The organism is Mesorhizobium sp. WSM4830 (genome assembly GCF_055811495.1).
The window spans coordinates 331,887-445,957 of the sequence record NZ_JBVVQI010000001.1; the positions used below are offsets into that span (position 1 = coordinate 331,887).

Sequence of the window (114,071 nt, forward strand, 5' to 3'; positions counted from 1 at the left end):
CGGTCCAACGGAACGGAACTGAGCAGAAACCAATCGAATGTGTCAAAACTAAATCCGCGGGATCACAGTTTGACCACTGTGGAAAACGCCAATAGAAGGCAGGCGACAGCGCCGCGCGTCCTCCTGGACGCGCAAAGGACGCTGTAGCACTTTTGATTTTGTGCATGATCCTTTCCGAAAATCGCTCCGATTCTCGGGGTCATGCGCTAGGCCGGCTCCGACGCCGGCAGGGCTGGTTCCATGTCGCACAACACGTTCGGCCATCTTTTCCGCGTCACCACCTGGGGCGAAAGCCATGGGCCGGCGCTGGGCTGCGTCGTCGACGGCTGTCCGCCCGGCATCCGCTTCACTCGCGACGAGATCCAGGCCGAACTCGACAAGCGCCGCCCCGGCCAGTCGCGTTTTGTGACGCAGCGTCGCGAACCGGATGAGGTCAAGGTCCTGTCCGGCTTCATCCTCGATGAGGACGGTGAGACGATGATCACCACCGGCACTCCGGTGTCGATGCTGATCGAGAATGTCGACCAGCGCTCCAAGGACTATGGCGACATCGCCCGCCAGTTCCGGCCGGGCCATGCCGACTACACTTACGAGGTCAAATACGGCCTGCGTGATTACCGCGGCGGCGGCCGCTCCTCGGCGCGTGAGACGGCGGCGCGGGTGGCGGCCGGGGCGCTTGCCCGCAAGGTCGTGCCAGGCATGGTGGTGCGCGGCGCGCTGGTGTCGATGGGCGATAAATCGATCGATCGCGCCAATTGGAACTGGAATTTCGTCGGCGACGCCGAAAACCCGTTCTTCACGCCCGATCCGGCGTCCGTCGCCGTCTTCACCAAATATCTGGACGGCATCCGCAAGGCCGGCTCCTCGGTCGGTGCGGTCATCGAGATCGTCGCCGACGGCGTGCCGGCGGGGCTTGGCGCGCCGATCTATGCCAAGCTCGACCAGGACATCGCGGCCGGCCTGATGTCGATCAACGCCGTAAAGGGTGTCGAGATCGGCAACGGTTTCGAGGCCGCCCGTATCACCGGCGAGGAGAATGCCGACGAGATGCGCATGGGCAATGACGGCAAGCCGGTCTTCCTGTCCAACAATGCCGGCGGCATCCTCGGCGGCATCTCGACCGGCCAGGCGATCGTCGCGCGTTTCGCCGTGAAGCCGACCTCGTCGATCCTGACGCCGCGAAAGTCGATCGACAAGGACGGTAACGACGTCGAGATCATGACCAAGGGCCGGCACGATCCATGCGTCGGCATCCGCGCCGTGCCGATCGGCGAGGCGATGGTTGCCTGCGCCATTGCCGATCATTATCTGCGTCATAGGGGACAGACAGGGAAGGCAGTAGGGCAGTAGGGCAGTAGGGCAGTAAGGCAGTAAGGCAGTAAGGCAGTAAGGCAGTAAGGCACGCAGCTCCGGCGACAGCAATTTTTTCCTTTTCCCTACTCCCATACTGCCCTACTCCCTTACTCCCCTATTCCCTGCGAGTGAAACGAGCGTCCATGCCTTACGACCAGAAGAAGATCGTTGAAGCCCTGCGCGCCTTCGAGCGCGGCGAGATTGTCGTCGTCATGGACGATGACGGGCGCGAGAACGAGGGCGACCTGATCGTCGCCGCCGTCCATTGCACGCCGGAAAAGATGGCGTTCATCGTCCGCAATACGTCAGGCATCGTCTGCACCCCGATGCCGCGCGAGGAAGCCAAGCGGCTCAACCTGTCGCCGATGGTGGCGGACAATGATTCTGCCCACACCACCGCGTTTACCGTCAGCGTCGACTTCAAGCACGGCACCACGACCGGCATTTCGGCGGACGATCGCACGCTGACAGTGCGCAATCTCGCCAATGGCAATGTCGGCGCGTCCGATTTCGTGCGCCCCGGCCACATCTTTCCGCTGATCGCGCGCGAAGGCGGCGTGCTCATGCGTTCGGGCCATACCGAAGCCGCGGTCGATCTCTGCAAACTCGCCGGCCTGCCGCCGGTCGGCGTCATTTCCGAGCTGGTCAATGATGACGGCACCGTCAAGCGGGGGCCGCAGGTGCAGGCCTTCGCCGAAAACCACGGGTTGAAGCAGATCTCGGTTGCCGACCTCATCGCCTACCGGCAACGCAAGGAAACGCTGGTCGAACGCGTCGCCTGTTCCGACATCGAGACGCCCGGCGGCAAGGCGCAGGTCTTCACCTATACGCTGCCCTGGGATTCCATGCATCACGTGGCGGTCGTCTTCGGCGACATCCGTGACGGCATCGAGGTGCCGGTGCGCCTTCATTCCGAAGACGTGGTCAGCGACGTCTTCGGGACCAGCCACAGGCTGGACGCCATCATGAAGGCGATGGGCGAGCGCAAGCGCGGCGTCATCGTCTATCTGCGCGAAGGCTCGGTCGGCGTCGCCCATCAGGAACGCAAGCGGCCGGCTGCCGGTGACCGAGAGGATCATGAAGAGGCGCGCCGGCGCGAGAACGAATGGCGTGAGATCGGCCTCGGCGCGCAAATCCTCAAGGATCTCGGCATTTCCTCGATCAATCTGATCGCCTCGCGCGAGCGCCATTATGTCGGCCTCGAAGGTTTTGGTATCCACATCGCCAAGACCGAGATTCTTTAGGCCATTCTCACGCTGCTGGTATGCGTCCGGCCCCGCCTCGGGACCGGACGCACCGGAAACTATTCCGCAGCGACCGCGGCTGCGTCGCATGCAGCCATGTCGCAGTCCGGCGCGGCAAGGCTGCGCTGGCCGGCGAGCACGATGACCAGCGCGATTGTGCCTGATGCCACCGATACCCAGAACCCGTTCTGCGCGCCGAAAGCGTCCACCACCCAGCCGGCGGCGAACGAGCCGAGCGCCATGCCGATGCCGATGCCGGTCATCACCCAGGTCACGCCCTCGGTCAGCACCGCCTCGGGCACGCGCCGCTCGATCAGGCCGAATGCCGTGATGAAGGTCGGCGAGATCGCCACGCCGCTGACGAAGACGGCCAGTGCCAGCAGCGGCACGGTGTCGGCTACGAGCAGCGGCAGCGTGGTAAGCGCAATGATGGCGATTGCGATGGCAAGCTGAATTTGCAGCGGCACTTTCAGGTTCAGGGCGCCGATGATGATGCCGACGACGAACGATCCGAGCGCGTAGACGCCAATGACGAAGCTGGCGGCCCCCGGCTGGCCAAGCTCCTTGGTGATCGCCACCGTGCTCACCTCCGTGGTGGCGAAGGTCGCGCCTATGAAGATCAGGGCCAAGGTGATGACCTGGACCGGCCGCAGGCGGATTGCCGAGCCGCCTGAACCATGTTCCACCGGTCGGGCTCGCGGTTCGGTCGAGCGCTGCAGGATGAAGGCCGTCGAACCGAAGGCGAGGAACAATGTGCTCGCGAGCACTCCCGCCTCGGGGAAAAGCGCGACGCTCAGCCCTACCGACAGCGATGCGCCGGCGATGTAGACCAGTTCGTCCGCCGCCGACTCGAAGGCGAACGCCGTGTTCAGTTCGGGGCGGTTGCGAAAAATCTCGGTCCAGCGTGCGCGCACCATTGCCGGGATACTGGGCATGATGGCGGCGAGCAGCGCCGAGACGAATAGCGTCCATATCGGCCAATGCTGATTGGCCGCCGCAATCAGGATCGCGAAAGCGAGCGTGGAAATCACGGTGGTCGGCACCACGATCCGCGTCTGGCCGAGGCGGTCCACCAGTCGCGATACCTGCGGGGCGACGAAAGCGTTGGCCAGCGCATATGTCGCGGAGACGGCGCCGGCCAGCCAGTATTCGCCATCGGTCTGCGACAGCATCGCGACGATCCCGATCGGAGCCATGGCGATCGGCAGCCGGGCAACGAAGCCGGCGGCGGCAAAGCCCTTGGCGCCGGACGCGCGAAAGATCTGCGAATAGGGATTTTGCATGGTCTGGCTCCTCGACAACGGCCGGTTCGGCGATTACATACGTAGCGTATGAGTTTAAATAGATCATACGCTGCGTATGTCAATTGGCATACGAAGCGTATGTTAATAGGGCCAGAGCATGCACAGACCGCGCAAGGAAATGATTGCCGAGACCCGCGCCAAACTGATTGCCGCGGCGCGCCAGGCCTTCGGCACGCTCGGCTATGCCGAAGCCTCGATGGATGACTTCACGGCATCGGCCGGGCTGACGCGCGGTGCGCTCTATCACCATTTCGGCGACAAGAAGGGCCTTCTCCAGGCGGTCATCGCCGAGATCGACGCCGAAATGTCGGCCCGGCTGAAGGTCGTTTCGGCCAAGCCGGACGATCTCTGGCAGGGCTTTGTCGACGAATGCACCGCCTATATCGAGATGGCGCTGGAGCCCGAGATCCAGCGTATCGTGCTTCGTGACGGGCCGGCGGTGCTCGGCGATCCATCGCAATGGCCAAGCCAGAGCACATGCATCCGTTCGATGACAGAGAGCCTGCAAAGACTGAGCGACAAGGGGACAATTCTCGCCGTCGATCCCGAAGCCGCGGCAAGGCTGGTCAGCGGCGCCTCGTTGCATGCGGCGCAGTGGATCGCGAATTCGAACGATCCCGAAGCGACATCGAAGAAGGCAGTGAAGGCGTTCAAGGTTCTTCTGGAAGGGCTGCTCAATCGCACCGGCAGGCTGCATCAACCTGATCGCCTGTCGGCGATTCAGCCCGAGGTTGACCGATCACCGGCCTGAGGTCATCTTTTCGCCAATGTCAGACGGCTCGATCCAGCCGAGGCCAGCCGCGTAAACCCTGTTGAACATCGCACCAGCGACACGCGAAAACATGGCCAAAGCGGTAAGGCGCGCCTATATCGGGGGCATGGTCACGAGACTTTACACCCATCCGATTTTCCTCGAGCACATAACACCGCCCGGTCATCCGGAGCGGCCGGACCGTCTGCGCGCCATAGAGCGTGTGCTTGACGACGAGGCCTTCGCGGCGCTCGATCGCGTCCAGGCGCCTGAAGGCGACGAGGCAACCATCCTCTACGCGCATCCGCCCGAATTCGTCGAACGTGTCCGCGCAGCGATACCGGACACCGGCATCGCCCGTATCGACGCCGACACCACCGCCAGCCCGAAGAGCTGGCAGGCGGCCGTGACCGCGATCGGGGCTGCCAACGCCGCGGTCGACGACGTCTTCACCGGCCGTGCCGACAACGTCTTCGTCGCCGCGCGGCCGCCCGGCCATCACGCCGAAAAGACCACCTCGATGGGTTTTTGCCTGTTCAACACCGCGGCGATCGCGGCGCGCTACGCGCAGAAGAACCATGGCGCCGACCGCGTCGCCGTCGTCGACTGGGATGTGCATCACGGCAACGGCACGCAGGACATCTTCTGGGACGATCCGTCGGTGCTCTATTGCTCGACACACCAGATGCCGCTTTACCCGGGAACCGGGGCCGTGAGCGAAACCGGCGCCGGCAACATCGTCAACGCGCCGCTGGCGCCGCAGAGCGGCAGCGATGTTTTCCGCGACGCCTTTCTGTCACGCGTCCTGCCGGCGCTCGACAATTTTGCGCCCGACCTCATCATCATCTCCGCCGGTTTCGACGCCCACCACCGCGATCCGCTGGCCGAGATCAACCTGACCGAGGATGATTTCGACTGGGCGACTGGCCAGTTGCTCGAACGCGCCGGACGCCATAGCGGCAACCGGCTCGTCAGCCTGCTCGAGGGCGGCTACGATCTGCAGGGATTGGCATTTTCAGTAGCCGCGCATGTCGGGCGGCTGATGAAGGGATAGACGATGGCTGGTGAGACCAACGAGGACGTCAAGGCGATGAGCTTCGAGCAGGCGCTCGAGGCGCTGGAGAGGATCGTCGACGATCTGGAGCGCGGCGACGTGCCGCTCGACCAGTCGATCCGCATTTATGAGCGCGGCGAGGCGCTGAAGGCGCATTGCGATCGGCTGCTGAAAGCGGCCGAGGACAAGGTCGAGAAAATCAGGCTGTCGCGCGACGGCAAGCCGGTGGGGACAGAGCCGCTGGATGCGGATTGAGGCGCGGCCTCGAACGACGATTGTGCTTACCGGCTTTGGACATCATGATTGAGGATAAAACTCATCCCGTTTGAAACGGCTCCAGGACGAGAGGAGATTGCGAACGATGTGCAGAAACATCAAAACCCTGTTCAATTTCGATCCGCCGGCAACCAATGACGAGGTCCGCGATGCCGCACTTCAGTTTGTCCGCAAGCTGAGCGGAACGACGCGGCCGTCGAAACAGAACCAGCATGCGTTCGACCATGCCGTCGAGGCCATTGCCGCCTCGGCGCGCGAATTGCTCGACAGCCTCGAGACAACGCAGCATCCGCGCAATCGCGAAGAGGTGGCGGCCAAGGCGAAGGCCAAATCTGCACTTCGCTTCGCCTGAGGGGACCGCGTGAGCTTCTTTCCCGGAAACGATCCGCAGATGGGCGATGCCTTCGCCAGCGATCAGATCGAACTGATGGTCATTCCGAACGCCAAGGACATCGGCGGATTCCAGGTTCGCCGCGCCTTGCCGACGGCCAGGCGCCGGCTGGTCGGACCCTTCATCTTCTTCGACCGCATGGGTCCAGCCGTTCTGCGGGCCGGCCAGGCGCTCGACGTGCGCCCGCATCCACATATCGGCCTGTCGACGGTGACTTACCTGTTCGACGGCAAGATCAGGCACCGCGATTCGCTCGGCACCGAGATGGTGATCCAGCCCGGCGATGTGAATTTGATGACCGCCGGCCGTGGCATCGTCCATTCGGAGCGCACACTGGAAGAACTGCGCGGCGCGCCGATGTCGGTTTCCGGCCTGCAGACATGGCTGGCGCTGCCGGATGGCAAGGAGGAGGTCGCGCCGGTCTTCGAAAACACCGCGGCTCTGCGCCTGCCCGAAATCGATGCCGAGGGGGTCAGCGGCCGTATCGTCATCGGTGCGTTTTCCGGACTGCGCTCCCCGGTCGCCACCGCTTCGGACACGCTTTATGCCGATCTCAGGCTGGCGCCGGGTGCCAGCGTGAAAATCCCGGCAGATGCCGAGGAGCGCGCCATCTATACGCTGGAAGGCGAGGTTTCGATATCCGGGGACCGCTCCCCGGCCGAGCGGCTGCTGGTTTTCCGGCCCGGCGATGAGATCGTTGTTTCATCGGAGGGCGGCGCCCATTTCATGCTGTTTGGCGGCGCTTCGCTCGGTTCGAAACGTTATATCTGGTGGAATTTCGTATCGTCCTCAAAGGAACGCATCGAACAGGCGAAAGAAGAATGGAAGACGGGCCGCTTCGATATCGTTCCTGGAGACGAGCAAGAGTTCATCCCGCTGCCCGAAAGCTGATGCGCGTTACCGCCACATTTACATTCGCCGGCCAGCGGCATATTTCACGATGAACAGAAAATCTGACCAGGCTCGCAAACAGTGAACGCAAAGCCCGATACGCCGCTTCTCGACAAGGTCCGCGTCCCAGCCGATTTGCGCACGCTTGCCGAAGGCGACCTGCCGCAGCTGGCGTCAGAGCTTCGCGCCGAACTGATCGACGTCGTTTCCCACACCGGCGGGCATCTCGGCGCCGGCCTTGGCGTCGTTGAACTGACCGTCGCGCTGCACTACGTCTTCAACACGCCGGACGACCGGCTGATCTGGGACGTCGGCCACCAGGCCTATCCGCACAAGATCCTGACCGGCCGCCGCGACCGCATCCGCACGCTGCGGCAGGAGGGCGGCCTGTCCGGCTTCACCCGTCGCGTCGAGAGCGAATACGATCCGTTCGGCGCAGCCCACTCCTCAACCTCGATTTCAGCCGGCCTCGGCATGGCGATGGCGCGCGATCTGTCCGATGGCCGCAACAATGTCATTGCCGTCATCGGCGACGGCGCCATGTCAGCCGGCATGGCCTATGAGGCGATGAACAATGCCGGCGCACTGGATGCCCGGCTGATCGTCATCTTGAACGACAATGACATGTCGATCGCTCCGCCGACCGGCGCGATGAGCGCCTATCTGGCGCGGCTCGCCTCCGGCAAGACCTATCTGGGGTTGCGCGATTTCGGCAAGAAGCTGACGTCCTATCTCGGCGAGCGCGCCGATCGCGCCATCAAGCGCGCGGTCGAGCACGCGCGCGGCTACGTCACCGGCGGCACGCTGTTCGAGGAGATGGGTTTCTACCACATCGGTCCGATCGACGGTCACAACCTCGAGCACCTGATCCCGGTGCTGAAGAATGTCCGCGACAATGCCGACGGCCCGGTGCTGATCCATGTCGTGACCCAGAAGGGCAAGGGCTACGCCCCGGCCGAGGCGGCCCCCGACAAATATCACGGCGTCAACAAATTCGACGTCATCACCGGCGCCCAGGCCAAGGCGCCCGCCAATGCGCCGAGCTACACCAAGGTGTTTGCCGAAAGCCTGATCCAGGAGGCCCGAGAGGACGACCGCATCGTCGCCATCACCGCCGCCATGCCGACCGGCACCGGGCTTGACCTCTTCGGCGAAGCGTTTCCGGCGAGGACCTTCGATGTAGGCATTGCCGAACAGCATGCGGTGACCTTCGCCGCCGGCCTTGCCACGGAAGGCTTCAAGCCTTTCGCGGCGATCTACTCGACCTTCCTGCAGCGCGCCTACGACCAGGTCGTCCACGACGTGGCGATCCAGAAATTGCCGGTGCGCTTTCCGATCGATCGCGCCGGCTTCGTCGGCGCCGATGGTGCCACCCATTGCGGCGCCTTCGACACGACCTTCCTGGCGACGCTGCCCGGCTTCGTCGTCATGGCCGCGGCCGATGAGGCCGAACTGCGCCACATGGTACGCACCGCTGCAAGCTACGATGACGGCCCGATCGCCTTCCGCTACCCGCGAGGTAACGGCGTTGGTGTCGAGATGCCGCAACGCGGCTCGGTATTGGAGATCGGCAAGGGCCGGATCGTCAGGGAAGGCGCCAAGGTTGCGCTGCTTTCCTTCGGCACCAGGCTGCAGGATTGCCTGGCCGCGGCCGAGGAGCTCGGCGCGGCCGGCCTTTCGACCACGGTGGCCGATGCCCGTTTTGCCAAGCCGCTCGACGAGGACCTGATCCGGCGGCTGGCCCGTTCGCACGAGATACTGGTGACGGTGGAAGAGGGCGCGGTCGGCGGCTTCGCCAGCCATGTGCTGCAGTTCCTGGCCCATGAAGGGCTGCTGGAGAGCGGCCTGAAGGTGCGCCCGCTGGTGCTGCCCGATGCTTTCGTCGACCATGCCAAGCCGGAAAAGATGTATGCCGACGCCGGGCTGGACAGCGCCGGCATCGTGCGCACCGTGTTCGTGGCGCTGGGGCATACAGCGCAGGCCCAGCGCGCCTAACTTGGACGCATTCCAGCGACGCCGAAGCGATCGACTTTGCTGCAAGATGCTAGTCTGAATCAAAATCTCAACTGCTTGAATCAAATCGCCGGCGAACTGCCGTAAGATGCTGATTACGCAGCCGTTTGGCGATTTGCTTACCGTGTTCTTTGGCCGTTCTTCAACGCTGCCCTGCTAGAAAGCGACCGGCAGGGGAAAGAAGACCAATGAGATCGCTTTTGGGCGGCATCGCGCTAACGGCCACCTTCGCCGCGTCGGCCGCGGCCGAAACGCGCTACGACCGCAAACTCGAAGAGGCGGTGATGGGGATCGTCGCCGGCAAGATCGGCGAAATCCGTGGCGGCTTCTCCTACAAGCAGGCGCCGCAATTGGTCGTCGTGCCCGATACCTTGCCGAAGGCGTCCAGTTCCATTGACCGGCCGCGCACACAGGTGTCCGGCGACAGCGGCGACGGTCTGACGCCGGCCGTCGAACGGCGGGTTTCGCGGACCATATTCTAAAGCATGATCCCGAAGAGACTCTAGAAACTAGAACCACATATCCCGCACACAGCGACCATCTCTCGGCAAATCCTCGAATGTATCGAGACCATCGAAATGGTCGATCGGGAGATCGGCGACAGCCTCGGGCGGCGCAAGCCTCACATTGACGGCGATGCGGTAGCGCCCAGCCGCATCGGGATGCACACCGCGCCATGCCAGGACGCAAGCGCACGTTGGACAGAAGAGAATCTCAAGCGAAGGATGAGCCTTTCCGACGCGCCGATAGGCGCTTACGGGCCCGGCAAGGCGGATTCGTTCGTCGACATAGTCGTAAGCCCAGAGCGTGCCGTAACGACGGCAAAGTGTGCAATTGCAGGCAGTGATCGAACCGGGGTCGCCCTCCAGGGTCCAGTGGGCTGCGCCGCAGTGGCAGGTTCCCGTCAGCATGTTCCTCCTCCACGTTTCGACGGCTAAACGGCATCTCTTTCTTAGCATTGCGTCGGGTCTCGTGCGAGATTTGACAAACAGCACAGCGGCTGATGAGTTCACTCGCTTTTCCAACTATGCCTTCTCTCATCGCCAATATCCTTGCCATCATCGTTGGCTTTCGCCATGAAGGCCGATGACTTCCCTTCCGCCAGCCAGCATACGCCAGCGGCTCGACGAATTGCTCGTCCAGCGCGGCCTGTTTGCCAGCCGCTCGCGTGCCCGCGACGCGGTCGAGCGCGGCACCGTGACGGTCGACGGCATCGTCGCCATCAAGCCGGGCCAGGCCGTTCTGCCTGAGTGCAACATCGTCGTTGACGATCCGGCGCAAGGTTACGTGTCGCGCGCCGCGCTGAAGCTGAAGGCTGGTCTCGACCATTTCGCGCTCGACCCAACTGGCTGCGAAGCGCTCGATGTCGGCGCCTCGACCGGCGGCTTCACGCAGGTGCTGCTCGAACGCGGCGCGGCGCATGTCATGGCGATCGATGTCGGGCACGGCCAGATGCACTCCGACATTGCCGGCGATCCGCGCGTGACGGTAATTGAAGGCCTGAATGCGCGCGAACTGACTACCGCCGATCTCGGCGGCCGTGTGCCGGATTTCATCGTCTCGGATGTCAGCTTCATCTCGCTGAAACTGGCGCTGCCGCCGGCGCTTGCCTTGGCCAGGAACGGCGCAAAAGCCGTGTTTCTGGTCAAGCCGCAATTCGAGGCCGGCCGCGAGGCGATCAGCAAGGGCGGCCTGCTGAAGGACCCCTATGATGCGGCGCGCATTGCCGGCCTGATGCAGGACTGGCTCGACACCATTCCCGGCTGGCGCTCACTGGGGCTGCATCTGTCGCCGATAGAGGGCGGCGACGGCAACCGCGAGTTCCTGCTCGGCGGCATCAAGGACGTCGAGACCCAGAAGCGATGAGCACCCGTTTCACGATCGCAAAATTGGGCTCGCAGGGCGACGGCATCGCCGAGACGGAAACCGGCGAGGTTTTCATTCCGTTTGCGCTGCCGGGAGAGGTGGTCACCGCCGCGCGGGAGAAAGATCGCGCTACCTTGATGTCGGTGCTTGAGGCTTCGCCGCTGCGGGTCGATCCGCCGTGCCGGCACTTCGGCGCGTGCGGCGGCTGCGCCGTCCAGCATCTCGAGACTGAAGCCTATAACCGGTGGAAGCGCGAAAAGGTCGTACACGCACTGAAGAGCAAGGGCATCGCTTGCGATGTCGGCGCGCTGGTGCCGTGCGCGCCGCACACGCGCCGCCGCGTCGTCTTCACCGCCCGGCGGAGCGAGGCGGGAATGCAGTTCGGCTTCGTTCGCGCGCTGTCATCCGAGATCATCTCGATCGAGGAATGCCCGATCTCGCTGCCGCAGATCGTCGCTGCGCTCCATCGCTTGAAAGCCCTTGCCGGACTGATCTGCACCACGACCAAATCGTTCCACATGGCGGTGACGGTGACCGGTTCCGGCCTCGATGTCGCGGTTCACGATTCCGGCAAGCTCGGCGAGAACCAGCGCCGCGTCGCGTCCAACTTCGTCATCGCCGAGGGGCTAGCCAGGCTGTCGGTCGACGGCGAGATCATTATCGAACCAAAGAAACCGGTCGTCCTGTTTGGTGGCGTCGCCGTCGCAGTGCCTCCGGGCGCTTTCCTGCAAGCGACCGAGGCTGCCGAACAAGCGATGGCCAACATTGTCGGCCAGCATCTCGCGCGTGCCAAAAAGGTTGCCGATCTCTTCGCCGGCTGCGGCAGCTTCGCGCTGCGCCTGGCCGCAAGATCGGAGGTTCATGCGGTGGAAGGCGATGCGGCAGCACTCGCGGCGCTCGACCGGGCATTCCGTTTCGGCAGCGGCCTGAAGCGGGTGACCGGCGAACGTCGCGACCTGTTCCGGAGGCCGCTCACATTCAAGGAGTTGAATGCCTTTGACGGCCTAGTTTTCGACCCGCCTCGCGCCGGCGCCGAGGACCTGTCGAAGCAGATCGCGCGCTCCGACGTGCCGCTCGTCGCCGCGGTGTCCTGCAATCCGGTAACGCTGGCGCGGGATCTTCGCATCCTCCTCGATGGCGGCTACGCCTTGAAGAGCGTGACGCCGATCGACCAGTTTCTGTGGTCGCCGCATGTCGAGGCCGTGGCGCTGTTGGAGAAGCCGAGGCGAAGGCGCTAGCAGCATTTATGGGGGCGTCAAAATGCGCACCAACAACGCGCATTTGAACGTGCGTTGTTCAAAATGTGCTAGGAAATTGTAATGAGCACCAAAGCCTTTGAGATTTCGGCATCGCGCTTCGGCGAGGAGCGGACGCCGTTTCTCTCGCCGAAGCGGGTCGCTGAACTGCTCGGGATCACTATGACCGAACTGGCGGGCCTGACCGGCATCGCCCGCAACACGCTTGCCGCCAAGTCCGGTGCGCGCAAGGTCGACACCGCGTTGAGTCCCATTGTCCGTATCCTGGCGATGGCCGGCGAGATGGCCGGTGATGAACAACGTGCGGCGATCTGGTTCAAGCATCAGCCGATCCCCGGTTGGGCCGGAAAGACCGCCTACGATCTGGTTCGCGAAGGCAAGACGGACAAGGTGCTTGCCTATCTGGAGGGAGTCCGCTCCGGCATCTATGCCTGAAGCCACCCTGTGGCGCGCTTTTGTGCCGCGCTGGGCATGCGTGACATCGTGGATAGAGGCTTTGTGCCCGAGACGCACGCGCTGTGGCGCTGGAACGAAAACGACGCTCCGGGTCTCGAAATCACCGATCCCGACCATCGCCTGCCGAAAACACCGGCTTCATGGCTTTAGCGCAGTTCGAGCTGCGGCGAGCACACCCGCCTCCATTTCTTCCAACGTCTTCGGCCTGCTTCTGTGGGGCAGGGATCCAAACACGTCCTCTGGCCGCGTCTCGGCAAAGACCCGCGCCGGCTTCAGCAGCACGCCCTCCGGAGTATCTTCGACCAGCAGGCATGTGCCGGCGGCCCATTGCCTCTGCTCTCGGATCGCGCTGGGCAGTAGGACGCTTCCGTCGGCCGAGACTGTGGTCGTGAGTCCTTTCGTAGTAGGCATCGCCGCGCATCCTTTTAGCGAACGCAAGACATAAACCAGCCGCCAGCCGCGATCAAACCCTGGTGCCGCCGACCGTCATCTGGTTCATCCTGAGATGCGGCTGGCCGACGCCGACCGGCACACCCTGTCCGGCCTTGCCGCACATGCCGATGCCGGTGTCGAGCTTCATGTCGTTGCCGATCATCGTAACCCGATGCATGGCATCCGGCCCATTGCCGATCAGCATGGCGCCCTTGATCGGTTGCGTCACCTTGCCGTTCTCAATCATGTAGGCCTCGGTGCAGCCGAACACGAACTTGCCTGAAGTGATGTCGACCTGGCCGCCGCCGAACGACACGGCATAGATGCCGTTCTTGACCGAGGCGATGATTTCCTCCGGCTCCATGCCGCCTGCTGTCATGTAGGTGTTGGTCATGCGTGGCATCGGCTCGTGCGCGTATCCTTGGCGCCGCCCGTTGCCGGTGGCTTTCATGCCCATCAGCCGGGCATTCTGGCGGTCCTGCATGTAGCCGACCAGCTTGCCATCGTCGATCAGCACGTTATGGGCCGAAGGCGTGCCTTCGTCGTCGACGGTCAGCGAACCTCGCCGCTCGGGCATGGTGCCGTCATCAACGACGGTGACGCCTTTCGCCGCCACCTGCTGGCCAAGCAGGCCGGCGAAGGCCGACGTCTTCTTGCGGTTGAAATCGCCTTCCAGCCCGTGGCCGACGGCTTCGTGCAACATGACGCCCGGCCAGCCGCTCGACAGCACGATGTCGAAAGTGCCGGCAGGTGCTGGAACCGCTTCGAGATTGACGAGCGCTTGCCGCAATGCCTCCTTGGCAGCGTGCCGCCAGCTGTCCTCGACCAGGAATTCGCCAAAATCCTTGCGGCCTCCCATGCCGTAGGAGCCGCTCTCCTGGCGGTCGCCGTCGCCGACCACCACCGACACGTTGATCCTGACCAGCGGACGGATGTCGCGCACCATCTGGCCGTCGGCGCGCACGATCTCGACATGCTGCCACGAGGCGGCGAGCGACGCCGTCACCTGCCTGACGCGCGGATCCTCGGACCGCAGCCACGCGTCGATTTCCTGAAGCAGCTTGGCCTTGGCCTCGAAGGAAGGCGAGGGGATAGGGTTTACGTCGCCGTAGAGATGGCGGTTGGTGCGGGCGGGCGCTGCGGCAAGCGTGCCGGAATAGCCGCTCTTCACCGTCGAAACGGCATCGGCGGCGCGCAGCAGCGAGGCTTCGGAGAGATCGCTGGAATGGGCGTAGCCGCTGGCTTCGCCGGCGACGGCGCGCAGGCCGAAACCCTGGTCGGTGTTGAAATTCGCTGTCTTCAGCTTGCCATTGTCGAACATCAGCGCTTCGCTTTCGCTGTATTCGAGAAACAGTTCGCCGTCATCGGCGCCGTTGATAGTCTCGGCGACGATCTGCTTGATGCGATCGTCGGAAATGTCGAATTGTCCGATCAGGCTGTTCATGGCGTATCCGTTCGCAGGAGGATTGTTTCCCACGATGTAGGCGCGAAGGCCCGCGCAGACAATCTGAAATGAGGCTTGCCGTGACCGCGGCCGGTCAACATCACTGGATCGTGCTACAGCACCGCGTTCAGGGCAGGGCGGCGAAGCCGTCGGCGAAACCCTTGAGGTCGACGGGAATGCCGATGCCCTCTTCCGGTGTCTGGAAGACGATGAAGGTCGCGGACGTACCGGTCTTCAGCGTGTCGAGCAGCGGCTTTTCGAGGATGACCTCGGCATAACAGCCGTCCTGGAAACAGCGCACGAAGTAGGCGCGGCCGATATCCTTGCCGTCGACATTGAGGCCGAGGCCGTTGGGCAACAGCACACCGAGCGGCGCCAGCACACGCAGGATTTCGGCCTTGTTGTCGGCTGTGCGCAGCACGACGACGGAAAGCCCCATTTCCGGGCGGTCCTCGGCGACGACGTTCTGCATCATCACGCATTGTTCGGATGTAGCACCGGCCGGCGTATCGCAGATGATCGACCACGCTCCATGCGTCGACTTCACCGTGCCGCTTGGCTGCGCGGCATTGGCCAGGCCGGCGCCGGGCAAGGCTATTGCGGCGGCAACAAGGATGACCTTCGCCAAGGTTCTCGAAAGCCAAGGGTTCATGACGGCTCCATTGCGAATCACGGCACTTTAAGCCGCACTAAACCCAAGTAAAGGACGAGACCCCGGCGATCTGCCCCGACACAGGCGACAATGCGCTTTTCTGTGCCAATTTCGCCCTAATTGCGACGGTTCCGCGCGCCGCGCGGCTCATTCTACCCGGATGCCGCTCTGGTGATTCGCGGCGAGCTGTCACCGCACGAAGCCAGCGCCGCGCTTGCGCGCAAAAATGCCGCACGGGTTCCGGCGCTCCCTTCTTGCGGAGGCAAATAGAGTATGGTTTGAACCAGCCTTGAATTGTCCGGGATTCCCGTCCCGGCATTGTTCGACATTCTTGCGGTTCGATCGCGAGGAACTGGGAGATGACGAGGGCGATGAGAAAATTCCTGGCAACCGCCAAAATCGTAGCTAGTGCCGCTGCCACGTTGTTTGCCGCTGCATCCGCTCATGCAGCCCAGCCCCAACCTTGGGAAACCAGTTTTCAGCCTCCGGCAACCGACATCATGCGGCAGATCGAATGGTTCGGGAACTACTCGTTCGCGTTCATTATTGTGATCACCGCCTTGGTGCTTTTTCTGATCGCCTACTGCATTTTGCGGTTCCGGGCGAGCGTCAACCCGACCCCGTCGCGCACCAGCCACAACACGCTGATCGAGGTCATCTGGACTGTCGGTCCCGTCGTCATCCTGCTCTGTCTCGCCATTCCCTCGTTCCAGCTGCTGACCGCGCAGTACACGCCGCCGGAAGAAGCCAAGCTGACCGTCAAGGCGACCGGCAATCAGTGGAACTGGGACTACGAATACCAGGTCGACAACACGCTTTCCTTCAATTCCGCGATCCTTCAGGATGCCGACAGGGCTGCTGCCGGCAAGGAAGATCGCGCCGCGTATCCGCGCCTGCTCGCCGTCGACAATGAGATGGTGGTGCCGGTCAACACCATGACCCGCGTGCTGGTGACGGCGACCGATGTCATTCACGCCTTTGCCATGCCGTCCTTCGGCATCAAGACCGATGCGGTGCCGGGTCGCATCAACGAGGTGTGGTTCAAGGCCGACAAGGAAGGCCTCTATTACGGCCAGTGCTCGGAACTCTGCGGCAAGGACCACGCCTTCATGCCGATCGCCATTCGCGTCGTCTCCGATGCGCAATACAAGACCTGGCTGGCGGCAGCCAAGACCGACCTTCCCGGCGCCAACAAGGCGCTGATGGCCGAGGTCGATGGCACGAACAAGGTAGCGGCCGCCGGCAACTGATGCCGCGACCAGAAAAGATTCAGGGAACGGAGCCGACCATGGCAGACGCTGCAGCTCACGACGACCACGACCACAAGCCATATCATGGCTGGGTCCGGTGGGTGTATTCGACCAACCACAAGGACATCGGTACGCTTTATCTGATCTTCGCAATCATGGCGGGCTGCATCGGTGGCGCCTTGTCGGTCGTCATGCGCATGGAATTGCAGGAGCCGGGCATCCAGATATTCACTGGCCTGGCGCAGATGGTCTACGGCATGAACGGCGACGCCGCCATCGACGGCGGCAAGAGTATGTACAATGCTTTCACCACCGCGCATGCGCTGATCATGATCTTCTTCATGGTGATGCCGGCGCTGATCGGCGGCTTTGCCAACTGGATGGTACCGATCATGATCGGCGCGCCGGATATGGCCTTCCCGCGCATGAATAACGTGTCGTTCTGGCTGCTGCCGCCGGCTTTCATCCTGCTGATTTTCTCGGCCTTCGTCCCGAGTGCGCCCGGCGCCTATGGCGTCGGCGGCGGCTGGACGCTTTATCCGCCGCTGTCGACATCGGGCCAGCCTGGGCCGGCCATGGATCTGGCGATTCTTTCAATCCACATCGCCGGCGCCTCCTCGATTCTTGGTGCCATCAACTTCATCACCACCATCTTCAACATGCGCGCGCCCGGCATGACCATGCACAAGATGCCGCTGTTCGCCTGGTCGGTGCTGATCACGGCCTTCCTGCTGCTGCTGTCGTTGCCGGTGCTGGCCGGCGGCATCACCATGCTTTTGACCGACCGCAATTTCGGCACCACCTTCTTCGCCCCGGACGGCGGCGGCGATCCGATCCTGTTCCAGCACCTGTTCTGGTTCTTCGGCCATCCGGAGGTCTACATTCTGATCCTGCCGGGTTTCGGCATCATCAGCCACATCATCTCGACCTTTTCGAGGAAGCCGGTGTTCGGCTATCTCGGCATGGCCTATGCGATGGTTGCCATCGGCGCGGTGGGCTTCATCGTCTGGGCCCACCACATGTACACGACGGGCCTGTCGCTCGACACCCAGCGCTATTTCGTCTTTGCCACCATGGTCATCGCGGTGCCGACGGGTGTGAAGATCTTCTCGTGGATCGCCACTATGTGGGGCGGGTCGATTTCGCTCAAGACCCCGATGCTGTGGGCGATCGGCTTCATCTTCCTGTTCACCGTTGGCGGCGTCACCGGCGTGCAGCTGGCCAATGCCGGCCTCGACCGCCCGCTGCACGACACCTATTTCGTGGTCGCGCACTTCCACTACGTGCTGTCGCTGGGCGCGGTCTTCGCCATCTTCGCAGGCTGGTACTACTGGTTCCCGAAGATGACCGGCTACATGTATTCGCCGGTGATCGCGAACACCCACTTCTGGGTCACTTTCGTCGGCGTCAACCTGGTCTTTTTCCCGCAGCACTTCCTCGGCCTTTCGGGTATGCCGCGCCGTTATATCGACTATCCCGATGCCTTCGCCGGCTGGAATATGGTGTCGTCCTACGGCTCGTACATCTCGGCTGTCGGCGTCGTCATCTTCCTGTTCGGCGTCTTCGAGGCGTTCCAGAAGAAGCGCGTCGCCGGCGCCAATCCTTGGGGCGAGGGTGCGACCACGCTGGAATGGCAGCTGCCTTCGCCGCCGCCGTTCCACCAGTGGGAACAGTTGCCGAAGATCAAGTAGGCGGTTGCCTCCTTTAATACGGAACCGCCGGCCGGCCGGCGGTTTTGGCCAACGGAATGATGGACTTTAAGTACGCATGGCCCTTGCCGAAGACAGACTGATTGACGAGCCGGGCTTCCGCATGTCGGAAGCGACGGCGGGCGATTTCTTCGCCCTGCTGAAGCCGCGCGTCATGTCGCTGGTGGTGTTCACCGCGTTTGTCGGCATGGTCGCCGCCCCGGTGACCATCAATCCGCTGCTGGCGGTGATCGCGATCCTGGCTATTGCCATTGGTGCTGGCGCATCCGGTGCGCTCAACATGTGGTACGACGCAGACATCGATGCGGTGATGACGCGCACCGCCGGCCGTCCCGTGCCGGCCGGCCGCATCCGGCCAGGCGAGGCGTTGAGCTTCGGATTGGTGCTGTCGGTTCTGTCGGTGATGACGCTCGGCGTGCTGGTCAACTGGTTGGCAGCGTCGCTTCTGGCCTTCACCATCTTTTTCTATGCCGTCATCTATACGATGTGGCTGAAGCGCTGGACGCCGCAGAACATTGTCATTGGCGGGGCCGCCGGTGCCATTCCGCCGGTCATCGGCTGGGCGGCGGTAACCGGATCGGTCAGCCTCGAAAGCTTGGTGCTGTTCCTGATCATCTTCCTGTGGACGCCACCGCATTTCTGGGCGCTCGCGCTGTTCAAGTCGGAGGACTACGCCAAGGCAGGTATTCCGATGATGCCGAATGTCGCCGGCCATCCCGCGACCAGACGCCAGATCTTTGCCTATGCGCTGGTCCTCGCGCCGGTTGGCGTGCTGCCATGGGTTCTCGGCTTCACCACGCCGGCCTATGGCATCGTTGCATTGCTGCTCGGCGCCGGCTTCGTCTGGTATGCGTGGAAGGTGCTGCAAATGGCCGATGACGACAGGGCGATGAAGCCGGCCAAGGCCTTGTTCGGCTATTCGCTGCTTTATCTCTTCGCCATCTTCGCCACCTACCTTGGCGATTGCGTCGTCGCGCGCGCGCTGACCATCGGTGGAGCATGAGCATGGCCGAAAAGAAGCTTGAACTGGTCACGCTGACCGAACGTCAGCAGAAGGCCCGCCGCAATCGCTCGGCCGCAATCGGTTTCGCGCTGGCGGCGCTGGTCGTCATATTCTACGTCGCGACCATCGTGAAATTTGGTCACAGTTTCCCCGGCTCGATGTGAGCTGACGATGACCAGGCAAACAGTCACCGATCCTACGAAGAAAAATACGAACCGCGTCGTCGCTGGCGTCTGCATCGCGTTCTTCGGCGGCATGATCGGCATGGCCTACGCCGCGGTGCCGCTCTATGCGATGTTCTGCCAGGCGACAGGCTACGGCGGCACCGTCAAACGGGCGACCCAGCAATATGCCGATCGGGTGCTCGACCGCGACATCACCATCCGCTTCGATGCCAACACCGTCGGCGTTCCCTGGCAATTCCAGCCGGTCGCCCGCTCGATCACCATCAAGATCGGCGAGACCGCCGAGGCGCATTTCAGCGCGACCAACAAATTCAGCCGGCCCATCACCGGACGCGCCACCTTCAACGTGCAGCCTGAACTGGCCGGACCTTACTTCAACAAGGTCGAGTGTTTCTGCTTCACCGACACGACGCTGAAGCCCGGCGAGACACTGGACATGCCGGTCGTGTTCTATGTCGATCCCGACATCGTCAACGCGCCGGAACTGAAGGATTTGAAGACGATTACCCTGTCCTACACGATGTTCCCGGTCGACAAGACCAAGCCGGTCGCATCGGTGCCGGCCGACGGCCGCCGCAACAAGATTTCAGATACCGAAGCAAGCCTCGGGGGTTGATATGGCAGACGCACACGCAAAACCACAACATGACTACCACCTCGTCGACCCGAGCCCGTGGCCTTTCCTGGGCTCCGTCGGGGCGCTGGTGACCGCGTTCGGCGGCGTCTGTTACATGCAATACCTCAAGGGCGGCGATTTCCCGATCTTCGGTTTCAATGTCGCCAATCCATGGCTGTTCTTCATCGGCCTGTTGATCGTCATCTACACGATGTTCGCGTGGTGGTCGGATACGATCAAGGAAGCGCATGAGGGACACCACACCCGTGTCGTGTCGCTGCACCTGCGCTACGGCATGATCATGTTCATCGCCTCCGAGGTGATGTTCTTCGTCGCCTGGTTCTGGGCCTTCTTCGACGCCAGCCTGTTTCCGGGCGAGGTCCATCAATACGCCCGTACCGCCTTCACCGGCGGCGTTTGGCCACCCAAGGGCCTCGAAGTTCTCGACCCCTTCCATCTGCCGCTCTACAACACCGTCATCCTGCTTCTGTCGGGTACCACGGTGACCTGGGCGCACCACTCGCTCATCCACGGCGACCGCAAAGGCCTGATCAATGGCTTGGTGCTGACCGTCGGCCTCGGCATGCTGTTCACCATGGTGCAGGCCTACGAGTACATGCACGCGCCGTTCGGCTTCAGGGATTCAATCTACGGCGCCACCTTCTTCATGGCGACCGGCTTCCATGGTTTCCACGTCATCATCGGAACGATCTTCCTGCTGGTCTGCCTGATCCGCGCCATGAAGGGCGACTTCACGCCCAAGCAGCATTTCGGCTTCGAGGCCGCCGCCTGGTACTGGCACTTCGTCGACGTGGTGTGGCTGTTCCTGTTTGCCTCGATCTACGTCTGGGCATCGAACGGCGCGATGATCGAACCGCACTGAGATCGAGCTGAGGAAATCGACAAGGCGGCTGCGGCGACGTGGCCGCCTTATCTTTTGCGGCAAATGCTCCTAGGATGACCTCATGAGCGACGACAAGGCGATCTGGCCACCAATCGATGCGATCTCGGCCGGCCTGCATGGCCGCTGCCCCCGCTGTGGCGAGGGCAAGCTGTTCTCCGGGTTCCTCACGGTCGGCAATCGCTGCACCAATTGCGGCCTCGATTATTCCTTCGCCGATGCCGGCGACGGGCCGGCGGTGTTCGTTATCCTGATCATCGGCTTCATCGTCGTCGGCCTGGCGCTGTGGATGGAGGTGACGCTCAATCCGCCGCTCTGGCTGCATCTGCTGCTGTGGATTCCGCTGACGCTGGTGCTCTGCCTGGCAGCGCTCAGGCTGATCAAGGGCGTGCTGCTGACGCTGCAATACCGCCACAAGGCGGCCGAGGGCCGGCTGGACCGCGGCGAATGAGCGAGGCATCAGGTTCGGTGGCCGGCCGGTCGCGGCCGAAGCGCGCATTGGCGCTCGGCCTGGGTATCGTCGTGTTTTTGATCCTGCTGGCGCTCGGCACTTGGCAGGTTCAGCGCCTGCACTGGAAAGAGGGCCTTCTCCAGACGATAGACCAGCGCACGCATTCGGCGCCTGTGCCATTGGCCGAGGTCGAAAAGCGGTTTGCTGCCACCGGCGACGTCGACTACACGCCGGTAACGCTGACCGGCACTTTCCTGCATCAAGGCGAGCGGCATTTTCTCGCCACCTGGGAAGGCCAGTCCGGCTTCGATGTCTTCACGCCGCTGCAGCTCGACGATGGCCGTTTCGTACTGATCAACCGCGGCTTCGTGCCTTACGATTTCAAGGACCCAGCCAAGCGGCCGCAGGGGCAGGTGACGGGCAAAGTGACGGTGATGGGGCTCGCCCGCAACCCGCTGTCGGCCAAGCCCTCGATGATGCTTCCCAACAATGATCCGCAGAAGAACATCTTCTACTGGAAAGATCGTGACGCGATGGCCTCGAGCGCCGGCCTGCCGGCAGGTGCGGCGCTGGTGCCGATCTTCATCGATGCGAACGCCGCGGCCAACCCCGGCGGGCTGCCGGTTGGCGGTGTCACCGTCATCGACCTGCCGAACAGCCATCTGCAATATGCGATAACCTGGTACGGCCTTGCCGCCGCCCTTGCCGGTGTCCTTATCTCCTGGCTCCGCCGCCCGGCGAAAGACCAATGATCGCCGCCACAACCCTTGACAGGGCAGGGCCGCACACCTCATTTCGCGCCTTGAGCTCAGAAGTCATAGCCGGATCAACCGGCCTACAATCAGCGTAAGATGCAATCATGCTTCACACAAAGCCACCGCTGACCATCCGGCTCTGCCAGCCGCGCGGTTTCTGTGCGGGCGTCGATCGTGCCATCCAGATCGTCGTGCTAGCGCTGAAGAAATACGGCGCGCCGGTCTATGTCCGCCACGAGATCGTGCACAACCGCTACGTCGTCGAAGGGCTGCAAAGCCTCGGCGCAGTGTTCATCGAGGAGCTCTCCGAGATCCCGCCCGAGCATCGCCAGAGCCCGGTCGTCTTTTCGGCGCATGGCGTGCCGAAATCGGTGCCGGCAGACGCCCAGTCCCGCAACCTGTTCTATCTCGACGCGACTTGCCCGCTGGTCTCGAAAGTCCACAAGCAGGCAATGCGCCATCAGCGGCTTGGCCGCCACGTGCTCTTGATCGGCCATGCCGGGCACCCGGAGGTGATCGGCACAATGGGCCAGTTGCCGGACGGCGCGGTCACCCTGATCGAGACCGAAGCCGACGCCGCAAGCTTCGTGCCTGCAGACCCGCAAGCGCTCGGCTTCGTCACCCAGACGACGCTGTCGGTCGAGGACACCGCCGGTATCATTCGCGCCCTGCAGCAGCGTTTTCCCGAGCTGCATGCGCCGGCGGCGGAATCGATCTGCTATGCCACCACCAATCGCCAGGAAGCGGTCAAGGAAACAGCGGCCGGCGCCGATCTCTTCCTGGTTGTCGGCGCACCTAACTCCTCCAACTCGCGACGCCTGGTCGAAGTGGCCGAGCGCGCCGGCGCTTCGATGTCGCTTCTCGTGCAGCGCGCCTCCGAAATTCCGTGGGATGACATTGCCGGCATTTCGACGCTCGGCCTGTCGGCGGGCGCCTCGGCGCCAGAGATCATCGTCGACGAGATCGTCGATGCTTTCAGACAGCGCTTCGACGTGACCATCGAGCTGGCCGTGACGGCGACGGAGACGGAGGACTTTCCGGTGATGCGGGTGTTGCGCGATGTCGAACTGACGGCAGCCGACATGGCCTTCGTCAACGGGGCTGCGTAGCAACGATGGCGGTCTACACCGACGTCAATGAGGGCGAACTCGGCGCGTTCCTCAGCAACTATCCGGTCGGCGATCTCTTGTCCTACAAGGGCATCGCCGAAGGCACCGAAAACTCGAATTTTCTACTGCACACCAGCAGCGGATCCTACATCCTGACGCTTTACGAGAAGCGCGTCGACAAGGCTGACCTGCCGTTCTTTCTCGGCCTCATGGCCCACCTGGCCAGAAAGGGCATTTCGTGCCCGCTCCCGGTCACCGCACATGATGGCGGTGTGATCGGAACACTTGCCGGCCGGCCGGCGGTCGTCATCACCTTTCTCGAAGGCCTGTCGCTGCGGCGGCCGACGGCTGCGCATTGCGGCGAGGTCGGCAAGGCACTGGCGGCACTGCATCTCGCCGGCGCGGATTTTCCGATGACCCGCCCCAACGCCCTTGCCATCGATGGCTGGCGCAAGCTGTGGAATGCCGCCCGCGCCCGCGCCGATGAGGTCGAGCCTGGACTGGCGGCCGAGGTCGATGCCGACTTCGCTGATTTCGAGCGGAACTGGCCGAACGGTCTGCCGCAAGGCATCATCCATGCTGATCTTTTCCCGGACAATGTGTTCTTCCTCGGCGAGAAACTGTCCGGGCTGATCGACTTCTATTTCGCCTGCAACGACCTCTACGCCTATGACGTTGCCACGTGCCTCAACGCCTGGTGCTTCGAGAAGGATTTTTCCTTCAATCTGACCAAGGGCACGGCGCTGCTTGCCGGCTACCAGAGCGTGCGGCCGTTGAGCAGTGACGAGAAAGCCGCGCTGCCGATGCTGGCGCGCGGCTCGGCGCTGCGCTTCATGCTGACCCGGCTCTACGATTGGCTGACGGTCCCGGACGGCGGGCTGGTGATGAAACGCGACCCGACCGAGTATATCCGCCGGATGCGCTTCCACCGGGCGATCAACTCTCCTTCCGAATATGGACTGACATGACCAAGCGCGTCGAAATCTTCACCGATGGTGCCTGTTCGGGCAATCCCGGGCCTGGCGGCTGGGGCGCAATCCTGCGCTTCAACGGCGCCATCAAGGAGCTCCATGGTGGCGAGGCTCTGACCACCAACAACCGCATGGAGTTGTTGGCTGCCATCTCGGCGCTCAATGCGCTCAAGGAGCCTTGCGTCGTCGACCTCTATACCGACAGCAACTATGTCAAGGACGGCATTTTCGGCTGGATCGATGGCTGGAAGCGCAACGGCTGGAAGACCGCCGCCCGGCAGCCGGTGAAGAATGCCGAGCTGTGGCAGCAGCTCGACGCGGCGCGCAACCGCCACCAGGTCACCTGGCATTGGGTCAAGGGCCATGCCGGCCATCCCGAGAACGAGCGCGCCGATGAATTGGCCCGGCTCGGCATGGCGCCATTCAAGACGAAGTCGGCGAAACCCGTGCTCGCCTCCGTGCCGCCGAAGCAAGGCACCCAGTCCAAGCAATCGGCGGCCAAGAAGGTTCGGCGCTCGACCCAGAGTTATTGATCCGGTTGAGCTGGCGTGTCAGCGGATCAGAAGGGCGGTGCCGAACAGTCCGATTGCAAACACCATATGCGACACGAGATTGAGGGCGCGGACCTGCATCGGATTGGGGCGCTTCGAAGCAGCCCAGCCCGCACCCATGCCGGGCGCCAGCAAAAACCACCCGGCGCCGACGGTGACGATGCCGAGGATAAAGGCTGGCAGAAAGGTCGGCGCGGTGAGCCAGGCCGTTCCGGCCAGCACGACCAGTATGATGCCGTAGACGATGCCGACAGCATAATGAAAGGCCCAGCCAAGTACTGATTCATGCGCGTAGGGCGAGGCCTCGCCAATGTCGTCATGGAAGACCTTGCCTTCCCTGAGATGCCAGACCCAGCGGCCGACCAGCCCCCAGTTCGGCCGCGGTTGAGCAAACGCCTTGTTCAGGAAAATCGCCCAGACATCCATAAGCGCGGTTGCGCCGATACCGATCGCGACGCTGCGCCAGACGATGTCAGTCATAATCGAGGTCCCCAAAAGCAAGCAGTTCCGAAGCGCCGACGCATGGCCCCGAAAACCGGGTCGGCTTTCGGAAGGATCATGCGCGGATGCAAAAGTCAGCGTCCTTTGGACGCTGAGCGCTCGAAGGCGCCCTTTGCCGTCCCTGGCCTAGGCTGTCGCCAAGACGGAAAGCTGTCCGAGAATGTGAGCCGCACCGGATTCGTCGACGCCGGGCTTTGTCTCGACATTGAGCGCGGTGACCTTGCCGTCGTCGACGATCATCGAAAAACGCTTCGAGCGCAGCCCCATGCCGCCGCTGGAGAGGTCGGCGTCGAGGCCGACCGATTTGGCGAAATCGCCATTGCCATCGGCAAGATAAAGGATTTTGCCTTCACCGCCGCTGAAGCGGGCCCAAGCCCCCATGACGTGAACATCGTTGACCGAGACAACGGCGATAGTGTCGACGCCGCGCGCCAGGATGGCGTCGTAATTATCCAGGTAGCCGGGCAGATGATTGTTGCTGCAGGTCGGCGTGAAAGCGCCTGGAACGCCAAACAGCACGACCGTCTTTCCCGAGAATATCTCGCCCGTCGTGATCGGCTTTGCACCGTCGGCGGTCATTGTCTTGAAGGTCGCATCGGGCAGTTTGTCGCCAACGGAGATCGTCATGATGGTCCTCGCTTGAGAATGGAAAGGGAGTGTCCTTGCGATAGCGAACTAAGGCGCGCCCGGCAACCGTCCAGACGCTGGCATCACGGAAAAGGCAGCAGGCCTTCGACCGCGCCAGCGGCACTTATCAGTGTGTAGTGCAGGCCGCCATCGGTTGGCGTCGTCGACGGCCTGTCGAGGATCGGCACTGTGAAGATCAGCTTGCCATCCTTTTCACTGCGCGCGGGGGCACCGAACATGTAGTCGCGTTCGCCGGCAACGAAGAAGTCGGCGGCCTCGGGACTGCCCGGAAAGCTCGCCTCGACAATCAGCGTCTCGTGGTCCCCTGGCAGTACGTTTATGCCGAAACCAGGAGTCGCGGCAGCGGGCAGGGTTGCAAGGCCTGCCTTGACCAGCGCCGCATCCTCGGCGTTGTCCGGATCGGCGCCGGGATCGACGGTCAGTCTTGCCTGCACCGGGATGCAGATGGTTTCGCAGATGCCGAGGAAAATGTCCGCATCGATGACGGCCGGCTGGCCGGGCGCGGCAAGCGTGAACGTCACCGGCAACGAAACCGGGTGGTCGTAGCCGGCCCATTTGCCATAGCCGTCGTCATGGCGCTGCGGCGGCGGAAACGAAAGCGTCGCGTCGGCAATGTTGGTGCTGGCCGAGACGTCGATCTGTGGCGGCACGCCCGCATCGCCCGGGTCACGCCAATAGGTTTTCCAGCCGGGCTTCAGCGCAATGTCAAGGACGCCCTGGAGACGTCCGGCCTCGTCGGCTTTGCCGCTCGTTACCAGCCGCACCCTGCCGCCTTCGCTGTTGTACCAAGCCGACGAGGAGGCTGAGGCGGGGAAGCCGGTCGCCGATCCAATGGCCACACCAAGCAGCAGGGTTTTCAAGCTTTGCATGACGGTGATTTGATCGTCCGTTGATGGCCGCACAATGATTTCATGACGCGGCCGGCATCATATTTGCGTGACCGTCGATTTACGAGCCTGATCAAATCGGGCGCCGCCCATCTTTTCGACGCCCCGGAAACGCGTTACGCTGTGGCCATGGATTTGTTGCGCCATAAAAGGACGGCCGCAGGACCTGGCTTTCTCGACGACCAGTTCCTGATCGCCATGCCCGGCATGAAGGACGACCGCTTCACGCGCTCTGTCATCTACATCTGCGCGCACAGCGACGAAGGCGCGATGGGGCTGATCATCAACCAGACCCAGCAGATGCTGTTTCCGGACCTGCTCGTGCAGCTAGGCATCATGAATGAGATGGAGGCGATTCGACTGCCGCCGCCAGCGCGCGACTTCGTCGTGCGCAATGGCGGACCGGTGGATCGCAGCCGCGGCTTCGTCCTGCATTCGGGCGACTACCGGGTGGAATCCTCGCTCGCCGTGTCCGACGACGTCTGCCTGACCGCGACCGTCGACATATTGCGCGCCATCTCCTCCGGCCGCGGACCCCGGCGGGCGCTGATGGCGCTCGGTTATGCCGGCTGGGGTGCGGGCCAGCTTGAAAACGAGATCGCCGAGAATGGCTGGCTGACTTGCCCGGCAAGTGCCGAGCTTCTGTTCGACGCCGACATCGACCGCAAATACGACCGGATCCTTGCCTCGATCGGCATCGATCTCGCGCATCTCAGCCTGGCTGCCGGTCACGCCTGAGCCTCATCACGCCCGAAATTTGTCACGCCCGAAATTTGTTACGCTTGAGTGAGCGGATACTGTTCCTTCAGCGTCTTCAGCACCTGGTCGCCGGGCATCGGCGCGCCGAACATAAAGCTTTGCACGTATTCGCAGCCCATCTGCCGCAGCTCCAGCGCATCGCTTTCGTCCGAAATACCTTCGGCAACGACCGACAGGCCGAGCTCATGCGCCATGTTGACCATGGATTTGAGCAGCACCGCGCGTTTCGGCGTCGCGTCGTCGACGAAGCTCTTGTCGATCTTGATGGTGTCGAACGGAAAGCGCGTCAGATAGGCCAGCGATGAATAGCCGGTGCCGAAATCGTCCAGCGACAGGCCGATGCCAAGTTGTTTTAGCTTGGTCAGCACATGAGCGGTCTGCTCGGGATTGTCCATCACCAGCGATTCGGTGAGTTCGAGCCGGAAGCAGCGCGGTTTCAGATTGGCCCGCGCGATCACCGAGCGGACGTCGCTGACCAGGTCGCGGCGGATGAGCTGGCGGCTGGACAGATTGACCGAGACCGACAGCGGTGCATCGCCGATCTGCTTTTGCCATCCCGCCAGGTCTTCGGCAGCCTGTTGCATGGCAAACAGCCCAAGCTGCACGATCAGGCCGCAGTTTTCGGCAACCGGAATGAAATCCGCCGGCGGGATCATGCCGCGCCGGGGATGGTCCCAGCGCAGCAACGCTTCGAAGCCGGCAACGCTGCCGTCCTCCAGCCGCACGATCGGCTGATAGGCAAGCGTGAATTCGCGTCGCTCGATGGCGCGGCGCAGGTCGGACTCGAACTGCAGCCGGTCGGTGCCGACCGTGCGGAAGGCGGGCCGGAACGGCTCGATCCTGTCGCCGCCGAAGCGCTTGGCCTGATGCATGGCAAGCTCGGCATCCTTGACCATGTCCTCGGCCGAGGTCTGCGTGGAGGTCCAGGTGATCAGCCCGATCGAGGCGGTCAGCACGATCTCGCGCTTGGCGAAGGTGATCGGGTTGTTGATGGCGTGCTTGATGGCATCGGCAATGGCCGCGATGCGAGCCGGATCCTGCTCCGACAAAAGCATCAGCGCGAACTGGTCGCCGGCAAAGCGCGACAGCGAATCCTTCGGCTTGAGCAGCCGGTGCAGCCGCCGCGCGATGGTCAAAAGGATGGTGTCGCCGGCCGAGATGCCGAGCCCGTCATTGACCTGCTTGAAGCGGTCGATGTCGATGACGAAGACGGTCGGGCGCACCTTCTCTTCGGTGCGGGCGATCGAAATGATCGCCTCCAGCCGGTTCATGAACAGCTCGCGGTTAGGCAGGCCGGTCAGATTGTCATGTACGGCGTCATGCAGCAGCCGTTCCTCGGACTTCTTCTGCTCCGTCACATCGACCATGGTGCCGACGCAGCGGATGACCTCGCCGTCCGAGCCGATCACCGGCCGGGCGCGCAGCGCAAACCAGTGATAGTGTCCGTCGGCGCCGCGCAGGCGGAAGTTTTGCGACACCCGGCCGCGCCGGTGCTCGAGCACCACGTCGAGCGTCGTGCGAAACGTGTCGCGGTCGTCGGCATGCAGCACCGGCAGCCAGTTGCGGGCGGGACCGCCGAGGCTGTTGGGCGCAAGACCGAGCTGGATGCTGACGTCGGGACGAGTGACGACGCGGTCGCGCAGCACGTCCCAGTCCCACACAGTATCGCCCGATCCGGCAACCGCCAGCGCCTGCCGCTCAAGATCGGAGAACAGGCCCTGATGCAGGGCGCCGCCGGCAAAAGCGTGCTGCATCACGGTGAAGCCGATCAGCAGGATGATGAGGATCAGCCCGCCGCCAAGCGCCGGCTGGGCGATATCGTTGTCCAGCATGCCGGTGATCGCCATCCACGATCCGCATAGCCACAGCAGAACCATCACCCAACTGGGCACCAGCATGATGGCGCGGTCGTAACCGCGGATACCGAGGAAGATGATCAGGCCGAGCCCGGTCAGCGCGGTGGCGGCGAAGGACAGCCTGGCAATGCCGGCGGCAACCGCCGGATCGATGATGGCGACGCCGGCGATCAGCACCAGCCCGAGAATCCAGACCAGTGCGCCGTAGCTGAAATGACCGTGCCACCGGTTGAGGTTGAGATAGGCAAACAGGAACACCACGAAGGTCGCCGCGAGCGCCACCTCCGTTCCGGCGCGCCACATCTGCTCATTGCCCGGTGAGATCTCTATGATCTTGTTGAGAAAGCCGAAATCGACGCAGATATAGGCAAGCACCGCCCAGGCCAGGGCCGCCGTTGCCGGGAACATCGAGGTCCCCTTGACGACGAAAAGAATGGTCAGGAACAGCGCCAGCAGGCCGGCGATGCCGATGACGATGCCACGAAACAGCGTGTAGGAATTGACCGAGTCCTTGTAGGATTCAGGGTCCCACAGATAGACCTGCGGCAGCTTGGGCGAGGCGAGCTCGGCGATGAAGGTGATCACCGTTCCGGGGTTCAGCGTGACCCGGAACACGTCGGCGTCGGGGCTGGTCTGGCGGTCGAGCGCAAAGCCTTCGCTGGGCGTGATCGCGGCGATACGGGTCGAGCCGAGATCCGGCCAGAACAGGCCGGAATTCACCAGCCGGAAATGCGGTGCGACAATCAGCCTGTCGAGTTGCTGGTCGGTGGTATTAGCGAGCGCGAACACCGCCCAGTCGCCGGTCGAGCGAGCGTCATTGGCCTCGACCTCGATGCGCCGCACGATCCCGTCCGGGCCGGGTGCCGTCGAGACCTGGAAATTCTCGCCCTGGTTGCGGTAGATTTCGACGGCGCCCGAAAGGTCGAGCGCCACGTCGTCGCGGGCGATCTTGATCGGTTCGACGGCAAACGCCGAGGATGCCGCGCAGAGCGTGACGATTGCCGCCAGCATAAAGGCAAGCAGCGACCCGTTGCGCAGAAAATTCGTCAAAATCAGCCCTTTGTTCCAACGCCCGGCGGATCGTCCGCGATTCGGGCGTATAGGTAATGGTCCTGCCAGATGCCGTTGATCCTGAGATAGGATCGTAGCAGTCCTTCGCGCCGGAATCCGGCTTTTTCAAGCACGCGGATCGACCGGGCGTTATCGGGGATACAGGCAGCTTCGATCCGGTGCAATCGCAGCGTTTCGAAGGCGAAACGCGTCACCACCTTGACGGCATCGGTCATCAGGCCGCGTCCGCTGAAGCGCTCACCGATCCAGTAGCCGATATGGCCGCTTTGGGCGACCCCGTGGCGGATATTGCCGAGGGTGATACCGCCGGCCAGCTTGCCGCTGCTTTTCTCGAAGATGAAGAAGGCGATTGCCGTCCCCTGCGCGTAATCCTCGCGGTAGCGGCCGATACGATGCCGCCACGCCGGGCGGTCGAGTTCGTCAGGGGTCCATCGCGGCTCCCACGGCTCAAGAAAAGCGCGGCTTTCGCTGCGCAGCACCGACCACTCGCGATAGTCGTTGGTCAGCGGTACGCGCAGCGTGACAAGCTCGCCCTTCAGTGCCGGCAGGTCGCGGCGAAAGAAAGGGAGCGCGAACACGACGCTCGAATAGGCTTAGACGGCAAGCTTACGGGCAGTGGTCTGCGTGCCCGAAAGCGAATCGAGGATCGCCTCATAGGGCGCGAGCGTACCCACCGGCCCGACGGCTGTAAGCGTCGGCTTGGTCGAAAAAAGCCGGGACGACAGATCCGTCAGCCGCTCGACAGTCAACGCCGCCAGCCGCTCCATCAGCTCTTCCTTGGCGATCGGCCTGCCGAACAGAAGCAACTGCCTGGCGATCTGCGAGGCGCGGCTGGCCGGGCTCTCGGCCGACATGATCAGCCCGGCGCGGTATTGGGCACGCGCCCGGTCGAGCTCCTCCTGCAGGATGTTTTCACCGGCCTTTTGCAGCTCGTCGATGATCACAGGCACCAGCTCGGCAATATCGCTTTGTCCGGTCGCCGCATGGACCCCGAAGACGCCGGTGTCGGAAAAACCCCAATGGAAGGCATAGACCGAATAGCACAGGCCGCGTTTTTCACGGACTTCCTGGAAAAGCCGCGACGACATGCCGCCACCCAGGATCATCGACAGGACCTGAGAGGCATAGAAATCGCGGACGTGATAGGCGCGGCCCTCGAAACCCAGCACGATCTGCGCGTCCATCAGGTCGCGGTCCTCGCGAAAATCGCCGCCGACATACTGCGCGTATTGCGGGATGGTGCCGTCGGCCTTGCCGCGGAAGCTGCCGAGACGCTTTTCGACCTCGCGCACGAAATCGTCGTGCTTGATGTCGCCGGCCGCCACCATCACCATGTTCTCGGCGCCGTACTGTCGTTCGATGAAGTCGTGCAGCTGCTTCGAAGTGAAGGATTTGACGGTTTCCGGCGTGCCAAGAATCGAGCGGCCGATAGTCTGGTGGCGGAAGGCGGTCTCGGTAAAGTGATCGAAAACGACATCGTCGGGCGTATCGTGCGCGGCGCCGATCTCCTGCAGAATCACATGCTGCTCTCGCTCCAGCTCCTGCGGATCGAATTCGGATTCCTGCAGGATGTCGGAAAGGATATCGACCGCCAGCGGCACGTCGTCGCTCAGAACCCTTGCATAATAGGAGGTCGTCTCGACGCTGGTGGCGGCATTGATCTCGCCGCCGACGTCCTCGATCTCCGAGGCGATCTCGAAGGCGCTTCGCCGCCTGGTGCCCTTGAAAGCCATGTGCTCGAGCAAGTGCGCCATTCCGTGCTCTTCGTCACGCTCGTTGCGTGCGCCCGACTTGACCCAGGCGCCAAGGGCAACAGATTCGAGGCTTGGAAGGGTTTCGGTGGCGACTGTCAGGCCGTTCGACAGACGGCTTACCTCAACACCCATATGGCAATTACTCCCTAACGCGCCGCCCGCGTGTGGCGGCCGAGATAATCTTCCACCATTTTCAGGTCGGATGGAAGTACCGTGTATTTTTCCTCGGCGCTCATCAACCCGCCTAGCCATGCAGGCAGGGCAGGCGACACGCCACTGGCGGCTTCGACGGCGGCGGGAAACTTTGCCGGGTGCGCAGTGCCCAGCACCACCATCGGCACCTCACCCGCAGCCTTGCCGGCGGCCACATGCACGGCTGCGGCCGTATGCGGGTCGAGCAGATAGCCGCTCGCCGCAAGTGTTGTACGGATGGTGGCGGCAACCTCGTCCAGGGTGGCGCGGCCGGCGTCGAATTCGGAGCGGATCTTGGCGATTTCGCCGGCCTCGATGGTGAAGGCGCCGGACTGCTTGAGCCCGTCCATGTAGCGCCGCACGGTCGAGGCATCGCGGCCGGCTGCCTCGAACAGCAAGCGTTCGAAGTTCGAAGACACCTGGATGTCCATCGAGGGCGACGTGGTCGAAAAGACCCCCTTCATGCGGTATTCGCCGGTCGCCAGCGTGCGCGCCAGGATATCGTTGTCGTTGGTTGCGATAATCAGCCGTTCGATCGGCAGCCCCATCTTCTTGGCGGCATAGCCGGCGAAGATGTCGCCGAAATTGCCGGTCGGCACGGTGAAGGAAACTGGCCTGTCGGGCGCGCCGAGCGACAGCGAAGAGGAGAAATAATAGACGATCTGGGCCATGATGCGGGCCCAGTTGATCGAGTTGACGCCGGACAGCGATACCCGGTCGCGAAAACCGTGGTCGTTGAACATGTCCTTCACCAGGCCCTGGCAGTCGTCGAAATTGCCTTCGATCGCCAATGCGTGGACGTTTGCCGCGGTCGAGGTCGTCATCTGCCGCTGCTGTACCGGCGAGACGCGGCCGTGCGGGAAAAGCACGAAGATGTCGGTGCGGTTGCGTCCGGCAAAGGCGTCGATGGCCGCCCCTCCGGTGTCGCCGGAGGTGGCGCCGACAATGGTGGCGCGCTGGTCGCGCTCGGCCAGCACATGGTCCATCAGCCGCGCAAGAAGCTGCATCGCCACATCCTTGAACGCGAGCGTTGGGCCGTGGAAGAGCTCGAGCACGAAGCTGTTCGGCCCAGTCTGCACCAGCGGGCAGACGGCCTCATGGCGGAACGTCGCATAGGCTTCGCGTACCAGCCGTTCGAATACCGGCGCCGCGATCTCGCCGCCGAGGAAAGGCGACAGCACACGGATGGCAAGATCGGGATAGGCAAGGCCGCGCATGGCGCGGATCTCGGCTGCGGAAAAATGCGGCCAAGCGCTCGGCAGGTAGAGCCCTCCGTCGCGCGCCAGTCCGGCCAGCACCGCGTCGGAAAATCCAAGCGCGGGCGCTTCCCCGCGGGTACTCACATATTGCATCGTCAGGTTTCCATTGCCGCCGGGAATTTTCGCCCGCTGCGAGGTGGTGGATTTCTGCGCAGGCTCAGTCGCATTTTTGCCGCGCGGTTGATATACGTCACCGGCTTTGCGAGAGGGAAGTGCAGTTCATGGCGTTTCATTCATTCAACGGTCGTTTTGTCGCGGGTCTGGCGCTCGCCGGCTTTATGCTTGCCGCCGCAGGCTGCCAATCGAGCGACAATGGCATACTCGGCTTCGGCAAGAAGGATACGACGCCGCCACCGCCACCCGATCCCAAGGTGCTTTCCAGCCAGCTGCAGGCCTATTGCCCGAAAGTGACGTTGCGTGACGGCACCGCCTTCTTCAATACCTACGCTAAGAGCGGTCCGAAGCCGAAGAAAAAAACCGATGTTGCCGCCGAGGAAGCCGCCCAGCCGGCAGCGGACGCGGCAGGCGTCAATCAGCCGGACGATTCCGCCAAGATCATCTATCAGGCTTCGATCACCGATGTGACCCGCGACTGCAGCCGCGCCAACGGCTCGTTGTCGATGAAGATAGCCGTCGCCGGCAAGGTCGTGCCTGGCCCGATGTTCACGCCCGGCACCATCACCATGCCGATCCGCATCGCGGTGATGCACGGCACCGAAGTTCTCTATTCGCAACTTCACTCCTATCAGGTCCAGGTTACCGATCCTTCGAGTGCCACGCAGTTCGTCTTCACCGATTCCAACGTCGTCGTTCCGGAGCCGACGGCGAAGGACTACCAGGCATATGCCGGGTATGACGAGGGCGCTCCGAAAGTAGCGACAGACAAGCCGAAGAAGAAGAAAGCCGCCGCGACCAACTGAGCCGCTGCATTCGCGCCACGGCGGTTGGAGGCGGCCGCTCAGGCGTCCGCCGACCATTCCGACAGCGCGGCGATCACGCTTTTCAGTTCCGCCCAGCGGCGGATGACTGTTTCCGCGCCGGCCTCGGTCAGTGCATCGGCGTGGCCGGGATAGCTGTGCGCCGCGCCGGTGAAGCCGATTACGCGCATTCCCGCCGTCTTGGCGCCGGTGACGCCATGCACGGAATCTTCGATGACAAAGGTGTTCGCAGGGTTCGCCTTGAGCTTTTCCGCGGCGAACCGAAACACGTCCGGCGCCGGCTTGGTCTTCCCGGTCGGGGTTTCCAGCGAGGAAAAGATACGGCCGGCGAAGAACGGCAAAAGCTGCACCTTCTCCAGCATGAATTCGATCCGCTCCGAACGCGAATTCGAACAGACGCAGCGCGGCACTGCTACCGCGGCGACAGCCTCGTGCGCCCCGTCGATGGCACGCACGTCGCTGCGCAGCCGGCGATCGACCAGCTGTTCCTCCTTGTCGATCAGCGAGGCCTGGAACGGGATCCGGGACTTTTCCTCGACCCGCATCATGATGTCCTTGAAAGTCAACCCGGCATAGATCTCGGAAATCTCCTCGGCCGATATCTCGTAGCCGGCCGAGGTCAACAGCTCGGCATCGATCCGCGCGGCGATGATTTCGGAATCGACGAGCACGCCGTCGCAATCGAAGATGACAAGATCTGGCTGGGGCATGGTGATCCGGAAAGCGGGATGAAGGGAATGCCGAGGGCCCGTTGGTCCAAACGGCTCAGGCGGCGCGGCATACACCAACAGACCGGGCTTCGCAAATTCAGCAGCCTGCTTCATTGAATATTTACGCTGATCGGTAACCATAACGGACAGTAAACAGTAACGCGTGCCTTGGGTGTCACAATGTCTGCCGTGCGTCTTCTCGACGAGCTTTCCGATGCTCCCCAGCAATCCGAGTGGCTGGATACGATCCTGAAGGGCGACTGTGTCGCCGCGCTCGAACGGCTGCCGGAAAAGTCGATCGACGTGATCTTCGCCGATCCGCCCTACAATCTGCAGCTCGATGGCGATCTGCACCGGCCCGACCAATCCAAGGTCGATGCCGTCGACGACCATTGGGACCGGTTCGACAGTTTTGAGGCCTACGACGCCTTCACCCGCGCCTGGCTGCTGGCGGCGCGCCGTGTGTTGAAGCCCAATGGCACGATTTGGGTTATCGGCTCCTACCACAATATTTTCAGGGTCGGCGCCAAGATGCAGGACCTGGGCTTCTGGATCCTCAACGACGTCGTCTGGCGCAAGACCAATCCAATGCCGAATTTCCGTGGCCGCCGTTTCCAGAATGCCCACGAGACGATGATCTGGGCCTCTCGCGACCAGAAGGGCAAGGGCTACACTTTCAACTACGAGGCGCTGAAGGCATCGAATGACGACATTCAGATGCGCTCCGACTGGCTGTTTCCGATCTGCACCGGCGGCGAGCGCCTGAAGAACGACAATGGTGACAAATTGCATCCGACCCAGAAGCCGGAAGCGTTGCTTGCCCGCGTCATGACGGCATCGACCAGGCCGGGCGACATCGTGCTCGACCCGTTCTTCGGTTCAGGCACCACCGGGGCTGTGGCCAAGCGGCTTGGCCGCCACTTCGTCGGCATCGAGCGCGAACAAACCTATATCGATGCCGCCATGGAACGTATCGATGCGGTCCGGCCGCTGGAAGGCGCCAATTTGACGGTACTGACTGGCAAGCGCGCCGAGCCGCGCGTCGCATTCGTCACCCTTCTCGACAATGGCCTGGTGGCGCCGGGCGCCACGCTCTACGATGCCAAGAAGCGCTGGGCGGCAAAAGTGCGCGCCGACGGCACGCTGGCCATCGGCGACAGTGCCGGGTCGATCCACAAGGTTGGCGCCGAGGTGCAGGGGCTTGACGCCTGCAACGGCTGGACCTTCTGGCATTATGAGCGCAGCGGCGGCCTGACCCCGATCGACGAGCTTCGCCGCATTGTTCGCCTGGGCATGGATCGGGCAGGGGCCTGAAGCTCCTGAAGTTTCAGCAAATCGCGTTAAAGCGACGCCTCAATCAGTCTTCCGAAGTGATTCAAATCACATCTTGATCCCAAGCCGCTCAAGATCTGCCCTAAGCGTCTGGGCGTCGGTGAACAGCACCGATTGCCAGCCGGCCGCCTTGGCGCCGTCGACGTTCTTCTGGCTGTCGTCGATGAACAGCGTGGCTGACGGTTCGAGGCCGAACGCGGCAACGTGGTGATCATAGATGGCGCGGTCCGGCTTGATCTGGCGGATGTCGCCGGAAACGGTGACGCCGCGCGGCCGATTGAGGAAATCGAAGCGCTCGCGAGCCTCGGCGAGCGTATCCGCAGCGAAATTGGTGAGCATCGTCACGTCATGGCCGCTGTCGATCAGGCCGATCATGATGGCGACGCTGTCCTCATAGGCGTGAGGCACCATCTCGTGCCAGTGCCGGCGGAAATTGCGGATGTTTTCGGCGTGCTCGGGATATTGCGCGATCGCCAGCGCTTCGGCCTCTTCCCAACTGCGGCCGCGGTCCTGCTCGATGTTCCAATCATGCGTGCAGACATTGTCGAAGAACCATTTCCGTTCGTCGGGATCGGGGATCAAGCGGCTGAAGGGCAGGTTCGGATCATAGTGGATCAGTACTTTGCCGATGTCGAAAACGATGTGGCGGATTTCAGTCATTCTTCTCTCTTTCAACGCGGGCGCTGCTTTTTCGTCGCGCCCGGTATCGCCGCTTCGATTACCTTTTTCATGACGCTCGGCAGCGCTTCCCCGGAAATTTCATGGGCCAGCGACCAGAAATGCCCGGCCGGGGCGGCACTGTCGGTGTCCGCCTTGAACACGTCGAGTTCAAGCGCAAAATGGGTGAAGACATGGCCGATGCGTCCGGCCTGCCGCCAGTTGCCGGGGAAGGGGGCTGCCGCTTCCGTGGTGGCGCCGTCGATGCGCGACGTCCAGCCGGTCGTCGGCACCTCGGTCATGCCGCCGAGGAGGCCCTTTTCGACGCGCTTGCGCAAAAGCACGGCGCCGTCGCCCCTGACGGCAACGAAGGCGGCACCGCGGCGTAAGGGCCTTTCGGCCTTGGGCAGGCGGACCGGAAAGCGTTCGGGATCGCCCGAGATTGTGGCGCTGCAGTCCTCGCGAACGGGGCAGAGCATGCAGCGGGGCCGGCGCGGCGTGCAGATCGTCGCGCCCAGGTCCATCATCGCCTGCGCGAAGTCGCCGGGCCTTGTCGGGGGAACCATGCCTTCGACCTGGCCGCGTATCTCGCCCTTGGCTTCGCCCAGCGGCGTGGCGATCGAAAACAGCCGTGAGACGACCCGTTCGACATTGCCGTCGACGACCGCGGCTGGTCGGTCGAAGGCGATCGCCGCGATCGCCGCCGCCGTATACGCGCCGATGCCGGGCAGTTCCTTCAAGCCGGACTCGCTGTTCGGGAAGCGGCCGCCTTGCCGCGCGACGAGATCGGCACAGGCTTTGAGGTTACGGGCGCGGGAATAATAGCCGAGCCCGGCCCAGGCCTTCATGACGTCTTCGGTCGGTGCCGCCGCCAGCGCCTGGACGGTTGGCCATTTCTCTACGAACGCCCGAAAATAGGATTTTACCGCCTCAACCGTGGTTTGCTGCAGCATCACCTCGGAAAGCCAGACCAGATAGGGATCGGGCCGCGCCCCGCCCGCCAGCGCGTGCGGCGAAACGCGCCAGGGCAGGTCGCGGTGATGCGCGTCGTACCAGCCAAGCAGCCGGGATGCGATCTCGCCATTGTCTCCGGATACGGCCTTGCGGGTCTGGTCGTGCAGTGCCATTGATCGAGGGTCGGCCCTAATCCATTGGTGCTGAAGCTGGAGAACGCACATGGCAGGGAAAAGGCCCTTCGGCAATCCCGTTCCGGTGAGCGATCTCGCAACCGAGATCCTCGACCCTGTGCTGCGCAAGCGGGCCGGCATGTCGATCGGGTTGGTCCAGTCATGGGAAGAAATAGCCGGGCCGCGGCTTGCCGGCCGCTCGCGCCCCGAAAAAATCCAGTGGCCGCGCCGCATGCACGAGGACGATCCGTTCGAGCCGGCGGTGCTGGTGATTGCCTGCGAGGGTGTAGCGGCACTGCACCTGCAGCACGAGACCGGCGAGATCATCAACCGGGTCAATGCCTTCCTCGGTTTCAATGCGATCGGCCGGATCAGGATCGTGCAGAAGCCGGTAATGGCGGGCAAGGAAAAGCCGAAACCCAGCTTGCGGCCATTGACCGCGGCCGAGAAAGCGAAGCTGTCGGGCACCGTCGGTTTGATCGAGGACGGCGGGCTGCGCGCCTCGCTGGAGCGGCTTGGCGCCACCATTCTCGGGCAAAAGAAGCCGTGATCTCGCGCTATCGTGATGGTATGCCCGGAATTGGCGATTGGAATAGGGGCGGTAATGCCTTAATTCCCGCCAACTCTCGCTTTTTGTAGCCTTTGCATTGCAAAATCCAACTATTGCCAGGTGATTCGTATGATCCGTTCCTTGTCCCGCAGACACCTTTTGACTTCGCTGGCCGCAATACCAGCGGCGGCGCTGCTTGCCGCCTGCAGTGACTCGGGCGAGAAAGCCGAGGCGCAGGATGTGAAGCCTGCGGCTCCCGCGGATCCTGCGAAGCCGGCCGCTCCGGCCGCCGCCACAGCGCCTGAAGCTCAGGGCACGGTGGATATGGCAGCCTTGTTGAAGCCCGGTGCGCTGCCCGACATGCAGCTCGGCAAGGACGATGCAAAGGTCACCATCGTCGAATATGCATCGATGACCTGCCCGCATTGCGCGCATTTCGCCGAGACCACTTTTCCGGAGCTGAAGACGAAATATATCGACACCGGCAAGGCCCGTTACATACTGCGCGAGTTTCCGTTCGATCCCAGCGCCGAGGCCGGTTTCATGCTGGCGCGCTGCTCCAAGGACAACTATTTCCCGATGGTCGACGTACTGTTCAGGCAGCAGGCGAACTGGGTTGGTGTGAACAATACCAAGGACGCACTGCTGCAAATCGCCAAGCTTGCCGGTTTTACACAGGAGTCCTTCGAGGCCTGCTTGACGGACCAGAAACTTCTGGACGATGTGAGATCCGTCCAGAAGCGCGGCGCCGACGAATTCAAGGTCGATTCCACACCGACCTTTTTCATCAACGGAAAGACCTACAAAGGGGCGATGTCGATTGCGGAAATGTCGGCCATCATCGACCCTCTGCTCTGACGTTTCGGCAGCGCCGAAGCGGCGTAGCTTCGGCGTGCGCACTTCTTTGTGTTGCCGCGGGTTCTCGTTGCAAAATCGCGGCACAGTTTTGCGAAACTTGGCTATGGGCCGGCGCGAATGAAGTTCTCGCGCCTTCGCCTGCTCGGCTTCAAATCCTTCGTCGAACCCGGCGAGTTCGTCATCGAACGCGGCCTGACCGGCATCGTCGGGCCGAACGGCTGCGGCAAGTCGAACCTGGTCGAGGCGCTGCGCTGGGTCATGGGCGAAAGCTCCTACAAGAACATGCGCGCGTCCGGCATGGACGACGTCATCTTTTCCGGCTCGGGAACGCGTCCGGCCCGCAACACCGCCGAAGTCACGCTCTTCCTTGACAATAGCGACCGCACTGCGCCGTCCGCCTTCAACGACGCCGATGAGTTGCAGGTCTCGCGCCGCATCGAGCGTGAGGCGGGCTCGCTCTACCGCATCAACGGCAAGGAGGCTCGCGCCAAGGACGTTCAGCTGCTGTTCGCCGACCAGTCGACCGGCGCCCGCTCGCCCTCGATGGTCGGCCAGGGCCGCATCGGCGAGCTGATCCAGGCAAAGCCGCAGGCGCGCCGCGCACTGCTGGAAGAGGCGGCCGGCATTTCCGGCCTGCATACGCGCCGCCACGAAGCCGAGCTGCGGCTGAAGGCGGCGGAACAGAACCTCGAAAGGCTGGACGACGTCGTCGGCGAGCTGGAAAGCCAGATCGAAAGCCTGAAACGCCAGGCCCGCCAGGCCTCGCGCTTCAAGAACCTGTCGGCCGACATCCGCAAGGCCGAAGCGACGCTGCTGCATCTGCGCTGGACGCTGGCCAAGACGCAGGAAGGCGAAGCGCGTTCGGCGCTGGCGATTGCCACCGCGCTGGTCGGCGACCGCGCCGCCGCCCAGATGGCTGCCGCCAGGGAACAAGGCATCAACGCCCACCGGCTGCCGGACCTGCGCGATGCGGAAGCCGCTGCCGCTGCCGCCTTCCAGCGTCTGTCGATCGCCAAGGCGCAGATCGAGGAAGAGGCAGGCCGCATCCGCGCCCGCCAGGCTGAGCTCGACCGCCGACTGCAACAGCTCGATGGCGACCTTGCCCGCGAGGAGCGCATGGTCCGCGACAATGCGGATATCCTCGAACGCCTCGCCGCCGAAGAAGCCGCGCTCAACGCCGAAAACGCCGGCGCCGCCGAGCGCGAGGCCAGCACCCGCGCGGCTTTCGAGCAGGCGGCATCGACCCTTGCCTCGAGCGAGGCCAGGCTCGCCGCGTTGACCGCCGAACGGGCGGAGGCCGCCGCCTCGCGCAACCAGATCGAACGGACGCTGCGCGACACCGCTGAGCGCCGCGACCGCTTTGCCCGCCAGCTTGCCGATGTCGACCGCGAACTGTCGGAGATTGTCTCCAGGGTCGCCGGCCTGCCCGATCCCGCCGAGAAGCGGCTGCTGGTCGATCAGGCGCTGGCGCTGCTCGAAGAGGCCGAGGCAGCCGCCATTGCCGCTGAACAGACGGTTGCCGAGGCGCGTGCAGGCGAAGGTGCTGCCCGCCCACCGGTTCAGGACGCAAAGGCCGAGCTGGCGCGGATCGAAACCGAGGCCCGCACGCTGGCCAAGATACTCAACGCCGCCAGCGGCGATCTATTTCCCTCGGTGCTGGAGCAGATCAGCGTCGAGCGCGGCTATGAGACGGCGCTGGGTGCCGCGCTTGGCGAAGATCTCGACGTGCCGCTCGACCGCAGTGCGCCGGTGCATTGGGGCCAGAGCGAAATCCAGTCCGCCGACGCCGCATTGCCCGAAGGCATAAGGAGCCTCGCCAGCGTTGTGCGCGCGCCGGCACAGCTGGCCCGCAGGCTGGCCCAGATCGGCATTGTCGAAGCCGCCGACGGAAGACGGCTGCAGACGCTGCTTGCTCCCGGTCAACGATTGGTCACCCGCGAAGGCGCGCTGTGGCGTTGGGACGGCTTCACCGCCAGCGCCGATGCCCCGACCGCCGCCGCACAGCGGCTGGCGCAGAAAAACCGGCTGGCCGAGCTCGATGCCGAAGCAGTCCATGCCACGCGCATCCTGCGCGAAGCTGAACAAGCCCTTGCCCAGGCCGAACAGGCGCTTGCCCAGGCGAGCGAGGCTGAACGCAACACCCGGCAGGCCGGGCGCGACGCCCAGCACGGGCTGGACGCTGCCCGCAATACGCTGGCCGAGGCCGAAAAAGCCGGCGGCGAGCTGTCGAGCCGGCGTGCCGCCCTTGACGAGGCGCGCGCACGCATAGTCGACAGCCATGAGGAGACGGCGGCGGCATTCGTCGAGGCCGAAATGCTGCTGCAAGACGCGCCCGATCTCGGCGATCTGCAACTGCAGCTCGAGCAGTCGGCGGCCAACGTCGCCGGCGACCGCGCCGCCCTTGCCGATGCGCGTGCCGTTCACGAGGGCCTGAGGCGGGAAGCCGAGGCACGTGCGCGCCGGCTCGATGCCATCGGCTCTGAACGGCGCAACTGGGTGGAGCGCGCCGAAAATGCCTCGACGCAGATCGCGGCGCTCGGCGAACGCAAGGCCGAGGCCGAGGCCGAGCGCGAGCAACTGGCCGACGCCCCCGACGAGATCGACGCCAAGCGGCGCGCCTTGCTGTCGCAGCTCGCCGAGGCCGAAAGCCTGCGCAAGGCAGCAGGCGACCGCTTGCAGGAAGCGGAGAACCGGCAGTCCGAGCTGGACAAGGCTGCGACTGCTGCCATCCAGTCGCTGGCCGAGGCGCGCGAATCCCGCGTTCGCGCCGAAGAGCGGCTGACCGCCGCCGACGAGCGTCGGCTGGAAGTCGAGGCGCGCATCCAGGAAACGCTGAACACGCCGCCGCATCTGGTGATCCGCCACACCGGCCTCGAACCCGACAGCCCGATGCCCGAAATGGCCGAGATCGAGCGTCAGCTCGACCGGCTGAAGGTCGAACGCGAACGGCTGGGCGCCGTCAATCTGCGCGCCGAGGAAGAGCAGAAGGAACTGTCGGACCGGCTGGAGGCCATCGTCTCCGAGCGCGACGACATTATCGAGGCGATCCGCAAGCTGCGGCAGGCGATCCACAGCCTGAACCGTGAAGGCCGCGAGCGGCTGCTCGCTGCCTTCGAGGTGGTCAACGGCCATTTTCAACGGCTGTTTTCGCACCTGTTCGGCGGCGGCGCCGCCGAGCTGCAACTGATCGAGTCCGACGATCCGCTCGAAGCGGGGCTCGAGATCCTGGCGCGACCGCCCGGCAAGAAGCCGCAGACGATGACGCTGCTGTCCGGCGGCGAGCAGGCATTGACGGCGATGTCACTGATCTTCGCCGTGTTCCTGACCAACCCGGCACCGATCTGCGTGCTCGACGAAGTCGACGCGCCGCTCGACGACCACAATGTCGAGCGTTTCTGCAATCTGATGGACGAAATGGCCGCAACCACCGAGACACGCTTCGTCATCATCACACACAACCCGATCACCATGGCGCGCATGGACCGGCTGTTCGGGGTGACCATGGCCGAGCAAGGCGTCAGCCAGCTGGTGTCGGTCGACCTGCAGGCGGCCGAAGCCATGCGCGAGGCAAGCTGACGCATCAGCTTAATGGTGGTCTCCACCTCGACTTTCGACTATAGCACGACGAAATGGCCCGGATCTGCCGCTCCAGATACCGGCCCGGCTATGTGCGTGGAGAAGCTTGTTGCCTATACTTGTCACCGGAGCCGCGGGCTTCATTGGCAGTCACGTTTGCCACCATCTCCTCGACCGGGGAGAAGCGGTTGTCGGTGTCGACAACATGAACGACTATTACGACCTGGCGCTCAAAAAGGGGCGGCTTGCCCGCCTTCTGCCCCATAAGGATTTTTCGTTCCACCAGATCGATATTGCCGAACAGGGCGCGCTTGCGGCCGCTTTGGCCGGGCAAGGCATCGTCAGGATCGTCCATCTCGCCGCGCAGGCGGGCGTGCGCCACTCACTCGACAATCCGCGGCTCTATATCCGCTCCAATGTCATGGGCCACCTCGAAGTGCTCGAATTCTGTCGCGCCGAACCGGCATTCGAGCATCTGGTCTATGCCTCGTCGAGCTCGGTGTATGGCGGCAACCGCAGCGTGCCGTTCAGCGAAGCCGATCAGGTCGACAAGCCCGTTTCGCTTTACGCTGCCACCAAGAAAACCGATGAGTTGATGAGCCACACCTACGCCCATCTGTTTGGTATACCGCAGACCGGCCTGCGGTTTTTCACGGTCTACGGTCCCTGGGGCCGTCCCGACATGGCCTATTGGATGTTCACCCAGGCGATGCTCGAGGGCAAGCCGATCCGGGTCTTCAACAATGGCGAAATGTGGCGCGATTTCACCTACATAGACGATGTTGTGAAGGCGGTTGTCGCCGTGCTCGACAAGCCGCCGTCGGCTGACGTTCCGCCGAACAGGCTCTACAATGTCGGCAACAACCGGCCGGTGCGGCTGGGCGACTTCATCGACATTCTGGAAAGGCTGCTCGAGGTCAAGGCAATCCGCCACAACGAGCCGATGCAGGCGAGCGACGTCGAGAAGACTTACGCCGACATGACCGCGCTGGAGCGGGATTTCGGCTTCAGGCCTAGCGTTTCGATAGAGGACGGGCTGAAGAAGTTTGTCGACTGGTACCGGCCGTACTCGAAGCAGTGATTTGCACCGCTCGCCGTGACGCCTTCATGCGTGACACCTGGAGTGGCGCGCAAGTCGGTCCGCAAAAGCATCATTTTATCCTAACATCCTGTTAACCACATGCTTGCTGAAACATATCCGATTAACCTTTGAGGCGCTTATGACCGCTATGTTTCGTGGCTTGCTGTTCAGTATGAGCTGTGTGGATGTGCGGATTCGGGGGCTATTTCGGTTCAGTCCGGGATGCGGAAGCTTTGCTTGCGCGCATGACGTCTGCGATCGCCCATCGCGGGCCGGATGAACAAGGGAAATTCGTAGCGCCCGAGGCTGGACTTGGGCATGCGCGGCTGTCGGTGATTGGAATTGGTGATGGCCAGCAGCCGATGTCCGACGAAACCGGCAATTTGACGATTGCGTTCAACGGCGAGATCTTCAACTACGTGGAATTGCGGGAAGGGCTGCTGGCCAAAGGCCGACGCTTCCGCACGTCGAGCGATACAGAAGTTCTCCTGCAGCTGTATGACGAGATGGGCGAAGACTGCCTGTCGCTCCTGAACGGCGATTTCGCCTTCGCGATTTGGGATAACCGGCGGCGGCGGATGGTGCTTGCAAGAGACCGCATGGGTGTTAGGCCGCTGTTCTACACCAGCAAGGACGGGGTGCTCTACTTTGCGTCGGAGATAAAAGCCCTGCTGAAGGTACCCGGCATCTCGGCTGAAATCGATCCGATTGCACTCGACCAGATCTTTACCCTGTGGGCGCCGATAGCTCCACGCACGGCTTTCCGCAACATCCACGAGCTGGAGCCGGCAAGCGTGATGATCGCGACACAGGGGCAAGTGACGGTCAAACCATATTGGCACCTGGACTACCCGTATCCGGATACGCCATCGAAGATCACCAATGAGGACGACGCGGCCGAGGAACTGCAGGCCCTTTTGACCGACGCGGTGAGGCTTCGCATGCGCGCCGACGTGCCGGTCGGTTCTTACCTTTCGGGCGGGCTCGATTCATCCCTCGTTTCGGCACTCGCGGCCGGCATGACTCCTCTTAAGCTGCAGACATTTTCCGTGACGTTCGACAGCGCCGAGCATGACGAAAGCGCCTTCCAGACCGAAATGGCGTCAGCACTTGGCACGCGTCATCGAACCATAGCCTGCCGTGCCGGCGATATCGCCGGTGTGTTTCCCGAAGTCATTCGCTTTACCGAGCGGCCGATCATCCGCACCGCCCCGGCGCCCCTCTATCAACTGTCCGGCCTCGTTCGCCAGGCCGGTTTGAAAGTAGTGCTGACAGGTGAAGGCGCCGACGAGGTCTTTGCCGGCTATGATGTCTTCAAGGAAGCGCGGGTTCGCCGTTTCTGCGCACGACAGCCGGCATCGCGCATAAGGCCACAACTGTTCCGCAAGCTTTATCCCTATCTGCCGGGCCTGCAACAGCAGTCCGTGGAGTACCTGGCTGCGTTCTTCGGCACCGGCAGCGCTGCCCTGGACGATCCGCTGTTCTCGCATCGGCCGCGCTTCAAGACCACATCAGCGGCCAAGATGTTCTTCTCCGGTGACCTGCGCGCGACATTGAAGGGCTATGACGCAGCCGAGGAATTGGCCAGCCGGTTGCCTGAGGCGTTTTCCCGGTGGCATCCGCTGCACCAGGCGCAATATCTCGAAACCCGCTTTCTCCTGCCGGGCTACATCCTCTCCAGCCAGGGCGATCGCATGGCCATGGCGCACGGTATCGAGGGGCGGTTCCCCTTCCTTGACCATCGCATGGTAGAGTTTGCGGCAAGACTTCCGCCGGAGATGAAGCTGAAGGGACTGGTGGAAAAACATATATTGCGCAAAGCTGCCAACCACCTGCTTCCGACGGCCATCCGCGAGCGCACCAAACAGCCTTACCGGGCGCCGGAAGCCCGCTCCTTCGTTGGAGCGGGAGAACTGGACTACGTACGCGACTCGCTGAGCGAAGCGAGTATCGCCGCCGGAGGACTATTCAACGCCAAGGCGGTGGCGAACCTGCACGAGAAATGCCGCTTGCAGCCAGCGTCCGGATTCCGCGACAATGCGGCTTTCGTCGGCATTTTGTCGACGCAACTGTGGCAGAAGATTTTCACCGGCGAAAAGGTCGGTGCAGCACGAGCGGCCTGAGAAATCGAGGGAATGAAGAAATCATGGTAGCAATCAAGGACAAGGTCAAAACCTTTATCGTCGACAACTTCCTGTTCGGGGACACGTCCTACGAGCTTGCAGACTCCGCATCACTGATCGAGAACGGCATCATCGACTCGACGGCCGTGTTGGAGCTAGTGGCATTCATAGAGGATGATTTCGGCATAGCGATGGTCGATGCCGACATCGTACCGGCCAATCTGGATTCGATTGACCGCATCTCAGCCTTCATCAAGGCAAAAGCAGAAGCGCTGGCAGCTTAGGCGCCATCGGCGAGGAGCGTCCGTGCGGATCGAACATTTTCTGACGGCGAAGGCCGCTGCCCATCCAGCCAAAACGGCATTGATCACCGAGCACAAAAGGCTGTGCTACGAAGAGCTGGACGATCTCTCGAGCCGCCTGGCCGCCGCCCTTTTCATGAATGGCATCAGGCGCGACGACCGGGTGCTGATCTTCATGGACAATTGCTGGGAGGCTGCGGTTTCGATTTTCGCAGTTCTTAAAGCAGGCGCGACTTTCAGTCCGATCAACGCATCCACCAAGGCCGAAAAGCTGGCCTACATCATCGCCGATTGCGATGCCGCTGCGATCCTCACGCAAGCAAAACTGATGCCCGTGGTCGCCGAGGCGTCCGGATCCTCCGGCAAGACGTCCTCCGGCAAGACCGGCATCTTCGTGGCTTCCACCGTTGCCGCCGATAACCAATGCCCGGCAGGAGCCACATCGCTGGCGGATTGCTTGACGTTCCAAGCCAGGGAGATCGACCATCGCGGCGTTGACGTCGATCTTGCGATGTTGATCTACACCTCCGGCTCGACCGGCCGCCCCAAGGGCGTGATGATGACGCACCGCAATTGCGACGCGGCGGCCGACTCCATCACCACCTACCTGCGCAACTCGCCCGACGACATCATCTTGAATGTTCTGCCCCTCGCTTTCGACTACGGCCTTTACCAATTGCTGATGGCAGTCAGGCTCGGCGCCACGCTCGTGCTCGAGAAGTCCTTCGCTTTTCCCCAGGCGGTCTTTGAGCGCATCCGCCAGGAAGGCGTCACCGGGCTTCCGCTCGTGCCCACGATGGCAGCGATGATCCTGCAGATGAGGGATCTGGCACCGGGCTTCCTGCCCAGCCTTCGCTATATTTCCAACACGGCGGCTGCCTTGCCGCCGCCTCACATAGAACGCCTTCGGTTCCTTTTCCCTGGTGTCAGGCTCTATTCGATGTATGGCCTGACAGAATGCAAGCGCTGCACCTATCTGCCGCCCGAGGAACTCGACCGCCGGCCGGGCTCGGTCGGAATAGCCATTCCGAACACCGAAGCCTTTGTCGTCGACGACGAGGGGCAACGGGTGCCGCCGGGCGTAGCAGGTGAGCTGGTTATTCGCGGGCCGCACGTCATGCAGGGTTATTGGCGAAACGAAGCTGCGACGGCACGAGCCCTGCGCCCGGGTCCGAACCCTTGGGAGAAGGTTCTCTACACCGGCGATCTGTTCAGGGCCGATGAGGAAGGCTTTCTCTATTTCGTCGGCCGCAAGGACGACATCATAAAGTCGCGGGGAGAGAAGGTGGCGCCCAAGGAAGTGGAAGCCGTGCTTCACGCTCATCCGGGCATCGCGGAAGCGGTGGTTGTCGGTGTGCCGGATCCCGTGCTCGGGCATGCGATCGGCGCAGTTATCGTACGGTCCGACCCGGCGCTTAGCGAAAAGGATATCATACGCCACTGTGCACGCCACCTTGAGGACTTCATGGTCCCCAAGGTCATCGAGTTCCGCAGCGAGCTGCCGAAGACCGATACCGGCAAGGTCAGCCGTCGGCTTGCGGCAGAAACCATGGAGGCCGCGCAATGAATGTTCGCCCGACCGAGGATGCGCGGACCTTTCTGGCGCAGGCTCTGGCGATCGACCTGGCCACCGAAACGGACCGTATCGTAACGGCCTTACGCCAGCAGTTGCGCGGGCTTCGCAAGCGGGGCCTTGTGCTCGGTCTTTCGGGAGGGATCGATTCGAGCGTGTCGGTCGCGTTGGCGGCACGAGCCGTCGGCCCCAAGAATGTGCTTTGCCTGTTCATGCCGGAAAGCGATTCCGATCCTGAAAGTCTGCGGCTCGGCCGCCTCGTCGCCGAAACTTTCGGTGTCGAGGCTGTGACGGAGGATATCGCGCCGATCCTGCGCGCAATGGGCTGCTACAAGCGTCGCGATGCCTTCATCCGCGAATTGGTCCCGGAATACGGCGAAGGCTGGGCCTCGAAGATCGTGATCGCGAACGCGCTCCAGGGCGGGGGTTACAACATCTCATCCCTGGTGGTGCAGGATCCGGAAGGCAGGCAGACGAAACTGAGAATGCCGCTGCCTGTCTATCTCGGCGTCGTCGCCGCTACCAATATGAAGCAGCGCACCCGCAAGCAGATTGAATACTATCATGCGGATCGCTTGAACTTCGCCGTTCTTGGTACGCCGAACCGGCTGGAGTACGATCAGGGTTTCTTCGTGAAGAACGGTGACGGCGCCGCGGACGTCAAGCCGATCGCCCACCTCTACAAAACGCAGGTCTATGCGCTTGCGGCCCATCTCGGTGTTCCGGAGGAAATCCTGAACCGGCCTCCGACAACCGATACCTACTCGCTGGCTCAGACCCAGGAGGAGTTCTACTTCTCGCTTCCTTATGACCGTATGGATCTTTGCCTTTACGGTCTCAACAACGGCGTGGCGGCTGAGGTGGTGGGGCAGGCGGCGGGGTTGGCCGCCACACAAGTGGAACGTGTCTGGGCCGATATCATCGCCAAACGCAAGGCGACGCGTTATCTGCACCAGCGTCCGCAACTCGTTGATGACGTAGAGGAAATCGGTACCTGATAAACAGGTAAAGCGGTGTGCACGGTTCGATTTGAATGCGTCCGGCTTTAACTGAAACGGCTGCCGATCAACCGGCTCCACTGCTCGCCCGCAAGCCCGTTCAGGAAGACTTGCGAGTTCTTCATGGCGTCCAAAAGCTCTGGATCACGTGAATGTACCACCGTTGAGGCAACGGTCAGGAAAGCGATGCGTCGTCCAAGCATCGCCTCCAGAAGTGCAGGTTGAATGCGTCCGCGCAGGCCGCTGACGCTGCGCGCGGCGGCGTGATCGATCAGGCAGTCAATCACCGGGGCCGCCTGGCCGGGGAGGGCGAAGATCTGCAGCACGCGACCAATTTCATACTTCCGCGCGTAATAGGCGAAAGCGCCGACATTGGTGCCGACTGGCGACGTCACACAAACGTAGACAAGCTCGCCCAGATCCGGCTTTTGTGCCGCATCGGTCAGGATGTGGTCGAGTTGGCCTTTCGTCCAATCCGGCCGCAGGGCGAATTGAGCGGTAAACGGTTCGATGAGCCTGGCAAATGTGTGGCTGTCGATTTCGGATGTACGAAATGCTCCGTGGCCTGCCCCGTCCACCGCCACACCCGACCAACGTCGTTCGCTGGACGTCATCCTCCTGCAATAAAATCGGTCGACTGTACGCGCCAACGGATTGAGCATTCGCGCAAGCGCCAAGCGATTGGCGGAAAGGCTAAGCATGAAGGCCGCGGGGCGCATCACGCGGACCCAGTCAAGGCTGTATTGCGGCAGGACCACACCGCGCAGCCGGGTCCACAATTTCACGGAAATATCGTTGGCCGTCTCGCTGAAGGAGATGTCCTGCGGACCATCCAGGTAAGCTTTCAGCAAGCGGGCGCCGGCCAGCGGGTCATGCTCATGGTCCTCGACCATGAGCGAGCTACAGATTGCCGCGCGTAGTCGTCGGCCGTTGAACGTCATCGGCAGGACGTGGACGCCGACAAATCCGGAGACGCGACCGGCGTCGTTGACATGGACAAGCGACCGGAGGTTGTCTCCGCAACCGGGCGCATCCAGATAAAACCGTTTCATGTATTCCACGAGAGAGGCCGGCGCTTCGGTCCTCTCCTTCAACAGCACGCGCTGAAACATGTTCGCAACTGCCGGGAGGTCGGCGCCTTGCAAGGCGCGAATGACGCTCAAACCCGGCTCCCGCCACCAAAGTCCCGTCCACCGAGCTTCCGGGCCAAGGCGACACGAGGCACGAGAACATCGGACGCGAGTTCCAACTCGACGCCCATGAAGCCGTGCAACCTCGGCCAGTTGCGATCGCCCCGGTGACCGAACGGATTGCTGAATTGCTGCGGCAAGGTGGAACCCTTTGCTTGACCGACGAAAAACCGGCGTCATTGCTGCTAGCAGATTCAGGTAAACCGATATTAAAGTCGTTCCTTTGAATGGTAGCGAACCGGGTTTGTCCGGCCCCATACCTGGACATCAGCAATTTCGTTCCTGGCGGAATTTATACAACCCGCGGGCATGAGTTGCGTGCTCCACGTCGAACTGTTTTCGGCTAGCCAAAGTTTCGCGCGGCGGCTCTTGACTGGGAGCGCGGGCGTAATACGGTGAGGACAAATACCGGCTCTGACCGCCGGGCGGCAAGAATGCCTCGTATGCCTCGCCTTGCGGCGGTGGCTGCGGGGCATTGTCATTTTGAGGCTTTGCTTGAAACGGCATATCGAGATCGGCATTCTCTATTCGCGGTCCGGCAACTACCGACTGGTGTCCGAATCCTGCCGTGCGGGTGCGATGAACGCCATTGCCGACCTCAATGCCGATCCCGCTATCCCGTTCGAATTCGTCCCGGTCGAGCGCGACCCGCAGGGTAACATCGATCGGTATGCAAGCGGCTGCGCGGACATTCTCGCCAACAGCGGCGCGCGTCACATCATTGGCTGCGTCACCTCGTGGAGCCGCAAGGAGGTCATCCCAATCCTGGAAAGGGCAGGCGGCACGCTCTGGTACGCCTGCCCGTACGAGGGCTTCGAAGCCAACGAGCATGTCGTCTACACGCACGCCTGCCCCAATCAGCATCTCGTACCGCTGCTTGCCTATGTCGTGCCTCGTTTCGGCGCCGACGGCTTCCTGCTCGGCTCCAACTACATCTGGGGTTGGGAGACTAACCGCGTGGCGCGCGACCTGATTGCGGACGCCGGCGGCAAGGTGCTGGGCGAACGCTATCTGCCGCTCGGCGAGGTCGATGTTGCGCGGCTGATCGCGGAGATACAGGCGACGAGACCTGATTTCATTCTGAACAATCTCATCGGCCCTTCTTCTTATGTCTTCATCGCTGCCTATGCCGAGCTTGGCCGGCGCGACCCGCATTTCAGGCCGGAGCGTTGCCCGATCCTGTCCTGCAATCTCACGGAATGCGAATTGCCGGCGCTCAACGGGGCAGGCGATGGCCATCTTTCCGTTGGGCCCTATTTTCATGACATCTCGGGGGCGGATCGCGGAGCGGCTTCAGTGTCTTCCGTCATGCCTGCCTCATCCTTCGAGGCGGCGGCTCATGCCTCGGTGCGCACCCTCGCCGAGATCCTCACCCGCAGCCCCGATGCACAATGGATGGATCTTCCCAAGGTCTTTGCCGAAACATCATTTCGAACGCCGCTGGGCGACATCGCCATCGACCCGCAAACCCAGCACACTACCTTGCCGGTGCAGATCGGACGTATCGATGGAACATCGTTCAAAACGGTCACGCTGACGAAGGGCGTGGCACCCGATCCCTACCTTTCCCGCTATGACCGGACGGAGACGTTCGGGCGGCCACGCCTGCGGGTGGTGTCGTGAGCAAGATGGCGCGTATCCCGAACCTTGGAGGCGCCAGGGCTTTTGTCCTGCATCGTCCACATCCGATCGTGCAGGCGATCACAAGGCAATTGTCGGCCATCGGCCTTGAGGCGATTGGCTTCTGGCCGGAACTGCCGGCCGAAGCCTTGGCGGCGGACTTCGTTTTCTTCGACGTCGACCTCGGCTTTGACGAGCAATTTCCATGGAAGCCGGGCGAGGCACCAATGCCGCTGATAGCACTGATCGGCTCCGAGGCGCCGGGGCGTGTCGAATGGGCACTGTCGCACAAGGCCGATGCCCAATTGCTGAAACCGGTCGGCAATGCCGGCGTCTATAGCGCGCTTTTGATCGCAAGGCAGAGTTTCGAGGCGCGCAAGCTTCTGGCCAGCGAGATTGCCTCGCTTCGTCAGCGGGTCGCGGAGCGCCAGACCATCGTACGCGCCGTGGAGGTCTTGTCGAAGGGCGCCGAGGACGGCCGTGCCTATGCGCAGCTCCGCTCGCTGGCGATGAGCTGGCAAATCAGCGTCGAGGACGCCGCGCGCAGGATCGTGGCGATGACACAGGAAGAAGGCGACGATGACCAATCCGATCGCGCCTGAGCTTTCAGCCGCCGGGCGTATGCCAGCCAAGCCTCGCGCCGGCGTCTGGCGACGTCTGCTAAAACGGCCTCTCGCTTTGCTCGGCCTCGGGATTGTTGCCGTTGTCTTGACCGGCGCCATTCTTGCACCGTGGCTGACAGGCTACGATCCGAATGAGCAGATGTTCGACGGGCTCACGCTTGAAGGCGCGCCACTGCCGCCGGGAGCCCAGTTCTGGCTGGGCACCGACCTGCTTGGCCGCGATCTGCTGACCCGTCTCCTCTTCGGCGCGCGCACGTCGCTGATCATCGGCATCGTCGCCAATGGCGTGGCGCTTCTGATCGGCACGCTGGTCGGCATCACCGCCGGCTATTTCCGCGGCCGGATCGGCAGCGCGCTTATGCGCTTCACCGATCTGATGATGGCTTTCCCGGCGCTGCTGCTCGCCATCTGCCTGGCGGCGGTGCTCCAGCCGAGCCTGTGGATCGTCGCCATGGTGATCGCACTGGTGAACTGGGTGCAGACCGCCCGCGTCATCTATACCGAGACAAGTTCGCTCTCCGAGCGCGAGTTCATCGATGCCGAGCGCACCATCGGCGCAAGCGCTCCACGCATCCTGTTTCGTCATATCCTGCCGCACCTTTTGCCGACGATCATCGTCTGGGGCACGCTCGGCATCTCGACAACGGTGCTTCTGGAAGCGACGCTCAGCTATCTCGGCATCGGCGTGCAACCGCCGACCGCGTCCTGGGGCAACATCATCTTCGAAAACCAAACCTATTTCCAGGCAGCGCCCTGGCTGGTTTTCTTTCCGGGTGCGGCGATCCTGGCGCTGGCACTAGCCTTTAACCTGGTCGGCGATGCGTTGCGCGACGTCCTCGATCCGACGCAAAGGGGGCGGGCATGATCGCCTATCTCGGCCGCCGCGTTGTCCAGTCCGTGCTCATCTTGCTCGGCGTCTCTCTGATCACCTTTGCGCTGCTCTATCTGCTGCCCGCCGATCCCGTCCGCCAGATCGCCGGCCGCAGTGCCACGCCCGAGACGGTCGAGAACATCCGCCGGCAGCTCGGCCTCGACCAGCCCTTTGTCGTCCAGTACTGGCACTACCTGACCAGCCTCCTCAGCGGCGATCTGGGGCGCTCCTACATTCAGCGCTCGGAGGTCACGGAGCTTATCGTCTCGCGGCTGCCGGCAAGCCTGCTGCTGATGGTCGGCGCCATTGCCTGCGAAGTCGTGATCGGGCTGACGATGGGCCTCATCGCCGCCGTCAAGCGTGGCACCGCAACCGACCAGTCGCTGATGGTCGCCTCCTTCGTCGGCGTCTCGGCGCCGCAATTCGTTGTTGGCCTGCTGCTGCTCTATGTGTTCGCGGTCCGGCTCGGCTGGTTCCCGATCGGCGGTTACGGCACCTGGCGTCATCTGGTGCTGCCATCGCTGACCATGGGAATTCTCGGTGCCGGCTGGTACGCCCGCATGATGCGCTCGTCAATGATCGACGTGCTGCGCCAGGATTACGTGCGTACCGCGCGTGCCAAGGGTCTTGCACGCAGCGCCATTATCTTCCGCCACGCGCTGCCCAACGCCATCCTGCCGGTCATCGCCATGATCGGCATCGACATCGGCATCTTCATGGGCGGCATCGTGGTTGTCGAAAGCGTGTTCGGCTGGCCAGGCATCGGCCAGCTGGCCTGGCAGGCCATTCAGCGCATCGATATTCCGATCATCATGGGGGTCACCCTGGTTTCGGCTTTTGCCATCGTGCTTGGTAATCTCCTGGCCGACACCGTCGCACCGTTCATCGATCCACGCATCAAGCTCAGATGAAAACCAAGAAAAACCAAAGAAGGGAACATGACATGAGAAAATATCTGATATCGACCGTGGCGGCATCGGCGCTTGCGCTGGTGCTTGGCATGACAAGCGTACGCGCCGAAGACGCCGTCGATCCGAACGCCAAGCAGGGCGGCGCGATTATCATCACCTACAAGGACGACGTCGCCACGCTCGATCCAGCCATCGGCTATGACTGGCAGAACTGGTCGATGATCAAGAGCCTGTTCGACGGGCTGATGGACTACGAGCCGGGCACCACCAACCTGCGGCCCGACCTTGCCGAGAGCTACGAGATTGCGCCCGACGGCAAGACCTTCACCTTCAAACTGCGCCAGGGAGTGAAGTTCCACAATGGCCGCGAGATGACCGCCGACGACGTGAAATATTCGCTCGACCGGGTCACCAATCCAAAGACACAGAGCCCGGGTGCCGGCTTCTTCGGCTCGATCAAAGGCTATGACGACGTCGCTGCCGGCAAGGCGGAAAGCCTGGCCGGCATAACCGTCGTCGATCCCTACACGATCAAGTTCGAGCTGACGCGGCCCGACGCCACCTTCCTGCATGTCATGGCCATCAACTTCTCGCATGTCGTGCCGAAGGAAGAGGTCGAAAAATACGGCGCGGACTTCGGAAAGCATCCGGTCGGCACCGGCGCCTTCAAGCTCGCCGAATGGACACTCGGCCAGCGCGTGGTCTTCGAGCGCAACCCGGATTACTGGCACAAGGGTCTGCCGCATCTCGACAAGATCACCTTTGAGATCGGCCAGGAGCCGATCGTGGCGCTGCTGCGGCTCCAGAAAGGCGAGATCGACGTTCCCGGCGACGGCATTCCGCCGGCGAAATTCCAGGAGGTCATGGCCGATCCCGAGCAGAAGGCCCGTGTCGTCGAGGGCGGCCAGTTGCACACCGGCTATGTCACCATGAATACCACCATGGCGCCCTTCGACAATGTGAAGGTGCGGCAGGCGGTCAACATGGCGATCAATAAGGACCGCGTCGTCCAGCTGATCAACAACCGTGCGGTGCCGGCCAATCAGCCGTTGCCGCCGTCGATGCCTGGCTACGACAAGGAATTCAAGGGCTATCCCTATGACGTGGCCAAGGCCAAGGCCTTGCTTGCCGAGGCCGGGCATCCCGACGGATTTGACACGCAGCTGTTTGCCATGAACACCGATCCCAACCCGCGCATCGCGCAGGCCATTCAGCAGGATCTGGCGGCGGTCGGCATCAAGGCCAGCATCCAGTCGCTCGCGCAGGCCAACGTCATCGCCGCCGGCGGCGACAAGGCCGGTGCGCCGATGATCTGGTCCGGTGGCATGGCCTGGATCGCCGACTTCCCCGATCCGTCGAACTTCTACGGCCCGATCCTCGGCTGTGCTGGTGCCGTCCCGGGCGGCTGGAACTGGTCGTGGTATTGCAACAAGGAGCTCGACGCCAAGGCAGCAGAAGCCGACTCCATCGTCGACCCGGCCAAGGCTGGCGAACGAGCCAAGATGTGGAGCGAGATCTACCGCAAGATTATGGAAGACGCGCCCTGGGCACCGGTCTTCAACGAGCAGCGTTTCACCATGAAATCAACCCGCATGGGTGGCGCCGACAACCTCTATGTCGACCCGGTCCACATCCCGATCAACTACGACAATGTGTATGTGACCGATGTGCAATAACTGCGACTACACCATCCATGGGCGCCACCATCATTTCGGCTGGGACAATTCCTTTGTCCCGGCCGAACGAGTGGCGCCAGGGTCGACGATCGAGTTCCAGTGCCTGGACTCGTCCGGCGGGCAGCTGACGATGGAGAGCACCATCGACGACGTTGCTTTGCTCGACTTTGCCAAGGTGAACCCGGTCACTGGGCCAATCTATGTCGACGGGGCAGAACCGGGCGATGCCCTGAAAATCACCATCGAGGCGTTCAAGCCGTCGGGCTTCGGCTGGACGGCGAATATCCCGGGATTCGGTCTGCTGGCGGATGACTTCACTCAACCGGCACTGAATATCTGGAAGTACGATGCCGCGTCGCTCGAACCGGCGCTGTTCGGCAAGAGCGGCCGGGTGCCGCTCAAGCCCTTCGCCGGCACCATCGGCAATGCCCCGGCTGAGCCGGGTCTGCATTCGGTGATCCCGCCGCGGCGCGTGGGCGGCAATCTGGACATCCGCGATCTTGCCGCCGGCGCGGTGCTCTACCTGCCCATAGAGGTCGCGGGAGCGTTGTTCTCGGTCGGCGACACGCACGCCGCGCAAGGCGACGGCGAGGTCTGCGGCACGGCGATCGAGAGCCCGATGAACGCCGTGCTGACGCTCGATCTGGTCAAGGATGCCCGGCTGCGGACGCCGCGTTTCACGACGCCCGGTCCGGTGTCGCGACATCTCGACGCCAAGGGCTATGAGGTGACAACCGGTATCGGGCCGGATCTGATGAACGGCGCCAGGAGCGCCGTCTCGCAGATGATCGACCTGCTCTCTGGCCGCTACGGTATGGATCCGATAGACGCCTACATGCTCGTGTCGGTTTGCGGTGACCTGCGCATCAGCGAGATCGTCGACATGCCCAACTGGGTGGTTTCTTTCTACTTCCCCCGCTGCGTCTTTGAATGAAGGTGGAGGACATCAAACGATCCGGGCAGGCCGCCGCGGAGAGTGGCTCCATCAGGCCGGTACTCAGCGTCTCAGGTCTGAGCGTCACCGTGCGTGGTGAGGAGGGCGAGCGCGACGTCGTTTCCGACCTCACATTCGACCTGATGCGCGGCGAAACGCTTTGCATTGCCGGCGAGTCCGGTTCCGGCAAGTCGATGACGGCGCTGGCCATCATGGGCTTGCTGCCGCAGCCGGCGGCACGCATCGGATCAGGCTTCATCCGGCTCGGCGATCAGGATCTCGCGGCTCTCAGCGAGAGCGGCATGCGCCGCATCCGCGGCGACCGTATTGCCATGATCTTCCAGGAACCGATGACATCGCTCAATCCGGTTCTGTCCGTCGGCCGTCAGCTCACGGAGGCGATCGAGGCACACACCTCGCTGTCGCGCTCCGAGTCTCGGCTGAGGGCGCTAGAGGCGCTGAAGGCAGTCCGAATTCCGGATGCCGAACGGCGGCTCGAGCACTATCCGCACGAACTCTCAGGCGGCATGCGCCAGCGCGTGATGATTGCCATGGCTCTGGCCCTGAACCCGGATGTGCTGATCGCCGATGAACCGACGACTGCTCTCGACGTCACGGTTCAGGGCGAGGTGCTGGAGTTGCTGCGTGACCTGCAGCGCGAGCACGGCACTAGCGTTATCCTGATCACGCACGACATGGGCGTCGTCGCCGAGATGGCGGACCGCGTCATCATCATGCGCGATGGCCGGATGGTCGAGCAGGGCAGGGCGGCCGACATCTTTAATCGCCCGCAGGCCGACTATACGCGCGAGCTTCTGGCCGCCGTGCCGCGCATCGGCGGAGGACGGACCGCCGAAGACCGACAAGACGCCGCCAACATGCCGGCCGAGCTTGTATCTGTCAGCGATCTTCACGTCCGCTTCGACCTGCACGGCGGCTTCTTCGGCCGCGTCGACCGCAGGGTGCACGCGGTCGAAGGCGTCAGTTTCTCGATCGCGCCGCACGAAACCCTGTCGCTGGTCGGCGAATCGGGCTGCGGCAAGTCGACGACGGCCAAGGCGATCGCCGGGCTGGTGCCCTACACTGGCAGCATTTCAATCGGCGGCCACGACTTGTCTGCGCTCAGCCGCAAGGAGCGCAAGGCTGTACGCCGCAATGTGCAGATGATCTTTCAGGATCCCTTCGCGTCCCTCGACCCGCGCATGCGAGTAGGCGATCTCGTCGCCGAGCCTCTGCTGATCCACGGCCTCGGCGACAGAGAGCAACGGCATGCCCAGATCGCCACCCTGTTCGAACGCGTCGGCCTCTCCGCTGACCAGATGGAGCGCTACCCCCACGAATTCTCCGGCGGGCAGCGCCAGCGAATCTGCATTGCACGAGCGCTGGCGCTGCGACCGAAGCTGATCATTGCCGACGAAAGTGTTTCTGCCCTCGACGTATCGGTGCAGGCGCGCGTGCTAAGATTGCTGAAGGAGCTGCAGCGCGAATTCGGCGTCGCATATCTCTTCATCTCGCACGATATGGCAGTGGTGGAGAACATCTCTGATCGCGTGGCGGTAATGTATCTGGGGCAGATCGTCGAGATGGGCACCCGCGACCAGATATTCTCCAACCCGCGCCATCCTTACACAAAGCGGCTGATCGAAGCCGTTCCGGTTCCCGATCCGGGCCGGCGCCGCGCCCGGTTCGCCCGTTTGGACAGCGAAATTCCAAGCGCTGTGCGGCGCATCGGTGACGAGCCCCGGAAACTCAAGCTCGAAGATGTTGGCGACGGCCACCTCGTCGCCACTTGATCGAGCTTAGGCTGCCTCGTCCAGCCAATCCCGCAGAGGCTCGGGGACAGCTGCATATGTGATGTTCGAGCGTCGGAAAACGATCGGCGATGGCGCTGCCGCGGCAGCGCCGTTCGGCGATGCCGAGTTGGCAGTTTACATCTGACATGTTAGCATGCTATCGCTACGTGCACATTGATTTCAACGGAGATCGCATTGGCTTCCCGCTTTGGTCTTTCGGTTGCCCTGACCACACCCTTCGACCCGTCGGGGAAGATAGCGCTCGCGCCGATGATCGCCCACGCCCGAGCCTGCCTTGGCGCCGGTTGCAGCAGCGCGACGCTGTTCGGCACCACTGGCGAAGGGGCCTCGGTCGGCACCGACGAGCGGCGGATCGTCACCGAGGCCATGCTGGCGGCCGGTATTCCGGCACATCAGCTCGTCGCCGGAGTGCTGGTCGATGCAGCCGAAGATGCCGCCGATCAGGCCCGGCACGCTTTGCAGCGCGGCGTTCGCAACATTCTGCTCGCCCCGCCGAGCTACTTCAAGAATGTCGGCGAGGACGGGCTGTTCGGATGGTTTTCCGCCGTCTTCGCCGCACTCGGTCCGCTGGCGCGCGACGTGCTGCTCTATAACATTCCCTCAGTCACCATGGTGCCGCTCCCGCTTGGGCTGATCGGCCGGCTGCGCACCGCTTTTCCCGCTGTGGTGGCCGGGGTGAAGGATTCCGGCGGGGACTGGAGCTACAGTGAGGCGCTGCTTGAAGCGCACAGCGATCTGGTGATCCTCATCGGCGACGAACGGCATCTGGCGAGAAGCGTGCGCCACGGCGGACAGGGCGCGATTTCCGGCATGGCTAATTTTGTTACCGCCGAAATCCGCGCAATGGTCGAAGACGGCCGCGACGACCCACGCGTCGAGGACTTCGTGCTCGAATTGCTCAAATACCCGGTCACGCCGGCGGTGAAGGTCATGGTTGCGCGCAAGACCGGCGACGAGCGCTGGCTGGCGGTCCGCCCGCCCCTGGAGGCGATCGATCCGCAAGGACAGCGGCAGCTTGCCGCGGCTTACGACAGGCTGTTTGCGACAGAGGCGGCCTGACCGACAAGGCCGGGCTGACCGATAAGGAAGCGAGCTGAAGTGGAAGACGGCAGCGAACCGATCACTCTCCGGGAGAAGGCCTATGCCAGCTTCACGCGGCATTTGCTGGCCCGCGATCTGCGGCCGGGGCAGTTCGTGTCACAGCGCGAATTGGTCGCTTTCACCGGACTGCCGCTGGGTGCTATTCGCGAGATCGTCCCGCGTCTCGAGGCTGAGGGACTGCTGACCACCATCCCGCAGCGCGGCATGCAGATCGCGCATATCGACATCAATTTGATCCGCGAGGCGTTTCAGTTTCGGTTGTTCATGGAACGCGAGGCAGTGGCGTTATTCACGACCAGCGCTTCTGACGCCGAACTTGCCCGCATGCGGCGCGAACATGAGGAGATGCTGGCTCAAGCTCTGGGACAGGCGCCGACGCCGGAAATGGAAGCCAAGGCCCAGAACATCGACTGGGCCATGCACGACACCTTCATCAATGCGCTCGGCAACGAGATTATCGCCAAGGCCTATCTGGTCAACTCGGTGAAAATCCGGCTGATCCACCAGGAGCGTTTCCGCATCGATGGACGTGTGGTGCCGGTGATGCGCGAACATTTGGCCGTCATCGAAGCCATGGAGAGCCGCAATTCGCAAAAGGCGGTTGAAGCGATCAGTCTGCATATCGACAATGCGCGCCGGCTGGCGCTCCAGATCTGAGGAAATATAGCCGCGCCGCAGTTCGCGGCGCATCCACAACGACAGCAACCGGGAGGAAGAAATGTCGTCCAATCTGTTCAACCCAACCAGGAGGCAACTCCTTGCCGGAACCGCAGCGCTCACCGCCGCCGGCCTTGTGGGGCTTCGCCCCGGCTTTGCCGCAGGCGTTGACTGGAAACGCTTTGCCGGGACGACGCTTGACGTCAATCTGGTGAAAAGCCCGCGCAGCGACACCATCCTGAAATATCTCGCCGAGTTCGAGGAACTGACCGGCATCAAGGTCAATGCCGAGGCGACGCCCGAGCAGCAGCAGCGCCAGAAGACGGTGATCGAGTTGAGCTCGGGCAAGCCGAGCTTCGACGTCGTGCATCTGAGCTACCACGTGCAGAAGCGCCAGTTCGAGAAGGGTGGCTGGCTGGCCGACATCGCCGGCTATCTCGCCGATCCGTCGCTCACCGACCCGGCGCTTGTCGAAAGCGACTTCGCCGAAGCCGGCATGCTGTTTGCCAAGGACGGCCAGGGCGTGCTGCGCTCGCTACCGTTCTCGGTGGACTACTGGATCCTCTATTGGAACAAGGAGCTGTTCGAGGCCAAGGGCCTCAAATACCCCGAGACCTTCGAGCAACTGGTGGCCGCCGCCGAAGCGCTGACCGACCCCTCGACCAATACATACGGGTTCGTCGCGCGCGGGCTCAAGAACGCAAACACGCCGGTGTGGACGTCGCTGATGCTCGGCTACGACATGACGCCGCTCGACGACAAGGGCAAGCTGCGCACCGAGGCCCCCGAGGCGATCGAGGCTGCCGCGCTCTATCAAAGATTGATGACCAAGTCCGCCCCTCCGGGCGTCACAGGGTTCAATTGGGCCGAAGCACAATCTGCCTTCCTGCAAGGCAAGATCGGCATGTGGCTCGACGGCGTGGGCTTTGCCCCGCCGATGGAAAATCCGGAAAAATCGAGGGTGGTCGGCAAGGTCGGTTACGGCGTGATGCCCAAGGGTCCCAAGGCGCATGCCTCGGGCACCTTCGGCGACGGGATTGGCGTTACCGCCGCCAGCGAGAAGAAGGAGGCCGCCTATCTGTTCTGCCAGTGGGCGGTATCGCCAACCATGGGCGCGCGGCTGTTGCAGGCCGGCGCCGGTGTTCCGTTCCGCAAATCCGTGCTGGAGGATCCCAAGGTGCGCGAAGGCGTCACCATGCCGGCAAGCTGGCTCGATGCCGTGGTCGGCTCGGGCAATATCAGCCGGCTGGCGCTGCCGGTCATTATCCCCGTCACCGAATTCCGCGACATCTATGGCGTGGCGCTGACCAACATGATTGCCGGCGCCGATCCCGCCGCGGAGCTGAAGAAGGCCACCGAGCAGTTCCAGCCGGTTCTCGACAGGAGCGAGCAGGGCTGATGTCGGCCACCACCCCAGAACAGACCGGGGTGACGATGCCGGTTATCGACGGGAGCCAGACGATCCGGCTGGCTCCCAACTACTGGCCTTTCGTTGTCCCCGCACTCGTCGTCGTCGGCGCAGTCATCGTCTTCCCCTGGGCTTTCACCCTGTGGATGAGCGTCAATCGCTGGACGCTCGGCCAGTCGCGGAGCTTTGCCGGGATGGAAAACTATCTCCGCCTGGCCAGCGACCCACGGTTCTGGGAATCCCTTGTTCATACATTGACCTACACCTTCCTCTCGGTTGCAGCGCCGATGCTGCTGGGCACACTGGCCGCCCTGATCTTCGACGCCAGGTTTCCGCTGCGCGGCCTGCTGCGTGGCGTCTTCGTCATGCCGATGATGGCGACACCCGTTGCCGTGGCACTGGTCTGGACAATGATGTTCCATCCTCAGCTTGGCGTGCTCAACTACCTGCTGTCGCTGGTCGGCATCCCGGCTCAGGAATGGATATTCAACGCCAACACGGTCATCCCGTCGCTGGTTGCGGTCGAGACCTGGCAGTGGACGCCGCTGGTCATGCTGATCGTGCTTGGCGGGCTGGCCTCGGTGCCGCGCGAGCCCTTCGAAAGCGCCGAGATCGACGGCGCGAATGCCTGGCAGCAATTCCGCTATCTCACTCTGCCGATGATCGCGCCGTTCCTGATGATCGCGGTCATCATCCGCACCATCGATGCCTTGAAGAGCTTCGACATCATCTATGCGATGACCCAGGGCGGGCCGGGAACGGCGTCGGAGACCATCAACATCTATCTCTACAACACCGCCTTCTCCTACTACGATATCGGCTACGGCTCGGCCATGGCCGTGGTGTTCTTCATTGTCATCGTGGCCCTGTCGTTTGTCCTGCTGATGCTGCGCCAACGCTCGCAGTGGATCGATACGGAGGGCAAATAGATGAGTTCACGGCTGCTCAACCAGATCGGTCTGTTTTTCGCTGCCCTGGTTTTCGTCTCGCCGGCGATCCTGTTCTTCCTCTGGATGATCTCGCTGTCGCTGAAATTCGAGATCGATAACGGTGCCTATCCGCCGATCCTGGTCCCCGAACGCTTCGCCTGGTCGAACTATGTAAAGGTGTTCGAGGAGAACAATTTCCTGCTCTATCTCTGGAACTCGGTTCTGGTGACCGGCACGGCGACCTTGCTGGCGCTGTTGATCGGCGTACCGGCCGGCTATGGCATCGCACGGCTAAAGGCTGAACGGTCGGCGGTCGTCATCATGATCGCCCGCATGACGCCTGGGCTATCCTATCTCATCCCGCTGTTTCTGCTGTTCCAATGGATCGGGATCCTCGGCACGCTATGGCCGCAGATCATCATCCACCTGGTTGTGACGGTGCCTATCGTGGTCTGGGTGATGATCGGCTATTTCGAGACCACGCCGATGGAACTGGAGGAGGCGGCCAACATCGACGGCGCCAGCTCCTGGCAGGTTTTCCGGCTGGTCGCCCTGCCCATCGCTAAGCCGGGCATCGTGGTGGCCTTCATCCTGTCCGTGATCTTCTCGTGGAACAATTTCGTCTTCGGCGTGGTGCTCGCCAGCCGTGAGACGCGCACCCTGCCGGTCGCCGTCTACAACATGCTGTCCTACGAACAGGTCAGCTGGGGGCCGCTCGCCGCGGCGGCGCTGGTGGTGACGTTGCCGGTGCTGATCCTGACCATGTTCGCGCAAAGGCAGATCGTCGCGGGGCTGACCGCCGGCGCCGTCAAGGGCGGCTGAGGGCGGATCCGGACATCACTCTTTTCTGGGAAAGATCCAATGGCATCGGTAACGATCAACAACGTGCAGAAGGCCTTTGGGGCCACCAAGATCATTCACGACGTCAGCGTCGATATCGCCGACGGCGAATTCGTCATCCTGGTCGGCCCGTCGGGATGCGGAAAATCGACGCTGCTGCGTATGATTGCGGGGCTTGAAACGATCTCAGGCGGGAAGATCGCCATCGGCGAGCGTATGGTCAACAACCTGCGTGCACGGGACCGGAACATCGCCATGGTGTTCCAGAATTATGCGCTCTATCCGCATATGACTGTTGCCGACAATATGGGCTTTGCCCTCAAGATCAAGAAAGCCGACCCGACCGATACCGCTGGCCGGGTCAGGAAGGCAGCCGGCATCCTCGGCCTGGAAAAGCTGCTTGACCGTTATCCGCGCCAGCTTTCGGGCGGCCAGCGCCAGCGCGTCGCCATGGGCCGCGCGATCGTACGCGACCCACAGGTCTTCCTGTTCGACGAGCCGCTCTCCAACCTCGATGCCAAATTGCGCGTCCAGATGCGCGGCGAGATCAAGGCCCTGCACCAGCGGCTGGGTACCACGACGATCTATGTCACGCACGACCAGATCGAGGCCATGACTATGGCCGATAAGATCGTCGTGCTGCATGACGGCCTGGTCGAGCAGATCGGCGCGCCGCTGGACCTCTACGACCGTCCGGCCAACCTCTTCGTTGCCGGTTTCATCGGCTCGCCCGCCATGAACTTCATTGCCGGCCGCATCGAGGAGGGCGTGTTCCGCAGCGCCGGCGGGTTGATCCTGCCGTTGCCGGAAGGCGCCCAGCCGGCGGATGCCGCAGGACGCGAACTCGTCTACGGCATTCGCCCGGAACATATCCGGGCGACGGGGCAAGGTATGCCGGGCACGGTCACGCTTCTCGAGGCGACCGGCTCGGAAATCTTCGCCAGGGTCGACTGCTCCGGTGAAGAAATCTCCTGCCTCTTCCGAGAAAGGCTTGCGCTCAAGCAAGGCGAAGGGATGCGGATCGAGATCGACCGCGCATGTGCGCATCTGTTCGACGCCGAAACTGGTCGGCGCATCTGACTCGGTGGTCCGATTAATGCGTGGTCGGCCTAGGTAGGCAACGCGAATTCACCGGCGAGTTCGATGGCGCGGCCTTCGCGGGCCGATCTCTGGGCGGCGAGACCCATGACGACGGCCCACCAGCCGTCTTGCAAGGTCACTTCCACTTTGCCTTGTCCGCACACCGCAGCGGTGAAGCGGGCGTGCTCGAAATAGGTCGAACCGTTATGGTCGCCTGCCTCGAGCAGCCGGGGGTCGACGGGAATCTCCAGCAGTCGTGGTCCAGGCGGATTGCGCGGACTGACGATCAACTGGGGCACTGGCGCAGGGCCAAGGTGGGTCGGCCAGAAACGGCCTGGTCCGGGCACCAGACATTCGATCTTTCCGTCGCCGCCGACAGCGCAGAGTTCCTCCTGGTAGCGGCTGCCCTCGGCAAACATGCACAGTTCCAGCATGGCGCGCGTGCCGCTCGCGAAATCAACCAGCACATAGCCATGGTCAAGGATATCCGGCCTCTCACCGCCATAGCGTTCGTCGAGATGGTTTACGGCTTGTCCAGCGCTCGCCATCACGCGGACGGGATCCGATTCAAGGATCAGCCGCATCAGGTCGAAGAAGTGGCAGCACTTCTCGACGAACGTGCCGCCGGTGTTGCGGTTGAAGCGGTTCCAGTCGCCGACCTTGGCCAGAAACGGGAAGCGGTGCTCGCGGACCGTCAGCATGCGGATGCCGCCGGTGGCGTGGCGCGCCTGCTCGACGAATGCGGCGACGGGCGGCATATAGCGGTATTCCATGGCCACCCAGACGAGCGGAAGCCGCGCTTTCAACACCGCGATCCGCCCCTCGTCGGCGGTCTCGGTGAAAAGCGGTTTTTCCACCAGCACAGGCAGCGGTCGAAGTGCGGCGATCTGCTCCATCTGACTGAGGTGATGGTGGTTGGGGCTGGCGATCAAGACGCAGTCCACCTCGTCCATCGCCAGCAGCTCGGCGATCGATGCCGCCGATCGCGCGCCCGACGCCGTCGCCAGCGCCGCCGCCAACATGCCGGGGTCCGGCTCGAAGATCGCGGCCACATGCGCGTCGGGCAACAGAGCGATGTTGCGGATATGCTCGCGGCCCATCATGCCGCAGCCGATGATGCCGTAGCCGATTGATGATCTGGTCACGCTGCGTCTTCCTCCGGCCTATCTGAAACGCGTGACATACCGCGCCGCGCCCGGATCGAACCAGCTGCGGGAATATTCCGCGCTGGCGCCGTCGCCAGCCCAGGCGATACGTTCTATGAACCCCACGACCGTCCCCGGCGGTGGCCTGAACTCGAGCGGGGCCCAGTCCGGCGCAGGCGCGACGGCGACACGGTCTTCGGCGCGAACGATCGAAAAGCCGAGCGCAAGCCGGTAATGGAGATAGAGGGATTCCGACAAATCCTCGCGCTTGAGCCGCTCGGCGCGGCTGACGTCGAGCCAGATCTCCTCGACTGCGGCCGGCTCGCCGTCGAGCCGTCGCAGCCGGCGTATGCGGTGGGCTTCGCCGGCGCTGCCGAATTGCGGCAGGTCGGCGGGCTTGGGCAGCCGCTCGACGGACAGCACGTCGGCACTCGGCAGGCCGCCACCGCCGATGCGCTCCAGGCGAAAGAAGGCATAGATCCCAAGCAAGTCGCCGCGCGCCCGCACATAGTTACCCGAGCCCTGGATGCGGTCGAGAAGGCCCTTTTCGGTCAAATCTGCCAGCGCCCGCCTGAGCGTGCCGACGGCAATCCCGAGGCTCGCGGCCATCTCGCGCTCGGGCGGCAGCCGCGCCCCGTCGGCCAGCCGTCCAGCCGCGATTTCGCGGATCAGCATTTCGCTCGTCTGCAAGTGCACAGGCAAGGGGCCACGCATCTGGCTGGATCGGTGGCCGGGGTCAGCCCTTGTCAAATGCATCCGGTGTTCCAATCGCATCCCGGTTTCGGGTTTGGCTCCAAATTGATACAGTATTGATCTACATCAAAACGAATGCTACGCAAGCCCTATTCGCAGCTCCGGACGTCATTGAAGAGTGGCCCGGACGTCTTTTCTGAAGAGTGGAAATGAGCACCGTCCCAATCACCTCGCCGGATCTCGATGCTGCCGAAGTCTCGTGGTTCGCCGCACTCTGCTCGGACGACTACCAGTATCTCGGCGTGCCGGACGGCGCGCTGCGCTCGAGCTGGGCGCATTGCTCCGAGATCGTGAAGACGTCCGAGGAACTCGGTTTCCGCAACATCCTGTGTCCGTCGTCCTATCAGGTCGGCCAGGACACGCTGAGCTTCGTTGCCGGCTGTGCGCCGATCACGTCGAAGATCAATCTGCTTGCCGCTGTGCGCTGCGGCGAGATGCAGCCAATCATGCTGGCGCGCACGATTGCGACGCTGGACCACATGCTGGAAGGCCGGCTGACGGTGAACATCATTTCATCGGACTTTCCGGGCGAGACAGCCGACAGCGCCTACCGCTATCGCCGTTCCCGCGAGGTGGTGCAGATCCTGCGCCAGGCCTGGACCAGGGACAGCATCGATTTCGAGGGCGAGGTCTATCGCTATAACGGGCTCTCGACGGCACCGGCGAAGCCCTATCAGCAGAATGGCGGTCCGCTGCTCTATTTCGGCGGTTATTCGCCCGACGCGCTCGAGCTTTGCGCCGAACAGTGCGACGTCTACCTGATGTGGCCGGAAACCAGGGAGGAGCTTGCCGGCCGCATGAGAGCCGTCCACCAACGCGCCGAGCGTCATGGGCGGACGCTCGACTATGGCCTGCGCGTCCACATGATCGTGCGCGATACCGAGGCCGAGGCAAAGGAATATGCCCGGGAGCTGGTTTCGAGGTTGGACGACGAGCAGGGCAGGGCGATCCGCGAGCGCGCGCTCGACGCCCGATCGCTCGGCGTATCGCACCAGGCCAGGAACCGCCAGATCGCCGACGCCGAAGGCTATGTCGAGCCGCATCTGTGGACGGGCGTCGGGCGGGCGCGCTCTGGTTGCGGCGCGGCGCTGGTGGGCTCGACCGATCAGGTTCTGTCGGAAATCGAAGCGTATATGAAGATGGGGATCCGCGCTTTCATCTTTTCCGGCTACCCGCATCTCGACGAGGCGCGTCATTTCGGCACCAAGGTGTTGCCCCAGCTCAAGACATGCTCGCTCCCGCACGCCTATGGCCGGGTGCCGGAACGGATCCCGGCGACACCACTGGGAACGGGAGAGCGCCGCTGATGGAGCATGTCGTGTGTGATCCCCGCCTTTTGCGCAACGCCTTCGGACGTTTCGCCACCGGCGTCACGGTCGTCACCACCGGCACGGCCGGCGGCCCGGTCGCGATCACTGCCAACAGCTTCTCATCCGTGTCGCTCGATCCGCCGCTGGTGCTCTGGTCAATCGGCCGCCACTCGCGCCGGTTCGAAGCCTTCGCCAATTCCGCGCACTACGCCATTCACGTGTTGGCGGAAGATCAAATCGATCTGTGCTGGCGCTTTTCGAAGTCGGGGACGGACTTTGCCGATCTTGACCTGTCGTGGAGCGAGCACGGCGTGCCATTGCTGCCGCGCGCACTGGCGCGGTTCGAATGCAGCGTCGTCGACCGCTTCCCGGCTGGCGACCATATGATCCTGCTTGGACGTGTCCTTGAACTGGAGACGCAAGAGGGTTTGCCGCTGCTCTTTGCTGGCGGCAAGTCGCGCGCTCAAAAGGCCAGCTGATGACCGCCGCTTCGGGCTGGTGCCGTCGACTGGCGCACCACGAGATTGCAGGCAAGTTCGACGCGACGCGGCGGCGACCCCGAATGGGCCATATCGTCGAGCAGCAGGCTAAGCGCCGCCGATCCGATCTCGCGCATAGGAATGTGCATCGCCGTCAGCGGCGGATTGCAGAAGGCAGCGAGCGGCAAGTCGTCCATACCGACCACGGACACGTCGCCAGGCACCGAGTATCCGGCCTCCTGGACGCCGGCGATGGCACCAAACGCCAAGCTGTCGCCAGCCGTCAGCACGGCGGTGAAATCGAGGCCGCGGGCCGCGATGCGCTCGCTGACGGCCCTGCTCGCAAGTTCCGGCAGCCAGTCCTGCACCTCGACCACGAAGTCGTCGAAGCCGGCAATGCCGGCCGTGATCAGCGCGTCGCGCCAACCTTCGTAGCGCCGCTCGATCGTGCGCCGGCCACGCCGCATCAGGAACAGGATGCGGCGGTGGCCGAGGCCGATCAGATGCTGCGCCGCAAGCATGGCGGCAGAGCGATTGCAGGGCGTCACGCTCGAATGGCGCATCGAGGGATCGTCGCCGTTGACGAGCACGATCGGCTTAGCGAAGCCGGCTGTCAGCGTCAGCACATCGTCATCGTCCAGCGTCAGAAACAGGCAGCCGGCGACGCTGTCGTCGCGCTCGGATTCACGCAGCAGCGCGATTTCGTCCTCGGGCGCCGAAACCGGCCGGGTCACCAGTTCGACGCCCAGCAACCGGGCGCGCTCGCTGAGCCCGTCAAGGACGTGGTAGGTGAACTGATTGCGGGCACTGTCCACCATTGCCACGCTGCTTGCGGCCAGAATGACCTTGCGGCCGGCAACCGAAGCGGGAACGGCATAGTTCATCGACTTCGCCGTTTCGATGATCTTGGCACGAAGCTCATCCCTCACGCCACCGACGCCGCTCAGCGCACGAGAGGCGGTGCTGACCGACACGCCGCAACGCGCCGCGATCTCTTCAAGTCGAATGCGGCGGCTGGGGCGGCCGCGCTTGCACTGGATATTCATCCGCTCCGTCACCTCCGGCAAAGTCATCCGATTAATGCAAAAAATTTTCAGATTGCGCAAGAAAAATGGCTGTGAAACAGTTCCGATGAAGCGGGAGAAACGGGAGGAGTGATGCCGCTATCGGCCGAACGCCTGAATTCCGCGCTTGCCAGCCTCGTGGCCGGCATGACCGGCTTGCGTCATGACGGGCGGTTCCATGAGCCGAATCTCGACGGCACGCCGGGCGACTATGTTAGCTTCGACAGCTGGGAATGGCCGCAAGGCGTCGGGCTCTACGGGCTGGTTCGGCTGTGGGCGCAGACCGGCGACGATCGGCTGCTGCAGACGATCGAGGCCTGGTATGACCGACGCATCGCTGCCGGTCTGCCTGCGATGAACGTCAACACCACCGCGCCCCTTTTGGCGCTAAGCGAATTGTGGCGGCGCCGGCGCCAGCCGCGCTTCGAGCCGGTGCTGCGCGAATGGGCCGAGCGGGTCGCCACCGCCTTGCCGCGGACGCCCGAAGGCGGTTTCCAGCATGATGTTTCGGACCGGGTCAACGACGACGAATTGTGGGACGACACGCTGTTCATGGTGGCGCTGTTCCTCGCATCGTATGGCCAGGCTGCCGGCCAACGTCGCTTCGTCGAAGAAGCAGAAAGGCAATTCCTGGTCCACGCCCGTTATCTCGCCGACCCGGCATCAGGGCTGTGGTTTCACGGCTGGACGTTCGCGGGACGGCACAATTTCGCCCGTGCGCGTTGGGCGAGAGGCAATGCCTGGATTACTGTCGGTATCCTCGAACTGGTGGAGTTCGCCGAAATTGCGCCTTCGGTCCGGGCCTATCTGCTCGGCGTGCTGGAGACGCAGATCAACGCCCTGCTCGAGGTGCAGGCAGGTTCGGGAGCATGGCACACTCTGCTCGACGACCCGACGTCTTACGAGGAGATTTCCGCCACGGCCGGCTTCGGCTACGGGTTGATGAAGGCCGCGCGGCTCGGCATCGGCTCGACAGAGTGCCGTGCCGCCGGCCTCCGCGCCTTGGAAGCCGTGGTGGCCAACATCGATGACAAAGGTGTGGTGGCGAACGTGTCCTATGGCACACGCATGGGCGCCGACCTGCAGTTCTATCGCGATATACCCATCCATCCGACGGGCTACGGGCAGGCGCTGGCCATTCTGTGCCTGACCGAAGGGGCGCGGCATCTGCAGTCGAAGGTGGAGGCGGCATGATGCGGACGCTCTATGGCGCGTCGCCGGCCGATATTGCCGGCATGGACACGGACCGGTTGAGGGCAGAGTTCCTGGTCGACGGCTTGTTCCGGCCTGGCGCGATCGAATTCGTCTACACCCATGTCGACCGCATGATCGTCGGTGGCGCGGTGCCGCTGGCCAACCCGCTGGCATTCGGCAACGGGGCCGAAGTCGGCACCCCGCTCTTCTTTGACGCGCGCGAGATGGGCATCGCCAATCTCGGCGGCAATGGTGCGGTCGCGGTGGACGGCCGGCGCTTTCCCGCGGCTAACCGCGACATCGTCTATGTCGGACGCGGAGCGCGTGAGGTGACGCTGGCGAGCGACGATCCGGAGAGGCCGGCACGCTTCTACATGAACTCGGTGCCGGCCGGCGCCGATATTGCGCACCGTCTCGTCGTCAGCAGCGAAGCCAAGCCGCTTGTGCTCGGCGAGGAGGCTCGTGCGAACAGGCGCACGCTGCGCATGTACATCCATCCCGAAGTGGCCCCGTCCTGCCTCTTGCTGATGGGGATCACCGACCTCGCGCCGGGCAGCGTGTGGAACACGATGCCGCCGCATCTGCATGAGCGGCGCATGGAAGCTTATTGCTACTTCGACCTCGCCGAAGCCGACCGTGTAATCCATCTGATGGGCCGGCCAGACAAGACGCGCCACCTGATGGCCGCTGACGGTGACGTTGTCCTGTCGCCCGCCTGGTCTATCCATATGGGCGCCGGCACCGGCCCCTATGCTTTCGTCTGGGGCATGACCGGCGAGAACCAGGCCTACACCGATGTCGATCCAGTTGCCGTGAAGGATTTGCGATGAGCGAGGCCGCGCAAAGCGTTCGGACGGATTTTACGCTGCGCCGGCCGCTCATGGCGGGGCAGCCAATCGTCTATTGGCGGCTCGGGTCTATCGCCGAGCAACGCTACGACGTGGCCGACCAGCCCATGCAAGGCGAGATGGATCCCTTCTTCTTCCTGACCAAGCACAAGAATTTCATTCCGCATGAATATCCGTGCCGCACGCGGTTCGCGGCGGAACGACGCGGCAAGCGACCACAGGTCAGCGCCGAATTCGGCGCCGAGCGCCTCTGGCTGCCCTTCGCCTCGCCGCGCATCGACCTATCGGGCTTCTGGTTTCGGCCGACGGTGCTTGGAACCTGGGTCGAGACCACCATCGAGGTGGCCTCGAGTGGCGAGGTGATGGTGCGGCTGCGCACATGCGGCGGCGCCATACTCTTTGCCAATGGTGAGGAAGCCGGCTGGATGGCGCCCTACGGCCGCAATCTGGAAAGTGCCGAGCACTTCAAGATCGCGCTGAGGGCCGGCCGCAACGACATTCGCATATGGTTCGACGATCTCGCCGAGCGCGATGCCCGCTACTATTTTCAGCTCGACTATCTATCCGGTCCGGCTGCTTCGGTGGCACTGCCGATCGAAGTCGAGAGCGGCGTTGCCGATGCGATGGAAGCAGCCCTCGACGACATGCATTTCGAGCGTCCCGCCTATGACGGCGGCGAGGTGGCGCTCGTCACCGGCGTGGCCCTGCCGCGCGACGCGCAAGTCGAGGTCGAGATCGAGGGCGATTTCATGTCGATCGAGACGCCGGTGCGCTTCGCCTTCGATCTGCCGGCGGGCCAGACGCGGCTGCCGATCGCCGATGCCGAGCAGCTGCCGGCCGACTTTCGCCATTTCAAGGTGACGCTTACGGTCGCAGACCATGCCGTATCGCGTGTCTTCGGCGTCGAGATATGCCACGCGCGCCGTCAGGGCGAGGCGCCGGAAACGCTTACTGCGCGTATCGATGAGGCCTTGCGCGAGGTCGCCGGTCACGCCGAGGCCGACACCGTGCGCGCGCTGGCGCGCCTGGCGATCGGACAGCAGGGCTCCGAGACCGACGCCATGATCTCCGGCACGCTGCCGGCGATCGAGGATTGTCACGATTGCGCCGACTTCATCCTGGTGCCGCTGTTGTGGTGCCGCAAGGCCTATGGCGATCGGCTGGAAGCGAGCCTGCGCGCGCGCGTCGACAACGCCATCCTCGGCTATCGCTACTGGATGGACGAGCCCGGCAATGATGTGCAGTGGTACTTCTCCGAGAACCACGCGCTGCTCTTCCACACCGCCGCCTATATTGCGGGAGTGCTGTTGCCCGATTCACGGTTCGTGCGGTCGGGCCGCCTTGGCCGCGAACAGTCCGCGGTTGGAGCCGCGCGGGTACGCGCCTGGCTCGACCATTTCGAGGCATGGGAGATGGCCGAGTTCAACTCGGCGCCCTATTTCCCGATCGACCTCAAGGGCCTGTGTGCGCTCTACGCGCTGGCCCCGGACTGGGACATCGCCGAACGTGCTGGCAAGGCAATCACACGCCTGCTTGAAATCGTCGCCCGCTCGGCGCATCGCGGCATCCTCACCGGGGCGCAGGGCCGCTCCTATGAGCACACGCTGCGCGCGGCGCGTTCCCTGGAATTATCCGGCATCTGCCGCATGCTATGGGGCAAGGGCAATTACGGCATGCGCTTTCACGCGCTGCCGCAGCTGGCACTCTGCCTGCGGGATCACGATTTGAGCGTTCCGGAGGGGTTGGCAGCAATTGCTTCCCTTACCGGCGATGCGGCGTGGGAATGGACTTTTGCGCAGGGACAAGACCGCTTCGCGCGGCTCTACCACTATAAGACGCGCGACCATGCGATGGGCAGCGCCGCTGGTTACCGCTGGAATCAATGGGGTTATCAGGAGACCGTCATTCACGCCCGGCTCGGCAAGAATCCGGATGCGCAGATCTGGATCAACCACCCCGGCGAAGTGCTGCAGTCGGGATATGGCAGACCATCATATTGGGGTGGCTCAGGCACTTTGCCCCGGCTCCACCAATACCGAGACCTCGCCGTCGTCAGCTTCTCTTGCTCGGATGAACAGCCCGACTTCACGCATGCCTGGTTCCCCGCACGTGCCTTTGATGCCGTGCAAGTGGGTGGCGATCGGGCGTTCGCGCAATCGGGCGAAGCCTTCGTCATGCTGAAGACGGATGTTCCGCTCACGCAGGTCGTGGCCGGCCCGACGGCCGGCAACGAGTTGCGGGCGGCGGGACGCAGGACGACATGGATCGTCCGCCTCGGTGACCGGAATGCCAATCTGCCGGTCCTCGACGCCTGGGCGGGCGCCTTTGCCGGCCTGTCGGTGCGGTCGGGTCCCGACGGCGAGTTGATCGTTGAGGATCCTGAGTACGGCACGGTGCATTTCCTCGCCGACGCAAGGATCGTGGCTGAGGGACGTATACTCGATCCGGCCAACTGGACCGTGCGCGGCGAGGCGATGCGCATGAAGCAAAGAGAGTAGGGAGGAAATCGGCTGCGACGCTCAAGAGGAGAGGGCGTGGCCGCTTGAACCATCGGGGCGCCGCCCCGGCAAAGGAGGAGACGAAGCATGAATAAGACCCGCACTTTGGTGGCCGCGCTATCGGTCAGTCTGCTCGCATCGACCAGCGCGTTTGCCGGCGACGTGCGCATCATGTGGTATTCGGACGGTGTCGAAGGCGATGTCATCCAGGACATCCTGAACCGCTTCATGAAGGACAATCCCGACATCCACGTCACGCTCGACAACGTCGCCTACAAGGTGATCCAGGAGCAGTTGCCCATCCAGCTCGAGGCCGGCCAGGGCCCGGACATCGCCCGCGTCACCAACATCAAGGAGCTTGCCCAGCACTGGCTCGATCTCAGGCCACTGCTGGCCGATCCGAAATATTGGGAGGACAATTTCGCCGACACGCTGGACTGGATGCGCCCCGACGGCTCCAACGCCATCCCGGGTTTCATGACCCAGCTCACGCTCACCGGCGGTTTCGCCAACAAGACGCTGTTCGAACAGGCCGGCGTGCCGCTGCCCGGCGACAAGGCGACCTGGGACGACTGGATCAACGCCGCCGCCGAGGTGGCGAAGAGCCAGCAGCTTCCGGCTGCCTTCGCCATCGACCGTTCCGGTCACCGCATTTCGGGTCCGAATGTCTCCTTTGGAGCGAACTATATCGGCCCCGATGACATGCCGGCGAAAGTGGACGACGGCACCAAGGCTTTCGTCGGCAAGCTCGTCGACTGGACCGCCAAGGGCCTGATGCTGAAGGATACGTGGGTGTCGGCGGCAGGCTCGACCTACCGCGCGGCCGCCGATGACTTCATCAACGCCCAGATCCCGTTCTACTATTCTGGCAGCTGGCAGGTCGCCAATCTGTCGACCAAGATCGGCGACAGTTTCGACTGGGTGGCAACCGGCTCGCCCTGCGGTACCGCAGGCTGTTCGGGCGTGAAGGGCGGCGCGGCGCTGGTCGCCATCAAATACACGAAGAATCCCAAGGACGTCGCCAAGGTCATGGATTATCTGGCCCGTGAAGACGTGGTGAAAGAATTCAGCGAGCGCACGCTGTTTCTGCCCGCGCACAAGGGCGTCGTAGACAAGGGCGGGCTGAAATGGGTCTCTGCCGACAAGAACGTCGGTCCGGCGCTCGACAAGTTCGTCAAGGCGGCGGGTGAAACCCTGCCGGCGGCCGATGCACTGCCGCCGTGGAAGTGGGCCAACGCTTACTTCGCCGCGCTGGTGACGCGCGTCAGCCAGGTGATGGCCGGCGAGCTCAGCCTCGACGATGCCTGGGGCAGGATCGACCAGGATATCGCCGACAAGGTTGCCGAGGCGAAGTGACCGCCGCCGCGACACTGAAGGCATGGATTGGCGCCGCCCTCGCGGGGCCGGTCGTGTGGCTGGCGTCGATCATCAACGTGCCGCTGAAGTTCTGGCAGCGCGCGACGGGCACCGGCGGCATGGCCGCGTTCTTCCTCGCCCCAAACATGGCGATCTTCGGCATTTTCGTCCTGGTGCCGATGATCATCAACTTTTTCTATTCGGCCACGTCAGGAACGGCCTACTTCCTGCAGGACCGAACCTATGTGGGGCTCGAGCAATACCAGCGCCTGCTCGATTGCGGCAACTACCTGGACACTGCGACTTGCCACGAGGATCTCTTCTGGAAGGCCGTGCACAATACCGGCCTGTTCGTCGTCGTGCAGGTGGCGCTGATGACGGTCGTGTCGATGGCGACGGCGTTGATCCTCAACCGCGAGATCGTCGGGCGTAGCTTCTGGCGCGCGGTGTTCTTCTTCCCGGTGCTGTTGTCGCCCGTCGTCACCGGCCTGATCTGGCGTTGGATCCTGCAGCGCCAGGGCCTGCTCAACCTGATCGTCCATGATATGGGCGGCGAGCCGCACAATTGGCTGACGGACCGTTTCTGGGCTTTCACCGCCGCGGTCAGCGTTTCGGTCTGGGCCCATATGGGCTTCTATACGCTGATCCTGCTTGCCGGATTGCAGGCGATCCCGCGCGACCTTTACGAAGCGGCCGAGATGGACGGCACCAAGCCGGCGCGGGTGTTCTGGCGCATCACGCTGCCGCTGCTGATGCCGAATCTGCTTGTCGTCATCGTACTGACGCTGATCCGCGCTGTGCAGATCTTTGACGAAGTCTATGTGCTGACGGGTGGAGGGCCGGGAACCTCGACCCTCTATATCACGCAGTACATCTATGAGATCGGCTTCGCCTCCCTGCTGCGCAATCCGGGGCTGGCTTCGGCGGCTTCGATCCTGATGGGGTTGGTGCTGGTCGTGCTCACCTTGGTTCAACTGCAGGTCGGACGCCGGGGTGAGCGGAAAGGAGCCCGCGAATGAGCCGGGTCGTGACATTCCTGACCCGCAGGCGCGGCGGTCGCGGCTGGCACTGGACGGATATCGTGAGCTGGCTGTGGCTGCTCGGCGGCGTTGTCATCATGTTCGGTCCGGCCGTCTGGCTGGTGGGTTCGTCATTCAAGACGCCCGCACAGCTCGCCGAGTTCCCGCCGACCATAATGCCTTATGTCAGCCAACAGGCGAGGGTTGAAGGCTACGAAAAGCCGCTGGCCCTCTACAGGGTCAAGCTGCCGGATGGTTCGACCAAGGTGCTGGCCGAGGTGCGGCGCATCGGCATCATGGCGCAGATGGTGGACCCGCAGGCGCCGAACGATGTGGTCAAGGTCAACATCGCCGACCGGCAGCCGGTACGCGAAATCGGCTTCGCGACGGAGAACTACACCGAGCCCTTCGTCCATTTCGACTTCCTGCGCTATCTGCGCAATTCGGTATTTGTGACGGCAATGGCGACGCTGATCACGCTGCTCACCAATTCGATGGCCGCCTTCGCCTTGTCGAAATATAAGTTCCGCGGCCGCGATCTGACGATGCTTGTGATCGTCGGTACGCTGATGGTGCCGCTGTCGGTCATCCTGGTGCCGCTCTATTCGGTGGTGGGCGCCGTCGGGCTGCTCGATTCGCTGTGGGGCGTGATCTTGCCGACCGTGGCGACGCCGACCGGCGTCTTTCTGCTGCGCCAATATATGCTGACCATTCCCGACGAGTTGCTCGATGCGGCGCGCATGGACAACGCTTCCGAATGGCAGATCTACTGGCGGATCGTATTGCCGCTTGCAGCACCGGCGCTCGCCGTGCTGGCGATCTTCTCGGTCGTCTGGCGGTGGAACGACTTTCTGTGGCCGCTGGTGGTGCTGTCGCGCAAGGAACTCTACACACTCCAGGTCGGCCTCAACACCTATGCCGGCCAGCTAAACGTGCAGTGGCACTACATCCTGGCGATGACAGTCGTGACGATGATCCCCGTCGTCCTCGTCTTCGTCTTCCTGCAGCGTTACATCACTTCCGGCATTGCCGGCACCGGGCTGAAGTGAGGATGTCATGGGACGGATAACGCTGACCAACATCGATCGCGCTTACGGCAAGATGAAGATCTTGCACGGCATCAACCTCGACGTCGGTGACGGCGAGATGCTGGTCCTCGTCGGCCCGTCGGGTTGCGGCAAGTCCACGCTGCTGCGGCTGATTGCCGGGCTCGATCGGCCGACCGACGGCAAGATCGAGATCGACGGGGTCGACGTCACCAACGTTTCGGCCGCGCAGCGCGGCCTGGCGATGGTGTTCCAGTCCTACGCGCTCTACCCGCACATGAGCGTGCGCCAGAACCTCGCCTTCGGGCTCGAAAACATCCGTATGCCGAAAGCCGAGATCGACGCGCGGATCACGGAAGCGACGCGCATGCTGGAAATTGCTCCCTATCTGGACCGCCGGCCCGGTCAATTGTCGGGCGGCCAGAAGCAGCGCGTCGCGATCGGCCGTGCGGTGGTGCGCAATCCGACCGCCTTTCTGCTCGATGAACCGCTGTCCAACCTCGATGCCGAACTGCGCATCACCATGCGCGCTGAACTGGCGGGCCTGCACCGGCGGCTGGCAACCACGATGGTCTACGTCACCCATGACCAGATCGAGGCGATGACCCTGGCGGACCGCATCGTGGTCATGCGCTCGGGGCGGATCGAACAGGTCGGCCGGCCGCTCGATCTCTACAACGCGCCGGCCAACCTGTTCGTCGCCGGCTTCATCGGCGCGCCGCGGATGAACCTGCTGCCGGTAAAGGTGCGTTCGGCAAGCGCCGCCGAGGTGCGTGTCGAAGGTCCAGGCGGGCTGTCGGCCTCGGTCGCGGCCGACGGAGTCGCGCTGAAACCGGGGGACGACGCGACGCTTGGCATCCGGCCACACGACATCCAACTTTCGAATGGCAGCAAGGGATCGGTGGAAGCGCGGGTAACGCTGGCCGAGGCGTTGGGACCGGAAACCGTTGTCCACGCCACCATTGCCGGCGACAGCAAACTTATCGCCGTTCTCAAGCAGCAGGGGGTTGAATCGCAAGGGCCGCCGATCAACCTCGCTCTGCCGTCGGAGCGTATGCATCTCTTCGATGCCGCCGGGCTGCGTGTCGCACCGCGTTAGCCGGAGGCAAGATAGCGGGTTGCTTTCATGAACCGTCGTGACTGCCGCACAGCGAACGCGTGTTGCGCGCATGTCAAAATAGGTGAACGTTAAGACAACCGAACTCTTCAAGAGGGCGCTCTCTGCGATCATTGCTGCCACGGTCTTCGGCGATACGGAGCTCGGCGCCGGCACGTTCGCGCGCCTGAGGAATCCGGCTGACTGATAATACGACCTGTGCTGAGGTTCAGTACGAACCACCGATCAGGGCAGATGGGATGTTCGTCCGCGTGATAGCGGCGAGGCCGTGAAATCCGCGATCGTTCTGCAGTTCTGCTTTGTTGCAGAACCGCAGCTCGACGGAGACGTTCTCGTGAAACTGTACTGCGCACCATGGGCTTCCAGCCTTGGCGAACATCTCGCTCTTCGGGAGGCGGATACCTCCTTCGATAGCGAGCGCATCGACCGGGTGTCGAGGCAATCATGAGCCGAGCCCGCAAGATCGCAATCGTCATCGTTGCCCTTATGGTGATTCCAATGGCAGCTATATGGAGCTGGCAATGGTTCACGCGGGGCCGGTTCGAGGAAACGACCGATAACGCCTATCTCCGCGGAGACATTACCAGCATCGCTCCGAAGCTTGCCGGTTACGTCGTCGAAGTCGACATAGACGACAATGCCAGTGTGTCTAAGGGTGCTGTCCTGTTTCGCATCGACGACAGCGACTACAAGGCCAAGGCGGAGCAGGCGAAAGCCAACGTCGCCGCTCGGCAGGCGGAAATCGCCAACATCAAGGCGACCCGTGAACTGCAGGACGCATTGATCGCGCAGGCTGAGGCGCAGAAGCAATCTGCCGCAGCCGACCTGCAATTCGCCCGCGCCAACCTGAACCGCTACGTCACGCTGCAGAAGAACGGGACCGCAAGCGATCAGAAGCTGCAGGATGCGCAGGCCGGCCATGACAAGGCAAAGGCATCGCTGGACGGCACAGAGGCCAATCTGCTGGCTCAAAAGTTGAAGCTCGGTGTTCTGGATGCACAATTGTCCGGTGCGCAGGCAGCCCTGTCGCAGGCACAGGCAGCGCTCGACCTGGCAATGCTCGACCTGGCCAACACCGTCGTGCGGGCCCCGGTCGACGGCATCGTCGGCAATCGCCAGATCCGTGTCGGCCGCTATGTCAACCCAGGGACAGCAGCCCTGGACATCGTTCCGGTTAACGATGTCTGGATCGTCGCCAATTTCAAGGAAACACAGCTGAAGCAGGTTGAGATCGGCCAACGCGTCCGCGTCATGGTTGACGAATATCCAGATCTGCAAATCGACGGCTTTGTCGACAGCTTCGCTCCCGGCAGTGGCGCGGCATTCAGCCTGCTGCCGCCGGACAATGCCACCGGAAACTTCATCCGCGTCGTCCAACGCGTGCCGGTCAAGATCAGGATGACGCGCAATCCGTTGCCCGGCCGCCTGGTTCCGGGACTCTCGGCTCGTGTTGCCATCACCGTCGGCACCAGGGATGCTCCGGCAGTAGCGCAGGAAATGCAGACAGGCGGGACCGCGGACGGGCGCTCAGCACAATGATGCACCTCGCCGAAACGGCGGCTGTGCAGCGCCATCCCGGCACCCTGCGCGCTTGCTTGATAGCAACCGGCGTCGTGCTTGCCGCCTTCATGGACGCGGTCGCATCCACCGCACTGTCCATCGGCCGGATCGACATGCTCGGCGACACCTACGCAACGTTGGACGAACTGGCGATGATCGACGTTGTTTTCATCGCGGCCAAGCTGACGGCGTTCCTTGTCGCTCCGCTTCTTGTGACAGCAGCCAGGCCGACCGCCTGCCTGCGCGCGGGGGTTGTCGCCCTTCTGCTGGCATCCGCGACCTTGACGTTGTCGGTGGACCTCACCTGGATTTGCATCTGCCGCATTGTCCAAGGACTGGCCGGCGGCACAGTTCTCGTCGCCGGCCAGACACTACTGTTCTTTCGCTTCCCGCACCGGCATCAGCCCGTCGTTCAGGCGGTTTTTGCCGTAGGCGCCGTCATGGCTCCGACGACCGTCACGCCGGCCCTGCAGGGCTGGCTTGTCGATCATCTGACCTGGGAGTGGATATTCCTGAGCATCAGTCCGCTCGGCATCGTCTCCCTTCTCCTTCTGGCGGCGGACGGCGATCAGACCTTTTGGCGGAAAACCAGGTTTCCTGCCGTCGGGATATTGTTGCTCGGCATCAGCGCCGCGCTTTTGACCTACGTCCTGCTGCAAGGCAGCAGGTTCAACTGGTTCGACGACACCGACATCACCTTCCTTGCCGCAACCGGTGTGACGGCCGCCGGCCTTCTGGCCGTCTGGGAGACCCGCTTTCGTTCAGAAGGCTCACTGCTGGCCATCTCGCCCCTTGGCAATCCGGACTTTCGCTTCGGCCTGCTCGTCAGCTTCGTCGCCGGCTCTGCTCTTTCAAGCAGCGCCTATCTCATTCCGGCTTTTGCCCTCAACGTGCTCGATTTTACCGCCACGGGCGCAGGAGTGCTTCTGCTGCCCAGCGGAGCCATGCTCGCGCTTGGACTTCTGTTGTCCGGCTTCGTCATCCAAAGGACCGGGATGCGCCCGATCACGCTTGCGCCATTTGGCATTCTGCTCTTCGCAGGCGCCATGTGGATGCTGTCCGCTTCGACGAGCGGTAGCGGATCACCGGACCTGACCCTTGCTCTGCTGCTGCGAGGATTCGGCCTCGGCCTTCTGTTCGTGGCACTGACGCTGGTTACACTGCAGGGCCTTGCCGCCAATGCGCTGCCGTTCGGCATCGGGCTGTTCAACTTCGGCAAGCAGGTGGGCGGTCTGACCGGCACAGCCCTCTTGCAAACGTATGTTGATCACCAGAATGCCCACAATCGGACGATACTGGCGTCCCACCTCGTCAATGGCGATCCAGCCGTAGACCAGCGCTTGAGAGCCACTGCGAACGCTCTGGCGAACAGTGTCGACGGCACTGCGGCGACCAAGGCCGCCCTGCCGCTGCTGCAGCGCGCGCTTGAGAAGCAGGTCGCCACGATCTCGTTCGACGAAGCTTTCTTCGCGCTCGTCCTGCTGTTCGCGGTCGCTGCTCCCTGTCTCATTGTCGCCAAACAATTGCTCGGCCGCCAAGCCGCTCCGCAGAACTAAACCGCGTACAGGTTCTATACTTTGGAACAGATGTATTGGACGGGAGAGGTTTCCAGATTACCCCAAGAGCCGTGTTAACCGGACGAGACAGGGATGACGAATGCAGAGGTTTTTCCGGTTTCACTCTGCAGCCGACGAAGAGGCAGCCGAGCGTCTTACCTGTCCGGCTCGTATTCCCAGTGGTAGGTCTTGATGCATCGATCCGCGTCGCTCCTCGCGCGAGGCGATCGTTAGGGCCCCTGTAGCAGCGATATCTGCGCGCAATGCATGGATTTCCATGAGATGCAGCCGAGGCATGGCGGGCCTAGATTTAGGCGGTGAGTTCGCCTGTCCAGATATTGAAAACAAGTGCTATATCAGGCGCTGACCGTCCCCAGGCTTTTTTGTCCGACAGGAGAAGCCAATGACAGCAGCGTCCAACTCACTTGGCGAAATCGACCCCGAAGCAACGCTCGCGCTGCAAATCATCGAGAGCATGCCCGGCCATGCGTGGGCAGCCGATGCCGCCGGAAGGTTCACCTATGTCAGCCCAAACACCCTGGCGTTCCTCGGCAACACGCATGAGGATCTCAACACTTCCGAAGACGACGATGAGTTCGGCTGGCGTCGAGCCGTCCATCCCGACGATTATGATCCTGTAGCCGCCAGATGGCGGCATTGCCTCGAAACCGGCGATCCCTATGATACCGAGCATCGTCTACGGCGCGCCGATGGCGTCTATCGCTGGTTTCGAAGCTCAGGACGACCATTTCGCGATAGCCAGGGGCGCATCGTTCAATGGTACGGCACGACAATAGACATTGAGGACCAGAAGCGGGCCGAGTCAGCATTGCGTGACCGCGAGCGGGAACTCTCGCAACTGGTGGACATGGTCCCGAGTCACATCTGGCGGCTCGATCCCGACGGCGAGCCGATCTTCTTCAATGGGCGCATGGTTGACTTTGTCGGCCTCGACGTAGCGGATCTGGACCGACCGGGCATAAGCCGGCTGGCGGCGATGATACAGGCCGCCGTTCATCCGGACGACGCGGCAGCGTTCGGCGATGCACTCCATGGTTGCTTCGCTACCGGTGCGAGCTTCGCCATGCGCTATCGCCTGCGCCGTGCCGATGGCGTCTATCGCTGGATGTCGAGCCGGGCGGAGCCGATGCGCGATGACGCCGGCCGCATCGTCCAGTGGTACGGCCTCTGTCACGACATAGACGATCAGATGCACGCCGAAGCGGCGTTGCGGCAGAGCGAGCAGCAACTTCAGCACATGATCGACGCCGTGCCGGTCCGCATCTGGAGCGTGATGCCGACCGGCGGGCCGGTCTACTTCAACAAGCGATACCAGGACCATTTCCGCTCCGTTATCGCGAACTTTGATGCGCTCGGCGAGCCGGGCATCGAAACGTTGCTGCACAAGGTGATTCATCCCGAAGATGCACCCGAGGTGCAGCGCACGTTGCTGAGGTGTTTCGAAACTGGCGGCGGCTCCGCGATGCGGTTTCGCTGGCGCGAAAAAGACGGCACCTATCGCTGGGCTGAGTGCAGGGTCGAGCCGCGGCGCGATGACGACGGAACGGTCGTGCAGTGGTACGGGGTTTCTCTCGACATCGACGATGAGGTGCGCGCGCAAGCGGCGTTGCGCAAAAGCGAGCGGCGCCTTCAGCAGCTTATCGACACCGTGCCCGCTTTGATCTGGAGTACGACACGGGAAGGGACGCCTTCCTACGTCAACAAGCGGTTCACCGATGTAACCGGGGCCACGCTCCATGACATCACCGCCCCGGACGGATCGCCGTCGCTGAGCGTGATCCATCCAGACGATATCGACACCGCACGGCAGGCGATCCGCCATTCATTCGCAACGGGCGTACCTTACGTTCAGAGATATCACCAGAGGCGGGCCGACGGCGGCTATCGCTGGACCGAGACTCGCGCCGAGCCGCTGCGCGACGAAGATGGCAGCATTCTCCAATGGTACGGCGTGAGCGTCGACATCCATGACCTGGTGACCACGCAAGCCGCGTTGCACGACCGGGAACGAGAGCTCTCGCAACTCGTCAACATGGTTCCGAGCTACCTCTGGCGGCTGTCTCCCAACGGTGAGCCGACCTTCTTCAACAAGCGCCTGATAGATTTTCTCGGCCTGGACATAGCGGACGCGGAAAAGCCGGACACGAGCCGGTTGGCGGCCTTCATTGCCACCGTCGTCCACCCCGACGATGCAGCCAGCCTGAGGGAAGCACTCGACAGCTGCTTTGCCACCGGCGAGCGCTTCTTCATGAAGTATCGCCTGCGCCGTGCCGATGGCGCTTATCGCTGGATGGAGGGCCGCGCGGAGCCGCTGCGGGACCAGGGTGGACGCATCGTCCAATGGTACGGCCTTACGCACGACATCGACGATCAGCTGCGCGTCGAAGAAGCGCTGCGCGAGAGAGAACGCGCGCTCTGGCAGCTCGTTGAAACGCTGCCGGCAATGATCGATTGCGCCGCGCCGAACGGCGAACCGATATATCGCAGCCAGCAGCTCCGAGAATTTCTCGGATACAATCTTGAGGAGTTGGACGAAGCGGGAAAGTCCCGGCTGGCCGGCACACTCGACGCCGGTGTTCATCCCGACGACCTGACAGGTGTCAAAGAGAGATATGCCCATTGTCTGTCCACAGGCGAGCCGTATGCGCGACGGCACCGTCTGCGGCGCTTCGATGGTGAATATCGCTGGGTCGAGACGCGCGCCGCGCCGATGCGCAACGCTGAAGGCGCCATCGTGCAGTGGAACGTTATCTGCCTCGACATCGAAAATGAGGTGCGGACACAAGAGGAGCTTCGGCTGGCACAAGAGAGACTTGCGCGCGCGAGCCAGGCGGCGAGCCTTGCCGAACTCTCCGCATCCATCGCTCATGAGGTGAACCAGCCGCTGGCCGCCATCGTCGCCAACTCCAGCGCATGCCACCGTTGGCTGTCCGCCGAGCCCCCGAACGTCGAGCGCGCGAAGATCACGGCCGAGCGCATCAGCCGCGACGCCAACTCGGCGGCGGAGGTCGTCGGCCGCATCCGTGCCCTGTTCAGACCTTCGCTTGAAATGAGAACCAGCACGCCGATCCCCAGCGTCGTTGCCGAAGCACGTGACCTTATGGCCGAGGAGGCCATGCGGCGTCGCGTTCGCATGGACATCGACGTCGAAAGCAACCTTCCGCTGGTTGCGTTCGATCGCGTCCAGATCCAGCAGGTCCTGGTCAACCTCATTCGCAACGGCATGGAGGCAATGGACACCACCGCGGGCGACAAGGTTCTCGGGATGCGCGTGCGCCGGATAGAGGACACGACCCAGACCGAGGTCAGCGACCGCGGCCCGGGTATCGAACGTCTCAACAAGATATTCGAGCCGTTCTTTACAACGAAAGGGAACGGGATGGGCATGGGGCTCGCGATCTCCCGTTCGATCGTCGAGTCTCACGGCGGACGTCTTTGGGCGGAGAATAACGTGCCGCGTGGGGCGACATTCATCTTCACCCTTCCGGTTGAAGCGAAAGCTGCGCAATAACGGGCGGCGCTCAGTAAGCGCTTAGTTTTTTCGGCTCTCGGTGAAGGGGCGCCGCCGCCCCGTGCAATGCATGGATTTCCATGAGGTGCGGTTGGGGCGTGGCGGGATTAGGGTGGCGACGTGAGTCCGTCAGCCCAGTCCAGCTATCAAGAGCAAGTGCTACAAGAAGCGCCGACAATCTCCAGAGTTTGTTTGTCCGTCAGGGGCACCCGATGACGACAGCGCCCAACTCACTTGGCGAGACCGATTCCAACGCAACGCTCGCGTTAACGCATGACTTGGACCGATCCGGACCGGGAAGTGGCCGACCTTTCGCGACGATTGAATCGGGCCTGATTGACGGCAACATGATCAGCGATCTTGAAAGAGGCAGGTTGTCGCGCGTCTGGTCGCACCGTCCCCAACTCTTGCACCTGGGGCTTTTTATTACGGCCTATGTCCTGGGCTGCGGATTCGCCCAGTCGCTCGCAATCATATCTGGAACCGGGATTTCCATTTGGCCTCCGAGCGGGCTGTTCATCGCTACGCTTGTCTTCGCCTCCAGGTATAGCTGGCCGTGGTGGGTGCTGGGGGCCTGTCTGGCCGAACTGTTCGGCAACTTGTTGTGGTTCCACACTCCGCTGCCCCCGGCCTTCCTGATCTTTGCCGGCAACGCTCTTGAAGCGGTGGCCGGCGCATGGCTTGTGAACCAGACCTGCAAGCGCCCAGTTCGGCTGGAAACGTTGCGGGACGTTCTTGCTTTCATCGTACTGGCCGCTGGAATTGCGCCAGTCGCAAGCGCGACGGTGGGGAGTGCGGCGCTTGCGTGGTTTGGCATACAATCGCAAACCTTTGCGACGGCTTGGCCGCTGTGGTGGATCGGAGACGCGACGGGAGTCCTGATCGTAGCACCACTGGCGCTGGTCGTGTTCCAGAACTGGCGCGGTAAGGCGCAGCTCTCGGCAGCGCGGTGGATGGAAGCTTGCGTCCTGGGGCTGATTTTTCTTGGTATCGCCGCCCTTTCCTTGAGCAGCTATCTGCCCTTCGCCTACATCATCATGCCGCCTCTTCTTTGGGCCGCAGTGCGCTTTGAGTTCAGAGGCGCCGCCGTAGCATTGACCGTCCTCGCTCTGATCACGGCGGTATTCACGATATCCGGCGCCAGCCAATTTGCCGGCGATCCCGAGTCCCAGAAGCACAACCAGATCATGCTGCAGCTTTTCCTGGCCATCTCGGCATTTTCGGCGCTCGTCGTGGCCGCCATATCCCGGCAGCATCAGGCGGCGGTGCTCACTTTGCGCGAAAGCCTGGAGGCATTGCGCGACCGGGAGCGGGAGCTCTCGCAGCTTGTCGACATGGTTCCGAGCCACGTTTGGCGCCTGACGCCGGACGGCGAGCCGACCTTTTTCAACAAGCGAATGGTCGACTTTCTCGGCCTTGACGTAACGGATTTGGACAAACAGGGCATCAGCCGGCTGGCGGCGATGATAGCGGCCACCGTCCATCCGGACGACACAGCAGCATTCGGCGATGCGCTCAGTCACTGCCTCGCCACCGGTGAGCGCTTCTCCATGAGGTATCGCTTGCGCCGCGCCGATTGCGTCTATCACTGGATGTCGAGCCGGGCGGAGCCGATGCGCGATCAGACTGGCCGCATCGTCCAGTGGTACGGCCTCTGTCACGACATAGACGATCAGATGCAAGCCGAAGAAGCCCTGCGGCGGAGCGAATTGCAGCTTCAGCAGATGATCGACGCGGTGCCGGTCCGCATCTGGAGCGCGGTGCCGACTGGCGGGCCGGTCTACTTCAACAAGCGATACCAGGACCATTTCCGCTCCGTGATCGCCAATTTCGAAACGCTCGGAGAGCCGCGCATCGAGGAATTGCTGCAAGAACTGGTTCATCCCGAAGATGCTCCCGAGGTGCTGCGCACGTTGCTGACCTGTTTCGAAACAGGCGGCGGTTCCGCGATGCGGTTTCGCTGGCGCGAAACAGATGGCTATCGCTGGGCGGAGTGCAGGGTCGAGCCGCGGCGTGATGAAGACGGGGCGGTTGTGCAATGGTACGGGGTTTCCCTCGACATCGACGAAGAGGTGCGCGCGCAGGAAGCGCTGCGACAAGCCTCCGACAAACTCGCGCAAGCCACTCAGGCTGCAAGTCTCGCCGAGCTTTCCGCTTCGATCGCGCACGAGGTGAATCAGCCGCTGGCCGCGATCGTCGCCAATTCCCATGCATGCCACCGTTGGCTGGGCGCCGTCCCTCCGAACGTCGAACGCGCGAAGATTACCGCCGAGCGCATTATCCGGGACGCCAATTCGGCGGCGGACGTCGTCGGCCGCATCCGCGCGCTGTTCAAGCAATCCACCGAGACGAGGACCAACGCGACGCTCAGCAGTGTCATCGCAGAGGCACGCGACCTCGTGGCCGAGGAAGCGATGCGGCGGGGCGTTCGCATCAGCGTTGATGTCGGAAGCGACATTCCGCTAGTCGCGTTCGATCGCGTCCAAATCCAGCAGGTTCTGGTCAATCTCATCCGCAACGGCATGGAGGCGATGGACTCTGGTGCGGACGACGGAGTTATCAAAATCCGCGTGCGCCATATCGGGGATGTTGTCCAGACCGAAGTCAGCGATCGCGGCCGGGGCGTCGATTTTCCCGACCGGATATTCGAACCGTTCTTTACCACGAAAGAGCAAGGGATGGGCATGGGACTGGCGATCTGCCGTTCGATCATCGAGTCGCACAGCGGGCGTTTATGGGTCGAGAAGAACGAACCACGTGGAGCGACGTTTATGTTCACGTTGCCGATTGAGGCGAAAGCGGCGTCATGATGACGGACGGCCAAATTGTCTTCATCGTAGATGACGATGAACGCATCCGGGAGGCGCTCAGTGAGCTGCTGGCCGCACACGGCATGCGTGCCGTAGTGTTCGGATCGGCGGGCGATTATATCCGCGCTGACAAGCCGGACGTCCCTGCCTGCCTCATCCTCGATATCGAGTTGCCGGATATTAACGGCCTCGATCTGCAGCGGCAGATTGCCGAGGGCGATCATCCGCCGATCGTTTTCCTGACAGGACACGGCGATATCCCGTCCTCCGTGCGTGCGATCAAGCACGGCGCCGTGGATTTCCTGACTAAGCCCTTCAGCGATGCAGACCTCATGGCCGCAATCCATGCAGCGATTGCCCAAGATCGGGCACAGCGATCGGAGCGTGCCGAGTTGGGCGTGCTGAAGCAACGTTATCTCGAACTGACGCCGCGCGAACGTGAGGTGCTGCCGCTGGTGGTCAGCGGCCTGCTCAACAAGCAGGCGGCCGCTGAACTGGGGATCAGCGAAGTTACGCTGGAAATTCATAGAAGGAACGTCATGCAGAAGATGGTCGCGGCGTCGCTCGCCGACCTCGTGCGCATCGCCGAGCGATTGGGAATACCGATCACGCACTCGCGCAGGGCAGGGGGGAGCTGAGCGTGAGCAAGCGGAGGCCTGTCGTGGCGATTGTCGACGATGACCCAAGACTGCTCGAGTCGCTGGAGGACCTTCTGGAGTCCGCCGGCTATGTGGCCCGCAGCTTCTCGTCGGCGGGGGCATTGCTGGTCAGCGGCCTGTCTGGATTGGACATGCTTATCACCGACATCGGGATGCCCGGCATGGACGGCTTTGAACTTCGTGACCTGGTCAAGAAGGCGCGTCCGGACCTGCCTGTGTTCCTGATCACCGGCCGCCACGAGATAGTGGATCAGCACCGCGCCAAGGGCATTGGCGGGCTTTTTCGCAAGCCATTCGATGGCCAGGCACTGCTTGCGGCGATCGGCGACGCTTTACGCAACCCAGAAACGGAGGCTAAACATGAGAGTTGACCAATTGCCCTTACGGAGATCGACGCCGTCATCACAGCAGCGAAGGGTTGAAGCCGAGCAGCCGCTGGTCATTATTGTCGATGATGATGCCTCTGTCCGGGAGGCGCTGTCTGAATTGATCCTGTCGGCGGGTTTCCTGCCGGTGTGCTTTACCTCGACCCGTGAATTGCTTGACGCCGACGTGTTGGAGAGCCCCGGCTGCTTGATCCTCGACGTGCGCATGCCAGGGACGAGCGGTCTCGATCTGCAGCACCATCTTGCGAAAAACGGCAACCCCAAACCCATCATCTTCCTGACCGGGCATGGCGACATCCCGATGACTGTCCAGGCGATGAAGGCCGGCGCCGTGGACTTTCTCACCAAGCCGGTGCGCGATCAGACGCTGCTTGACGCCGTGATCGCGGGCATTGCGGTGGACGCCAAGCGGCGGGCGGATGCGGTGATCGTCAAGCGCAACATCGAGCGCGTCGAGACGCTGACGCCGCGCGAGCGCGAGGTTCTGCGTGAAGTGGCGCGCGGGCGCCTCAACAAGCAGGTCGCCTTCGACCTCGGCATCAGTGAAGTGACGGTCAAGCTTCACCGCGGCAATGTCATGCGGAAGATGGAGGCCGCTTCTATCGGTGAACTGATCCGGGCGTGGGAAACGCTGCCCGCGCCGATGCGCCAGGTCTAGAATTTGGCACAAGCCGAACCATGCCCATCCAATAGGATCGCCCGGCGCGCCCGGCTGTTTCAGGCTGCGGGAAATTGCTTCCTCAGCGCGCCCAGGCCTTTCTGCCTGTTGGTACGCTCGTGCTGTTGCGGGTGATCTGATGTACATCGGTGGTCCTGTTGGGTGTTTCGCGGCAAGGCCCGCGCCAACATCGGTTACCATTGAGCGGCGCTCCTCGGCGGCGCCAGCCTGACCGACAAACTCGCAACATTTCATGCAACAGCAACTGACGCCGGCCATGCCGCGTCGGTCCCCGCGCCGCTACCAAGCCTAAATTGACGTGTGTCTATAAGAGCTTGCCTTAGCCCGGCCCTATCCTCGGCGTGCCTGCCCTGCACCTTGGCATCGTATGACAGATGCTTCCGTAGAATAGGTTCGCGGCCCGGATCGATGCATCCTGTTCCTCGCAAGCCATCACGACCGTCGGGTTTCGAGCGCTCCTCGCTCGCTCCTCCCCGAACGCGACCGCGCAGGCCGACTCGACGGTCGTGATGGTGAGCAGGATGTTCAAAGCACATGGATGGACATGATGAACAAAGACGGACTTTTCTCCGTCGGCGGATCTCGCCGCGATGTCTTGTTGGCGGGCCTGATCGCCACCGTTGCCGCCGGACTGCCCCGCGCTGCTTCGGCTGCGAGCCGAAAACAAAACCTTTCCTCTTCGCCCTCAATCAAAGGAACCAAGACGATGAGCACCATCACGACCAAGGACGGCACCGAAATCTACTACAAGGATTGGGGCAAGGGTCCTGTCGTCACGTTCTCGCACGGCTGGCCGCTGAATTCCGACGCCTGGGACGGCCAGATGCTCTATCTTGCGCATAACGGCTTTCGCGTCGTTGCGCATGACCGGCGCGGCCATGGCCGATCGAGCCAGGCCACGTCCGGCAACGACATGAACGGCTATGCCGACGATCTTGCAGCTGTGATCGAGGCGCTGGATCTCCGGGACGCCACGCTGGTCGGCCATTCCACCGGAGGAGGCGAGGTTGCTCGCTATATCGGACGGCACGGGACGAAGCGGGTGGCCAAGGCTGTTCTTATCGCCGCTGTTCCGCCGATCATGGTGAAGACGCCGGCCAATCCGGAAGGTCTGCCGATCGAGGTATTCGACGGCATAAGGGCTGGCCTCGTCAAGGATCGTTCGCAGTACTACCGGGACCTCGCACCGTTGTTTTATGGCGCGAACAGGCCGAGCGCCAAGGTTTCCCAAGGGACTCTGGATCAGTTCTGGCTCTGGAGCATGCAGGCGGGTCTCGTGAACGCGTACGAAAGCGTCAAGGCGTTCTCCGAGACCGATTTTACCGAGGACCTTAAGAAGTTCGACGTACCAACCCTGGTCCTGCATGGCGAGGACGATCAGATCGTCCCCGTCAAGGACTCGGCAGTCAAGTCGGCCCGATTGATCAAAGGCGCAAAGGACGTCTATTACCCCGGCGCGCCCCACGGGATCACGGCCACGCACCAGGATCAGGTCAATGCTGACCTGCTCGCCTTCATCAAAGGATAGCACGCCCTCAGTCACGACCGCACGTTCTCCGCAATTTCCTGGAGCCGCCGATGACCACCTTTGGCAGTATTTCGCGCGCCCTGAATCGCATTTCAGGTGGCGCGCCAGGTCAAACCTTGTGCGCTCGCATAGCCGAGCGGTGGCCTGAATGCTGGTTCTGCCGGCTCATGTCCCGGATTGTGGAACCGAACCACTGCGCCATCGAGCTGGAGCGCTGGCAAAGGCGCGAAACATATGCTGCGCCACGGCTGCCATTCGGGCAACTGCGCCTGTGCAGCGCGGAGGCGATCGCCGGCGTTCGACACTACGTCGCGCTGTCGGGGGTCGTCGCCGCGCGCTTGTTCTGCCTTGAAGGCCAAAGCGCTCTCGAAGACATCAAACTGGCTAAGCGCCGGGAGTTTATCAATCGGTAGCCGTTTGCGATTGCAGCTCATTTTGGCGGTCTCAATTCGGCGTGAAATTTTCTTGGCCAGCAGTTGCGACTATCGCAGCAGCACCGGCACAATTTTTCGAAGGCAGGAACGACATGGGCGCACTATCAGGCAAGATCGCGGTGGTCACCGGCGGAAACAGCGGGATCGGACTATCGGCTGCAAAAATCTTTGCGGCCGAGGGCGCACAAGTCGTCATTACCGGCCGCCGGCGGCAGGCGGTCGAGGAAGCGGTCGCACAGATCGGGGCAGGCGCGCTGGGCATTCAGGGAAATGTGGCCGACGTGGCGCACCATGATGAGGTCGCGCAGCAGGTCCTCCAGAGGTTCGGGACGCTCGACATCTATATGGCGAACGCCGGCATAAACACCATCACGCACTCGGCCGACGTCTCCCAGGCAGAATATGATGCGCAATTTGCCGTCAACACGCGAGGCGTCTTCTTCGGCGTCCAGAAGCTGATTCCGATCATGCGGAACGGCGGCGCAATCATCCTCACAGGCTCGCTGGCCAGCGAGAAGGTTCTGGACGGTCATGCTGTTTACGCGGGCTCGAAGGCGGCAATAAATGCCTTTGCGCGCGCTTGGGCGATCGAACTGAAGTCTCGCGGCATCCGGGTCAACGTGCTCAGCCCAGGTCCGGTGGATACGGCTATTCTCGATAAGCTAGGCATACCGTTTGAGCAGCGCGGGCTGTTTGAAAAGGCGATGGCGGAGGCAATACCCCTTGGCCGGATGGGGCAGCCGGACGAACTGGCAAAAGCCGCCCTGTTCCTTGCCTCGGACGCGAGCAGTTTCGTCACGGGCATCAATCTGCGGGTCGACGGCGGGATGGCAGTGCTCTGAGCCATGACTGCGATGTCGTCGCGCCAATAGACTGCCGAATAACGCCGGAGCAATCGGTCTTCCTCACGACGATTTTCCGGGAAGCTGCCGCACGAATCCCGCCAAATAGGTCGGAGGCGAGACGTTTCGTCGACGTGGTGCAAATTGAGCCACGTAAGCGGCAAGTCGCATTGCAGGGATCGACGCGCAAGAGGGAAGTCCGCTCGCCGATACGGAAGGACCGAGGTCTCGCCCCGGTCCTTCAATTTTCTGTAGGTCGGGATCAGTGACCCCAGATGCCCTGGCCATATTCATCGTTGGGAACAGTCGGCTTGCGTACGGTTTTCGGCGCCCCGATATCGTTGTTCATTTCTTGGTCGAGGATGTATACATGTTGTCAGACGCAGTCGCAGGCTGCTGGGCTCCGTTTGATCCATAGTGGTCGCTTCCGGCAATGGCGCTTCCTGCTGTAATAACAAGCGCGGCGACAGCAAGGACTGTCATTTTCATTTCAGTAACTCCATTGATAGCTTGGATGGTATTCACCCATACAAATATAAATGCCGTGACGCAGCGACACGATCAGACGGTCCGGCTGTTTGACCCATACCAAGGCATTGGGCGATGCGGGCCGAAGGCTACCTCAATCATGCTGCAGGGCACCTGATCTCCCTGGTGACCTACCCTGCACCTTGGCATTGTATGACAGACCCTTCCGCACAATAGGTTGGCGGGCCGCGTCGGCGCATTCTCCTGAGCATTGGTCACCACAGGCCACACGGGAGAAAGCAAATGCGAAACATAACTCGAGTCCTGGCGCTCACAGCGGCGCTTGCCGCGTCGGGCGGCGGGATGGCGCAGGCGGCGAATTCTCAGCCCAAGCCGACGATCGTACTAGTGCACGGCGCCTTCGCGGAATCGTCGAGCTGGGACGCAGTCATCACCAAGCTCAGCAAAGACGGTTATGTAGCGATAGCCGCAGCTAATCCGCTCCGCGGCGTTGCCAGCGATGCGAAAGCAGTCTCAGCCATCGTCCGGTCGGTTTCCGGGCCGGTCGTGCTGGTGGGGCATTCCTACGGCGGGCCCGTCATCACCGAGGCCGCCAATGGCAATCCCAATGTAAAGGCGTTGGTCTACGTGGCGGGTTTCGCGCCGGATACCGGCGAATCGAGCCTTACGTTGTCCAGCATGTTTCCCGGCAGCACCTTGGGGAGCGCGCTTGCTCCAGTAGCGTTGCCGGACGGCGGACAAGACCTCTTCATCGAGCCGGCCAAGTTCCGCGCCCAGTTCGCCGCCGACGTTCCGCAAGAGCAGACTTTGCTGATGGCTGCCACTCAGCGCCCTGTTGCGCAGGCAGCTCTGGCTGAAGCCTCGGGCGTCGCCTCATGGAAGACGCTGCCGTCCTACATGATCTACGGCTCGGATGACCGCAACATCCCGGCAGCCGTCATGAGCTTCATGGCCAAGCGTGCGCACGCGGTAAAGACCGTCGTCATCGAGGGTGCGTCCCATGCGCTCATGGTTTCGCATCCCGACGAGGTCACGTCACTCATCGAGGATGCTGCTGCATCGGTCAGTCAGTAGCAGGCCGGAAACGCCAGCATTCGATCGAGCAACGAAAATAAACACGCAACACCAGGAGACTAGACATGAAGATCGTCGTCATCGGCGGAACCGGGCTGATCGGTTCAAAGACCGTGGAGAGACTGCGAAACAAAGGACACGACGTGCTTGCGGCGTCGCCGAATTCGGGCGTCAACACCGTTACGGGAGAGGGTCTGGCGGCCGCGCTTGCCGGTGCGCAGGTTGTTGTCGACCTCGCGAACTCGCCGTCGTTCGAGGAAAAGGCTGCCCTGGAGTTCTTCGAGGCATCCGGGCGTAATCTTTTTGCGGCCGAAACGGCCGCCGGCGTCCGTCATCACGTGGCACTGTCGGTCGTCGGTACCGACCGGCTGCAGGGCATGGGCTATTTCCGCGGCAAGTTGCTTCAGGAAAAGCTGATCAGGGAGTCCGGAATTCCCTACACCATCGTTCACGCCACTCAGTTCTTCGAATTCACCGCCGCCATCGCAAACACGGGCGCCGTCGGGGATACCATTCATATGTCGCCGGCCTACTTCCAACCCATGGCGGCTGATAATGTTGCCGATGCGATGGCGGACGTCGCGCTTGCCGCGCCGTTGAACGGCATGATCGAAATTGCCGGTCCGGAGCGTGTTCGCATGAGCGAACTTGTCGAGCGCTTCCTGAAGGCCACCAACGACCCTCGCAAAGTCGTCCCGGATCCCGGCGCGCTCTACTACGGCCAAGTGGCAATCGACGATCGAACGCTTGTGCCCGGCGAGGACGCGCGCATCGGCGCCGTGCGTTTCGATGATTGGCTCAGCCGATACACACCACCGAAGTAAGTAATCATCGGATAGGCCCACCATTCGCATTACAACAAGGAGACCAGACATGATCAAGATACTTCTCTGCGCCGCGCTCACCGCCGCTTCCGTCACCGCGGCAATGGCCAAAGACGCCGCCAGCGTGAAGCTTGTCTACGACCAGGCTCTCCCAAACGTGCCTGGCAAGAGCATGAAAGCCGTGCTCGTCGAGTACGCGCCGGGGGGTACGTCGCCGGCCCATACCCATCCCAAATCCGCGTTCATCTATGCCACGGTCCTTGAGGGGGCGATCCGAAGCCAGGTCAACGATGGACCGGTGAAGACTTATCGCGCCGGCGAGAGTTTCTCGGAATTCCCGGGCGACCGTCATGCCGTCAGCGAAAACGCCAGCAAGACGGAAGGCGCTCGCCTGCTTGCTATTTTCGTCGTCGACACCAGCGAGACGGAACTGACGACGAACGCGAACTGAAATCGTAGCCCCCGGGGCGTACGCGAAGGGACGGTCAGTGACATGAATTCGATCGCCATCCGCACACTTGCGGGGATTTCGGTCCCCGATACACCGCTTGTTGGCCGAGCAATCGAACATGCCCGCCAGCGATGTGAACCCTACTTGTTCAACCACGTGGTCCGATCCTGGCTTTTCGCGGCCCGGATCGGACAGATTCAGAATATCCAGCACGACGCGGAGGTTGTTGCCGTTGCAACCCTGTTGCACGACGTCACGCTCAATGAGGACTTCGCCGGGCCGCGCCGTTTCGAAGTGGAAGGCGCCGATCTTGCCCGCACCTTCGTTCGGGAAGGCGGCTTCGACGAGCGGCGCGCCCAATTGATCTGGGACAGCGTTGCCCTCAACTCGACGCCGTCGATCGGCCTCTACAAGGAGGCTGAGGTGGCGCTTTGCACAGCCGGCATCTGCCTCGATGTCGTCGGCTTGCAATACAGCCTCGTTTCGTCAGCCGAGTTTGCAAAGATCATCGGTGAGTTTCCACGCCTCCAAATGAAGCGACGGATGACCCGATGCTTTTGCCATGTCGCCGAGGTCCGGCCGGAAACCACCTACGACAACTTTGCCCGGGACTTCGGCGAGCGCTTTGTTTCAGGCTACAAGGCGACTTCGGCAGTTGATCTTGTGATGAACGCTCCCTTCGAAGAATGAACACAGTTTCTATCCAGGTCTCTCGATCGACGCCAGCTCAGCCGAGCCCTTCATATGATCCAAACGCCGAGCGCCTGTCGCATGCCTGCGGCAAAGCGAATTGCCGAGCGCAGCGTTCTGGGTGCCGATTTCCACCTCCTATACTTCGGTTTAGGCGCCCCAAACCAATCGATTGGCAATACATATCACCGGCACGACAGCAACATTTTGGCTCACTGGTCATCCTTAGGCTGCAATGGATTGCAAACACCTAAAGGAGATAAGTAATGAATATTGCAGCGCCACCGGTCGCTCCGAAAGGAAAAGCCGTCGCCCAACGCGCGAGTTACGCGGAGCAGTCGCCGGAATTTCTGAAGAAATTTATTGAATTTCTTGGTGCGACGCGAGAGGGGTCGATCGAAGAACCGATCCGCGACCTTGTTGCAGTCCGAGCCGCGCAGCTGAACGGGTGCACCTTCTGCCTTGATATGCACGTCAAACAGGCAAAGATTCATGGCGAGCGCGAACTGCGCCTTTACCATCTGGCAGCCTGGCGGGATTCGACCTTGTTCGTTCCTCGCGAGCGTGCAGCCTTGGCATGGACGGAAGTCTTGACCAAGCTGCCCGAGCAGGGTGTCCCGGACGAGATCTACGATCGGGTCAGGTCGCAGCTCTCCGAGAAGGAAATCTCCGATCTGACCTTCGTCGTCATGGCGGTCAACTCTTGGAACCGTCTGAACATCGGCTTCAAACCCGTCCCGGGCTCAGGCGATGCGAAGTTTGGCCTGAGCAAAGCAGCACTAAGCTAATCTTTGGAATGGGTCAGAATGGCGCTTGTTAGCGCGCCATTCTGACCGGCCAGGCGAAGGCGCGCCGACCTAGGCGACCAACCTGGAACCGATCCCAACCTCCCGGCCGCGGCCGCGAGGCGCTCTCAGGAGGGTGTCATGCGCATTGACAGTCTGCATCCAGTAATATCGGCCCGTCTTATGGTGATCGATGTCGACGCTCCACTCCGCAGTGCAGCACTCTCACTTTCCAGGCCCGCAATAGGCCTGGTCGTGGTGTGCCACGGCAGTGGGGAGGCGGCAGGCGTGCTGAGCAAGTCCGACCTCGTCCGTCATCTGGCGAATTCAGGGCCAACAGAAGCGCCGATTGCAGCATTGATGAGCACGTCCATCGTGTCCTGTGGTCCCGATGACGACCTTCATTCAGTCTGGCAGACCATGGCCGCGCAAGGCCTTCAGAATGTGCCGGTGCTCGGGGCTGACTCGAAACCGCTAGGCGTCCTCGATATCCGCGATGCGATGAAGGCGCTCTTCAAACAAGAGGAACTGCAGGAACGGCTGCTTGCCAACTATATCAGCGGGATCGGCTATCAATAGATCATGGTCTCGCGTTTGGGTATACAGAAGTATGTATCGAAGTCTTCTTAGATATAATGGATAATAAATATCATAAATTATAGAGTATTGAAGCAAATAGGCGTCGACTGAGCCGACGGGGGAATGAAATGTTTCGTCCGGACATAAAAGAAGATGTCTTCGACAGCCCGCCCGATGGTCCTGGAAGTGGTATGTCCGTGCAAATGTCGACGGCCGGCATAGTCCATGACCTGGGCAATCTCATTCAGGTCGCCTCGTCGGCGTTGAACCATCTGGCCCGCGATCCGAGCATCCAGGCGGCTCCGGCGCTTGGGCCTGTAATTGCCGGCGCCAAAACGGCTTTGGAACGGGCCGGGGGCCTTGTCCGGCAAACCATCAGCCTGGCCCGAGAGAGCCACGCGGAAATCGAATACACAAACGTAGGTGCTTGCCTGGCTGAGATCGAAACTCTCGTGCGGAGCGCCTTGGATGCCAATTTCGATCTTGAGCTTCGGGTGGGGCCGGACCTGCCTTTGGTGAGATGCGATCGCTTTGGATTGCAAAATGCGGTTCTGAATCTTCTGTTCAACGCGCGCGATGCAATGCCTGACGGCGGTTTGATCTCGATCGATGCCGGCTTGGCCTCTGAAAGCTCTACCACCGGTCAGGTAGATATCCGTGTCGCGGACAACGGTATCGGAATGACCAGCGAGACGATGGTCTGCGCCTTCGATCCGTTCTTCACCACCAAAAGCGAAGGCCTCGGCGGCGTCGGGTTGCCTATGGTGAAGCGCTTTGCCGAGCAATCAGGCGGAAGCATCGATATTCAGAGCACGCTTGGGGCAGGCACGACCGTCACTCTGCGGTTGCCTGCGGTGCGATAGCGGCCGGCCAATCTGTCTCCGGTGACAGACGTGACATACAATCGAGAGATAAAGATGGATGCACAAGTCGTTGAAAACGTCCAACAGCACCGTTTCGAGCTGCCGATCGCCGGCGATATGTTTGCGGTGGCCTACTATCGGCTCGAGGGCGGGAAGGTCGCGCTGATACACACCGAAGTCCCGTCGGAATTTTCCGGACAAGGGATCGCGTCGCGATTGGCCCAAGGGACCTTCGAACTGCTCCGCAAAACCGGCCGTAAAGCGATCTTGAAATGTCCCTTCATGAGCCGCTTTTTCGCCAAGCACCCGGACTATGCAGATGTCGTTGACGGCTAGTCAGGGCACGAATGTTGAGGGTTTCTCAGGGATCTATCCAAATGCCTGACGAGTATGATTTGCAGAGGTTCGTCAGCGCGCAGGATCCGGTCTACGACGACGCGCTGGCCATTCTACGTCGAGGAATGATGTGCACTCCCTACATGGAGTTCATCTTTCCAATGTTGGCCACCAGGCGAAGCGGTACTGCGCTTGAGCCATATGCAATCGCATCGCTCGACGAAGCCAGCGCCTATCTCTCATTTCCGATTCTCGGAGGCCGTTATCGGGAATGCGTTGGCACCCTGCAGCGGCTCTCCGGCCTAAGCGCTCGCGCTGTCTTCGGTGAGGTTGATGCGAAGAAGTTGCACGCGTCCCTCACGCTGTTTTCCGAAGCAAGCAACGACGAGTTCCTGCTCGAGACAATCTTCGACGTCTGGTTCGACGGTTTGCTCGATGAGGAAACGATGAACGATCTCTACTTGATGTCGTAGCGGTCTGCCTGCGCCACCGGCGTAAAGCCGTCGCGGCGCAGAGGTCACCATCCGCTGCCTTATCCCTTACACGCTGTCATCTGGCGGAGGCATGAGTTCGTGCTCTCCCGGCACGCCGGGGAAGCGGCGTTCGCGCCAATCCGCCTTTGCCTGCTCGATCCGTTCGGCTGAAGACGAGACGAAGTTCCAATAGATATGACGTGGCTCGGAAAAGGGCTCGCCTCCTATCAGCATCAGTCTCGCCGCATGAAAGGCAGGCGCCTGGAGCACAATCTCAGCGCCGGGCGCCAGAGCTATCAATTCAGCCTCATGAAACCTACCGAGCTGGCCGACAATTCCAACCTCACCGGCGACGATGTAGATCGCACGCTCACGGTGTTCGGGTTTCACCTGGTATCGGGCACCGCTCGTGAGCACAATTTCGGCATAGATCATGTCGGAGAACGTCCTTACCGGCGAGACCAACCCGTCGGACGCGCCGGCGATCAACGTAAACTCGACGCCGTCGGCACAGATCCTCGGTATTTCGGGAGCGCCAAAATGTGCGACGTCGGCGGCAATTTCTTCATAGCGGGAGGGGAGGGCGATCCAAGCCTGAGCGCCGAAGAGATTGCTTCCCGACGCCCGGACTTCCGGTGGCGTGCGCTCGGAATGGACGATGCCCGACCCGGCCGTCATCCAGTTGACCTCGCCAGGACGGATGGTCTGCACTTTACCGAAATTGTCGCGATGGACGATCTCGCCATCGATCAGGTAGGTCACGGCCGCAACGCCGATATGCGGATGCGGTCCCATATCGAAACCGTGACCGGCATCGAATATGGCGGGGCCGAAATGGTCGAACAGGATGAAGGGCCCGATCATGAGGCGATTCGAGGAGGGCAATACACGCCTTATCTTCAGTCCGTCCGCAAAATCACGGATAGCCGGCTGGACGAGTGTATCGATGCCTGTGATATCGCTTTGGCGGATGGTCATGGATCTCTGTCCTTCTGCATGCCTTGTCAGCCAGGTGCTCGAACGCGCTTGAACGGAGCGGCGCGAAAGACCGTCTGAATGGCATTGAGGAGCGCGAATTTGGAGCTCGCGTGGTGCTGTCCGGCGATGCCGCTTTCATTAAAAGCCGACACCCTCATCGACAGGATCGCGGCAAGATCTTCGGCCATTTCGGGCCGGTCGTGCAGCAGCGGCGCAAAGCTTTCCTGGTCTATCTCGTAAACCGTGACAGGGGTCATTGCCCGCAAACTCGACATCTCGCCAATGCCGGCGAGCAAGCCGGTCTCGCCGAAGAAATCGCCAGGTGCAAGCCGGCCGATCTCCTGCAGTCGATCATCGTCCTCGCCAATTTGCCGGACGATGACTCCCGTCCGTACGATCATGAGCGACGGCAGCATCTCCCCCTGTTGTGCGACGATCTCGCCCTTGTGGTAGGTGCGAACCGAGGCCGCTTTGGCGAGCGACTCCTGCTCGGTACCCGTCAGTGCTGAGAATACCGGTATGGAATTGATGAGTTCGATCGGGGTGAAGCCTTGCGAGGCTGCCGTCTCGTCGCCCGGCCGGTTGGTCATAGCAATCGAAGCCGAAAGCGGCTGCGCCAGCAGCATGCCGGTCGACTTTGAATGGCGATAAATGAGATCGAAGATGTCGTTCCGAGCGGCACTTCGCTGGTCAATACTTGCGACGCGAAACGACAACTCGATCTCGATAGCTGCGGCATCCAGGCTTCTGATGGTAACTGAAGGCGAAGGGTCTTGGAGGATTGAATTGCAGCTCAGCAAGACAGTGCGCATGAGATCTACGATGATCGCCGGTGTCTTCGTTGGCGCCACCTTGACGGTTACGGCAAGTCCATGGCTCTCGTCCGGACCGCTTAAATTTGTTACCCCGATCTTGGCGAGAAGGCTGTTTGGCAGCGCGACGACATTGTGGGTCGGGGTCAGGAGTTGAGTCGACCGCCAATTGGTCTCGACAACGCGGCCTTCGGTTCCGTCGCCCAGAATGATCCAGTTTCCAAGCACGTAAGGGCGGCCGAGGTTAAGCGCGATCCCCGAAAATACGTCACCAAGCGTATTCTGGAGCGCCAGTCCAAGGATGACGGCAAAGACGCCCGACGTGGCAATGAGCGTTCCGACCGGCACCGCAAAGACAAACGCCAGGATCGACAGGAACATTCCAGCGTAGACAACACCGACCACGACGTCCTGCAGGAGACGTGCCTCGCGCGGCTTTCGCTCAAAGACGAGATAGATACGGACAAATCCGATCAGCGCCCAGGCAAGGTGAACCCACCAGAGCAGCTTGACCGAGCCGATGAGGATCGCTCCTCCGGTTGTATCGTTGTCCCCTGCGGCCTCGTATGGCACGACTCGCAGGTCGAGAATCATGGCCGACATCGCGACGAAAAAGCCGAGTTGGACGACCAGCTTCGCATTGGCGAAGCGTCTGGGGATGAGGGTCCAAACGACGATCCCGGCGAGGCCGAGCAACACGATGTAGACCAGAGGAGAGTTCCACCAGTTCATGAACGATCACCGCGATGCCCAGTTCAATGTTTGGTCTCCGGCCCGGCGATCGGGCCTCTGCCGCTGGCCTTGTCTTTTTCGAGAATTGCTTCGGTGATCGAATTCGGCAGCCGTCGCGGCTTTTCGATCAGCCCGAGCACCGGCATGGCGACGATGAAGAACGCAAAATAGTAAAGCGTCGCCAGTTGGGACATGACGACGTATGCGCCTTCCGCCGGCCGGGAGCCGAGCCAGCCGAGAAAGAGGGCGTTGGCAACGAACAGCCAGAAGAGCACCCTGTACCAGGGCCGGTAGACAGCCGAGCGTACCTTCGAGGTGTCGAGCCAGGGCACCAGGAACAGCACCGCGATCGAGCCGAACATCGCGAGCACGCCGCCGAGCTTGGAATCGATCGGCCCGATATTGAAGGTGATGGCGCGCAGGATCGCGTAGAACGGCAGGAAGTACCATTCCGGCACGATATGGGCCGGCGTCTTCAGCGGATTGGCAATGCTGTTATTGTCGGGATGGCCGAGATAGTTCGGCAGGTAGAAGACGAAATAGGCGAAGAAGAACAGGAATACGAGGATGCCGAAGGCATCTTTGACGGTGGCATAGGGCGTGAAGTCCACGACATCGGTCTTCGATTTGACCTCTATGCCGGTCGGATTGTTCTGGCCGACGACGTGAAGCGCCCAGATATGCAAGGTCACCACGCCCGCAAGCACAAATGGCAGAAGGTAATGCAGCGCAAAGAAGCGGTTCAGCGTCGGATTATCGACCGCGAAGCCGCCGAGCAAAAGCTGCTGGAGCCAGTCGCCGACCAGTGGGACGGCCGTGAAGAAGTTGGTGATGACAGTAGCGCCCCAGAACGACATCTGTCCCCAAGGCAGCACGTAGCCCATGAAGGCCGTCGCCATCATCAGCAGGAGGTTGGTGCAACCGAGCACCCACAGCAACTCACGCGGCGCCTTGTACGAACCATAGTAGAGCCCACGACAGATATGGATGTAGACGGCAATGAAGAAGAACGACGCGCCGTTGGAATGGAGATAGCGCAGCAGCCAGCCCGAATTCACGTCGCGCATGATCTGCTCGACCGAATTGAAGGCCAGCCCCGTATCAGGTGCGTAATGCATCGCCAGCACGATACCGGTCAGGATCTGTGAAACCAGCATGATCGTGAGAATGCCGCCGAACGTATAGGCGTAGTTCAGGTTGCGCGGGACGGGATAGACGATGAAGCTGTCGTGCACCAGCCGCGGCAGCGGCAGGCGGGCGTCGAACCAACGTTCGATTCTGGTTTTGGGCGTATAGGTCGAGTGTTTGTTGCCGCTCATCGAAATGCCCCGCCTCAACCGATGCGGATCTTGGTGTCGGAAACGAATTGGAACACCGGTACCGCCATGTTCTCCGGCGCCGGACCCTTCCGGATGCGGCCGGCAGTATCGTATACGGAACCGTGGCATGGGCAGAACCAGCCGCCGAAATCGCCTTCCTGGCCGAGCGGGATGCAGCCAAGATGGGTGCAGACCTGTACCATCACCATCCAGGCTTCCTTGCCCGGCGTGGTTCGGTTGGCATCGGTTGCCGGCGCGTCGGCCGGCAGGTTGGCATTGCGGGCGATTGGATCCTTGAGCTCGGCGAGATTGACCGCCTCGGCTTCCTTCCTCTCTTTTTCGGTGCGGTTGCGCACGACCACCGGCTTGCCGTGCCAGTCGACGATCAGCGACGTTCCCGGCGCCAGCGAGGAGACGTCGACCTCGATCGCGGCGGGCGCTTCGACGCGCAATGTGTGCTCGGCTGTGGAGGTCTCGGAAAGGTCGGCCATGATGGCGACTCCTGTTGTTGGAAGCTGCGTCATCGCGTTGGTGGCAATCGAGCAAAAGCAGGCCACGGCTTTCGCCTTTCCAGTCTGCTCATGCCGCGCGGAATATGCCGGCCGTGGCCGGGTGTGAGCCATCGTGCCAACGGCACGTGCGTCCAATACTTTCGTTTAGGATTTCCTGAGCGAAGGACTGGCCGGGCTGGCGATGATGCCATCATGGAAGGTTCTGGATCTCTCGAGATAACCGTTGGTCACTGAGCTGGCACGCGCCCCGGCATTGCGCACGGCGATCCCCGAACTTCAGCCCGACCATACCTCGGCATAGGCACGTCTAGCTGTCGGTGTTGTAGTCGTGGTCTCCGCCAGGTGCGAGTTTCTGGGGCGGCTGTCTCGCGTGGCAGGTTTTCCGCCCGGCGAGGACCAGCGCGATTCAATCGGGTTCCGAAAAAGGGAAAAGCGGTGAAACTCTATTACAGCCCTCTCTCCTGCAGCCTGGCGGACCACATCGCACTGGAAGAAGCGGGTGTTTCCTTCGAGCGCGAAAGCGTGAACCTCAAGACCAAACGAACGGGCTCCGGGGATGATTTCACTACCGTCACGCGCAAGGGCTATGTTCCAGCCCTCGTGCTGGACAGCGGCGAAACGCTGACGGAAAATATCGCCGTCCTCGAGTGGATTGCGTCGCAATACCCGGCACTGGGAGCGGCGGGGCCGTTGGGCCGTACCCGCCTTCTCGAAGCGTTGGCCTACGTCTCAACTGAAATACACCGAAGCTTCAAGCCGATGTGGCACCAAAGCAGCGATGCCGAAAAGGCCAAGGCGAGCGCGACGATTACGAGCCAACTCGAGTTCTTCGCTGACGGGCTCGAGACCGACTATCTGTTCGGCGACAAACCCAGCGTCGCGGATTTTTATCTTTTCGTGATGCTGCTTTGGGCGGCGCGCTTCCACGTCCCTGTTCCCGCGCCTTTGCAAGCGCTCCGCGCCCGAATGGCTGCCCGGCCGGCCGTGCGCATCGCAATGGATCGTGAGGGCCTCGTCTAAAGCCGAGGGTGGCTTCGAGCATAAGATCAGACGCAACATATCCTCTCGCCCCAACAGAAGATCAGGAGTCATTCTCATGCTGGAGTTTCTGCGGATGCTGCATCCAGCCGCTTCCAAGCGCGGGGAAGGCCAAAGTCTCGAATTTCTGAGGAGGGAAATCGAGGAAACGCTGGACCTTACCGACATTCAGTCAGAGCTCGCCGCACTGCCTCCTGGCCGAGTGGTTACAATCCTGGATTCGCCCCAGTCACCGTCGAAATAAGCGCAATATTTCCTGTCGGCCGATGCGGGCGGTCTGGTCGTTCCGGCTTGTTGGTCATCATAGAGGCTTTATCATGAATGCGAGTAAGGCTCCCGAGACGGTCGATCATCGCCGCCGGCGCATTGTTGGTGCAACAGCAATGACGCTCGCCGCCACCGAACTCGGCTTGAGCGCGCCGGCAGCCACTTGGACGGTCGAGGCAAGGGCATCCGCGACGCAAGCCCGGCAGAAATCATTCGGCTCGCCTAGACAGGTCAATGCCGGAAAACTGAGCGTCGGATATGCCGAGCTAGGGCCTGCTGACGGTGCCCCAGTGATCCTGCTTCATGGCTGGCCTTATGACGTTCACACCTACACCGACGTCGCTCCTTTGCTTGCCGCAAAGGGGTACCGCGTGATTGTGCCCTACCTGCGCGGCTACGGCACTACGCGCTTCCTGTCGGACGAGACGATGCGCAACGGCCAGCAGTCGGCGCTCGCCGTGGATACGATTGCCCTGATGGATGCGCTGGGGATCGAAAAGGCCACGATCGCCGGCTGCGACTGGGGCGCCCGAACGGCCAATGTTGTTGCCGCGCTCTGGCCCGAGCGTTGCAAGGCGATCGTCTCGGTGAGCGGCTATCTCATCGGAAATCAGCAGGTCGGCATGGTGCCGCTGCCACCCGAGGCGGAGCTTCAATGGTGGTATCAGTATTACTTCGCCACGGATCGCGGCCGCGCCGGCTATGAGAAATACACGCGCGATTTCGCCAAACTCATTTGGCAACTCGCTTCGCCGCAGTGGAATTTCGACGATAACATCTTCCAGCGCAGCGCCGCAGCCCTGGACAACCCGGATCACGTCAGCATCGTCATTCACAATTACCGCTGGAGGCTCGGCCTGGCGCAGGGCGAGCCGGAATATGACGGTCTGGAAAACCGGCTGGCCGAAGCTCCCGTGATCATCGTGCCGACTATTACCCTTGAGGGTGATGCCAACGGCGCACCCCATCCCGACAGCAGTTCCTACGCCAAGAAATTTTCGGGCAGATACACGCACCGGATCATCACCGGCGGTATCGGCCACAACTTGCCTCAAGAAGCCCCGCAAGCCTTTGCCCAGGCTGTCATCGACGTCGGCGAATATTGATATCCATTCTGGTTCTCGGCACAGCCTCCTGTCGGCTTAGGCGAGAACAGCTCTCCCGCCGACCCAGACCGACGCGATGTTGGCCTTGGAAGCGGAGTAGACGATCTTCTGAAGGATGCCGTCGCCGTCGTCGAGTTCGTCCCACAGGTGAATTGTGCCTCTGGGCGCGGCGGTGTCGACCAGGATCGCATCGAAATGGTAGCCAGGCGAGAATCGCCCCACAGGCAAGCCGAGTGCCGCGCCGCCGCCTACCGTCGCTAGGTGGAAGGCCTCGCGAAAGTCGACGCGGGCTGTTCCGGCCGTGCCGCGCGCCTCGGCCGCTAGCGCCGGGTCGGTGCCGGTTTCCAGCATGCGCGACGACATGACCGTCGCGCGCATCGCATCGAACATCGAGGCGCTCGGTCCCCCGGAAATATCGGTGCCGAGCCCGACCTTGACACCCTTCTCGAGGGCCGCCCTCAACGGGAACACGGCGCCTGCGAAATAGGCGTTGGAAACGGCGCAGTGCGCCACGGCCGCCTTGCGCACGCGGATCGTCTCCATGTCGGCAAGCGTAATGAAATTGGCGTGCGCGAGCACGCTGCCGGCGCGCAGCAGGCCAAAGCGATCAAGGCTCGACGTGTCGCTGATCCCGTGGCGCTGCAGCACGTAGCCATGCGCCCAGTCGCTCTCCGAGCAATGCGTCTGCACATGGCAGCCGCATTCCTGCGCAAGCGTGCCGAGCCCTTCGAGGGCGGCGTCGGTACAAGAGGGGATGAAGCGCGGCGTAATGACCGGCTTTACCCGTCCCGTGGCATTGTCCGGATGCCCATGCACGTAGTCGATCAGAGCGCGCGTGCCATCGATGGCCGCGTCCGCCGAGCTATCGCGATAATAGGCCGGGCATTCGTTGGGATTGTCCATCGCCACTTTGCCGACCAGCGCACGTTGTCCGCGTTCGAGGCAGATGTCGACGAGCAGCCTTGTCGCGTCCTGGTGGATGGTTGCGAAGTAGAGCGCTGTGGTCGTGCCGTTGGCGATCAGGTCGTCGACCAGCAGGCCGTAGCTGCGCCGGGCGAAGGCGAGATCGGCGTAGCGCGCCTCCAGGGGAAACGTGTGTTTGTGAAGCCAGGCCTCGAGCGGCACGTCCAGCGCCCGGCCGAGCTGCGGATATTGTGGCGCGTGCACGTGAAGATCGACGAAGCCGGGCAGCAGATAACTCTGCGCCGGCAAGGTCGCCAGCGAACCGGTCCGGCGCGCGGCCTCCAGCGCCTCGTCATAGCCGGCATCATGCGGATGCAGCACCGAGGCGATGATGCCTGATTGATCGACTGCGATCAGGGCATGGCGCAACTCTTCCACGAGCCCGCGCTCCGGCGCGTGAAAGCCGCTGGCCAGAAGCGTCTTGCCGCTCAGGTCGCTCACCTGTCCTCCGCCGAAGAACAGTTACGCACTGCCGTCGCGAAGCGCCAGAGCGCGTTTGCCCGTCCGTCGATGCCGATGACAATAGCGGAAGGGCTGCCGCTCATGCGGCTTGCGCCGTCGTGCCGTAGGTGATGCCTTTCTCCTTCAGCCAGCGGCGATAGGCGATCGACGAGCCGTCGGCCCGCGTCGGGATTTCCGCGCGCGGCTCGAGCGGCAAAAGAAGTGGCCGCTGGTTCTCCAGGATGATGCGGTCCTGCAGGAAGATGAGCTGCTGGAACTGCACCAGTTCGGTCGTGGTCGATACGTCGTCGATCAGGAACATGACGGGGTGTGCGCGGCAGCGGTCCGGATCGAGGGGCTGCACGAATAGGCAGATCACGTCCCACCGGGTAGCCGAGTTGGGGCAGGTCTTGTAGAGCATCACCGCGAAAGGATTGGCGACCCGGTACATGTATTGGGTCATGATGCCGCCGGTCGCCGAGAGTGCTGCCTGCGGCTGGAAGAATTCGCAGTTGGTCGCCCATACCTCATCCACGTCGCGGCGGATTTCGGTTGTGTAATGCCGCACTTCCGTGTGCGGCTCGGCGCCCAATATGTCGGTATGGACGAAGGGGAAATGCGCCATGTCGAGGAAATTCTCGATGATGCGCAGGCCGGACGCCTTTACCGCGATTGCTCCGCAAACGACAGGCCGGCGGTCGTCCTCATAGGCCTCCGGGATCGACAGCACATCGCCGGCCGGCATGCCGAGCGTGATCCATAGATAGCCGTAGCGTTCCTTGGCCGGGACTTGGCTGCCGTCACCGGCACGCGACACATTGACCGCGCCTGCCGTATCGCGGGCTACCAACAGATCGATGCCCAGAAGCCGGTTCGGCATCGTGCCGACCGGAATCTCGTTCACCGCTTCAATGCAATACCATTGATCGAGGGCCGCCTGCTCCGCAGCTCGCTTAATGGTCATTGTTGCGTCCTTCCTGTGCTGTCTCACTGCCGATAGATGCGGTCCATCACGGCCCGGTGGTCGGCCATCGCCGCCTCGACATCGAAAGAGGCGAAGTCGCCTCTCGCGATAATCTGCCGGCCGTTGATGTAGGAATAGTCGACCTTGAAAGGTCCGCAAAGCACCAGCGCGGCGAGCGGGTCGCGCTCGGTGCCGGAAAGGCCGAGTTGGCTGCGTTTGACCGCGATGAAGTCGGCGCACATGCCGGGTGCGAGATGGCCGATGTCATTGCGGCCGAGCAGGGCAGCGCCGCCGCGCGTCGCCATTTCGAGGGCTTCGCGCGCGGACAGCGCCGTCGGCGTGCCGCCGAAACCGCCGCGGCCGCCGGGCTTTTCGGAGAGATAGTGGTGCGGCGCGACACGCTGAAGCATCAGCGCCAGCCGCGCTTCCATGAACAGGTTCGACGTGTCGTTCGAGGCCGAGCCGTCGACGCCAAGGCCGACCTTCACACCCTTGTCGAGCATCTCGCGGATCTTCGCGATGCCCTGCCCGCAGCGCATGTTGGCCGACGGGCAATGGGTGACCCCGGTGCCGGTTTCGGCGAAGCGGTCGATCTCGTCGCTGGTCATGAAGATCGAGTGGGCGAACCAGACGTCGTCACCGAGCCAGCCGACGGATTCGGCGAACTCGACCGGCCGCTTGCCATAGATTTCGAGGCAGTACTTCTCCTCGAAAAGCTCTTCGGCAAGGTGCGAATGCAGGTTTACGCCCTTGTGGCTGCGCGCCAGCGATGCCGCATCGCGCATCAGCTCCGGCGTCACCGAGAAGGGCGAGCAAGGAGCCACGATGATGCGACTCATCGAATGCCGCGACGCGTCGTGATGGCTGCCGATCAGCCGTTCGGCATCCTTCAGGATATCCTCTTCCTTTTCGACGCAGCGGTCCGGCGGCAGGCCGCCCTGGCTTTCGCCGCGCGACATGGCTCCACGCGCAGCGTGGAAACGCAGACCGATATTGCGGGCCGCACCGATCGTCGCGTCGAGCGTGCAGTTGTTGGGCAAGATGTAGAGATGATCGGAGCTGGTCGTGCAGCCCGAATGGATGAGCTCGGCCATCGCTACGCGCGCCGAGACGCCTATCGCATCGTCGTCGAGCTCGGCCCAGATCGGATAGAGCGTCTTCAGCCAGACAAGCAGCTCGTCGTCCTGAGCCATCACACGGGTGAGGTTCTGGTACATATGATGATGCGTGTTCACCATGCCCGGCATGACGACATGGCCCGATAGGTCGAGCACTTCGTCGGCGCTGGAGGCACTGAGTTCGGCGGTGGTGCCGACCGCTTCGACGACGTTGTCGTCGATCAACAAGGCGCCGTCGGAAATCTCGCGGCGCGTATCGTCGAAGGTGGCGAGCAGATCGATGTTCTTGACAAGCAGGCGAGGCATGATGGTCTCAACGCATGTCGCGGAAATAGGGTTCGCCGAGAGCAGCCGGCGCGGCCATTACCCGGCGCATGCGCTGCCAGGTGAGTACCGGCACGATGATCAGCGCGATTGTGCCGAGATAGGGTAGCATCGACAGGATCGGCGCGGCGATCGGCCAGTTGCGTGCCTGGCCGACGAAGCCGAGCGAGGTGATGAGACCGAACAGCAGAGCGGCCAGCACGGCGTTGAGGGGCCGGTAGCCTGCGAAGATAACGAGAGAGACGGCAATCCAGCCGCGGCCGGCCACGACGCCTTCCGACCAGGAGGGAACGAAGGCAAGCGTGAGGTAAGCGCCGGCGCCGGCCGCCAGCGCCGAACCCGCGGCGACATACCAGAAGCGGATGCTTTGCACCGAAATGCCGGCGGCGTCGGCTGCCGCGGGGTTTTCGCCCACCGCGCGCATATTCAGCCCGTGGCGCGTGCGGAACATGATGTAGTGCAGCACAACCGGCAAGACGATGTAGATCAGGTAGACAAGAATGTTCTGTGTGAAGATCGCGCGACCGAGCAGTGGGATGTCGCTAAGATAGGGAATAGCGATCGGCGCGAAGGTCGCCGGCGCCGGCATGCCGGAATAGGCGCGACCGATCGTTGCGGCCATGCCGGTGCCCATCAGCGTCAGCGCCAGGCCGCACAACACCTGGTTCGCTTTGACGACGACGGTGCCAAGCGCGAAGACACAGCCAACGAGGAAACCGACGGCAAGCGCAAGGACGAAGCCGAGCATAGGGTGCGGCGTGGCGACGACGACCGCGATGCCAGTGATTGCACCGAGCGCCATAAGCCCTTCGACGCCGAGATTGACAACGCCGGCGCGCTCGGAGAGCGTCTCGCCCAGCGCCGCCAGCGCCAGCACGCCGCCGGCGAGAATGGAGGTCTGGATCAGTCCGGCGATCATGTCCATGGGTGTTTCCTCAGCTCGCGGCCGGTTCAGTCCGCGTGATGCGGTAGTGAGCGAGTTCGTTGCCGATCGCCGTGAAGAACAGGATCAGTCCGGTGATGGCGAGCACGGCCGAGACGGTGATGCCTTGCGTCTGCAGGATGATGCCCGAATTCAGGATGACGCCCATCAAAGCCGCGCCCGCGAGCACGCCAAGTGAGGAACCACGCGCCAGCACCGCGACCATGATGCCGAGATAGCCGAAATTGTTGGAGATGCCGCCCTGCAGGCGATGCACCGTGCCAGCTACTTCCAGCATACCGGCGATGCCGGCAATCGCTCCCGACATCAGCAGGACGACGATCAGGCGGCGGCGGAACGGCATGCCTGCATAAAGCGCCGCGCTCGGGTTCGACCCGGCGACCCGCACCTCGTAACCCCAGCGCGTGTAGTTGAGCAGTCCTGCGATGGCAAAGGTGAGCAGGATCGCCAGCGGGAAACCGTAGTGCACGATACCCCAGAATTCGGGCACGTCATGCGGCAGACGCGCAGTGGTCGCGAGCGCGTGGCCGCTCGGGTCGAGCCATGGGCCGGTGGCGACATAATAGACCATCAGCGTCGCCACGAAATTCAGAAGCAGGGTGGTGATGAGTTCGCTGACATCGGCGTAGGCGCGCGCCAGCGTCGGCACCAGTATCCAGAGCAGCCCGCCGAGCGCGCCAGCGATGAACATAACAGGCAGGATCAGCCAGGTCGGGCCGGGAATGAACAGCGCGACCGCCGTGGCGCCGAAGGCGCCGGCATAGAATTGGCCCTCCGCGCCGATGTTCCAGGCGCCGATTCTCAGCGCTACCCAGACCGACAGGCCTGTCAGAATCAGGGGAGTGACCAGAAGTCCGACATCTTCCAGCCCGAAGCTCGAGCCAAAAGTCGAGCTGAGCACCTCCCAGGCGAGTTCGATGGGAGCGTTGCCGCGAGCGGCCAGAACCAGGCCGGCGACCACCAGCGCCAGCACGATCGCCAGGGCACGTGCCGCAAAGGCAACGGAGGGCTGCGCGGATGGAACGCGCTGGAGCTTGATCGCCAAGGTCAGTGCTTCCCGGCAGCGGCCTGGGCGCCGGCGCTGGACCGCATATGCCCGCCCATCATCAGGCCGATTTCCTCGATGTCGGTGGCGGCAGTCTCCACCGCGCCCATGATCCTGCCATGGAACATCACGGCGATGCGATCCGACAGGTTGAACAGCTCTTCCAGTTCCTCGGAAATGAAGAGCACCCCGACGCCGGCATCGCGCAATTCGACGAGATGGTGCATCATCGTGTTGATCGCTCCGACATCGAGGCCGCGGCTCGGATAGGCGGCGATCAGAACCTTGCTTGCGATGCGCATCTCGCGGCGTGCGACGAGGCGCTGCTGGTTGCCGCCGGAAAGGTTGCGCATGGGCATGCCGAAATCGGGCACCGCAACGGATGCCGCTTCGGCGATCGTGCGCGCGAGAGCAGCCGCAAGGCGCGGTCGGAATGCGAGGCCCTTTGAAACAGGCGCCGACGCATATTCGCGGATTATGGCGTTGTCGGTGATTGAAAGCGCCGGCGCCAGGCCGCTGTGCAGCCGGTCTTCGGGAATGTGGCCGACGCCGAACTTCGCGTAATCGACCGCGCCGGCGGTCGTGACGTCCTTTCCGCCGAGCACTATCTGGCCGGAGTGGATCGGCCGTAAGCCGGTGACGGCCTGGGTCAGCTCCTTCTGGCCGTTGCCGGCCACGCCGGCGATGCCGAGAATCTCTCCGGCATGGATGTCGAGCGAAATCTCGTCGAGAAGGATGCCGCCCACGTCGTCACGCGCGACGACGGATTTGAGGCTGAGCACCGGCTCGGCGGAGATGCCGGCCGCGCCTGGCTGCCTGGCACGCAGATTGCTGAGCACGATCTCACGGCCAACCATCAGGCGCGCCAGCATCTTCTCGCTGCAGTCCGCGGTCTTCTCGGTGGCCACCTTGCGGCCGCCGCGCAGCACGGTGATGCGGTCGGATATCTCCAGGACCTCGTCGAGCTTGTGGCTGATGAAGACCACCGCATTGCCCCGGGACACGAACTGCTTGAGCGCCTTGAAGAGCTCGCGCGCCTCCGCCGGAGTAAGCACTGCAGTCGGCTCGTCGAGGATCAGAACGCGGGCGTTGCGCGCGAGCACGCGTAGGATTTCCACGCGCTGCTGCTCCCCGGTCGAAAGATCGGCGACGCGCGCGGATGGCCGCACCGCGAGGTTCAGCTTCTCGGCCAGTGCGGCAGTCCGCGCCTCGAGCACGGACGAGCCAATACGCTTGGGCGTTTCGGACCAGCCGAGATGAATATTCTCGGCGACCGTGAAGGCGGTCACCAGCTTGAAATGCTGGTGGACCATGCCAATACCGGCGGAGATCGCATCGACCGGAGACGCGAAGCGTTTGGCATAGCCGTCGACGACGATCTCACCGGCATCCGGCTGATAGATGCCGGTGAGGATGTTCATCAAGGTCGACTTGCCGGCGCCGTTCTCGCCGAGCAAGGCGTGGATCTCCCCCGGCATCACGTCCAGGTCGACATCCTGGTTGGCAACGACGCCGGGGAAATATTTGCTGATGCCCTTGAGCAGCACGAGCGGCGGCGCGCCGGAGCCCGGCTCGTAACGCCCCGGGGAGCTGGACGGCACCTGCACGCCGCCGTAGCGGTGCTCACTCGAAGCATGATGAACTGGAACAAAATCATTCATCCTGCTTAGCTCTTGCCCTCTGCCGCATAGTCTATCCGAAAACTCTGCAATCTTCGGGATCACGCTTGGAGGCCGCTGACGCCTTCGATCGACCAATCCCAGTTGTAGAGTTCCTCTTCGGTCATGCGATGGCCGGCAGCCACCTTGACGTTGCCGTTGGTGTCCTTGATCTCGCCCTC

General features: G+C 62.5%; 109 protein-coding genes and 1 pseudogene (1 of these 110 only partly in view). 79 read left to right on the forward strand and 31 right to left on the reverse strand.

The window, feature by feature from the left end; all coding sequences use genetic code 11:
- The first annotated feature begins 240 nt into the window (after positions 1–240).
- A complete protein-coding gene (gene aroC, locus AC0L2Y_RS01710) occupies positions 241–1,350 on the forward strand; it encodes a chorismate synthase (RefSeq protein WP_473553380.1) in 1,110 nt (369 codons plus the stop codon).
- A 146-nt stretch (positions 1,351–1,496) separates the two neighbouring features.
- Entirely contained in the window at positions 1,497–2,597 is a 1,101-nt protein-coding gene (gene ribB / locus AC0L2Y_RS01715) for a 3,4-dihydroxy-2-butanone-4-phosphate synthase (RefSeq protein ID WP_473553382.1), read from the forward strand.
- A gap of 59 nt (positions 2,598–2,656) precedes the next feature.
- On the opposite strand, the gene AC0L2Y_RS01720 is transcribed toward ribB, so the two are convergent.
- On the reverse strand, positions 2,657–3,880 hold the full coding sequence (locus AC0L2Y_RS01720) for an MFS transporter (RefSeq protein ID WP_473553383.1): 1,224 nt from the start codon (positions 3,878–3,880) through the stop codon (positions 2,657–2,659).
- 118 nt (positions 3,881–3,998) lie between these two features.
- Between AC0L2Y_RS01720 and AC0L2Y_RS01725 the strand changes: the two genes are divergently transcribed.
- From AC0L2Y_RS01725 to AC0L2Y_RS01755, 7 genes are all read left to right on the forward strand, one after another.
- The gene (locus AC0L2Y_RS01725) at positions 3,999–4,652 is read left to right on the forward strand and encodes a TetR/AcrR family transcriptional regulator (protein WP_473553385.1); all 654 of its coding nucleotides are present in this window, start codon (positions 3,999–4,001) and stop codon (positions 4,650–4,652) included.
- A gap of 127 nt (positions 4,653–4,779) precedes the next feature.
- Positions 4,780–5,706, forward strand: coding sequence for a histone deacetylase family protein (locus AC0L2Y_RS01730; RefSeq protein WP_473553681.1), 927 nt, complete (start codon positions 4,780–4,782; stop codon positions 5,704–5,706).
- A 3-nt stretch (positions 5,707–5,709) separates the two neighbouring features.
- Positions 5,710–5,961 (forward strand): exodeoxyribonuclease VII small subunit, encoded by a 252-nt coding sequence (locus AC0L2Y_RS01735; RefSeq protein WP_031211056.1) that lies wholly within the window; start codon positions 5,710–5,712, stop codon positions 5,959–5,961.
- 106 nt (positions 5,962–6,067) lie between these two features.
- Positions 6,068–6,334 (forward strand): DUF2277 domain-containing protein, encoded by a 267-nt coding sequence (locus AC0L2Y_RS01740; RefSeq protein ID WP_023716908.1) that lies wholly within the window; start codon positions 6,068–6,070, stop codon positions 6,332–6,334.
- A gap of 9 nt (positions 6,335–6,343) precedes the next feature.
- The gene (locus AC0L2Y_RS01745; RefSeq protein WP_473553386.1) at positions 6,344–7,264 is read left to right on the forward strand and encodes a pirin family protein; all 921 of its coding nucleotides are present in this window, start codon (positions 6,344–6,346) and stop codon (positions 7,262–7,264) included.
- Positions 7,265–7,345: 81 nt separating this feature from the next.
- The gene (gene dxs, locus AC0L2Y_RS01750; protein ID WP_473553388.1) at positions 7,346–9,259 is read left to right on the forward strand and encodes a 1-deoxy-D-xylulose-5-phosphate synthase; all 1,914 of its coding nucleotides are present in this window, start codon (positions 7,346–7,348) and stop codon (positions 9,257–9,259) included.
- 206 nt (positions 9,260–9,465) lie between these two features.
- Positions 9,466–9,759, forward strand: a complete 294-nt coding sequence (locus tag AC0L2Y_RS01755) for a hypothetical protein (protein WP_352489607.1) — start codon at positions 9,466–9,468, stop codon at positions 9,757–9,759.
- A gap of 27 nt (positions 9,760–9,786) precedes the next feature.
- Here AC0L2Y_RS01755 and AC0L2Y_RS01760 read toward each other — a convergent pair whose 3' ends face one another.
- A complete protein-coding gene (locus AC0L2Y_RS01760) occupies positions 9,787–10,188 on the reverse strand; it encodes a GFA family protein (RefSeq protein ID WP_352489608.1) in 402 nt (133 codons plus the stop codon).
- Positions 10,189–10,363: 175 nt separating this feature from the next.
- Here AC0L2Y_RS01760 and AC0L2Y_RS01765 point away from each other — a divergent pair, with 175 nt between their 5' ends.
- From AC0L2Y_RS01765 to AC0L2Y_RS01780, 4 genes and pseudogenes are all read left to right on the forward strand, one after another.
- Positions 10,364–11,143, forward strand: a complete 780-nt coding sequence (locus AC0L2Y_RS01765; protein WP_352489609.1) for a TlyA family RNA methyltransferase — start codon at positions 10,364–10,366, stop codon at positions 11,141–11,143.
- Positions 11,140–12,381, forward strand: a complete 1,242-nt coding sequence (locus AC0L2Y_RS01770) for a class I SAM-dependent RNA methyltransferase (protein WP_473553390.1) — start codon at positions 11,140–11,142, stop codon at positions 12,379–12,381. Before AC0L2Y_RS01765 ends, AC0L2Y_RS01770 begins: the two co-directional genes overlap by 4 nt.
- An 81-nt stretch (positions 12,382–12,462) precedes the next feature.
- Complete coding sequence (locus AC0L2Y_RS01775) at positions 12,463–12,834, forward strand: antitoxin Xre/MbcA/ParS toxin-binding domain-containing protein (protein ID WP_473553392.1); 372 nt, start codon at positions 12,463–12,465, stop codon at positions 12,832–12,834.
- 39 nt (positions 12,835–12,873) lie between these two features.
- Positions 12,874–13,005 (forward strand): annotated as a pseudogene (locus AC0L2Y_RS01780) (RES family NAD+ phosphorylase); the annotation flags it as partial.
- On the opposite strand, the gene AC0L2Y_RS01785 reads toward AC0L2Y_RS01780, so the two are convergent.
- The 3 genes from AC0L2Y_RS01785 to AC0L2Y_RS01795 all read right to left on the reverse strand — a co-directional run bounded on the left by AC0L2Y_RS01785 (position 12,994) and on the right by AC0L2Y_RS01795 (position 15,383).
- Positions 12,994–13,266, reverse strand: a complete 273-nt coding sequence (locus AC0L2Y_RS01785) for an AbrB/MazE/SpoVT family DNA-binding domain-containing protein (protein ID WP_473553394.1) — start codon at positions 13,264–13,266, stop codon at positions 12,994–12,996. The pseudogene AC0L2Y_RS01780 and the gene AC0L2Y_RS01785 overlap by 12 nt on opposite strands.
- 52 nt (positions 13,267–13,318) lie before the next feature.
- Positions 13,319–14,731, reverse strand: coding sequence for a metalloprotease TldD (gene tldD, locus AC0L2Y_RS01790; protein WP_352489613.1), 1,413 nt, complete (start codon positions 14,729–14,731; stop codon positions 13,319–13,321).
- 127 nt (positions 14,732–14,858) lie between these two features.
- Positions 14,859–15,383: an invasion associated locus B family protein gene (locus AC0L2Y_RS01795; protein ID WP_254818452.1), complete on the reverse strand. Its 525-nt coding sequence runs from the start codon at positions 15,381–15,383 to the stop codon at positions 14,859–14,861.
- A 371-nt stretch (positions 15,384–15,754) separates the two neighbouring features.
- Here AC0L2Y_RS01795 and coxB point away from each other — a divergent pair, with 371 nt between their 5' ends.
- The 11 genes from coxB (at position 15,755) to rnhA (ending at position 24,866) form a co-directional block, all read left to right on the forward strand.
- Positions 15,755–16,633: a cytochrome c oxidase subunit II gene (gene coxB / locus AC0L2Y_RS01800; RefSeq protein WP_352489615.1), complete on the forward strand. Its 879-nt coding sequence runs from the start codon at positions 15,755–15,757 to the stop codon at positions 16,631–16,633.
- A gap of 38 nt (positions 16,634–16,671) precedes the next feature.
- The gene (gene ctaD, locus AC0L2Y_RS01805; protein ID WP_292657466.1) at positions 16,672–18,324 is read left to right on the forward strand and encodes a cytochrome c oxidase subunit I; all 1,653 of its coding nucleotides are present in this window, start codon (positions 16,672–16,674) and stop codon (positions 18,322–18,324) included.
- A 76-nt stretch (positions 18,325–18,400) separates the two neighbouring features.
- On the forward strand, positions 18,401–19,345 hold the full coding sequence (locus AC0L2Y_RS01810; protein WP_352476672.1) for a heme o synthase: 945 nt from the start codon (positions 18,401–18,403) through the stop codon (positions 19,343–19,345).
- A gap of 2 nt (positions 19,346–19,347) precedes the next feature.
- Positions 19,348–19,509 (forward strand): hypothetical protein, encoded by a 162-nt coding sequence (locus tag AC0L2Y_RS01815; RefSeq protein WP_198023516.1) that lies wholly within the window; start codon positions 19,348–19,350, stop codon positions 19,507–19,509.
- 7 nt (positions 19,510–19,516) lie between these two features.
- On the forward strand, positions 19,517–20,146 hold the full coding sequence (locus AC0L2Y_RS01820; RefSeq protein ID WP_473553396.1) for a cytochrome c oxidase assembly protein: 630 nt from the start codon (positions 19,517–19,519) through the stop codon (positions 20,144–20,146).
- Position 20,147: 1 nt separating this feature from the next.
- Positions 20,148–21,029 (forward strand): cytochrome c oxidase subunit 3, encoded by an 882-nt coding sequence (locus tag AC0L2Y_RS01825; protein WP_023674137.1) that lies wholly within the window; start codon positions 20,148–20,150, stop codon positions 21,027–21,029.
- Between the two features lie 82 nt (positions 21,030–21,111).
- Entirely contained in the window at positions 21,112–21,498 is a 387-nt protein-coding gene (locus AC0L2Y_RS01830; protein ID WP_352489617.1) for a DUF983 domain-containing protein, read from the forward strand.
- On the forward strand, positions 21,495–22,250 hold the full coding sequence (locus AC0L2Y_RS01835) for an SURF1 family protein (protein WP_473553398.1): 756 nt from the start codon (positions 21,495–21,497) through the stop codon (positions 22,248–22,250). The genes AC0L2Y_RS01830 and AC0L2Y_RS01835 overlap by 4 nt, the downstream gene beginning before the upstream one ends.
- A gap of 107 nt (positions 22,251–22,357) precedes the next feature.
- The gene (ispH, locus tag AC0L2Y_RS01840) at positions 22,358–23,362 is read left to right on the forward strand and encodes a 4-hydroxy-3-methylbut-2-enyl diphosphate reductase (RefSeq protein ID WP_352489619.1); all 1,005 of its coding nucleotides are present in this window, start codon (positions 22,358–22,360) and stop codon (positions 23,360–23,362) included.
- A gap of 5 nt (positions 23,363–23,367) precedes the next feature.
- Positions 23,368–24,330, forward strand: coding sequence for a homoserine kinase (locus AC0L2Y_RS01845; protein WP_473553399.1), 963 nt, complete (start codon positions 23,368–23,370; stop codon positions 24,328–24,330).
- Positions 24,327–24,866 carry a ribonuclease HI gene (rnhA, locus tag AC0L2Y_RS01850; protein ID WP_352489622.1) on the forward strand — a complete coding sequence of 180 codons (540 nt, stop codon included), beginning with the start codon at positions 24,327–24,329 and terminating at the stop codon, positions 24,864–24,866. Before AC0L2Y_RS01845 ends, rnhA begins: the two co-directional genes overlap by 4 nt.
- Before the next feature lie 18 nt (positions 24,867–24,884).
- Here the strand turns inward: rnhA and AC0L2Y_RS01855 are convergent, their stop codons facing one another.
- The 3 genes from AC0L2Y_RS01855 to AC0L2Y_RS01865 all read right to left on the reverse strand — a co-directional run bounded on the left by AC0L2Y_RS01855 (position 24,885) and on the right by AC0L2Y_RS01865 (position 26,902).
- Complete coding sequence (locus AC0L2Y_RS01855; RefSeq protein ID WP_473553401.1) at positions 24,885–25,364, reverse strand: DUF2938 domain-containing protein; 480 nt, start codon at positions 25,362–25,364, stop codon at positions 24,885–24,887.
- A gap of 147 nt (positions 25,365–25,511) precedes the next feature.
- Positions 25,512–26,012, reverse strand: a complete 501-nt coding sequence (locus AC0L2Y_RS01860) for a peroxiredoxin (protein WP_292657494.1) — start codon at positions 26,010–26,012, stop codon at positions 25,512–25,514.
- 83 nt (positions 26,013–26,095) lie between these two features.
- Positions 26,096–26,902, reverse strand: a complete 807-nt coding sequence (locus tag AC0L2Y_RS01865; protein WP_473553402.1) for a protein-disulfide reductase DsbD domain-containing protein — start codon at positions 26,900–26,902, stop codon at positions 26,096–26,098.
- Positions 26,903–27,049: 147 nt separating this feature from the next.
- Here AC0L2Y_RS01865 and AC0L2Y_RS01870 point away from each other — a divergent pair, with 147 nt between their 5' ends.
- The gene (locus tag AC0L2Y_RS01870) at positions 27,050–27,658 is read left to right on the forward strand and encodes a YqgE/AlgH family protein (protein ID WP_352489755.1); all 609 of its coding nucleotides are present in this window, start codon (positions 27,050–27,052) and stop codon (positions 27,656–27,658) included.
- A 38-nt stretch (positions 27,659–27,696) separates the two neighbouring features.
- On the opposite strand, the gene AC0L2Y_RS01875 is transcribed toward AC0L2Y_RS01870, so the two are convergent.
- From AC0L2Y_RS01875 to thrC, 4 genes are read right to left on the reverse strand one after another with little or no spacing between them, the layout of a single operon-like run.
- Entirely contained in the window at positions 27,697–30,585 is a 2,889-nt protein-coding gene (locus AC0L2Y_RS01875; RefSeq protein WP_292657502.1) for an EAL domain-containing protein, read from the reverse strand.
- Positions 30,586–30,587: 2 nt separating this feature from the next.
- Positions 30,588–31,184: a GNAT family N-acetyltransferase gene (locus tag AC0L2Y_RS01880; RefSeq protein WP_473553404.1), complete on the reverse strand. Its 597-nt coding sequence runs from the start codon at positions 31,182–31,184 to the stop codon at positions 30,588–30,590.
- Between the two features lie 15 nt (positions 31,185–31,199).
- Complete coding sequence (locus AC0L2Y_RS01885; RefSeq protein WP_023674150.1) at positions 31,200–32,492, reverse strand: M16 family metallopeptidase; 1,293 nt, start codon at positions 32,490–32,492, stop codon at positions 31,200–31,202.
- A gap of 14 nt (positions 32,493–32,506) precedes the next feature.
- Positions 32,507–33,904 carry a threonine synthase gene (gene thrC, locus AC0L2Y_RS01890; protein WP_473553405.1) on the reverse strand — a complete coding sequence of 466 codons (1,398 nt, stop codon included), beginning with the start codon at positions 33,902–33,904 and terminating at the stop codon, positions 32,507–32,509.
- Between the two features lie 128 nt (positions 33,905–34,032).
- Here thrC and AC0L2Y_RS01895 point away from each other — a divergent pair, with 128 nt between their 5' ends.
- Positions 34,033–34,731, forward strand: a complete 699-nt coding sequence (locus tag AC0L2Y_RS01895) for a hypothetical protein (RefSeq protein WP_473553407.1) — start codon at positions 34,033–34,035, stop codon at positions 34,729–34,731.
- 38 nt (positions 34,732–34,769) lie between these two features.
- Here the strand turns inward: AC0L2Y_RS01895 and AC0L2Y_RS01900 are convergent, their stop codons facing one another.
- On the reverse strand, positions 34,770–35,459 hold the full coding sequence (locus tag AC0L2Y_RS01900) for an HAD family hydrolase (RefSeq protein WP_473553408.1): 690 nt from the start codon (positions 35,457–35,459) through the stop codon (positions 34,770–34,772).
- 180 nt (positions 35,460–35,639) lie between these two features.
- Here AC0L2Y_RS01900 and AC0L2Y_RS01905 point away from each other — a divergent pair, with 180 nt between their 5' ends.
- Positions 35,640–36,773, forward strand: a complete 1,134-nt coding sequence (locus AC0L2Y_RS01905) for a DNA methyltransferase (RefSeq protein ID WP_473553410.1) — start codon at positions 35,640–35,642, stop codon at positions 36,771–36,773.
- 66 nt (positions 36,774–36,839) lie between these two features.
- Here the strand turns inward: AC0L2Y_RS01905 and AC0L2Y_RS01910 are convergent, their stop codons facing one another.
- The gene (locus tag AC0L2Y_RS01910) at positions 36,840–37,451 is read right to left on the reverse strand and encodes an HAD family hydrolase (RefSeq protein WP_473553411.1); all 612 of its coding nucleotides are present in this window, start codon (positions 37,449–37,451) and stop codon (positions 36,840–36,842) included.
- An 11-nt stretch (positions 37,452–37,462) separates the two neighbouring features.
- Positions 37,463–38,575, reverse strand: coding sequence for an A/G-specific adenine glycosylase (mutY, locus tag AC0L2Y_RS01915; RefSeq protein WP_473553413.1), 1,113 nt, complete (start codon positions 38,573–38,575; stop codon positions 37,463–37,465).
- Positions 38,576–38,624: 49 nt separating this feature from the next.
- On the opposite strand from mutY, the gene AC0L2Y_RS01920 reads away from it, so the two are divergent.
- The 8 genes from AC0L2Y_RS01920 to nadE all read left to right on the forward strand — a co-directional run bounded on the left by AC0L2Y_RS01920 (position 38,625) and on the right by nadE (position 49,636).
- Positions 38,625–39,125 carry a DUF721 domain-containing protein gene (locus AC0L2Y_RS01920; RefSeq protein WP_292657525.1) on the forward strand — a complete coding sequence of 167 codons (501 nt, stop codon included), beginning with the start codon at positions 38,625–38,627 and terminating at the stop codon, positions 39,123–39,125.
- A 129-nt stretch (positions 39,126–39,254) separates the two neighbouring features.
- Complete coding sequence (locus AC0L2Y_RS01925; protein ID WP_352489631.1) at positions 39,255–39,983, forward strand: DsbA family protein; 729 nt, start codon at positions 39,255–39,257, stop codon at positions 39,981–39,983.
- A 117-nt stretch (positions 39,984–40,100) separates the two neighbouring features.
- A complete protein-coding gene (gene smc / locus AC0L2Y_RS01930) occupies positions 40,101–43,559 on the forward strand; it encodes a chromosome segregation protein SMC (RefSeq protein WP_473553414.1) in 3,459 nt (1,152 codons plus the stop codon).
- Between the two features lie 109 nt (positions 43,560–43,668).
- Positions 43,669–44,640: an NAD-dependent epimerase/dehydratase family protein gene (locus tag AC0L2Y_RS01935; RefSeq protein ID WP_473553416.1), complete on the forward strand. Its 972-nt coding sequence runs from the start codon at positions 43,669–43,671 to the stop codon at positions 44,638–44,640.
- A gap of 185 nt (positions 44,641–44,825) precedes the next feature.
- Positions 44,826–46,763: an asparagine synthase (glutamine-hydrolyzing) gene (gene asnB / locus AC0L2Y_RS01940; RefSeq protein ID WP_473553417.1), complete on the forward strand. Its 1,938-nt coding sequence runs from the start codon at positions 44,826–44,828 to the stop codon at positions 46,761–46,763.
- Between the two features lie 20 nt (positions 46,764–46,783).
- Positions 46,784–47,047: an acyl carrier protein gene (locus tag AC0L2Y_RS01945; RefSeq protein ID WP_254818658.1), complete on the forward strand. Its 264-nt coding sequence runs from the start codon at positions 46,784–46,786 to the stop codon at positions 47,045–47,047.
- 22 nt (positions 47,048–47,069) lie between these two features.
- Positions 47,070–48,632, forward strand: coding sequence for a class I adenylate-forming enzyme family protein (locus AC0L2Y_RS01950; protein WP_473553419.1), 1,563 nt, complete (start codon positions 47,070–47,072; stop codon positions 48,630–48,632).
- On the forward strand, positions 48,629–49,636 hold the full coding sequence (gene nadE, locus AC0L2Y_RS01955; RefSeq protein ID WP_473553420.1) for an NAD(+) synthase: 1,008 nt from the start codon (positions 48,629–48,631) through the stop codon (positions 49,634–49,636). Before AC0L2Y_RS01950 ends, nadE begins: the two co-directional genes overlap by 4 nt.
- Positions 49,637–49,683: 47 nt before the next feature.
- Here nadE and AC0L2Y_RS01960 read toward each other — a convergent pair whose 3' ends face one another.
- Positions 49,684–50,799 (reverse strand): hypothetical protein, encoded by a 1,116-nt coding sequence (locus tag AC0L2Y_RS01960; RefSeq protein ID WP_473553422.1) that lies wholly within the window; start codon positions 50,797–50,799, stop codon positions 49,684–49,686.
- A 522-nt stretch (positions 50,800–51,321) separates the two neighbouring features.
- Here AC0L2Y_RS01960 and AC0L2Y_RS01965 point away from each other — a divergent pair.
- The 13 genes from AC0L2Y_RS01965 (at position 51,322) to AC0L2Y_RS02025 (ending at position 65,290) form a co-directional block, all read left to right on the forward strand.
- Complete coding sequence (locus tag AC0L2Y_RS01965) at positions 51,322–52,449, forward strand: transporter substrate-binding protein (RefSeq protein ID WP_473553423.1); 1,128 nt, start codon at positions 51,322–51,324, stop codon at positions 52,447–52,449.
- Positions 52,446–53,048, forward strand: a complete 603-nt coding sequence (locus AC0L2Y_RS01970) for an ANTAR domain-containing response regulator (RefSeq protein WP_473553424.1) — start codon at positions 52,446–52,448, stop codon at positions 53,046–53,048. Before AC0L2Y_RS01965 ends, AC0L2Y_RS01970 begins: the two co-directional genes overlap by 4 nt.
- Before the next feature lie 19 nt (positions 53,049–53,067).
- Complete coding sequence (locus tag AC0L2Y_RS01975; protein WP_473553684.1) at positions 53,068–53,934, forward strand: ABC transporter permease; 867 nt, start codon at positions 53,068–53,070, stop codon at positions 53,932–53,934.
- Positions 53,931–54,851 carry an ABC transporter permease gene (locus tag AC0L2Y_RS01980; protein ID WP_352489639.1) on the forward strand — a complete coding sequence of 307 codons (921 nt, stop codon included), beginning with the start codon at positions 53,931–53,933 and terminating at the stop codon, positions 54,849–54,851. Before AC0L2Y_RS01975 ends, AC0L2Y_RS01980 begins: the two co-directional genes overlap by 4 nt.
- Before the next feature lie 32 nt (positions 54,852–54,883).
- Positions 54,884–56,527: an ABC transporter substrate-binding protein gene (locus AC0L2Y_RS01985; RefSeq protein WP_473553426.1), complete on the forward strand. Its 1,644-nt coding sequence runs from the start codon at positions 54,884–54,886 to the stop codon at positions 56,525–56,527.
- Positions 56,517–57,461 (forward strand): acetamidase/formamidase family protein, encoded by a 945-nt coding sequence (locus tag AC0L2Y_RS01990; protein ID WP_473553427.1) that lies wholly within the window; start codon positions 56,517–56,519, stop codon positions 57,459–57,461. Before AC0L2Y_RS01985 ends, AC0L2Y_RS01990 begins: the two co-directional genes overlap by 11 nt.
- Positions 57,458–59,254 carry an ABC transporter ATP-binding protein gene (locus AC0L2Y_RS01995; RefSeq protein WP_352489642.1) on the forward strand — a complete coding sequence of 599 codons (1,797 nt, stop codon included), beginning with the start codon at positions 57,458–57,460 and terminating at the stop codon, positions 59,252–59,254. The genes AC0L2Y_RS01990 and AC0L2Y_RS01995 overlap by 4 nt, the downstream gene beginning before the upstream one ends.
- Before the next feature lie 195 nt (positions 59,255–59,449).
- Positions 59,450–60,334, forward strand: coding sequence for a dihydrodipicolinate synthase family protein (locus AC0L2Y_RS02000; protein WP_473553428.1), 885 nt, complete (start codon positions 59,450–59,452; stop codon positions 60,332–60,334).
- A 39-nt stretch (positions 60,335–60,373) separates the two neighbouring features.
- On the forward strand, positions 60,374–61,033 hold the full coding sequence (locus tag AC0L2Y_RS02005) for a GntR family transcriptional regulator (protein WP_352489644.1): 660 nt from the start codon (positions 60,374–60,376) through the stop codon (positions 61,031–61,033).
- A gap of 61 nt (positions 61,034–61,094) precedes the next feature.
- Positions 61,095–62,432, forward strand: coding sequence for an extracellular solute-binding protein (locus AC0L2Y_RS02010; protein WP_023674177.1), 1,338 nt, complete (start codon positions 61,095–61,097; stop codon positions 62,430–62,432).
- A 35-nt stretch (positions 62,433–62,467) separates the two neighbouring features.
- The gene (locus AC0L2Y_RS02015) at positions 62,468–63,370 is read left to right on the forward strand and encodes a carbohydrate ABC transporter permease (RefSeq protein ID WP_245274609.1); all 903 of its coding nucleotides are present in this window, start codon (positions 62,468–62,470) and stop codon (positions 63,368–63,370) included.
- Positions 63,371–64,192, forward strand: a complete 822-nt coding sequence (locus AC0L2Y_RS02020; RefSeq protein ID WP_473553430.1) for a carbohydrate ABC transporter permease — start codon at positions 63,371–63,373, stop codon at positions 64,190–64,192.
- A gap of 39 nt (positions 64,193–64,231) precedes the next feature.
- On the forward strand, positions 64,232–65,290 hold the full coding sequence (locus AC0L2Y_RS02025; RefSeq protein ID WP_473553431.1) for an ABC transporter ATP-binding protein: 1,059 nt from the start codon (positions 64,232–64,234) through the stop codon (positions 65,288–65,290).
- A gap of 29 nt (positions 65,291–65,319) precedes the next feature.
- Here AC0L2Y_RS02025 and AC0L2Y_RS02030 read toward each other — a convergent pair whose 3' ends face one another.
- Both AC0L2Y_RS02030 and AC0L2Y_RS02035 read right to left on the reverse strand, forming a co-directional pair.
- A complete protein-coding gene (locus AC0L2Y_RS02030; protein ID WP_473553433.1) occupies positions 65,320–66,435 on the reverse strand; it encodes a Gfo/Idh/MocA family protein in 1,116 nt (371 codons plus the stop codon).
- 18 nt (positions 66,436–66,453) lie between these two features.
- Positions 66,454–67,110, reverse strand: coding sequence for a GntR family transcriptional regulator (locus AC0L2Y_RS02035; protein WP_473553434.1), 657 nt, complete (start codon positions 67,108–67,110; stop codon positions 66,454–66,456).
- A 227-nt stretch (positions 67,111–67,337) separates the two neighbouring features.
- Here AC0L2Y_RS02035 and AC0L2Y_RS02040 point away from each other — a divergent pair, with 227 nt between their 5' ends.
- Together AC0L2Y_RS02040 and AC0L2Y_RS02045 are read left to right on the forward strand one after the other, a co-directional pair.
- Entirely contained in the window at positions 67,338–68,495 is a 1,158-nt protein-coding gene (locus tag AC0L2Y_RS02040) for an LLM class flavin-dependent oxidoreductase (RefSeq protein WP_473553436.1), read from the forward strand.
- Between the two features lie 11 nt (positions 68,496–68,506).
- Positions 68,507–68,977 (forward strand): flavin reductase family protein, encoded by a 471-nt coding sequence (locus tag AC0L2Y_RS02045; RefSeq protein WP_473553437.1) that lies wholly within the window; start codon positions 68,507–68,509, stop codon positions 68,975–68,977.
- On the opposite strand, the gene AC0L2Y_RS02050 is transcribed toward AC0L2Y_RS02045, so the two are convergent.
- Positions 68,962–70,023 (reverse strand): LacI family DNA-binding transcriptional regulator, encoded by a 1,062-nt coding sequence (locus tag AC0L2Y_RS02050; protein WP_473553439.1) that lies wholly within the window; start codon positions 70,021–70,023, stop codon positions 68,962–68,964. The two genes, AC0L2Y_RS02045 and AC0L2Y_RS02050, sit on opposite strands and share 16 nt — an antisense overlap.
- Between AC0L2Y_RS02050 and AC0L2Y_RS02055 the strand changes: the two genes are divergently transcribed.
- The 18 genes from AC0L2Y_RS02055 (at position 69,938) to AC0L2Y_RS02140 (ending at position 93,105) form a co-directional block, all read left to right on the forward strand.
- Positions 69,938–70,135 (forward strand): hypothetical protein, encoded by a 198-nt coding sequence (locus AC0L2Y_RS02055; protein ID WP_473553703.1) that lies wholly within the window; start codon positions 69,938–69,940, stop codon positions 70,133–70,135. The two genes, AC0L2Y_RS02050 and AC0L2Y_RS02055, sit on opposite strands and share 86 nt — an antisense overlap.
- Positions 70,135–71,235, forward strand: a complete 1,101-nt coding sequence (gene bglB, locus AC0L2Y_RS02060; protein WP_473553440.1) for a beta-galactosidase BglB — start codon at positions 70,135–70,137, stop codon at positions 71,233–71,235. The genes AC0L2Y_RS02055 and bglB overlap by 1 nt, the downstream gene beginning before the upstream one ends.
- A complete protein-coding gene (kduI, locus tag AC0L2Y_RS02065) occupies positions 71,232–72,065 on the forward strand; it encodes a 5-dehydro-4-deoxy-D-glucuronate isomerase (RefSeq protein ID WP_473553442.1) in 834 nt (277 codons plus the stop codon). Before bglB ends, kduI begins: the two co-directional genes overlap by 4 nt.
- Complete coding sequence (locus AC0L2Y_RS02070; RefSeq protein WP_473553443.1) at positions 72,062–74,581, forward strand: hypothetical protein; 2,520 nt, start codon at positions 72,062–72,064, stop codon at positions 74,579–74,581. The genes kduI and AC0L2Y_RS02070 overlap by 4 nt, the downstream gene beginning before the upstream one ends.
- 87 nt (positions 74,582–74,668) lie before the next feature.
- Positions 74,669–75,937 (forward strand): ABC transporter substrate-binding protein, encoded by a 1,269-nt coding sequence (locus tag AC0L2Y_RS02075; RefSeq protein ID WP_473553445.1) that lies wholly within the window; start codon positions 74,669–74,671, stop codon positions 75,935–75,937.
- Complete coding sequence (locus tag AC0L2Y_RS02080) at positions 75,934–76,956, forward strand: carbohydrate ABC transporter permease (RefSeq protein WP_473553446.1); 1,023 nt, start codon at positions 75,934–75,936, stop codon at positions 76,954–76,956. The genes AC0L2Y_RS02075 and AC0L2Y_RS02080 overlap by 4 nt, the downstream gene beginning before the upstream one ends.
- Positions 76,953–78,005 carry a carbohydrate ABC transporter permease gene (locus AC0L2Y_RS02085; RefSeq protein ID WP_473553448.1) on the forward strand — a complete coding sequence of 351 codons (1,053 nt, stop codon included), beginning with the start codon at positions 76,953–76,955 and terminating at the stop codon, positions 78,003–78,005. The genes AC0L2Y_RS02080 and AC0L2Y_RS02085 overlap by 4 nt, the downstream gene beginning before the upstream one ends.
- Before the next feature lie 7 nt (positions 78,006–78,012).
- Positions 78,013–79,101, forward strand: coding sequence for an ABC transporter ATP-binding protein (locus AC0L2Y_RS02090; RefSeq protein ID WP_473553450.1), 1,089 nt, complete (start codon positions 78,013–78,015; stop codon positions 79,099–79,101).
- Positions 79,102–79,563: 462 nt separating this feature from the next.
- Positions 79,564–80,658 carry an HlyD family secretion protein gene (locus AC0L2Y_RS02095; RefSeq protein ID WP_473553452.1) on the forward strand — a complete coding sequence of 365 codons (1,095 nt, stop codon included), beginning with the start codon at positions 79,564–79,566 and terminating at the stop codon, positions 80,656–80,658.
- Complete coding sequence (locus AC0L2Y_RS02100; RefSeq protein WP_473553686.1) at positions 80,658–82,235, forward strand: MFS transporter; 1,578 nt, start codon at positions 80,658–80,660, stop codon at positions 82,233–82,235. Before AC0L2Y_RS02095 ends, AC0L2Y_RS02100 begins: the two co-directional genes overlap by 1 nt.
- A 403-nt stretch (positions 82,236–82,638) precedes the next feature.
- Positions 82,639–85,767 carry a PAS domain-containing protein gene (locus tag AC0L2Y_RS02105; protein WP_473553454.1) on the forward strand — a complete coding sequence of 1,043 codons (3,129 nt, stop codon included), beginning with the start codon at positions 82,639–82,641 and terminating at the stop codon, positions 85,765–85,767.
- 374 nt (positions 85,768–86,141) lie between these two features.
- Positions 86,142–88,577, forward strand: a complete 2,436-nt coding sequence (locus AC0L2Y_RS02110) for an MASE1 domain-containing protein (RefSeq protein ID WP_473553688.1) — start codon at positions 86,142–86,144, stop codon at positions 88,575–88,577.
- A complete protein-coding gene (locus tag AC0L2Y_RS02115; RefSeq protein ID WP_473553455.1) occupies positions 88,574–89,215 on the forward strand; it encodes a response regulator transcription factor in 642 nt (213 codons plus the stop codon). The genes AC0L2Y_RS02110 and AC0L2Y_RS02115 overlap by 4 nt, the downstream gene beginning before the upstream one ends.
- 2 nt (positions 89,216–89,217) lie before the next feature.
- Complete coding sequence (locus AC0L2Y_RS02120; protein ID WP_023716983.1) at positions 89,218–89,607, forward strand: response regulator; 390 nt, start codon at positions 89,218–89,220, stop codon at positions 89,605–89,607.
- Positions 89,597–90,280: a response regulator transcription factor gene (locus AC0L2Y_RS02125; RefSeq protein ID WP_473553689.1), complete on the forward strand. Its 684-nt coding sequence runs from the start codon at positions 89,597–89,599 to the stop codon at positions 90,278–90,280. Before AC0L2Y_RS02120 ends, AC0L2Y_RS02125 begins: the two co-directional genes overlap by 11 nt.
- Positions 90,281–90,848: 568 nt before the next feature.
- Positions 90,849–91,829: an alpha/beta fold hydrolase gene (locus AC0L2Y_RS02130; RefSeq protein WP_473553457.1), complete on the forward strand. Its 981-nt coding sequence runs from the start codon at positions 90,849–90,851 to the stop codon at positions 91,827–91,829.
- Positions 91,830–91,879: 50 nt separating this feature from the next.
- Positions 91,880–92,242 carry a hypothetical protein gene (locus tag AC0L2Y_RS02135; RefSeq protein WP_473553458.1) on the forward strand — a complete coding sequence of 121 codons (363 nt, stop codon included), beginning with the start codon at positions 91,880–91,882 and terminating at the stop codon, positions 92,240–92,242.
- Between the two features lie 113 nt (positions 92,243–92,355).
- Positions 92,356–93,105 carry a glucose 1-dehydrogenase gene (locus AC0L2Y_RS02140; RefSeq protein WP_473553460.1) on the forward strand — a complete coding sequence of 250 codons (750 nt, stop codon included), beginning with the start codon at positions 92,356–92,358 and terminating at the stop codon, positions 93,103–93,105.
- Positions 93,106–93,450: 345 nt separating this feature from the next.
- Here AC0L2Y_RS02140 and AC0L2Y_RS02145 read toward each other — a convergent pair whose 3' ends face one another.
- Positions 93,451–93,594 (reverse strand): DUF680 domain-containing protein, encoded by a 144-nt coding sequence (locus tag AC0L2Y_RS02145; protein ID WP_473553461.1) that lies wholly within the window; start codon positions 93,592–93,594, stop codon positions 93,451–93,453.
- Positions 93,595–93,876: 282 nt separating this feature from the next.
- Between AC0L2Y_RS02145 and AC0L2Y_RS02150 the strand changes: the two genes are divergently transcribed.
- From AC0L2Y_RS02150 to AC0L2Y_RS02190, 9 genes are all read left to right on the forward strand, one after another.
- On the forward strand, positions 93,877–94,668 hold the full coding sequence (locus tag AC0L2Y_RS02150) for an alpha/beta fold hydrolase (RefSeq protein ID WP_352592496.1): 792 nt from the start codon (positions 93,877–93,879) through the stop codon (positions 94,666–94,668).
- A 65-nt stretch (positions 94,669–94,733) separates the two neighbouring features.
- The gene (locus AC0L2Y_RS02155; protein ID WP_473553463.1) at positions 94,734–95,492 is read left to right on the forward strand and encodes an SDR family oxidoreductase; all 759 of its coding nucleotides are present in this window, start codon (positions 94,734–94,736) and stop codon (positions 95,490–95,492) included.
- A gap of 49 nt (positions 95,493–95,541) precedes the next feature.
- The gene (locus AC0L2Y_RS02160; protein WP_473553464.1) at positions 95,542–95,943 is read left to right on the forward strand and encodes a cupin domain-containing protein; all 402 of its coding nucleotides are present in this window, start codon (positions 95,542–95,544) and stop codon (positions 95,941–95,943) included.
- 42 nt (positions 95,944–95,985) lie between these two features.
- Complete coding sequence (locus tag AC0L2Y_RS02165; RefSeq protein ID WP_473553465.1) at positions 95,986–96,633, forward strand: HD domain-containing protein; 648 nt, start codon at positions 95,986–95,988, stop codon at positions 96,631–96,633.
- 266 nt (positions 96,634–96,899) lie between these two features.
- Positions 96,900–97,421 (forward strand): carboxymuconolactone decarboxylase family protein, encoded by a 522-nt coding sequence (locus AC0L2Y_RS02170; protein WP_473553467.1) that lies wholly within the window; start codon positions 96,900–96,902, stop codon positions 97,419–97,421.
- A 138-nt stretch (positions 97,422–97,559) separates the two neighbouring features.
- Complete coding sequence (locus AC0L2Y_RS02175; protein ID WP_031211084.1) at positions 97,560–97,997, forward strand: CBS domain-containing protein; 438 nt, start codon at positions 97,560–97,562, stop codon at positions 97,995–97,997.
- Between the two features lie 128 nt (positions 97,998–98,125).
- A complete protein-coding gene (locus AC0L2Y_RS02180; protein WP_473553468.1) occupies positions 98,126–98,860 on the forward strand; it encodes a sensor histidine kinase in 735 nt (244 codons plus the stop codon).
- Positions 98,861–98,914: 54 nt separating this feature from the next.
- Positions 98,915–99,196: a GNAT family N-acetyltransferase gene (locus AC0L2Y_RS02185; protein WP_473553469.1), complete on the forward strand. Its 282-nt coding sequence runs from the start codon at positions 98,915–98,917 to the stop codon at positions 99,194–99,196.
- Between the two features lie 41 nt (positions 99,197–99,237).
- Positions 99,238–99,669: a DUF1810 domain-containing protein gene (locus AC0L2Y_RS02190; protein ID WP_473553471.1), complete on the forward strand. Its 432-nt coding sequence runs from the start codon at positions 99,238–99,240 to the stop codon at positions 99,667–99,669.
- Between the two features lie 66 nt (positions 99,670–99,735).
- Here the strand turns inward: AC0L2Y_RS02190 and AC0L2Y_RS02195 are convergent, their stop codons facing one another.
- Genes AC0L2Y_RS02195 through petA form a run of 4 tightly spaced genes read right to left on the reverse strand, consistent with a single transcriptional unit; the run spans position 99,736 to position 104,001 of the window.
- Positions 99,736–100,647 carry a pirin family protein gene (locus AC0L2Y_RS02195; RefSeq protein WP_473553472.1) on the reverse strand — a complete coding sequence of 304 codons (912 nt, stop codon included), beginning with the start codon at positions 100,645–100,647 and terminating at the stop codon, positions 99,736–99,738.
- 26 nt (positions 100,648–100,673) lie between these two features.
- Complete coding sequence (locus AC0L2Y_RS02200; RefSeq protein WP_473553473.1) at positions 100,674–102,191, reverse strand: mechanosensitive ion channel family protein; 1,518 nt, start codon at positions 102,189–102,191, stop codon at positions 100,674–100,676.
- Positions 102,192–102,214: 23 nt separating this feature from the next.
- Positions 102,215–103,510: a cytochrome b gene (locus AC0L2Y_RS02205; protein WP_473553475.1), complete on the reverse strand. Its 1,296-nt coding sequence runs from the start codon at positions 103,508–103,510 to the stop codon at positions 102,215–102,217.
- A 14-nt stretch (positions 103,511–103,524) separates the two neighbouring features.
- A complete protein-coding gene (gene petA / locus AC0L2Y_RS02210) occupies positions 103,525–104,001 on the reverse strand; it encodes a ubiquinol-cytochrome c reductase iron-sulfur subunit (RefSeq protein ID WP_473553477.1) in 477 nt (158 codons plus the stop codon).
- Positions 104,002–104,457: 456 nt separating this feature from the next.
- On the opposite strand from petA, the gene AC0L2Y_RS02215 reads away from it, so the two are divergent.
- Entirely contained in the window at positions 104,458–105,042 is a 585-nt protein-coding gene (locus AC0L2Y_RS02215) for a glutathione binding-like protein (protein ID WP_473553478.1), read from the forward strand.
- Between the two features lie 335 nt (positions 105,043–105,377).
- Complete coding sequence (locus AC0L2Y_RS02220; protein ID WP_473553691.1) at positions 105,378–106,433, forward strand: alpha/beta fold hydrolase; 1,056 nt, start codon at positions 105,378–105,380, stop codon at positions 106,431–106,433.
- A gap of 36 nt (positions 106,434–106,469) precedes the next feature.
- Here the strand turns inward: AC0L2Y_RS02220 and guaD are convergent, their stop codons facing one another.
- From guaD to AC0L2Y_RS02255, 7 genes are all read right to left on the reverse strand, one after another.
- The gene (gene guaD, locus AC0L2Y_RS02225) at positions 106,470–107,837 is read right to left on the reverse strand and encodes a guanine deaminase (protein WP_473553480.1); all 1,368 of its coding nucleotides are present in this window, start codon (positions 107,835–107,837) and stop codon (positions 106,470–106,472) included.
- Positions 107,838–107,937: 100 nt separating this feature from the next.
- The gene (locus AC0L2Y_RS02230) at positions 107,938–108,801 is read right to left on the reverse strand and encodes an aromatic ring-hydroxylating dioxygenase subunit alpha (protein WP_473553481.1); all 864 of its coding nucleotides are present in this window, start codon (positions 108,799–108,801) and stop codon (positions 107,938–107,940) included.
- Between the two features lie 23 nt (positions 108,802–108,824).
- Positions 108,825–110,225 carry an 8-oxoguanine deaminase gene (locus AC0L2Y_RS02235; protein ID WP_473553482.1) on the reverse strand — a complete coding sequence of 467 codons (1,401 nt, stop codon included), beginning with the start codon at positions 110,223–110,225 and terminating at the stop codon, positions 108,825–108,827.
- 7 nt (positions 110,226–110,232) lie between these two features.
- The gene (locus tag AC0L2Y_RS02240) at positions 110,233–111,168 is read right to left on the reverse strand and encodes an ABC transporter permease (RefSeq protein ID WP_473553484.1); all 936 of its coding nucleotides are present in this window, start codon (positions 111,166–111,168) and stop codon (positions 110,233–110,235) included.
- Between the two features lie 10 nt (positions 111,169–111,178).
- Positions 111,179–112,231 (reverse strand): ABC transporter permease, encoded by a 1,053-nt coding sequence (locus AC0L2Y_RS02245; RefSeq protein ID WP_473553485.1) that lies wholly within the window; start codon positions 112,229–112,231, stop codon positions 111,179–111,181.
- A gap of 2 nt (positions 112,232–112,233) precedes the next feature.
- The gene (locus AC0L2Y_RS02250) at positions 112,234–113,892 is read right to left on the reverse strand and encodes an ABC transporter ATP-binding protein (RefSeq protein ID WP_473553487.1); all 1,659 of its coding nucleotides are present in this window, start codon (positions 113,890–113,892) and stop codon (positions 112,234–112,236) included.
- Positions 113,893–113,951: 59 nt separating this feature from the next.
- Positions 113,952–114,071: the final stretch of a BMP family ABC transporter substrate-binding protein gene (locus AC0L2Y_RS02255; protein WP_473553489.1), read on the reverse strand. It continues 1,002 nt past the right edge of the window; only the last 120 of its 1,122 coding nucleotides appear in the window; the start codon falls outside the window, past its right edge; the stop codon is at positions 113,952–113,954.

Bases quoted from the DNA above. Each gene is read 5' to 3' on its own strand.
- aroC (WP_473553380.1), top strand. From the start codon at position 241: ATGTCGCACAACACGTTCGGCCATCTTTTCCGCGTCACCACCTGGGGC.
- ribB (WP_473553382.1), top strand. From the start codon at position 1,497: ATGCCTTACGACCAGAAGAAGATCGTTGAAGCCCTGCGCGCCTTCGAG.
- AC0L2Y_RS01720 (WP_473553383.1), bottom strand. From the start codon at position 3,880: ATGCAAAATCCCTATTCGCAGATCTTTCGCGCGTCCGGCGCCAAGGGC.
- AC0L2Y_RS01725 (WP_473553385.1), top strand. From the start codon at position 3,999: ATGCACAGACCGCGCAAGGAAATGATTGCCGAGACCCGCGCCAAACTG.
- AC0L2Y_RS01730 (WP_473553681.1), top strand. From the start codon at position 4,780: ATGGTCACGAGACTTTACACCCATCCGATTTTCCTCGAGCACATAACA.
- AC0L2Y_RS01735 (WP_031211056.1), top strand. From the start codon at position 5,710: ATGGCTGGTGAGACCAACGAGGACGTCAAGGCGATGAGCTTCGAGCAG.
- AC0L2Y_RS01740 (WP_023716908.1), top strand. From the start codon at position 6,068: ATGTGCAGAAACATCAAAACCCTGTTCAATTTCGATCCGCCGGCAACC.
- AC0L2Y_RS01755 (WP_352489607.1), top strand. From the start codon at position 9,466: ATGAGATCGCTTTTGGGCGGCATCGCGCTAACGGCCACCTTCGCCGCG.
- AC0L2Y_RS01760 (WP_352489608.1), bottom strand. From the start codon at position 10,188: ATGCTGACGGGAACCTGCCACTGCGGCGCAGCCCACTGGACCCTGGAG.
- AC0L2Y_RS01765 (WP_352489609.1), top strand. From the start codon at position 10,364: ATGACTTCCCTTCCGCCAGCCAGCATACGCCAGCGGCTCGACGAATTG.
- AC0L2Y_RS01770 (WP_473553390.1), top strand. From the start codon at position 11,140: ATGAGCACCCGTTTCACGATCGCAAAATTGGGCTCGCAGGGCGACGGC.
- AC0L2Y_RS01775 (WP_473553392.1), top strand. From the start codon at position 12,463: ATGAGCACCAAAGCCTTTGAGATTTCGGCATCGCGCTTCGGCGAGGAG.
- AC0L2Y_RS01785 (WP_473553394.1), bottom strand. From the start codon at position 13,266: ATGCCTACTACGAAAGGACTCACGACCACAGTCTCGGCCGACGGAAGC.
- tldD (WP_352489613.1), bottom strand. From the start codon at position 14,731: ATGAACAGCCTGATCGGACAATTCGACATTTCCGACGATCGCATCAAG.
- AC0L2Y_RS01795 (WP_254818452.1), bottom strand. From the start codon at position 15,383: ATGAACCCTTGGCTTTCGAGAACCTTGGCGAAGGTCATCCTTGTTGCC.
- coxB (WP_352489615.1), top strand. From the start codon at position 15,755: ATGAGAAAATTCCTGGCAACCGCCAAAATCGTAGCTAGTGCCGCTGCC.
- ctaD (WP_292657466.1), top strand. From the start codon at position 16,672: ATGGCAGACGCTGCAGCTCACGACGACCACGACCACAAGCCATATCAT.
- AC0L2Y_RS01810 (WP_352476672.1), top strand. From the start codon at position 18,401: ATGGCCCTTGCCGAAGACAGACTGATTGACGAGCCGGGCTTCCGCATG.
- AC0L2Y_RS01815 (WP_198023516.1), top strand. From the start codon at position 19,348: ATGGCCGAAAAGAAGCTTGAACTGGTCACGCTGACCGAACGTCAGCAG.
- AC0L2Y_RS01820 (WP_473553396.1), top strand. From the start codon at position 19,517: ATGACCAGGCAAACAGTCACCGATCCTACGAAGAAAAATACGAACCGC.
- AC0L2Y_RS01825 (WP_023674137.1), top strand. From the start codon at position 20,148: ATGGCAGACGCACACGCAAAACCACAACATGACTACCACCTCGTCGAC.
- AC0L2Y_RS01830 (WP_352489617.1), top strand. From the start codon at position 21,112: ATGAGCGACGACAAGGCGATCTGGCCACCAATCGATGCGATCTCGGCC.
- AC0L2Y_RS01835 (WP_473553398.1), top strand. From the start codon at position 21,495: ATGAGCGAGGCATCAGGTTCGGTGGCCGGCCGGTCGCGGCCGAAGCGC.
- ispH (WP_352489619.1), top strand. From the start codon at position 22,358: ATGCTTCACACAAAGCCACCGCTGACCATCCGGCTCTGCCAGCCGCGC.
- AC0L2Y_RS01845 (WP_473553399.1), top strand. From the start codon at position 23,368: ATGGCGGTCTACACCGACGTCAATGAGGGCGAACTCGGCGCGTTCCTC.
- rnhA (WP_352489622.1), top strand. From the start codon at position 24,327: ATGACCAAGCGCGTCGAAATCTTCACCGATGGTGCCTGTTCGGGCAAT.
- AC0L2Y_RS01855 (WP_473553401.1), bottom strand. From the start codon at position 25,364: ATGACTGACATCGTCTGGCGCAGCGTCGCGATCGGTATCGGCGCAACC.
- AC0L2Y_RS01860 (WP_292657494.1), bottom strand. From the start codon at position 26,012: ATGACGATCTCCGTTGGCGACAAACTGCCCGATGCGACCTTCAAGACA.
- AC0L2Y_RS01865 (WP_473553402.1), bottom strand. From the start codon at position 26,902: ATGCAAAGCTTGAAAACCCTGCTGCTTGGTGTGGCCATTGGATCGGCG.
- AC0L2Y_RS01870 (WP_352489755.1), top strand. From the start codon at position 27,050: ATGGATTTGTTGCGCCATAAAAGGACGGCCGCAGGACCTGGCTTTCTC.
- AC0L2Y_RS01885 (WP_023674150.1), bottom strand. From the start codon at position 32,492: ATGGGTGTTGAGGTAAGCCGTCTGTCGAACGGCCTGACAGTCGCCACC.
- thrC (WP_473553405.1), bottom strand. From the start codon at position 33,904: ATGCAATATGTGAGTACCCGCGGGGAAGCGCCCGCGCTTGGATTTTCC.
- AC0L2Y_RS01895 (WP_473553407.1), top strand. From the start codon at position 34,033: ATGGCGTTTCATTCATTCAACGGTCGTTTTGTCGCGGGTCTGGCGCTC.
- AC0L2Y_RS01900 (WP_473553408.1), bottom strand. From the start codon at position 35,459: ATGCCCCAGCCAGATCTTGTCATCTTCGATTGCGACGGCGTGCTCGTC.
- AC0L2Y_RS01905 (WP_473553410.1), top strand. From the start codon at position 35,640: ATGTCTGCCGTGCGTCTTCTCGACGAGCTTTCCGATGCTCCCCAGCAA.
- AC0L2Y_RS01910 (WP_473553411.1), bottom strand. From the start codon at position 37,451: ATGACTGAAATCCGCCACATCGTTTTCGACATCGGCAAAGTACTGATC.
- mutY (WP_473553413.1), bottom strand. From the start codon at position 38,575: ATGGCACTGCACGACCAGACCCGCAAGGCCGTATCCGGAGACAATGGC.
- AC0L2Y_RS01920 (WP_292657525.1), top strand. From the start codon at position 38,625: ATGGCAGGGAAAAGGCCCTTCGGCAATCCCGTTCCGGTGAGCGATCTC.
- AC0L2Y_RS01925 (WP_352489631.1), top strand. From the start codon at position 39,255: ATGATCCGTTCCTTGTCCCGCAGACACCTTTTGACTTCGCTGGCCGCA.
- smc (WP_473553414.1), top strand. From the start codon at position 40,101: ATGAAGTTCTCGCGCCTTCGCCTGCTCGGCTTCAAATCCTTCGTCGAA.
- asnB (WP_473553417.1), top strand. From the start codon at position 44,826: ATGTGCGGATTCGGGGGCTATTTCGGTTCAGTCCGGGATGCGGAAGCT.
- nadE (WP_473553420.1), top strand. From the start codon at position 48,629: ATGAATGTTCGCCCGACCGAGGATGCGCGGACCTTTCTGGCGCAGGCT.
- AC0L2Y_RS01975 (WP_473553684.1), top strand. From the start codon at position 53,068: ATGCCAGCCAAGCCTCGCGCCGGCGTCTGGCGACGTCTGCTAAAACGG.
- AC0L2Y_RS01980 (WP_352489639.1), top strand. From the start codon at position 53,931: ATGATCGCCTATCTCGGCCGCCGCGTTGTCCAGTCCGTGCTCATCTTG.
- AC0L2Y_RS01985 (WP_473553426.1), top strand. From the start codon at position 54,884: ATGAGAAAATATCTGATATCGACCGTGGCGGCATCGGCGCTTGCGCTG.
- AC0L2Y_RS01990 (WP_473553427.1), top strand. From the start codon at position 56,517: ATGTGCAATAACTGCGACTACACCATCCATGGGCGCCACCATCATTTC.
- AC0L2Y_RS01995 (WP_352489642.1), top strand. From the start codon at position 57,458: ATGAAGGTGGAGGACATCAAACGATCCGGGCAGGCCGCCGCGGAGAGT.
- AC0L2Y_RS02010 (WP_023674177.1), top strand. From the start codon at position 61,095: ATGTCGTCCAATCTGTTCAACCCAACCAGGAGGCAACTCCTTGCCGGA.
- AC0L2Y_RS02015 (WP_245274609.1), top strand. From the start codon at position 62,468: ATGCCGGTTATCGACGGGAGCCAGACGATCCGGCTGGCTCCCAACTAC.
- AC0L2Y_RS02020 (WP_473553430.1), top strand. From the start codon at position 63,371: ATGAGTTCACGGCTGCTCAACCAGATCGGTCTGTTTTTCGCTGCCCTG.
- AC0L2Y_RS02025 (WP_473553431.1), top strand. From the start codon at position 64,232: ATGGCATCGGTAACGATCAACAACGTGCAGAAGGCCTTTGGGGCCACC.
- AC0L2Y_RS02035 (WP_473553434.1), bottom strand. From the start codon at position 67,110: ATGCTGATCCGCGAAATCGCGGCTGGACGGCTGGCCGACGGGGCGCGG.
- AC0L2Y_RS02040 (WP_473553436.1), top strand. From the start codon at position 67,338: ATGAGCACCGTCCCAATCACCTCGCCGGATCTCGATGCTGCCGAAGTC.
- AC0L2Y_RS02050 (WP_473553439.1), bottom strand. From the start codon at position 70,023: ATGAATATCCAGTGCAAGCGCGGCCGCCCCAGCCGCCGCATTCGACTT.
- bglB (WP_473553440.1), top strand. From the start codon at position 70,135: ATGCCGCTATCGGCCGAACGCCTGAATTCCGCGCTTGCCAGCCTCGTG.
- kduI (WP_473553442.1), top strand. From the start codon at position 71,232: ATGATGCGGACGCTCTATGGCGCGTCGCCGGCCGATATTGCCGGCATG.
- AC0L2Y_RS02070 (WP_473553443.1), top strand. From the start codon at position 72,062: ATGAGCGAGGCCGCGCAAAGCGTTCGGACGGATTTTACGCTGCGCCGG.
- AC0L2Y_RS02075 (WP_473553445.1), top strand. From the start codon at position 74,669: ATGAATAAGACCCGCACTTTGGTGGCCGCGCTATCGGTCAGTCTGCTC.
- AC0L2Y_RS02085 (WP_473553448.1), top strand. From the start codon at position 76,953: ATGAGCCGGGTCGTGACATTCCTGACCCGCAGGCGCGGCGGTCGCGGC.
- AC0L2Y_RS02090 (WP_473553450.1), top strand. From the start codon at position 78,013: ATGGGACGGATAACGCTGACCAACATCGATCGCGCTTACGGCAAGATG.
- AC0L2Y_RS02095 (WP_473553452.1), top strand. From the start codon at position 79,564: ATGAGCCGAGCCCGCAAGATCGCAATCGTCATCGTTGCCCTTATGGTG.
- AC0L2Y_RS02100 (WP_473553686.1), top strand. From the start codon at position 80,658: ATGCACCTCGCCGAAACGGCGGCTGTGCAGCGCCATCCCGGCACCCTG.
- AC0L2Y_RS02105 (WP_473553454.1), top strand. From the start codon at position 82,639: ATGACAGCAGCGTCCAACTCACTTGGCGAAATCGACCCCGAAGCAACG.
- AC0L2Y_RS02115 (WP_473553455.1), top strand. From the start codon at position 88,574: ATGATGACGGACGGCCAAATTGTCTTCATCGTAGATGACGATGAACGC.
- AC0L2Y_RS02125 (WP_473553689.1), top strand. From the start codon at position 89,597: ATGAGAGTTGACCAATTGCCCTTACGGAGATCGACGCCGTCATCACAG.
- AC0L2Y_RS02130 (WP_473553457.1), top strand. From the start codon at position 90,849: ATGAACAAAGACGGACTTTTCTCCGTCGGCGGATCTCGCCGCGATGTC.
- AC0L2Y_RS02135 (WP_473553458.1), top strand. From the start codon at position 91,880: ATGACCACCTTTGGCAGTATTTCGCGCGCCCTGAATCGCATTTCAGGT.
- AC0L2Y_RS02140 (WP_473553460.1), top strand. From the start codon at position 92,356: ATGGGCGCACTATCAGGCAAGATCGCGGTGGTCACCGGCGGAAACAGC.
- AC0L2Y_RS02145 (WP_473553461.1), bottom strand. From the start codon at position 93,594: ATGAAAATGACAGTCCTTGCTGTCGCCGCGCTTGTTATTACAGCAGGA.
- AC0L2Y_RS02150 (WP_352592496.1), top strand. From the start codon at position 93,877: ATGCGAAACATAACTCGAGTCCTGGCGCTCACAGCGGCGCTTGCCGCG.
- AC0L2Y_RS02155 (WP_473553463.1), top strand. From the start codon at position 94,734: ATGAAGATCGTCGTCATCGGCGGAACCGGGCTGATCGGTTCAAAGACC.
- AC0L2Y_RS02160 (WP_473553464.1), top strand. From the start codon at position 95,542: ATGATCAAGATACTTCTCTGCGCCGCGCTCACCGCCGCTTCCGTCACC.
- AC0L2Y_RS02165 (WP_473553465.1), top strand. From the start codon at position 95,986: ATGAATTCGATCGCCATCCGCACACTTGCGGGGATTTCGGTCCCCGAT.
- AC0L2Y_RS02170 (WP_473553467.1), top strand. From the start codon at position 96,900: ATGAATATTGCAGCGCCACCGGTCGCTCCGAAAGGAAAAGCCGTCGCC.
- AC0L2Y_RS02175 (WP_031211084.1), top strand. From the start codon at position 97,560: ATGCGCATTGACAGTCTGCATCCAGTAATATCGGCCCGTCTTATGGTG.
- AC0L2Y_RS02180 (WP_473553468.1), top strand. From the start codon at position 98,126: ATGTTTCGTCCGGACATAAAAGAAGATGTCTTCGACAGCCCGCCCGAT.
- AC0L2Y_RS02185 (WP_473553469.1), top strand. From the start codon at position 98,915: ATGGATGCACAAGTCGTTGAAAACGTCCAACAGCACCGTTTCGAGCTG.
- AC0L2Y_RS02190 (WP_473553471.1), top strand. From the start codon at position 99,238: ATGCCTGACGAGTATGATTTGCAGAGGTTCGTCAGCGCGCAGGATCCG.
- AC0L2Y_RS02195 (WP_473553472.1), bottom strand. From the start codon at position 100,647: ATGACCATCCGCCAAAGCGATATCACAGGCATCGATACACTCGTCCAG.
- AC0L2Y_RS02200 (WP_473553473.1), bottom strand. From the start codon at position 102,191: ATGAACTGGTGGAACTCTCCTCTGGTCTACATCGTGTTGCTCGGCCTC.
- AC0L2Y_RS02205 (WP_473553475.1), bottom strand. From the start codon at position 103,510: ATGAGCGGCAACAAACACTCGACCTATACGCCCAAAACCAGAATCGAA.
- petA (WP_473553477.1), bottom strand. From the start codon at position 104,001: ATGGCCGACCTTTCCGAGACCTCCACAGCCGAGCACACATTGCGCGTC.
- AC0L2Y_RS02220 (WP_473553691.1), top strand. From the start codon at position 105,378: ATGAATGCGAGTAAGGCTCCCGAGACGGTCGATCATCGCCGCCGGCGC.
- AC0L2Y_RS02230 (WP_473553481.1), bottom strand. From the start codon at position 108,801: ATGACCATTAAGCGAGCTGCGGAGCAGGCGGCCCTCGATCAATGGTAT.
- AC0L2Y_RS02235 (WP_473553482.1), bottom strand. From the start codon at position 110,225: ATGCCTCGCCTGCTTGTCAAGAACATCGATCTGCTCGCCACCTTCGAC.
- AC0L2Y_RS02240 (WP_473553484.1), bottom strand. From the start codon at position 111,168: ATGGACATGATCGCCGGACTGATCCAGACCTCCATTCTCGCCGGCGGC.
- AC0L2Y_RS02250 (WP_473553487.1), bottom strand. From the start codon at position 113,892: ATGAATGATTTTGTTCCAGTTCATCATGCTTCGAGTGAGCACCGCTAC.